General features: G+C 53.4%; 114 protein-coding genes, 2 tRNA genes and 1 other RNA gene (2 of these 117 cut by a window edge). 56 read left to right on the top strand and 61 right to left on the bottom strand.

Annotated features, from left to right (window positions below; translation table 11 throughout):
- The 4 genes from AB4K05_RS00835 to sstT form a co-directional block, all read left to right on the top strand.
- Positions 1-142 carry the 3' end of a YgjP-like metallopeptidase domain-containing protein gene (locus tag AB4K05_RS00835; protein WP_368478173.1) on the top strand. It extends 359 nt beyond the left edge of the window, so 142 of the gene's 501 nt are visible here — the last part of the coding sequence; its start codon lies off the left edge, out of view; it ends in the stop codon at positions 140-142.
- Positions 143-214: 72 nt separating this feature from the next.
- A complete protein-coding gene (locus tag AB4K05_RS00830; protein WP_368478172.1) occupies positions 215-1,201 on the top strand; it encodes a Gfo/Idh/MocA family protein in 987 nt (328 codons plus the stop codon).
- Positions 1,202-1,472: 271 nt separating this feature from the next.
- Positions 1,473-2,441 (top strand): TerC family protein, encoded by a 969-nt coding sequence (locus AB4K05_RS00825; RefSeq protein ID WP_368478171.1) that lies wholly within the window; start codon positions 1,473-1,475, stop codon positions 2,439-2,441.
- Between the two features lie 285 nt (positions 2,442-2,726).
- Complete coding sequence (sstT, locus tag AB4K05_RS00820) at positions 2,727-3,974, top strand: serine/threonine transporter SstT (RefSeq protein ID WP_368478170.1); 1,248 nt, start codon at positions 2,727-2,729, stop codon at positions 3,972-3,974.
- Positions 3,975-3,992: 18 nt separating this feature from the next.
- Here the strand turns inward: sstT and AB4K05_RS00815 are convergent, their stop codons facing one another.
- From AB4K05_RS00815 to uxaC, 3 genes are all read right to left on the bottom strand, one after another.
- The gene (locus AB4K05_RS00815) at positions 3,993-4,544 is read right to left on the bottom strand and encodes a YgjV family protein (RefSeq protein WP_368478169.1); all 552 of its coding nucleotides are present in this window, start codon (positions 4,542-4,544) and stop codon (positions 3,993-3,995) included.
- Between the two features lie 82 nt (positions 4,545-4,626).
- Positions 4,627-6,114: a UxaA family hydrolase gene (locus AB4K05_RS00810; protein WP_368478168.1), complete on the bottom strand. Its 1,488-nt coding sequence runs from the start codon at positions 6,112-6,114 to the stop codon at positions 4,627-4,629.
- Between the two features lie 14 nt (positions 6,115-6,128).
- Complete coding sequence (uxaC, locus tag AB4K05_RS00805; protein WP_368478167.1) at positions 6,129-7,541, bottom strand: glucuronate isomerase; 1,413 nt, start codon at positions 7,539-7,541, stop codon at positions 6,129-6,131.
- A 472-nt stretch (positions 7,542-8,013) separates the two neighbouring features.
- Here uxaC and AB4K05_RS00800 point away from each other — a divergent pair, with 472 nt between their 5' ends.
- The 11 genes from AB4K05_RS00800 to AB4K05_RS00750 all read left to right on the top strand — a co-directional run bounded on the left by AB4K05_RS00800 (position 8,014) and on the right by AB4K05_RS00750 (position 15,356).
- A complete protein-coding gene (locus AB4K05_RS00800) occupies positions 8,014-9,318 on the top strand; it encodes an MFS transporter (protein WP_368478166.1) in 1,305 nt (434 codons plus the stop codon).
- Positions 9,319-9,447: 129 nt separating this feature from the next.
- A complete protein-coding gene (exuR, locus tag AB4K05_RS00795) occupies positions 9,448-10,224 on the top strand; it encodes a transcriptional regulator ExuR (protein WP_368478165.1) in 777 nt (258 codons plus the stop codon).
- A 284-nt stretch (positions 10,225-10,508) separates the two neighbouring features.
- Positions 10,509-11,171, top strand: a complete 663-nt coding sequence (yqjA, locus tag AB4K05_RS00790; protein WP_368478164.1) for a DedA family general envelope maintenance protein YqjA — start codon at positions 10,509-10,511, stop codon at positions 11,169-11,171.
- Positions 11,172-11,174: 3 nt separating this feature from the next.
- Positions 11,175-11,555: an EnvZ/OmpR regulon moderator MzrA gene (gene mzrA / locus AB4K05_RS00785; protein ID WP_368478163.1), complete on the top strand. Its 381-nt coding sequence runs from the start codon at positions 11,175-11,177 to the stop codon at positions 11,553-11,555.
- A gap of 153 nt (positions 11,556-11,708) precedes the next feature.
- Positions 11,709-12,077: a DUF1090 domain-containing protein gene (locus AB4K05_RS00780; RefSeq protein ID WP_368478162.1), complete on the top strand. Its 369-nt coding sequence runs from the start codon at positions 11,709-11,711 to the stop codon at positions 12,075-12,077.
- 26 nt (positions 12,078-12,103) lie between these two features.
- Positions 12,104-12,409 (top strand): YqjD family protein, encoded by a 306-nt coding sequence (locus AB4K05_RS00775; RefSeq protein WP_052283711.1) that lies wholly within the window; start codon positions 12,104-12,106, stop codon positions 12,407-12,409.
- 2 nt (positions 12,410-12,411) lie between these two features.
- Positions 12,412-12,810: a phage holin family protein gene (locus AB4K05_RS00770; protein ID WP_368478161.1), complete on the top strand. Its 399-nt coding sequence runs from the start codon at positions 12,412-12,414 to the stop codon at positions 12,808-12,810.
- Positions 12,807-13,088 (top strand): YqjK-like family protein, encoded by a 282-nt coding sequence (locus AB4K05_RS00765; protein ID WP_368478160.1) that lies wholly within the window; start codon positions 12,807-12,809, stop codon positions 13,086-13,088. The genes AB4K05_RS00770 and AB4K05_RS00765 overlap by 4 nt, the downstream gene beginning before the upstream one ends.
- Before the next feature lie 297 nt (positions 13,089-13,385).
- Positions 13,386-13,778, top strand: a complete 393-nt coding sequence (locus tag AB4K05_RS00760; protein WP_234508472.1) for a DoxX family protein — start codon at positions 13,386-13,388, stop codon at positions 13,776-13,778.
- A 71-nt stretch (positions 13,779-13,849) separates the two neighbouring features.
- Entirely contained in the window at positions 13,850-14,830 is a 981-nt protein-coding gene (locus AB4K05_RS00755) for a glutathione S-transferase family protein (RefSeq protein WP_368478624.1), read from the top strand.
- Positions 14,831-14,966: 136 nt separating this feature from the next.
- Positions 14,967-15,356, top strand: a complete 390-nt coding sequence (locus AB4K05_RS00750) for a DUF805 domain-containing protein (protein ID WP_368478159.1) — start codon at positions 14,967-14,969, stop codon at positions 15,354-15,356.
- Positions 15,357-15,400: 44 nt separating this feature from the next.
- On the opposite strand, the gene AB4K05_RS00745 is transcribed toward AB4K05_RS00750, so the two are convergent.
- Positions 15,401-16,297, bottom strand: a complete 897-nt coding sequence (locus tag AB4K05_RS00745) for a LysR family transcriptional regulator (RefSeq protein WP_368478158.1) — start codon at positions 16,295-16,297, stop codon at positions 15,401-15,403.
- A 104-nt stretch (positions 16,298-16,401) separates the two neighbouring features.
- Here AB4K05_RS00745 and AB4K05_RS00740 point away from each other — a divergent pair, with 104 nt between their 5' ends.
- Together AB4K05_RS00740 and AB4K05_RS00735 are read left to right on the top strand one after the other, a co-directional pair.
- Positions 16,402-17,103: a pirin family protein gene (locus AB4K05_RS00740; protein ID WP_368478157.1), complete on the top strand. Its 702-nt coding sequence runs from the start codon at positions 16,402-16,404 to the stop codon at positions 17,101-17,103.
- 26 nt (positions 17,104-17,129) lie between these two features.
- Positions 17,130-17,294 (top strand): hypothetical protein, encoded by a 165-nt coding sequence (locus AB4K05_RS00735; protein WP_368478156.1) that lies wholly within the window; start codon positions 17,130-17,132, stop codon positions 17,292-17,294.
- A 34-nt stretch (positions 17,295-17,328) separates the two neighbouring features.
- Here the strand turns inward: AB4K05_RS00735 and AB4K05_RS00730 are convergent, their stop codons facing one another.
- The 13 genes from AB4K05_RS00730 to AB4K05_RS00670 form a co-directional block, all read right to left on the bottom strand.
- Complete coding sequence (locus AB4K05_RS00730; RefSeq protein ID WP_368478155.1) at positions 17,329-18,633, bottom strand: serine dehydratase subunit alpha family protein; 1,305 nt, start codon at positions 18,631-18,633, stop codon at positions 17,329-17,331.
- A gap of 16 nt (positions 18,634-18,649) precedes the next feature.
- Entirely contained in the window at positions 18,650-19,975 is a 1,326-nt protein-coding gene (locus AB4K05_RS00725; RefSeq protein ID WP_368478154.1) for a hypothetical protein, read from the bottom strand.
- A gap of 578 nt (positions 19,976-20,553) precedes the next feature.
- A complete protein-coding gene (locus AB4K05_RS00720; protein WP_368478153.1) occupies positions 20,554-21,918 on the bottom strand; it encodes an L-serine ammonia-lyase in 1,365 nt (454 codons plus the stop codon).
- Between the two features lie 79 nt (positions 21,919-21,997).
- The gene (gene pflB / locus AB4K05_RS00715) at positions 21,998-24,292 is read right to left on the bottom strand and encodes a formate C-acetyltransferase (RefSeq protein ID WP_368478152.1); all 2,295 of its coding nucleotides are present in this window, start codon (positions 24,290-24,292) and stop codon (positions 21,998-22,000) included.
- Positions 24,293-24,315: 23 nt separating this feature from the next.
- Positions 24,316-25,524 (bottom strand): propionate kinase, encoded by a 1,209-nt coding sequence (gene tdcD, locus AB4K05_RS00710; protein ID WP_368478151.1) that lies wholly within the window; start codon positions 25,522-25,524, stop codon positions 24,316-24,318.
- Between the two features lie 31 nt (positions 25,525-25,555).
- A complete protein-coding gene (gene tdcC / locus AB4K05_RS00705) occupies positions 25,556-26,887 on the bottom strand; it encodes a threonine/serine transporter TdcC (protein WP_368478150.1) in 1,332 nt (443 codons plus the stop codon).
- Between the two features lie 93 nt (positions 26,888-26,980).
- Complete coding sequence (tdcB, locus tag AB4K05_RS00700; protein WP_368478149.1) at positions 26,981-27,970, bottom strand: bifunctional threonine ammonia-lyase/L-serine ammonia-lyase TdcB; 990 nt, start codon at positions 27,968-27,970, stop codon at positions 26,981-26,983.
- Between the two features lie 112 nt (positions 27,971-28,082).
- Positions 28,083-29,006, bottom strand: coding sequence for a transcriptional regulator TdcA (tdcA, locus tag AB4K05_RS00695; RefSeq protein WP_368478148.1), 924 nt, complete (start codon positions 29,004-29,006; stop codon positions 28,083-28,085).
- A 711-nt stretch (positions 29,007-29,717) separates the two neighbouring features.
- An RNA gene (gene rnpB, locus AB4K05_RS00690) (RNase P RNA component class A) lies at positions 29,718-30,099 on the bottom strand.
- A gap of 32 nt (positions 30,100-30,131) precedes the next feature.
- The gene (garK, locus tag AB4K05_RS00685) at positions 30,132-31,277 is read right to left on the bottom strand and encodes a glycerate 2-kinase (protein WP_368478147.1); all 1,146 of its coding nucleotides are present in this window, start codon (positions 31,275-31,277) and stop codon (positions 30,132-30,134) included.
- Between the two features lie 96 nt (positions 31,278-31,373).
- Positions 31,374-32,264 (bottom strand): 2-hydroxy-3-oxopropionate reductase, encoded by an 891-nt coding sequence (garR, locus tag AB4K05_RS00680; protein WP_368478146.1) that lies wholly within the window; start codon positions 32,262-32,264, stop codon positions 31,374-31,376.
- Between the two features lie 29 nt (positions 32,265-32,293).
- Positions 32,294-33,064, bottom strand: a complete 771-nt coding sequence (gene garL / locus AB4K05_RS00675) for a 2-dehydro-3-deoxyglucarate aldolase (protein ID WP_368478145.1) — start codon at positions 33,062-33,064, stop codon at positions 32,294-32,296.
- Positions 33,065-33,090: 26 nt separating this feature from the next.
- On the bottom strand, positions 33,091-34,431 hold the full coding sequence (locus AB4K05_RS00670) for an MFS transporter (RefSeq protein WP_368478144.1): 1,341 nt from the start codon (positions 34,429-34,431) through the stop codon (positions 33,091-33,093).
- 403 nt (positions 34,432-34,834) lie between these two features.
- Here AB4K05_RS00670 and garD point away from each other — a divergent pair, with 403 nt between their 5' ends.
- Positions 34,835-36,406, top strand: a complete 1,572-nt coding sequence (gene garD / locus AB4K05_RS00665; protein WP_368478143.1) for a galactarate dehydratase — start codon at positions 34,835-34,837, stop codon at positions 36,404-36,406.
- A 101-nt stretch (positions 36,407-36,507) separates the two neighbouring features.
- Here garD and AB4K05_RS00660 read toward each other — a convergent pair whose 3' ends face one another.
- Complete coding sequence (locus AB4K05_RS00660; protein ID WP_368478142.1) at positions 36,508-37,461, bottom strand: sugar kinase; 954 nt, start codon at positions 37,459-37,461, stop codon at positions 36,508-36,510.
- A 10-nt stretch (positions 37,462-37,471) separates the two neighbouring features.
- Complete coding sequence (locus AB4K05_RS00655) at positions 37,472-38,305, bottom strand: DeoR/GlpR family DNA-binding transcription regulator (protein WP_368478141.1); 834 nt, start codon at positions 38,303-38,305, stop codon at positions 37,472-37,474.
- A gap of 316 nt (positions 38,306-38,621) precedes the next feature.
- Here AB4K05_RS00655 and AB4K05_RS00650 point away from each other — a divergent pair, with 316 nt between their 5' ends.
- The 10 genes from AB4K05_RS00650 to AB4K05_RS00605 all read left to right on the top strand — a co-directional run bounded on the left by AB4K05_RS00650 (position 38,622) and on the right by AB4K05_RS00605 (position 48,259).
- Complete coding sequence (locus tag AB4K05_RS00650) at positions 38,622-39,476, top strand: tagatose bisphosphate family class II aldolase (RefSeq protein WP_368478140.1); 855 nt, start codon at positions 38,622-38,624, stop codon at positions 39,474-39,476.
- 23 nt (positions 39,477-39,499) lie between these two features.
- Positions 39,500-40,417 carry a 1-phosphofructokinase gene (pfkB, locus tag AB4K05_RS00645; RefSeq protein WP_368478139.1) on the top strand — a complete coding sequence of 306 codons (918 nt, stop codon included), beginning with the start codon at positions 39,500-39,502 and terminating at the stop codon, positions 40,415-40,417.
- A 10-nt stretch (positions 40,418-40,427) separates the two neighbouring features.
- On the top strand, positions 40,428-41,840 hold the full coding sequence (locus AB4K05_RS00640) for a PTS fructose transporter subunit IIC (RefSeq protein WP_368478138.1): 1,413 nt from the start codon (positions 40,428-40,430) through the stop codon (positions 41,838-41,840).
- 10 nt (positions 41,841-41,850) lie between these two features.
- On the top strand, positions 41,851-42,666 hold the full coding sequence (locus AB4K05_RS00635) for an HPr family phosphocarrier protein (protein ID WP_368478137.1): 816 nt from the start codon (positions 41,851-41,853) through the stop codon (positions 42,664-42,666).
- Between the two features lie 176 nt (positions 42,667-42,842).
- Positions 42,843-44,114 carry a tagatose-bisphosphate aldolase subunit GatZ gene (gene gatZ, locus AB4K05_RS00630; RefSeq protein ID WP_368478136.1) on the top strand — a complete coding sequence of 424 codons (1,272 nt, stop codon included), beginning with the start codon at positions 42,843-42,845 and terminating at the stop codon, positions 44,112-44,114.
- Between the two features lie 14 nt (positions 44,115-44,128).
- Positions 44,129-44,593 carry a PTS galactitol transporter subunit IIA gene (gene gatA / locus AB4K05_RS00625; RefSeq protein ID WP_368478135.1) on the top strand — a complete coding sequence of 155 codons (465 nt, stop codon included), beginning with the start codon at positions 44,129-44,131 and terminating at the stop codon, positions 44,591-44,593.
- A 29-nt stretch (positions 44,594-44,622) separates the two neighbouring features.
- Positions 44,623-44,907, top strand: a complete 285-nt coding sequence (gene gatB / locus AB4K05_RS00620; RefSeq protein ID WP_368478134.1) for a PTS galactitol transporter subunit IIB — start codon at positions 44,623-44,625, stop codon at positions 44,905-44,907.
- A 4-nt stretch (positions 44,908-44,911) separates the two neighbouring features.
- Entirely contained in the window at positions 44,912-46,285 is a 1,374-nt protein-coding gene (locus AB4K05_RS00615; RefSeq protein ID WP_368478133.1) for a galactitol-specific PTS transporter subunit IIC, read from the top strand.
- Positions 46,286-46,331: 46 nt separating this feature from the next.
- Entirely contained in the window at positions 46,332-47,375 is a 1,044-nt protein-coding gene (gatD, locus tag AB4K05_RS00610) for a galactitol-1-phosphate 5-dehydrogenase (RefSeq protein ID WP_368478132.1), read from the top strand.
- Between the two features lie 110 nt (positions 47,376-47,485).
- Positions 47,486-48,259, top strand: a complete 774-nt coding sequence (locus AB4K05_RS00605; RefSeq protein ID WP_368478131.1) for a DeoR/GlpR family DNA-binding transcription regulator — start codon at positions 47,486-47,488, stop codon at positions 48,257-48,259.
- Positions 48,260-48,441: 182 nt separating this feature from the next.
- Here AB4K05_RS00605 and rsmI read toward each other — a convergent pair whose 3' ends face one another.
- A complete protein-coding gene (rsmI, locus tag AB4K05_RS00600; RefSeq protein ID WP_368478130.1) occupies positions 48,442-49,305 on the bottom strand; it encodes a 16S rRNA (cytidine(1402)-2'-O)-methyltransferase in 864 nt (287 codons plus the stop codon).
- A gap of 62 nt (positions 49,306-49,367) precedes the next feature.
- On the opposite strand from rsmI, the gene AB4K05_RS00595 reads away from it, so the two are divergent.
- From AB4K05_RS00595 to dolP, 4 genes are read left to right on the top strand one after another with little or no spacing between them, the layout of a single operon-like run.
- The gene (locus AB4K05_RS00595) at positions 49,368-51,455 is read left to right on the top strand and encodes a penicillin-binding protein activator (protein ID WP_368478129.1); all 2,088 of its coding nucleotides are present in this window, start codon (positions 49,368-49,370) and stop codon (positions 51,453-51,455) included.
- Positions 51,413-51,799, top strand: a complete 387-nt coding sequence (locus AB4K05_RS00590; RefSeq protein ID WP_368478128.1) for a YraN family protein — start codon at positions 51,413-51,415, stop codon at positions 51,797-51,799. Before AB4K05_RS00595 ends, AB4K05_RS00590 begins: the two co-directional genes overlap by 43 nt.
- Positions 51,800-51,818: 19 nt before the next feature.
- Positions 51,819-52,409, top strand: coding sequence for a DnaA initiator-associating protein DiaA (gene diaA / locus AB4K05_RS00585; RefSeq protein WP_368478127.1), 591 nt, complete (start codon positions 51,819-51,821; stop codon positions 52,407-52,409).
- A gap of 9 nt (positions 52,410-52,418) precedes the next feature.
- A complete protein-coding gene (dolP, locus tag AB4K05_RS00580; protein ID WP_368478126.1) occupies positions 52,419-52,994 on the top strand; it encodes a division/outer membrane stress-associated lipid-binding lipoprotein in 576 nt (191 codons plus the stop codon).
- Positions 52,995-53,012: 18 nt separating this feature from the next.
- Here dolP and AB4K05_RS00575 read toward each other — a convergent pair whose 3' ends face one another.
- The 5 genes from AB4K05_RS00575 to AB4K05_RS00555 form a co-directional block, all read right to left on the bottom strand.
- The gene (locus tag AB4K05_RS00575) at positions 53,013-53,651 is read right to left on the bottom strand and encodes a hypothetical protein (protein ID WP_368478125.1); all 639 of its coding nucleotides are present in this window, start codon (positions 53,649-53,651) and stop codon (positions 53,013-53,015) included.
- Between the two features lie 131 nt (positions 53,652-53,782).
- Positions 53,783-56,926, bottom strand: a complete 3,144-nt coding sequence (locus tag AB4K05_RS00570; protein WP_368478124.1) for a CusA/CzcA family heavy metal efflux RND transporter — start codon at positions 56,924-56,926, stop codon at positions 53,783-53,785.
- A 10-nt stretch (positions 56,927-56,936) separates the two neighbouring features.
- A complete protein-coding gene (locus AB4K05_RS00565) occupies positions 56,937-58,178 on the bottom strand; it encodes an efflux RND transporter periplasmic adaptor subunit (protein ID WP_368478123.1) in 1,242 nt (413 codons plus the stop codon).
- Between the two features lie 5 nt (positions 58,179-58,183).
- Positions 58,184-58,528, bottom strand: a complete 345-nt coding sequence (locus AB4K05_RS00560) for a copper-binding protein (RefSeq protein WP_368478122.1) — start codon at positions 58,526-58,528, stop codon at positions 58,184-58,186.
- A gap of 23 nt (positions 58,529-58,551) precedes the next feature.
- Positions 58,552-59,937 (bottom strand): Cu(I)/Ag(I) efflux RND transporter outer membrane protein, encoded by a 1,386-nt coding sequence (locus tag AB4K05_RS00555; RefSeq protein WP_368478121.1) that lies wholly within the window; start codon positions 59,935-59,937, stop codon positions 58,552-58,554.
- Between the two features lie 400 nt (positions 59,938-60,337).
- Between AB4K05_RS00555 and AB4K05_RS00550 the strand changes: the two genes are divergently transcribed.
- The 3 genes from AB4K05_RS00550 to AB4K05_RS00540 all read left to right on the top strand — a co-directional run bounded on the left by AB4K05_RS00550 (position 60,338) and on the right by AB4K05_RS00540 (position 63,846).
- Positions 60,338-61,624 carry a sugar ABC transporter substrate-binding protein gene (locus AB4K05_RS00550; protein WP_368478120.1) on the top strand — a complete coding sequence of 429 codons (1,287 nt, stop codon included), beginning with the start codon at positions 60,338-60,340 and terminating at the stop codon, positions 61,622-61,624.
- Positions 61,625-61,727: 103 nt separating this feature from the next.
- Entirely contained in the window at positions 61,728-62,411 is a 684-nt protein-coding gene (locus AB4K05_RS00545) for a copper/silver response regulator transcription factor (RefSeq protein ID WP_368478119.1), read from the top strand.
- Positions 62,401-63,846: a Cu(+)/Ag(+) sensor histidine kinase gene (locus tag AB4K05_RS00540; protein WP_368478118.1), complete on the top strand. Its 1,446-nt coding sequence runs from the start codon at positions 62,401-62,403 to the stop codon at positions 63,844-63,846. Before AB4K05_RS00545 ends, AB4K05_RS00540 begins: the two co-directional genes overlap by 11 nt.
- Here the strand turns inward: AB4K05_RS00540 and AB4K05_RS00535 are convergent.
- Complete coding sequence (locus AB4K05_RS00535) at positions 63,843-64,268, bottom strand: YhbP family protein (RefSeq protein WP_368478117.1); 426 nt, start codon at positions 64,266-64,268, stop codon at positions 63,843-63,845. The two genes, AB4K05_RS00540 and AB4K05_RS00535, sit on opposite strands and share 4 nt — an antisense overlap.
- A 54-nt stretch (positions 64,269-64,322) precedes the next feature.
- On the opposite strand from AB4K05_RS00535, the gene AB4K05_RS00530 reads away from it, so the two are divergent.
- Positions 64,323-64,607, top strand: a complete 285-nt coding sequence (locus tag AB4K05_RS00530; RefSeq protein WP_368478116.1) for a GIY-YIG nuclease family protein — start codon at positions 64,323-64,325, stop codon at positions 64,605-64,607.
- On the opposite strand, the gene AB4K05_RS00525 is transcribed toward AB4K05_RS00530, so the two are convergent.
- Together AB4K05_RS00525 and AB4K05_RS00520 are read right to left on the bottom strand one after the other, a co-directional pair.
- Positions 64,594-65,097, bottom strand: a complete 504-nt coding sequence (locus AB4K05_RS00525; protein WP_368478115.1) for a GNAT family N-acetyltransferase — start codon at positions 65,095-65,097, stop codon at positions 64,594-64,596. The two genes, AB4K05_RS00530 and AB4K05_RS00525, sit on opposite strands and share 14 nt — an antisense overlap.
- Entirely contained in the window at positions 65,091-65,615 is a 525-nt protein-coding gene (locus AB4K05_RS00520; RefSeq protein ID WP_368478114.1) for an SCP2 domain-containing protein, read from the bottom strand. Before AB4K05_RS00520 ends, AB4K05_RS00525 begins: the two co-directional genes overlap by 7 nt.
- Positions 65,616-65,834: 219 nt before the next feature.
- Between AB4K05_RS00520 and AB4K05_RS00515 the strand changes: the two genes are divergently transcribed.
- From AB4K05_RS00515 to AB4K05_RS00505, 3 genes are all read left to right on the top strand, one after another.
- Positions 65,835-66,830: a peptidase U32 family protein gene (locus AB4K05_RS00515; RefSeq protein ID WP_368478113.1), complete on the top strand. Its 996-nt coding sequence runs from the start codon at positions 65,835-65,837 to the stop codon at positions 66,828-66,830.
- Positions 66,831-66,838: 8 nt separating this feature from the next.
- Positions 66,839-67,717, top strand: coding sequence for a U32 family peptidase (locus tag AB4K05_RS00510; protein WP_368478112.1), 879 nt, complete (start codon positions 66,839-66,841; stop codon positions 67,715-67,717).
- Between the two features lie 173 nt (positions 67,718-67,890).
- The gene (locus AB4K05_RS00505; RefSeq protein WP_368478111.1) at positions 67,891-68,898 is read left to right on the top strand and encodes a luciferase-like monooxygenase; all 1,008 of its coding nucleotides are present in this window, start codon (positions 67,891-67,893) and stop codon (positions 68,896-68,898) included.
- A 153-nt stretch (positions 68,899-69,051) separates the two neighbouring features.
- On the opposite strand, the gene mtr is transcribed toward AB4K05_RS00505, so the two are convergent.
- From mtr to AB4K05_RS00445, 12 genes are all read right to left on the bottom strand, one after another.
- The gene (mtr, locus tag AB4K05_RS00500) at positions 69,052-70,296 is read right to left on the bottom strand and encodes a tryptophan permease (RefSeq protein WP_368478110.1); all 1,245 of its coding nucleotides are present in this window, start codon (positions 70,294-70,296) and stop codon (positions 69,052-69,054) included.
- Positions 70,297-70,441: 145 nt separating this feature from the next.
- Complete coding sequence (locus AB4K05_RS00495; protein WP_368478109.1) at positions 70,442-72,418, bottom strand: DEAD/DEAH family ATP-dependent RNA helicase; 1,977 nt, start codon at positions 72,416-72,418, stop codon at positions 70,442-70,444.
- Entirely contained in the window at positions 72,411-72,491 is an 81-nt protein-coding gene (gene yrbN / locus AB4K05_RS00490; RefSeq protein WP_187590287.1) for a protein YrbN, read from the bottom strand. Before yrbN ends, AB4K05_RS00495 begins: the two co-directional genes overlap by 8 nt.
- Positions 72,492-72,596: 105 nt before the next feature.
- Entirely contained in the window at positions 72,597-73,481 is an 885-nt protein-coding gene (gene nlpI, locus AB4K05_RS00485) for a lipoprotein NlpI (protein ID WP_368478108.1), read from the bottom strand.
- A gap of 111 nt (positions 73,482-73,592) precedes the next feature.
- A complete protein-coding gene (gene pnp, locus AB4K05_RS00480; RefSeq protein WP_368478107.1) occupies positions 73,593-75,722 on the bottom strand; it encodes a polyribonucleotide nucleotidyltransferase in 2,130 nt (709 codons plus the stop codon).
- A 346-nt stretch (positions 75,723-76,068) separates the two neighbouring features.
- Positions 76,069-76,338: a 30S ribosomal protein S15 gene (rpsO, locus tag AB4K05_RS00475; protein WP_368478106.1), complete on the bottom strand. Its 270-nt coding sequence runs from the start codon at positions 76,336-76,338 to the stop codon at positions 76,069-76,071.
- 146 nt (positions 76,339-76,484) lie between these two features.
- Positions 76,485-77,435, bottom strand: a complete 951-nt coding sequence (truB, locus tag AB4K05_RS00470; protein WP_368478105.1) for a tRNA pseudouridine(55) synthase TruB — start codon at positions 77,433-77,435, stop codon at positions 76,485-76,487.
- Positions 77,435-77,836, bottom strand: a complete 402-nt coding sequence (gene rbfA / locus AB4K05_RS00465; RefSeq protein ID WP_368478104.1) for a 30S ribosome-binding factor RbfA — start codon at positions 77,834-77,836, stop codon at positions 77,435-77,437. Before rbfA ends, truB begins: the two co-directional genes overlap by 1 nt.
- A 151-nt stretch (positions 77,837-77,987) precedes the next feature.
- Positions 77,988-80,678, bottom strand: coding sequence for a translation initiation factor IF-2 (infB, locus tag AB4K05_RS00460; protein ID WP_368478103.1), 2,691 nt, complete (start codon positions 80,676-80,678; stop codon positions 77,988-77,990).
- Between the two features lie 24 nt (positions 80,679-80,702).
- On the bottom strand, positions 80,703-82,190 hold the full coding sequence (nusA, locus tag AB4K05_RS00455; protein WP_368478102.1) for a transcription termination factor NusA: 1,488 nt from the start codon (positions 82,188-82,190) through the stop codon (positions 80,703-80,705).
- Positions 82,191-82,218: 28 nt separating this feature from the next.
- Entirely contained in the window at positions 82,219-82,671 is a 453-nt protein-coding gene (rimP, locus tag AB4K05_RS00450) for a ribosome maturation factor RimP (RefSeq protein ID WP_061281677.1), read from the bottom strand.
- A gap of 208 nt (positions 82,672-82,879) precedes the next feature.
- Positions 82,880-82,956: transfer RNA gene (locus tag AB4K05_RS00445), tRNA-Met, on the bottom strand.
- Positions 82,957-83,292: 336 nt separating this feature from the next.
- On the opposite strand from AB4K05_RS00445, the gene argG reads away from it, so the two are divergent.
- Positions 83,293-84,636 carry an argininosuccinate synthase gene (gene argG / locus AB4K05_RS00440; RefSeq protein WP_368478101.1) on the top strand — a complete coding sequence of 448 codons (1,344 nt, stop codon included), beginning with the start codon at positions 83,293-83,295 and terminating at the stop codon, positions 84,634-84,636.
- A gap of 125 nt (positions 84,637-84,761) precedes the next feature.
- Positions 84,762-85,358, top strand: a complete 597-nt coding sequence (locus tag AB4K05_RS00435) for a DNA-3-methyladenine glycosylase (protein WP_368478100.1) — start codon at positions 84,762-84,764, stop codon at positions 85,356-85,358.
- Positions 85,359-85,547: 189 nt separating this feature from the next.
- Here AB4K05_RS00435 and AB4K05_RS00430 read toward each other — a convergent pair.
- From AB4K05_RS00430 to rlmE, 6 genes are all read right to left on the bottom strand, one after another.
- Positions 85,548-85,634, bottom strand: a tRNA-Leu gene (locus AB4K05_RS00430).
- Positions 85,635-85,647: 13 nt separating this feature from the next.
- Positions 85,648-85,980 carry a preprotein translocase subunit SecG gene (gene secG, locus AB4K05_RS00425; protein WP_368478099.1) on the bottom strand — a complete coding sequence of 111 codons (333 nt, stop codon included), beginning with the start codon at positions 85,978-85,980 and terminating at the stop codon, positions 85,648-85,650.
- Between the two features lie 225 nt (positions 85,981-86,205).
- The gene (glmM, locus tag AB4K05_RS00420; protein ID WP_368478098.1) at positions 86,206-87,543 is read right to left on the bottom strand and encodes a phosphoglucosamine mutase; all 1,338 of its coding nucleotides are present in this window, start codon (positions 87,541-87,543) and stop codon (positions 86,206-86,208) included.
- Entirely contained in the window at positions 87,536-88,384 is an 849-nt protein-coding gene (gene folP / locus AB4K05_RS00415) for a dihydropteroate synthase (RefSeq protein ID WP_368478097.1), read from the bottom strand. The genes glmM and folP overlap by 8 nt, the downstream gene beginning before the upstream one ends.
- A 90-nt stretch (positions 88,385-88,474) precedes the next feature.
- Positions 88,475-90,409: an ATP-dependent zinc metalloprotease FtsH gene (ftsH, locus tag AB4K05_RS00410; protein WP_368478096.1), complete on the bottom strand. Its 1,935-nt coding sequence runs from the start codon at positions 90,407-90,409 to the stop codon at positions 88,475-88,477.
- Between the two features lie 99 nt (positions 90,410-90,508).
- Positions 90,509-91,138, bottom strand: coding sequence for a 23S rRNA (uridine(2552)-2'-O)-methyltransferase RlmE (gene rlmE, locus AB4K05_RS00405; protein ID WP_052283642.1), 630 nt, complete (start codon positions 91,136-91,138; stop codon positions 90,509-90,511).
- 126 nt (positions 91,139-91,264) lie between these two features.
- Here rlmE and yhbY point away from each other — a divergent pair, with 126 nt between their 5' ends.
- Positions 91,265-91,558, top strand: coding sequence for a ribosome assembly RNA-binding protein YhbY (gene yhbY / locus AB4K05_RS00400; protein ID WP_368478095.1), 294 nt, complete (start codon positions 91,265-91,267; stop codon positions 91,556-91,558).
- 154 nt (positions 91,559-91,712) lie between these two features.
- Here yhbY and greA read toward each other — a convergent pair whose 3' ends face one another.
- On the bottom strand, positions 91,713-92,189 hold the full coding sequence (gene greA, locus AB4K05_RS00395; protein WP_368478094.1) for a transcription elongation factor GreA: 477 nt from the start codon (positions 92,187-92,189) through the stop codon (positions 91,713-91,715).
- A 246-nt stretch (positions 92,190-92,435) separates the two neighbouring features.
- Between greA and dacB the strand changes: the two genes are divergently transcribed.
- Positions 92,436-93,869 carry a serine-type D-Ala-D-Ala carboxypeptidase gene (gene dacB, locus AB4K05_RS00390; protein ID WP_368478093.1) on the top strand — a complete coding sequence of 478 codons (1,434 nt, stop codon included), beginning with the start codon at positions 92,436-92,438 and terminating at the stop codon, positions 93,867-93,869.
- Between the two features lie 129 nt (positions 93,870-93,998).
- Here the strand turns inward: dacB and cgtA are convergent, their stop codons facing one another.
- The 4 genes from cgtA to rplU all read right to left on the bottom strand — a co-directional run bounded on the left by cgtA (position 93,999) and on the right by rplU (position 96,844).
- A complete protein-coding gene (cgtA, locus tag AB4K05_RS00385) occupies positions 93,999-95,180 on the bottom strand; it encodes an Obg family GTPase CgtA (RefSeq protein ID WP_368478092.1) in 1,182 nt (393 codons plus the stop codon).
- A gap of 15 nt (positions 95,181-95,195) precedes the next feature.
- Positions 95,196-96,161 carry a DMT family transporter gene (locus AB4K05_RS00380; protein ID WP_368478091.1) on the bottom strand — a complete coding sequence of 322 codons (966 nt, stop codon included), beginning with the start codon at positions 96,159-96,161 and terminating at the stop codon, positions 95,196-95,198.
- Between the two features lie 94 nt (positions 96,162-96,255).
- Entirely contained in the window at positions 96,256-96,513 is a 258-nt protein-coding gene (rpmA, locus tag AB4K05_RS00375; protein ID WP_052283637.1) for a 50S ribosomal protein L27, read from the bottom strand.
- A 19-nt stretch (positions 96,514-96,532) separates the two neighbouring features.
- Positions 96,533-96,844: a 50S ribosomal protein L21 gene (rplU, locus tag AB4K05_RS00370; protein ID WP_003025032.1), complete on the bottom strand. Its 312-nt coding sequence runs from the start codon at positions 96,842-96,844 to the stop codon at positions 96,533-96,535.
- A gap of 256 nt (positions 96,845-97,100) precedes the next feature.
- Here rplU and ispB point away from each other — a divergent pair, with 256 nt between their 5' ends.
- The gene (ispB, locus tag AB4K05_RS00365; RefSeq protein WP_368478090.1) at positions 97,101-98,072 is read left to right on the top strand and encodes an octaprenyl diphosphate synthase; all 972 of its coding nucleotides are present in this window, start codon (positions 97,101-97,103) and stop codon (positions 98,070-98,072) included.
- 185 nt (positions 98,073-98,257) lie between these two features.
- A complete protein-coding gene (sfsB, locus tag AB4K05_RS00360) occupies positions 98,258-98,530 on the top strand; it encodes a DNA-binding transcriptional regulator SfsB (protein WP_368478089.1) in 273 nt (90 codons plus the stop codon).
- A 43-nt stretch (positions 98,531-98,573) separates the two neighbouring features.
- On the opposite strand, the gene murA is transcribed toward sfsB, so the two are convergent.
- The 7 genes from murA to mlaF form a co-directional block, all read right to left on the bottom strand.
- The gene (gene murA / locus AB4K05_RS00355; RefSeq protein ID WP_368478088.1) at positions 98,574-99,833 is read right to left on the bottom strand and encodes a UDP-N-acetylglucosamine 1-carboxyvinyltransferase; all 1,260 of its coding nucleotides are present in this window, start codon (positions 99,831-99,833) and stop codon (positions 98,574-98,576) included.
- A gap of 65 nt (positions 99,834-99,898) precedes the next feature.
- Positions 99,899-100,153 (bottom strand): BolA family iron metabolism protein IbaG, encoded by a 255-nt coding sequence (gene ibaG, locus AB4K05_RS00350; RefSeq protein WP_035891140.1) that lies wholly within the window; start codon positions 100,151-100,153, stop codon positions 99,899-99,901.
- Between the two features lie 137 nt (positions 100,154-100,290).
- On the bottom strand, positions 100,291-100,581 hold the full coding sequence (mlaB, locus tag AB4K05_RS00345; protein ID WP_368478087.1) for a lipid asymmetry maintenance protein MlaB: 291 nt from the start codon (positions 100,579-100,581) through the stop codon (positions 100,291-100,293).
- Positions 100,581-101,216 carry a phospholipid-binding protein MlaC gene (gene mlaC, locus AB4K05_RS00340; RefSeq protein ID WP_368478086.1) on the bottom strand — a complete coding sequence of 212 codons (636 nt, stop codon included), beginning with the start codon at positions 101,214-101,216 and terminating at the stop codon, positions 100,581-100,583. The genes mlaB and mlaC overlap by 1 nt, the downstream gene beginning before the upstream one ends.
- An 18-nt stretch (positions 101,217-101,234) precedes the next feature.
- Positions 101,235-101,789, bottom strand: a complete 555-nt coding sequence (gene mlaD / locus AB4K05_RS00335) for an outer membrane lipid asymmetry maintenance protein MlaD (protein WP_368478085.1) — start codon at positions 101,787-101,789, stop codon at positions 101,235-101,237.
- Between the two features lie 4 nt (positions 101,790-101,793).
- Entirely contained in the window at positions 101,794-102,576 is a 783-nt protein-coding gene (mlaE, locus tag AB4K05_RS00330; protein ID WP_052283629.1) for a lipid asymmetry maintenance ABC transporter permease subunit MlaE, read from the bottom strand.
- A 7-nt stretch (positions 102,577-102,583) separates the two neighbouring features.
- On the bottom strand, positions 102,584-103,396 hold the full coding sequence (gene mlaF, locus AB4K05_RS00325) for a phospholipid ABC transporter ATP-binding protein MlaF (RefSeq protein ID WP_368478084.1): 813 nt from the start codon (positions 103,394-103,396) through the stop codon (positions 102,584-102,586).
- 188 nt (positions 103,397-103,584) lie between these two features.
- Between mlaF and AB4K05_RS00320 the strand changes: the two genes are divergently transcribed.
- From AB4K05_RS00320 to npr, 11 genes are read left to right on the top strand one after another with little or no spacing between them, the layout of a single operon-like run.
- The gene (locus AB4K05_RS00320) at positions 103,585-104,559 is read left to right on the top strand and encodes a calcium/sodium antiporter (RefSeq protein ID WP_368478083.1); all 975 of its coding nucleotides are present in this window, start codon (positions 103,585-103,587) and stop codon (positions 104,557-104,559) included.
- A 14-nt stretch (positions 104,560-104,573) separates the two neighbouring features.
- Complete coding sequence (gene kdsD / locus AB4K05_RS00315) at positions 104,574-105,560, top strand: arabinose-5-phosphate isomerase KdsD (protein ID WP_368478082.1); 987 nt, start codon at positions 104,574-104,576, stop codon at positions 105,558-105,560.
- Between the two features lie 15 nt (positions 105,561-105,575).
- Positions 105,576-106,142, top strand: a complete 567-nt coding sequence (gene kdsC, locus AB4K05_RS00310; protein WP_368478081.1) for a 3-deoxy-manno-octulosonate-8-phosphatase KdsC — start codon at positions 105,576-105,578, stop codon at positions 106,140-106,142.
- The gene (lptC, locus tag AB4K05_RS00305; protein ID WP_368478080.1) at positions 106,139-106,714 is read left to right on the top strand and encodes an LPS export ABC transporter periplasmic protein LptC; all 576 of its coding nucleotides are present in this window, start codon (positions 106,139-106,141) and stop codon (positions 106,712-106,714) included. Before kdsC ends, lptC begins: the two co-directional genes overlap by 4 nt.
- Complete coding sequence (gene lptA / locus AB4K05_RS00300) at positions 106,683-107,237, top strand: lipopolysaccharide ABC transporter substrate-binding protein LptA (protein WP_368478079.1); 555 nt, start codon at positions 106,683-106,685, stop codon at positions 107,235-107,237. Before lptC ends, lptA begins: the two co-directional genes overlap by 32 nt.
- 6 nt (positions 107,238-107,243) lie before the next feature.
- A complete protein-coding gene (lptB, locus tag AB4K05_RS00295; RefSeq protein ID WP_035891167.1) occupies positions 107,244-107,969 on the top strand; it encodes an LPS export ABC transporter ATP-binding protein in 726 nt (241 codons plus the stop codon).
- 44 nt (positions 107,970-108,013) lie between these two features.
- The gene (gene rpoN / locus AB4K05_RS00290) at positions 108,014-109,447 is read left to right on the top strand and encodes an RNA polymerase factor sigma-54 (protein ID WP_368478078.1); all 1,434 of its coding nucleotides are present in this window, start codon (positions 108,014-108,016) and stop codon (positions 109,445-109,447) included.
- A 22-nt stretch (positions 109,448-109,469) separates the two neighbouring features.
- Positions 109,470-109,757, top strand: a complete 288-nt coding sequence (gene hpf, locus AB4K05_RS00285; RefSeq protein ID WP_368478077.1) for a ribosome hibernation promoting factor — start codon at positions 109,470-109,472, stop codon at positions 109,755-109,757.
- Between the two features lie 58 nt (positions 109,758-109,815).
- A complete protein-coding gene (gene ptsN, locus AB4K05_RS00280; RefSeq protein ID WP_061281622.1) occupies positions 109,816-110,304 on the top strand; it encodes a PTS IIA-like nitrogen regulatory protein PtsN in 489 nt (162 codons plus the stop codon).
- Between the two features lie 33 nt (positions 110,305-110,337).
- A complete protein-coding gene (gene rapZ / locus AB4K05_RS00275; protein WP_368478076.1) occupies positions 110,338-111,192 on the top strand; it encodes an RNase adapter RapZ in 855 nt (284 codons plus the stop codon).
- Entirely contained in the window at positions 111,189-111,461 is a 273-nt protein-coding gene (npr, locus tag AB4K05_RS00270; RefSeq protein ID WP_052283608.1) for a PTS phosphocarrier protein NPr, read from the top strand. Before rapZ ends, npr begins: the two co-directional genes overlap by 4 nt.
- 110 nt (positions 111,462-111,571) lie before the next feature.
- Here the strand turns inward: npr and mtgA are convergent, their stop codons facing one another.
- The 3 genes from mtgA to AB4K05_RS00255 form a co-directional block, all read right to left on the bottom strand.
- Positions 111,572-112,291 (bottom strand): monofunctional biosynthetic peptidoglycan transglycosylase, encoded by a 720-nt coding sequence (gene mtgA, locus AB4K05_RS00265; RefSeq protein WP_368478075.1) that lies wholly within the window; start codon positions 112,289-112,291, stop codon positions 111,572-111,574.
- Positions 112,292-112,518: 227 nt separating this feature from the next.
- A complete protein-coding gene (gene arcB, locus AB4K05_RS00260) occupies positions 112,519-114,858 on the bottom strand; it encodes an aerobic respiration two-component sensor histidine kinase ArcB (RefSeq protein WP_368478074.1) in 2,340 nt (779 codons plus the stop codon).
- Between the two features lie 195 nt (positions 114,859-115,053).
- On the bottom strand, positions 115,054-115,343 hold the final stretch of the coding sequence (locus tag AB4K05_RS00255; RefSeq protein WP_368478073.1) for a TIGR01212 family radical SAM protein. 646 nt of this gene lie beyond the right edge of the window; 290 of the gene's 936 nt are visible here — the last part of the coding sequence; its start codon lies beyond the right edge, outside the window; the stop codon is at positions 115,054-115,056.

Below are 115,343 nucleotides of genomic sequence, written 5' to 3'. Positions count from 1 at the left end.
GCATGAGCTAGCGCATTTAAAAGAAAAAGAGCACGACAAAGCGTTCTATCAGCTGTGCTGTCATATGGAACCGCAGTACCACCAGTTGGAGTTCGACACCCGTTTATGGCTGACGCACCTTTCGTTAAAGGAAACTGCGTAGTCGGGCACTGGTATTGTCATAACACCGTGATACATTGAGGAAAGACCCCCTTTATGGAGCCTGAAGGCACTTATGATACGTTTCGCTGTGATTGGGACAAACTGGATCACCCGCCAGTTTGTCGATGCCGCTCATGAGACCGGCAAGTACAAGTTAACTGCCGTTTATTCCCGCAGCCTCGAGCAGGCACAAAGCTTCGCTAACGATTATCCCGTCGAGCATCTGTTTACCTCGCGGGAAGCGATGGCGCAAAGCGATGACATTGACGCGGTGTATATCGCCAGCCCAAACTCGCTGCACTTTCCGCAAACCGCTCTGTTCTTACGGCATAAAAAACATGTCATCTGCGAGAAACCGCTCGCCTCGAACCTGCATGAAGCCGAGCAGGCGATTGCCCTTGCCCGTGAAAACCAGGTGGTGCTGTTCGAAGCGTTTAAAACGGCCAGCCTGCCTAACTTCCAACTGCTACAGCAGACGTTGCCAAAGCTTGGTCAGATCCGTAAAGCATTTATCAACTACTGCCAGTACTCTTCACGCTATCAACGCTATTTAGACGGTGAAAACCCAAATACCTTTAATCCTGCCTTCTCCAACGGCTCAATTATGGATATCGGTTTTTACTGCCTGGCGTCTGCAGTCGCGCTGTGGGGTGAGCCTAAGCAGATTCAAGCCTCCGCCAGCCTGCTGGACAGCGGCGTCGATGCTCATGGCGTGGTGGTGATGGATTACGGTGATTTCAGCGTAACGTTGCAACATTCCAAGGTCAGCGACTCCAACCTGCCAAGTGAAATTCAGGGCGAGGACGGTGCGCTGGTTATCGAGAAAATCTCCGAATGCCAGAAACTGTCCTTCATCCCGCGCGGCAGCAAGGCGCAGGATCTCAGCCAGCCTCAGCATATTAATACTATGCTGTATGAAGCCGAAGAATTTGCGCGGCTGGTCGAAAGCAACGAAGTTGACCACCCTGGGCTCGAAGTCAGTCGTATTACCGCTAAAGTTCAGACCGAAATTCGTCGCCAGACCGGCGTCGTTTTCCCTGCGGATGCGCCGGCTGCGTAAAACAGTGTAAAAGAGATGTTGCGGGCCATTGACGAAATCAATGGCCTGTCATATTTTGTTACCTGCAAAGGGGAGTAACTTCCTAGTCGGTGGATCGTCATTACGATACGTACAACACGTATCCGGTCGCCGGGCAACGAAAAAGGAATACGGACGCGTATTCCTTTCTTGTTGTAAGTGAGACCTTGCCGGAAGGCGAGGTCTATGCATAAAAAGCAACGGCTATCGTTTTCCGACGTTAGCCGTTTTTTTATGCGTAAGGAAAAGAGTTATGAATACAGTCGGCACACCGTTGCTGTGGGGCGGATTCGCCGTTGTCGTGGTGATTATGCTTGCCATTGACCTGCTGCTGCAGGGTCGTCGCGGCGCACATACCATGACCATGAAACAGGCGGCAAGCTGGTCGCTGGTCTGGGTTACCCTCTCGTTACTGTTTAACGCTGCCTTTTGGTGGTATCTGGCCGAAACCCAGGGACGTGCCGTGGCCGATCCACAGGCGCTGGCCTTCCTCACCGGCTATCTGATTGAAAAATCACTGGCGGTCGACAACGTCTTTGTCTGGCTGATGCTGTTCAGCTACTTCTCCGTTCCGCCTGCTTTGCAGCGTCGCGTGCTGGTCTACGGCGTGCTCGGGGCGATTGTGCTGCGTACCATCATGATCTTCGCGGGCAGCTGGCTGATAACCCAATTTGAATGGCTGCTGTACGTCTTCGGCGCGTTCTTGCTGTTTACCGGTATTAAAATGGCGCTGGCGAAAGAGGATGAAGGCGGTATTGGCGACAAGCCACTGGTGCGCTGGCTGCGCAGCCACCTGCGCATGACCGACAAAATCGAGAACGAGCACTTCTTTACCCGCAAAAACGGCGTGCTGTTTGCCACCCCGCTGCTGCTGGTGCTGATTCTGGTTGAGCTAAGCGATGTGATTTTCGCGGTAGACAGCATTCCGGCTATCTTCGCGGTGACTACCGATCCGTTCATCGTGTTGACGTCTAACCTGTTCGCGATCCTCGGTCTGCGTGCCATGTACTTCCTGTTAGCAGGCGTTGCAGAGCGCTTCTCAATGCTGAAGTACGGTCTGTCGGTGATCTTGGTATTTATCGGTATCAAGATGCTGATCGTCGATTTCTACCACATCCCAATTGCCATTTCGCTGGGTGTGGTTGGCGGCATTCTGCTGCTCACGCTGCTGATTAACGCGTGGGTTAACCATCGCAATGATGTAAAAAATAAAGCCATCTAACCGCAAGCCCGGCATCGCAATGCGACGCCGGGCTCATCACCATTCTTCACTGCGACGGGGTAAGCGCCTCGTCCCTGCTTCCTTTCCTGCCCAATCGACATCACGAAATGTAAATCATTAGTTAAAAACTATGACGCATGGCGTAAATTCCAGCATTTTATACTTCCCCAAATCTACAGTTTCCTTATACTCGATCGGGCAAACATCTTTTTACATCCAGACATAAACGTAACAAATAATACGTCACTGGAAAGACACAACACATCAATTGAAGGAATGCACTCAATGACGACAAAATCCACGTTACCCGGATTTTTACGCATACTGATGGCTGGTAGCCTGGTAAAACAAATCCTCGTCGGCCTGATACTCGGTATCCTGCTGGCCGTCGTTTCCAAACCCGCCGCGATTGCCGCTGGTCTGCTGGGTACGCTGTTCGTCGGCGCCCTGAAGGCTGTTGCACCTGTGCTGGTACTGATGCTGGTGATGGCCTCCATCGCTAACCATCAGCAGGGGCAAAAAACCAACATTCGCCCTATTCTGTTCCTCTATCTGCTGGGCACCTTTGCCGCCGCATTGACCGCCGTCATTTTCAGCTTCCTGTTCCCTTCAACGCTGCATTTAAGCGCTGCCGCTGAGGATATTGTTCCACCTTCCGGCATTGTTGAAGTACTGCGCGGCCTGTTGATGAGCATGGTGTCTAACCCGATTACCGCACTGATGAATGCGAACTACATCGGCATTCTGGTGTGGGCCGTAGGCTTGGGCTTTGCGCTGCGCCATGGTAACGACACGACCAAAAACCTGATCAACGATATCTCCAACGCGGTAACGTTCATCGTTAAAGTGGTTATTCGCTTTGCACCGCTGGGGATTTTCGGTCTGGTATCTTCTACCCTGGCCACGACCGGTTTTAGTACGCTGTGGGGCTATGCCCAACTGCTGCTGGTGCTGGTTGGCTGCATGTTGCTGGTGGCGCTGGTGATTAACCCGCTGCTGGTTTACTGGAAAATTCGCCGCAACCCGTATCCGCTGGTGATGGCCTGCCTGCGCGAAAGTGGCGTTTACGCCTTCTTTACCCGCAGCTCTGCCGCCAACATTCCGGTCAACATGGCGCTGTGCGAGAAGCTGAATCTGGACCGCGATACCTATTCAGTTTCCATCCCGCTGGGTGCCACCATCAACATGGCCGGTGCAGCAATCACCATCACTGTGCTAACGCTGGCAGCGGTGCATACGCTGGGTATTCCAGTTGATTTGCCTACCGCTTTGCTGCTGAGCGTCGTGGCGTCGCTGTGTGCCTGTGGCGCGTCCGGCGTGGCGGGCGGCTCACTGCTGTTGATCCCGCTGGCCTGTAACATGTTCGGTATCCCTAACGATATCGCCATGCAGGTCGTCGCCGTTGGCTTTATCATCGGCGTACTGCAGGACTCCTGCGAAACCGCGCTCAACTCCTCAACCGACGTGCTGTTTACCGCGGCGGCTTGTCAGGCAGAAGATGCGCGTCTGGAAAAAAACGCCCTGCGTAGCTAACCTTCCTCCCCTTCGCCATCAGGCGGAGGGGCTTTCTTCCTGCACCTTCTTCTCGACCTTAAACGGATCGATTCCCTTACGCTGCATTCGCCAGAAGCGAATAATATTCAGGCCGTTCATCACGAGGAAGCTGCCTTCAATTAGCGTGCCGCCAATCGAACCCAGCCAGAAATTGTGCATCACCCAGCAGGCGGTCGAGCACCACATCACGCAGCGCACCGTCAGCCCTTTGCACCGAAACAGCGCCCAGGTGCTGGCCACCGTGCCGATAACCGGCAAAATCTCCATGGCATGCTGAAGTTTACTGATGCCGATGATAAGCGTCAGGGCGATAAATAAGAACATCACCCACAAACGTCGGGTATAAACCGAAATCACCGTACGAATCACGTTAAGCTCGGCGCTAGCCCCGGCCGGGATTGCCCCCATCAAGAAAAAGTGCAGGCCAATCACGCCGCTGTAGATGGCGAGCTGAAACTTAAAACGACGCTCGTCGCGGTTGATAAACGTGGTGATGCCAATCAGAAAAGCGATGATTCCTACGCCCTGGGCCAGCCAATACGTGGTCATGAAAAGTCCCTGAGAAACGAAGCCAAAAAAACGGCGCTTCAGTATTTGAAACGCCGTTTTATCGTATCAGATAACAATGCTATTACAACGTGACGCCACTCTTAAACAGCGCCAGCTCGCGGAAATCGTTGCGCTCGTTGCAGGTCTGTTTGCCGTTGGCAAAATCAACGATGGTGTCGACGAATTCGTTCAACAGCTCAGGCATCGCTTTACCGTGAATCAGTTGGCCGGCATCGAAGTCGATCCAGTGCTTTTTCTTCGCTGCCAGTTCGCTATTGGTGGCGATCTTCACCGTTGGCACAAAACCGCCATACGGTGTGCCGCGACCGGTACTGAACAGCACCATGTGGCAGCCCGCTCCGGCCAATGCGCTGGTGGCAACGGCATCGTTACCCGGTGCACTCAGCAGATTCAGGCCGTGGGTTTTCAGGCGCTCGCCGTAGCGCAGCACGTCAACCACCTGGCTGGAACCCGCTTTCTGCGTACAACCCAGCGATTTATCTTCCAGCGTGGTAATGCCGCCTGCTTTGTTACCCGGTGATGGGTTCTCGTAGATCGGCTGATTATGGGCAATGAAGTACTGCTTGAAGTCATTAACCATCGTCACCAGTTTGCCGAAAGTCTCTTCATCGCGACAATGATCCATCAGCAGCTGCTCGGCACCGAACATTTCCGGCACTTCGGTCAGCACGGTGGTGCCGCCATTGGCAATCACGTAGTCAGAGAAGCGACCCAGCATCGGGTTGGCGGTAATACCGGACAGGCCATCAGACCCGCCGCACTCCAGACCAAACTTCAGCTCGCCCAGTTTACCCGGCTCACGCTTATCGTTGCGCATCACGGCATAAAGCTGGCGAAGGTGTTCAAGCCCCGCTTCCACTTCGTCTTCCTGGTGTTGGCAGACCATGAAGTGAACGCGTTCCGGGTCGAACTCGCCTAAGGTTTCGCGGAAGGCATCAATCTGGTTGTTCTCACAGCCCAGCCCCACGACCAGCACCGCACCCGCATTTGGGTGACGCACCATATTTTGCAGCATGGTACGGGTGTTGATATGGTCATCACCCAGCTGCGAGCAGCCGTAGGTGTGGCTGAAGAGATGAACACCATCAATATCTTCTGCGTCGTTGCTCTCTTTGAGAAAACGCGTCTGCATCTGGCGAGCCATCGCGTTAACGCAACCCACTGTCGGCAGGATCCACAGTTCGTTACGCACCCCAACCTCGCCGTTCGGGCGGCGATAAATCTGCACCTCACGATCGGCTGGCTGGGCGACTTCGGCCTGGAAATCAGGTTGGTAGCGATACGTGTCCAAGTCGCTCAGATTAGTGCGCGTGTTATGAGCATGAATATGCTCACCCGCCGCAACGTCCGCCAACGTATGACCGATTGGCAAACCGTATTTAATGACGTTTTCGCCTTTCGCAATATCGTGTAAAGCGAATTTATGGCCGCGAGTCACCGCCTGGCGCAGGGTTACGACCTGACCATCAACGGTAACTTCCGTCCCTTCAGCCAAATCAGCGAGCGCTACCGCGACATTATCCAGCGCATGGATCTTGATGTATTGCATACCAACCCCAGACCTTAGTTCAGTTCAATGGCGAAGTAGTCACGCGCATTGTTAAAGCAAATATTTCTCACCATCTCACCCAGCAGTTGGATGTCGGCAGGCGCTTCGCCCGCAGCAACCCAACGACCAATCATTTGGCACAGAATACGGCGGAAGTATTCATGGCGGGTATAAGACAGGAAGCTACGGCTATCGGTCAGCATCCCAACAAAACGGCTCAGCAGGCCAAGCTGGGCAAGCTGGGTCATCTGGCGTTCCATACCGTCTTTTTGGTCGTTGAACCACCAGCCGGAACCGAACTGCATCTTGCCCGGCATCCCTTCACCTTGGAAGTTACCGATCATGGTACCCAGCACTTCGTTGTCGCGCGGGTTCAGACAGTAGAGGATCGTTTTTGGCAGCAGGTTCTGTTCGTTCTGCTTGCTCAGCAGCTTAGACAGTTCTTCCGCCATCGGACGGTCGTTGATGGAGTCGAAGCCGACATCCGCGCCCAGCAGCTTGAACTGACGCTGGTTGTTATTACGCAGCGCGCCAATGTGGTACTGCTGTACCCATTCGCGACGAGCGTATTCAGCGCCAAGGAAGACCAGCACGGCGGTTTTGAACTGTGCCACTTCGTGCTCGCTCAGCGTTTCACCTGCCAGACGACGGGCCAGGATGCTGTCGAGTTCTGCTTCGTTAGATTCGGCAAACAGCACTACGTCCAGCGCATGGTCGGATACTTTACAGCCGTGGGCAGCAAAGTGATCCAGACGCTTGGTCAGCGCAGTCTGCAGGTCGGCAAAGCGACGGATTTCAGTGTCAGAAACCTCAGCGAGTTTCGCCATATAGTCGCCGAAGGTTGCCTGCTCAATGTTGAAGGCTTTATCCGGGCGCCAGCTAGGCAGCACTTTCACATCAAAGGAGGTGTCCTGCGCGATGACGGCGTGATGTTCCAGAGAATCGATTGGATCATCAGTGGTGCCCGCCATTTTGACGTTCATCTGTTTCATGATGCCGCGCGCAGAAAACTTATCCTGTGCCAGCAGTTCATTACACTCATCCCAGATTTCGCCAGCGGTGGCTGGTGACAGCAGCTTGCCAGTGATACCGAACGGACGGCGCAGTTCCAGATGCGTCCAGTGGTACAGAGGGTTACCGATCGTGTGCGGTACGGTCGCCGCCCATGCTTCAAATTTCTCACGGTCAGATGCGTCGCCGGTGCACAGACGTTCCGCCACGCCGTTGGTACGCATCGCGCGCCACTTGTAGTGATCGCCTTTCAGCCAGATGTCATACAGGTTTTTGAAACGATAGTCCTGCGCAACCTGTTGTGGTGGCAGATGGCAGTGATAATCGAAAATCGGCTGGTCTTTTGCGTAGTCGTGGTACAGACGGCGAGCAAATTCGGTGTCTAACAGGAAATCTTCAGTCATAAACGCGGTCATTATCGTCTTCCTCTCAACGAGTGGGTCAGATGCTTATCTGTAATGCTGTCAAAGTTATCACACCAATTTCGTGGAACAGAGATTTTTTTCGTGAGTTAGATCAATAAACCCTGACAAAAAATGACAAAAAAATCAGCCAAACTCCTCTGCAAGCCGCGCCACGACTGGCCTGATATATCTACCCCTTAAACACTATGGTAAATACCTCTTTTGTGACGGTATTCACCTTTTAAAGTTGTATGACAAGTTATCTTGCCCTCCGTCGAAATACATTGAACGACGGAATGCATTGGTGGTGGTCAATACAGACACCTGATTGAGCGGTACGGATACCGAATTCAGCAGACGTATTAATGGCAAGTTCGGGCCGTACCGGGAATCACTTCTTCGGTAAGCCCCTCGATTAAGACATCCCCTGCAACATGGGAGATGGCTGCGGAACTCGCAGAGATAACAACACGACGAGGTTTACATGCGTAAAATTAAAGGGTTACGTTGGTATATGATTGCACTGGTGACAATGGGCACCGTGCTGGGATACCTGACACGTAATACCGTGGCGGCAGCGGCACCGACACTGATGGCCGAGCTGCACATTTCCACACAGCAATATTCCTATATCATCGCTGCTTACTCTGCAGCCTACACCGTGATGCAACCGGTCGCCGGATACGTACTGGACGTTCTGGGGACGAAAATCGGTTATGCCTTCTTCGCCGTTGCCTGGGCTATCTTCTGCGGCGCAACCGCGCTGGCAGGCAGTTGGGGCGGTCTGGCAATCGCACGTGGCGCGGTTGGTGCAGCTGAAGCGGCAATGATCCCGGCGGGCTTGAAAGCCAGCTCCGAATGGTTCCCGGCTAAAGAGCGTTCTATCGCGGTCGGCTACTTTAACGTCGGTTCCTCTATTGGTGGGATGATTGCGCCTCCGTTAGTCGTCTGGGCTATCGTGATGCACAGCTGGCAGATGGCGTTCATCATCTCCGGTGTCCTGAGCTTCATCTGGGCCATGTGCTGGCTGGTCTTCTACAAACACCCGCGCGATCAGAAAAAATTAACCGATGAAGAACGCGAGTACATCATTGGCGGTCAGGAAGCACAGCACCAGACCAACAACGGTAAGAAAATGTCGCCATGGCAGATTATTCAGACCCGTCGTTTCTGGGGCATTGCTCTGCCGCGTTTCTTGGCAGAACCAGCTTGGGGTACCTTCAACGCCTGGATCCCACTGTTCATGTTTAAAGTTTATGGCTTTGATCTGAAAGAAATCGCGATGTTTGCGTGGATGCCAATGCTGTTTGCTGACCTCGGCTGCGTTATCGGTGGTTACCTGCCGCCGCTGTTCCAGCGCTGGTTCGGTGTGAATCTGATCGTTTCGCGTAAAATGGTTGTCACCATGGGCGCACTGCTGATGATTGGCCCGGGCCTCATCGGTCTGTTCACCAGCCCGTACATTGCTATCGCCCTGCTGTGCCTCGGCGGCTTCGCTCACCAGTCACTGTCCGGCGCGCTGATTACGCTGTCTTCTGACGTCTTCGGTCGTAACGAAGTCGCCACCGCCAACGGTCTGACCGGGATGGCGGCATGGATGGCAAGCACCATGTTTGCTCTGGTGGTTGGCGCACTGGCTGATACCATCGGCTTTAGCCCACTGTTCGCAGTATTGGCTATCTTCGACTTGTTAGGTGCCTTGGTCATCTGGACCGTCCTGCAGAATAAGCAGGCGGACAACGGTGAATCAGACTCCGGACACTCGACGCAGCCTGCCACGCAAAGCTAATCTGTAAGCAAGATCTGTTTTCTCTTAAGCCGCCTGACTCTAGGCGGCTTTTTTCATGTCAAATTGTGGTTAGCTGCTCGTAAAAGTGGTATAACAAATTTAACCTGCCGTACCCTGCCTGGAGAGCATATGGAAATCACTGACGCACGACGTTTATATCAGCAACTCGCTGCTGAGCTAAAAGAACGCATTGAGCAAGGCGTTTATCTTGTGGGCGAAAAGCTGCCTGCAGAGCGCTTTATTGCCGATGAGAAAAACGTCAGCCGTACGGTGGTTCGTGAAGCGATTATCATGCTGGAAGTTGAAGGCTACGTTGAAGTCCGTAAAGGATCGGGCATCCACGTCATGTCGAATCAGGCGAAATACCACCAGGCCCCGGATGAAAATCTGGAGTTCGCCAACTATGGTCCCTTCGAACTGCTGCAAGCACGCCAGCTGATTGAAAGTAACATCGCGGAATTTGCCGCCACCCAGGTCACCAAGCAGGACATCATGAAGCTGATGGAGATCCAAGAAAAGGCGCGCAAAGAGAAGTGTTTCCGCGACTCGGAGTGGGATCTCCAGTTCCACGTCCAGGTTGCCTTGGCTACGCAGAATACCGCGCTCGCGGCAATCGTTGAGAAAATGTGGACCCAGCGCGTGCATAACCCGTACTGGAAAAAACTGCACGACCATATCGACTCACGTACCGTCGATAACTGGTGTGACGATCACGATCAAATCCTCAAGGCGCTGATCCGTAAGGACCCACATGCGGCTAAGCTCGCGATGTGGCAGCACTTGGAAAACACCAAGCTGATGTTGTTTAACGAAACCAGCGATGACTTCGAGTTCAACGCCGACCGTTATCTGTTTGCCGACAACCCGGTTGTTCATTTGGATACCGCCACCGCTGGCAGTAAGTAACGCCGCATTCCAAGGCTTGCCTGACTTTCAGTGTGGGTAAGCCTTTGTAAATCCCCTAGCCTCTCCCCGCAGTAAGCCGCAAAATCAATCAGCAACAAATTGCAATTTCCGTGACGATAAACCAGACCATTTGTTACAATTGAATGCATTTTGTCGTTTTATCTTTTTTCGCCAAAACAAGGGACTGTTCAGCGCGTATTTACCGCGATGCTATTAAAATAGAAATAAACAAGACTTCGCTGCGCGTTCAGGCATTACGTTAATCGATGTACCAGGAATCGTGAATGGAACTACTAACCCAACTCTTAAATGCCCTATGGAGCCAGGATTTCGAGACGCTCGCGAATCCGTCCATGATTGGTATGCTCTATTTTGTCTTATTTATGATTCTGTTCCTTGAGAATGGTCTGCTTCCGGCCGCCTTCCTGCCAGGCGACAGCCTGCTGGTGTTAGTTGGCGTACTGATTGCCAAAGGCGCGATGGGCTTCCCGCAGACGGTCATTCTCCTGACGGTTGCCGCGAGCTTAGGCTGCTGGGTCAGCTATATCCAAGGCAAATGGCTAGGAAATACCCGTATTGTGCAGAACTGGCTGTCGCATCTTCCCGCCCATTATCACCAGCGTGCGCACCATATGTTCCACAAACATGGTCTCTCAGCCCTGTTGATTGGTCGCTTTATTGCCTTTGTTCGCACACTGCTGCCAACCATTGCCGGTCTGTCGGGACTGAACAACGCCCGTTTCCAGTTTTTTAACTGGATGAGCGGCCTGCTGTGGGTGTTGATTCTGACGACGCTAGGCTTCCTACTGGGCAAAACCCCCGTCTTCCAGAAGTACGAAGACGCGTTGATGTCCTGCCTGATGCTGTTGCCGGTTATCCTGCTGGTGTTTGGTCTGGTAGGATCGCTGGTCGTGGTGTGGAAGAAAAAATACGGTAATCGAGGGTAATTTATGGGGTCTAACCACCTTCTGCTCCGCCGTTTTGCATTAGGCATGAGCGTGATGCTGATGTTGTGCATCATGCTCTGGCTATGGGCCGCGATTCAGCGTGAAGAGTCTACGCTCGCCATCCGCCCAATGAATCAAGCTAACATGCCAGATGGTTTCTCCATATCACACCATCTGGACGCGAACGGCATTCGTTTTAAAAGCATCACGCCAAAGGATGATGCGCTACTGATTACCTTTGAATCCAGCGAACAAAGCGCTGCGGCGAAACGAGTACTCGATACTACGCTTCCGCACGTCTACGTTGTCGCCCTGCAGGATGAAGAAACCGATCCGGCAAGCTGGCTGTCCCTTCTTCGTGATACCTCTCATCGATTTGGCTAGCCACTTCCAAGATTCTGAATAATTTCACCTGCTTTGGTGATTTTGGAATTTACTTACTATGCTTAGTGTTGCGGGTGTGACAACATCGTCACCCGCACACTGGGAAAAGTACAAGTACCTCATAATGTACTTCGCACAATGGAAGGTCCATACATGAAATACCGCATCATCTTTGCGCTCACTCTCGCTTCACTTAGCGCGAGCGCTGCAGCAACATCACTGTGTCAGGAAAAAGAGCAGGACATTCAGCGCGAAATTGGCTATGCCCAAAAGCATAACAATCAGCACCGTATCGACGGTCTGCAAAAAGCGCTGAGCGAGGTAAAGGCTCATTGTACTGACAGCAAACTTCGCGCCGATCACCAAGAAAAAATCGCTGACCAGAAAGATGAAGTTCGCGAGCGTGAGCAGGATCTGAAGGAAGCGAAACAGACCGGTAATGCGGAAAAAGTCGCTAAACGCGAGCACAAGCTGAAAGAAGCCCAGCAAGAACTTAACGCGCTGGAATCCCGCGCGTATTGAGTACCAACCCTTACAGGAGAGATACGATGGCTAAAGATTCGACATCAGAACAGTTACGCGCAGAGCTTAAAGCCCTGTCCGATACCTTGGAAGAAGTCCTGAATACTTCCACCGATAAATCCAAGGAAGAGTTAAGTAAGCTGCGCAGCAAAGCGGAAAGTGCGCTGAAAGAGAGCCGCGATCGTCTGGGTGAAACCAGCGACGCACTGGCAAAACAGACCCGGGAAGCCGCAGCAAAAGCCGATGGCTATGTACGTGAAAACCCGTGGACCGGCGTCGGCATCGGCGCAGCTGTGGGCCTAGTCTTGGGCGTTCTGCTGACCCGTCGTTAAGTATGAACGATTCTCACCACGCACAAGGCCCAGGAAAGAACATCCTTGGCATTGGTCAGCGCATTGTCACCCTTGCGGTGCAAATGGTGGAAACGCGGCTGAGATTAGCGGTCGTCGAGCTGGAAGAGGAGAAGGCTAACCTCATCCAGCTGCTGTTAATGGCAGGGCTTACCCTGCTGTTTACCGCTTTCGGCCTGATGAGCCTGCTGGTGTTAGTCATCTGGGCGGTTGATCCTCAGTATCGACTACACGTGATGATGGCAACCACCGGCACGCTGCTTCTGCTCGCGCTCATTGGTGGCATCTGGACCATACGTAAGGCCCGTCGCTCAACGCTGCTGCGCCATACGCGCCACGAACTGGCAAACGATCGTGCCCTGCTAGAGGACGATAAACCATGACCCCAAGACAGTCGCGTGAGGAACGCAAGGCGCTCCTGCTTCGGCAAATTCAGCAACAGCGGCTGGATCTGCTCGCCAGCCGGCGCGACTGGCTCGAGGCCACCGAGGTTTACGACCGTGGCTGGAGCAAGCTGGTTAGCCTGCGTTCGTGGGTGATGGTTGCCAGCAGCGCAGCGGCCTTGGTATCGCTGCGCCATCCGCGCTTTTTAGTTCGCTGGGCCCGGCGAGGCCTTGGTATCTGGAGCACCTGGCGCATGGCCAGAAACCTGCTGCGTTAACTCCCCTTGCTAGACCGGTTATCTGGGTATCGGTATTCACCAAATGCCGTTATTTAGCCATGCCGGTGATTTCCTCTATCTGCTGCATTCCCTCTTCATCTCTCCATGACGGCTGTTTTCGTGAACGCTGCCATACATCGTTGCTCAGATTCTTTGAAGAAGTTCAACAGTTTTCCTTGCTAACAATTGCGGTTCGTCACGGTTATATTTCTCTCCATCGACAGCAGATACACGCTATCGACGTGTAAACGCTCAATAATATGGTTTAACTGCCCGCAAGGTTCTCTGGAGAGAAAGATGAAAAAATTAGAAGATGTTGGTTTCCTGGTTGCTCGTATTCTGATGCCAATTCTGTTTATCACAGCTGGCTGGGGCAAAATCACCGGGTATGCGGGCACACAGCAGTATATGGAAGCAATGGGCGTCCCAGGGTTCCTGCTGCCGCTGACCATCCTGCTTGAGTTCGGCGGCGGTCTGGCGATTCTGTTCGGCTTCCTGACCCGTACCACCGCGCTGTTCACCGCAGGCTTCACTCTGCTGACCGCGTTTATCTTCCACAGCAACTTTGCGGAAGGCATGAACTCTCTGATGTTCATGAAAAACCTGACCATCGCTGGCGGCTTCCTGCTGCTGGGTATCACCGGTCCAGGCGCATTCAGTATCGACCGCGTACTGAATAAAAAGTGGTAAGCGCACTATACTGATTGAATATAAAAGCGAGGAGACATCTCCTCGCTTTTGCTATCTAAAAGGAGAACATGATGGGGCAATTAATCGACGGCGTCTGGCAAGACGTCTGGTATGACACCAAATCTACCGGTGGACGTTTCCAGCGTTCAGTCTCCGCTTTTCGTAACTGGCTCACCGCCGATGGCGAACCCGGCCCAAGCGGCAACGCGGGTTTTGCCGCCGAGAAAGATCGCTACCACCTGTACGTTTCCCTCGCCTGCCCGTGGGCGCACCGCACGCTGATCCTCAGAGCACTTAAAGGGCTGGAGCCGTTTATCTCGGTTTCCGTCGTCAACCCGCTGATGCTGGAAAACGGCTGGACCTTTGATGCCGATTTCCCGGCGGCAACGGGCGATACGCTCTATCAGCATGAATATCTCTACCAGCTCTATCAGCATGCCGACCCGAGCTATTCCGGCCGCGTCACGGTTCCGGTACTGTGGGATAAAAAGAACCAAACGATCGTCAGTAACGAATCTGCGGAAATTATCCGCATGTTCAACACGGCCTTTGACGGGCTAGGCGCCAAGTCTGGCGACTACTACCCACCGGCGCTGCGTGAACAAATTGATGAGCTCAATAGCTGGATCTACGACACGGTCAACAACGGCGTCTACAAGGCCGGTTTTGCCACCAGCCAAGCGGCTTACGATGACGCAGTCGAAAAAGTCTTTAGTTCACTGGAAAGGCTGGAGAAGATCCTCGGACAGCATCGTTACCTAACCGGCAATCAGCTGACCGAAGCCGATATTCGCCTATGGACGACGCTTATTCGCTTTGACCCGGTATACGTCACCCACTTCAAATGCGACAAGCACCGCATCAGCGACTACCCATATCTGTACGGCTTCCTGCGGGAGATCTACCAAATGCCGGGCATCGCGGAAACCGTCAATTTCGATCATATCCGCACCCACTATTTCCGAAGCCACAAAACCATCAACCCGACGGGCATTATCTCCATCGGGCCGTGGCAGGATCTGGATAAACCGCACGGTCGCGACAAACGCTAAAGCTAAGCGCACAGGGCATCGTTTCTCGATGCCCTAATTAATTCCTCACATCAATATTTACCACCAATTCATTCACGACTATCCTTAGGTTGATCGCTTTAAAAACAAGTGATTAATGATCAACAGAGGCATAAAAATGGATTGGTATCTCAACGTTCTACGTAACTACATTGGATTTGGCGGCCGCGCCCGTCGCAAAGAGTATTGGATGTTCATCTTGGTGAACGTCATTTTGACGGCCGTGTTAAGCGTGGTAGATAAACTGCTGGGTTGGCAGCGTGCCGGTGGGGAGGGGATCCTCACGACTATTTACGGTGTGCTGATCTTTCTGCCTTGGTGGGCGGTACAGTTCCGTCGCCTGCACGACACCGATCGCTCGGCATGGTGGCTACTGCTGTTGCTTATCCCAATCGTTGGCTGGATAGTTATTCTCATCTTCAACTGCCAGAACGGGACACCAGGCGATAACCGTTTTGGGCCAGACCCGAAGAAGCATGAAACGGCAACCAGTCGCATCGTTCAGTAGTCCTGACGCCGGATTATCCCGGCGTCGCTACACTCGCCCGGCGTCTATCTAACGGTCAATAGCTTTTGAATTTCGCGCAGGCACCACGATTTGGCTTCGCCCATGCTGTCGCGCCGCCAGGCCATGATGATATCGATTTCACTGCTATATTCTGGACTGACGACCCGCAGACGGCCCTGCGCAATATCCTCTTCGACCAGCGGATACGGCATGGTAGCCACTCCCAGTCCGGCCAATAGCGCCTGACGTTTTTCTTCCATCGACGTCACCGTCAGTCGCGGCTGTTTATCCAGCAACTGCACCGTCAGCACCGGGCGTTCTCGCGCGGTATCGGCAATGGCGACGCCGCGATACTTCACGCGCGTCACTTCCGAAAGCGGTTCTGCCTCTTGATGAATCGGATGATCCGGCGCGGCAACATAGACGTTCATAATCGAATACAGCTTCCGCGAGTTGATCTCCGTGGATGAACGGAAGTGCATATCCGGCGCAATCACAATATCTGCACGCCCCTGCTCCAAGCGTTCCCAAGCCCCTGCCAGCACTTCGGTGATAATCGACAGTTGGGTGTTGGATTTTACCGCCAGTTTTTCAACCAGCGGGAAGAGCGTGGCGGTTGGGATCAGCGCTTCAGCCACGATAGTGAGGTGTGTTTCCCAGCCGCGCGCGAGCGCTTCGGCATCGGTCGTCAGCTTATCGGCGGCCTCCAGCAGCACCCTGCCGCGCTCCAGCAGCATGCGCCCGACGTTAGTGAATTTTGTTCGATGACCTGAGCGGTCAAATAACACCACATCCAGCTCTTCTTCCAGCTTCTGCATGGTGTAGCTCAATGCTGAAGGCACACGGCCTAGCTCATCGGCTGCGGCGGCAAAGCTTCCGCGCCTATCGATGGCGTCCATTACTCGTAGTGCTTCCAGCGTCAGTGCTCTCTCTTTAGCCATGGCGTTCTCATTCAGGAAATTTGAACATACCGGGCAGAATATCTGGCTAACAATGCAGCGTCCATACCTTTACCATTGATTTAATGTAAAGGAGGGTCAAGAAGATGATTACCACAAGAACAGCAAAACAGTGCGGACAGGCCGACTTCGGTTGGCTGCAGGCCCGCTATACCTTCTCTTTTGGGCATTATTTTGATCCGAAACTGCTGGGTTACGCCTCTCTGCGCGTGCTAAATCAGGAAGTGCTGGCGCCAGGCGCGGCCTTCCAGCCACGAACTTACCCAAAAGTGGACATCCTGAATCTGATTCTGGAAGGTGAAGCGGAGTATCGTGATAACGAAGGTCACCATATCAAGGTGAAAGCCGGCGAAGCGCTGCTGATTGCCACTCAGCCCGGCGTCAGCTACAGCGAGCATAACCTCAGCAAAGATAAATCGTTAACTCGGATTCAAATCTGGCTTGATGCCTGCCCGGAACGCGAAAACTCGCGCGTGCAAAAAATTAAACTGCACGACACCGCGCATCAGCTGCTGGCATCGCCGGACGGAAGCGAAGGTAGCCTGCAGCTGCGTCAGCAGGTTTGGCTGCACCAGATTGAGCTGGCGAAAGGTGAGCAGGTTAGCCTGCCGCTGCACGGGCCTCGCGCCTATCTGCAGTCGATTCACGGCACGGTACACGCCGTGGCCCACGATGCGCAAAAACAGGCTTTAACCTGCGGTGACGGCGCGTTTATTCGCGATGAAAGCAATATCACACTGGTGGCTGATACCCCGCTGCGCGCTTTGCTGATAGATTTACCGGTATAGCACTGACACGCAGGGAGCCGGAGAAAATGAGTAAGAGAAACAAGAAAAAGCAGCACGCGATGGACATCGGAACAACCGTACCCGTCCCCACGCACGACGCGCCAACAACCTTTGGTTTTGAAGAGATGTTGAGCGAGCTGGAAGCCATCGTTATTGAAGCAGAAAGCCGCCTAGCTGAAGAGGCGGCATAACAAAGCAGCCCCGGCTAATTTCCGGGGCGCTTAATCAGGCGATTTTATTCGCCATAATTTCGATAACCTGTTTGTCGGTTTGCTGCATTGAGTGGCAGGCCAATGCGCAAAGGTTGCTTATCGACTGCTCCACATCGTTTGCCACGATGCCTTCATTGCCGGTGACGGACGTTTCATCCAAGGCCATCAGCACGGCTTTCCACGCTGAAGAGACGCTGGTAGAGACCTTCATCGCACAGCTGTTGGAAGCCCCATCGCAAATAATGCCACTCACATCGCCAATCATGCTGCTGATAGCCATTGAGATACAGCGGTAGCTGCCGTCAATCAACCAGCAAATCCCGGCCGCAGCCCCCATCGAGGCGGTTGTCGCAGCGCACAGCGCAGATAACATGGGCAACTGATGGTGAATGTAGATAGCCGTCATATGCGACAAAATTAGCCCACGCGCCATTTGCTCCTGTGTACATCCCAGATGCTCAGCCACCACCACCACCGGCATGGTGGCGGCAATGCCCTGATTGCCCGAGCCGGAATTGCTCATAGCAGGTAAACAGGCCCCGCCCATTCGCGCATCAGAAGCGGCAGATGTGCGGATCATAATGTCGCTGAGCAAATCTTTTGCCAGCAGTCCACGCTCGCGCTGGCGCTGTAAGGTCGCGCCAATGTGCAGGCCGTATTGGGCGCGCAGCCCCTCATGGGACAACGCATCATTAAGCAGGGCCGCGTCGAGAATAAAACCAATTCGCTCAAACGGCACCCGCTGCGCAAAATCCACCACCTGCGAAAGCGTCACGTTCTCCAGCGATACCGGCGACTCTTCCCCCACACTTGCACAATTGCCTGCATCCAACAGCACCACACCGTTCTTCACAATGCGCACCACCCGCGTATGTCCCCCGGCAATGGTGACCGTCGCCGACTCTTCCAGCGTATACACCGTGGCACTGGCGTATAGCACTTCGTCACAGGGTTGCTGAATGCTGACCGACACCTTGCCGCTCGCCAGCAGCAATTTTCCTGCCGCAATCGCCTCAACCGACGCCCCTTTCAGGACTTCTAACCCTGAGTCGGGATCGCCCCCCAGTGCGCCCACGGCGGCGGCAATCGGCAACCCCACCATTCCAGTGCCCGGAACGGTGACACCCATACCGTTTTTCATCAGGTTGGGTGAAACCTTTGCCTCAATATGGCTCACGCGACCGGCCAGGTGTGAAGCCGCTATGGCACTGGCTAAAGCCAGCGATACCGGCTCGGTGCAGCCCATCGCAGGTTTGACGTTCTGTTTTACCGCCTGAATCAACACATCCCACAGCGGGTCCATTTTCACTTCAGCCATTTTTACCACCAATTAATCAGGAGAATGCCAAGAACGGAGACACGCACAGCAACAGGCCAGTGATGATGATGATCACCAAAGAGACGCCTTTGTATTTATGTAATGCCGGAACTTTGTACACCAGCCAGGCAGGAATAAGGCAGCCCACCATACCGAAGATAGGGCTACAGATAGAGGTGAAGCTCAGCACCGGCGCATTGAGCACAATAGCGCTCCAGGCCAGCAGAATGGCGAACAGCATGATCCCGCGTTGCACCAGCTTCTGGTTAATTTTTTCTTCCGGCATTTTGCGACGCAGCAGGTTAATCACAATCCCCTGTGTGGCTTCGCGGAAACCTAAGTAAACGCCAAAGAATGCGGTCATCACGGCAAAAATATTGAGGATAACGCTGACCACGGTCACCCATGCGCCTGCGCTGCCGTTGATAAACTGCGCAGCAATCGCCAGCGCCGAGATATTCTGCTCGTAGGCTTTTACCGCTTCGTCATGACCCATCGCCAAGGTAAACGAGACCGCGTAGAAAAAGACCACCACAAACAGAATACCAAAGGCGATATTCATCGCCCGCAGCGCCTTAAAGCGTGCCACTTCGCGTGATTTCTCTCTCGAACGATAGGAGATAACCATCGGGCTTAAGGTCTGAATAAACAGGATGGAGGTCAGCGTAAACGGCAGCGTGATGATGGCATTTTTAATCAGTAGCCCCATCGGTGGCAGCGTCCCTGCGTTGTACAAGTGCCACATACCAACCATCGATGCCCCCAGCGCTGCAACCACCAGCAACTTGGTCAGCACCATAAAACTGGAGACTTTAAACAGCAGCTTTTCACCCCGTGAAGAGATAGCCACCAGCACGCAGATAAGCGCCAAGCCATAGAACGGGTTTTCAGATAACAAACCGTCGGTCACGCCAAAAGTATGCAAATATGAGGCGCTGTCGTTGGTGATAGCGGTGGAATAGACGAACATCCAAATCACCAGCATGATGAAATAGAGCGCCCCCAACAAAATGCCCCAGTTTTTACCGAGGTAGCCACTGATCACGCTAGGGTAGTCTTTACACTCCGGTGACTCGGCCAACGTATTAATAAATAGCCGCTGGAACAAATACATGGCCGGATAACCCACAATCGAAGACAGCAGGAATACCCATAGCCCCATCAGCCCAACCTGAACGGGAAGAAAAACAATCCCCGCACCAATTGCCATGCCGATACTCATAATGACCCAGCCCACATCGGAGCTGTCGAACTTGATTGCCGCTTGCCATTCGCTTTCCGACATCCCCGCACGTGTCGCCGCGCTCGAAGGTTGTGTCGGTGCAATTGAGATTGTTTCCATAACAAAGTCTCACTCTTGGTTTGTAGGGTTTATTGTTTTAATACAGCTTGATATTCCAGATGTTTTTAGCAATGCAGTGCAATTAACCACATTTTTTATAGTGAATAGATGATATCGCGGCTAAGGGAGAAAAAACTTGCTACTGCTGGCATGGGAAACGTTATCTGGAGAAATACTTACTCCAGATAGCGAGATATAGGTGCTTTAATTTCTATCATCATGGTTATACGAAGGATTTCCATATTTCACCGCAACACCATTAATTCATAACAAGTTGTTTTTTATATGATTCTTATGGATTGGCGTTTTTGGAGTGACGGCATCTCGCCGCGATTCTGTGAGATAGCGCAAAGCGCTCGGTTAATGAAATGTAACTACCCGCACGAGTAAAAAATGATGATTATCACAGTGTTAGGCCTGATTAGTGAATAACTCCAATGTTTGTAGCAAAAATGTAATCAGACAAAATAATACTCTGCCTGTTTCTCCTCCTCGCACTCGCATGCCGTACAACGAAAAACGCCCCTGACCATCCGGCCAGGGGCGTTTCACTACATCAGGGTTTAGGGCTGTGTCGACTAATTACACAGCACTTTTATCGCCAGTCCGCCGCGCGACGTTTCACGGTATTTCTCGTTCATATCCTTACCGGTTTCGTACATAGTTTCGATAATTTTATCGAGCGATACCCGGGCTTCACTGGTGCGAAGAATGGCCATCCGCGCCGCATTCACCGCTTTTACTGCGTTAATCGCGTTGCGTTCGATACAGGGGATTTGTACCTGACCACCCACCGGATCGCAGGTGAGCCCTAGATTGTGCTCCATCGCTATCTCCGCCGCCATGCATACCTGCTGCGGACTTCCGCCAAGTAGCTCAGCCAGCCCCGCCGCCGCCATTGACGCCGCCACGCCAACCTCGCCCTGGCAGCCAACCTCCGCGCCGGAAATTGAGGCGTTGCGTTTATACAGCCCACCAATCGCTCCGGCGGCTAGAAGATAACGGGCTATCGAATTGCCGTTCGCCGTACGCCGGAATTTGTCGTAATAGGCCAACACCGCGGGCACGATGCCACAGGCGCCGTTAGTCGGTGCCGTCACTACCCGGCCACCCGCGGCGTTCTCTTCGCTCACCGCCAGCGCAAACATGTTGATCCAGTCGATCACGTTCATCGGGTCGCTGGAGGTACTGTCGCTAGAAACCAGCTGTCGCCGCAGCGCAACAGCTCGGCGCGGGACGTTCAACGGCCCCGGCAGCGCACCTTCAGTATTCATGCCACGCTCGATACCGGTACGCATCACGTGCCAGATGCGGGTCAGCCCGGTATCAATATCGCTCTGGCTTCTTAGCGCCAGCTCGTTTTGCATCATCAGCCCTGAGATGGAAAGCCCGTGCTCCTTACACTGCTCCACCAGCTCGCTGGCCGAAGTGAAGGGATACGGCACCGGCTGCTCAACGTCAAATTCCTGACCAAACTTCGACTCTTCCACGATGAAACCGCCGCCGACAGAATAGTAGGTTCCGCTGAGCAAAATCCCCTCGTCGCTGCGAGCGGTAAAACGCATGCCATTTTCATGGCGCGGCAGCGCTTCGTTATGGAAGATGACATCATCGCTAAGGGAGAACGTCACTTCCGCCTCGCCCTGTGCGACAGACAGCTTCCCGCTGCGCTCAACGGCGCGCATAAACGGCTGCATGGCATCAATATCGACGCTTTCCGGGCGATTCCCCGCCAGCCCCATCACTACGGCGACGTCGGTCGCATGTCCCTTCCCGGTCAGGGAAAGTGAACCGTAAAGCTCGACCGTTAGACGTGTGGTCTGTGGCAAAAAGCCGCCGGCTACCAGCTCATCAATGAACTGTTTCCCGGCGTTCATTGGCCCGACGGTATGCGAACTGGATGGCCCAACGCCAATTTTGAACATATCGAATGTGCTAATCATATCCGTGACCTCGATACGACTTCAGAGACGGGCTGCCGGATGGCAGCCCGGTGTAGCAATGCGCACCGCAATCTTAGAGTCAGATTGCCTGCGTAAAGGTGCGCGAGATAACGTCCTGCTGTTGTTCGCGGGTAAGCGCGTTAAAACGCACCGCGTAACCCGAAACGCGAATGGTTAAATTCGGGTAGTTTTCCGGATGAGCAACCGCATCCAGCAGCATGTCGCGGTTCAAGACGTTGACGTTAAGATGCTGCCCGCCTTCCACCGAAGCTTCATGGTGGAAATAACCATCCAGCAGCCCAACAAGGTTGGTTTTACGCACCGCATCCTCTTTGCCCAGCGCCGCCGGAACAATGGAGAAGGTGTACGAAATACCATCCTTCGCGTAGGTAAACGGCAGCTTTGCCACCGACGTCAACGAGGCAATAGCCCCTTTGCGATCGCGGCCGTGCATCGGGTTCGCCCCCGGTGCAAACGGCGTGCCCGCACGGCGACCATCCGGCGTGTTCCCGGTTTTCTGCCCATACACCACGTTGGAGGTGATGGTCAAGATAGACTGCGTCGGCACCGCGCGTCGGTAGGTCGGCAGCACTTTGATTTTCTTCATAAAGCGCTCAACCAGGTCGCAAGCAATGCTGTCCACGCGCTCATCATTGTTACCGTACTGGGGATAGTCGCCTTCGATGACAAAATCGACCGCCAGACCATTGTGATCGCGTACCGGCTTCACGCGGGCATGCTTGATAGCCGACAAAGAGTCCGCTGCTACCGACAACCCGGCGATCCCGCAGGCCATGGTGCGATAAACATCACGGTCATGCAGCGCCATCAGCGAGGCTTCGTAGCTGTACTTATCGTGCATATAGTGAATAACATTCAGCGCGCTGATGTACTGCACGGCCAGCCAGTCCATAAAGTGGTCCAGGCTTTCCATCACCGTTTCGTAGTCCAGCACCTCGTCCATCAACGGCGCGGTTTTCGGCCCGACTTGGATCTTGAGCTTCTCATCCACCCCACCGTTAATCGCATACAGCAGCGTTTTCGCAAGGTTGGCGCGAGCGCCGAAGAACTGCATCTGCTTACCGATAACCATCGGGCTGACGCAGCAGGCAATGGCGTAGTCATCGCTGTCAAAGTCGGCGCGCATCAGGTCATCATTTTCATATTGCAGCGACGACGTCACGATAGACACCTGAGCTGCATATTGCTTAAAGGCCTGCGGCAGTGCTTCCGACCACAGGATGGTCAGGTTTGGCTCCGGCGCCGGGCCCATAGTGTGCAGCGTATGCAAATAGCGGAAGGCGTTTTTGCTTACCAGCGTGCGCCCGTCCAGCCCCATCCCGCCGATCACTTCTGTCGCCCAGATAGGATCGCCGGAGAACAGCGTGTCGAATTCCGGCGTACGCAGGAAACGCACCATGCGGATCTTCATGATGAAGTGGTCGATAAGCTCCTGCGCCTGCACCTCGGTGAGGCGGCCTGCCTGCATATCACGCTCAATATAGATATCGAGGAAGGTGGCCGTACGGCCCAGCGACATCGCGCCGCCGTTTTGCGATTTCACCGCGGCAAGATAGGCGAAATAGAGCCACTGTACCGCTTCCTGCGCGTTCAGCGCTGGACGTGAAATATCGCAGCCGTATTTTGCCGCCATCTCCTGCATTTGCAGCAGCGCGCGACGGTGCTCGGCCAGCTCTTCACGCAGGCGCAGCGTGGCTTCCAGATCCTGTCCCCATTCAAGTTTGGTTTGCAGGTCAGCAAACTGCAGCTCGCGCTCGCGTACCAGATAACGAATACCGTAGAGCGCCACCCGGCGGTAATCACCGATGATGCGACCGCGTCCATAGCCGTCCGGTAAGCCGGTCAGCACGCCCGATTTACGGCAGCGTAGAATGTCCGGTGAATAGGCGTCGAATACGCCCTGGTTATGGGTTTTACGCAGCGAAGTAAACTGGTATTCAAAATCAGCGTCCATTTCACGACCATAGGCTTCAAACGAGCTTTTGATCATGTTGATGCCGCCAAACGGGTGCAGCGCGCGCTTCAACGGCTTATCGGTTTGCAGACCGACAATTTTTTCCAAATCCTGGTCGATATACCCGGCGTCATGCGCGACGATCGTCGTCGCAACGTTGGTATCAAAATCCACCGGGGCGTGGGTGGCGTTTTCAATGCGAATGCCCGCCATCACCTTTTCCCACAGCGCCGTTGTGGCCGGGGTTGCCGCCGCAAGGAAAGATTCATCTCCTTCATACGGCGTGTAGTTCTGCTGAATAAACGCGCGAACGTTAATCTCTTCTTTCCATTCGCTACCGTTAAAACCGCGCCATGCATCGGCAAAATGCATATCGTTAAGATCGATATTTACCTTCATGAAAACTCTTCTCTTAGTAAGATTCAGGCGTATTCCGCCACCGTATTGCTGCTGCCTAAACGGATAGCGTCTAGTGCAATCATTTTCTCTTCATTGGTCGGAATAACGGCGCAGACAACGCTGGAACGTTCGTCGGAAATGATTCGCTCCCCGTCGCTGTTCGGGCGGCTATTCATCTCTTCATTCATGACCACGCCGAGTACGCGTAAACGCGCCATCACCAGCCGACGGATAAGCTGCGAGTTTTCACCGATACCACCGGTGAAAATAATGCCGTCAAGACGAGTGAGCGAGGCCGCGTGTCCTGCGATATGGCGGGCAATGCGGTGAACGAAGGTTTTTATCGCCAACTGCGCGCGTTCATGCCCTTCGTGCCAGGCTTTCTCCAGCGTGCGGAGATCCGACGACAGGCCGGAAATCCCGAGCAGACCGGACTCCTTGTTGACGATGCGCTCGAGGTCTCCCATCGTCTGGTTGGTCTGGGCGGCAATCCACGCCATCGCGCCAAAATCGACATCGCCGCAGCGAGTGCCCATCATCAGCCCTTCCAGCGGTGTCATCCCCATTGAGGTATCAACGCTTTTGCCGTCATGCACCGCGCAAATCGACGCACCGTTACCGAGGTGCGCAATCACCAGCCCGGAATCGGACTCCTGTAACTTCAGCAGGTCATAGGCCTGACGAGCGACGTAGCGGTGAGAGGTCCCGTGGAAGCCATAGCGACGCACGCCAAGCTCCTCGGTGTATTTCCACGGCAGCCCGTAAAGATAGGCTTCCGGCGGCAGGGTCTGATGGAAGCTGGTATCAAATACCGCGACCTGCTGCACGCCAGGAAAGAGATGCTGCGCCGATTCAATCCCGCTCAGGTTGGCGTAGTTGTGTAACGGTGCCAGTGGGGAAACCTGGCGAATACTGTCAATCACCTCATCGGTTATCAGCACAGACTGCGTGAAAATATTGCCGCCGTGGGCAATGCGGTGGCCAATCAGGGACACGCTGTCGATCAGATCACGCGTTTCCAATTCAAAGGAAATAGCTTTCAGCGCGGCTTCATAGGTCGGGTGAGACAGCGGTGAAACCTCACCGCCGTTTACCGATAATCCCGCCTGATCTGTATTAATCCCCTCAGCGATACCTGCCAGTAAAACATCACAGGTCTCCACATCCAGCACTGAGAATTTAATAGACGATGAACCGCTATTAATCACTAATACAACCGGGAACTCATTCATATTACGACTCCGCTCATCCTGAGCTTATTAATTAAAATAACTTGTAGACGATGTTAAAAATGGTCAGCAGCCCGATGGCGAGGACAAACACGTTATCCAATTTGCCGCGGTACTTCGCCAGAGATGGCGCTTTACGAATGGCGTACATTGGCAGCAGACACAGCAGGGAGGCGATAATCGGCGCGCCCATTGCTTCAATCAGGTCCAAAATGTTCGGGTTGGCGTAAGCCACAACCCAAGTGGAACCCATGATGAAGATCATGCTGATGGTGCTCAGCTTACGGTTGGAAACTTTGCTCTTATCGCCTTTGTAACCGAACTTCAGTACCAGACCGTTAAGCCCTTCCAGCGTGCCCAGATAGTGGCCGAAGAAGGATTTGAAGATGGCGACCAGTGCAATAATGGACGCACCGTATTCCAGCGTGGTGGCGAAAGTCGATTTCTGACCGGCCATCGAGGAGAAGTGGTTTGCCAGATAGGAAAGTACCGGAATATTTTGCGCTTTCGCTTCCGCCATATTCTGCGGAGAGAGCGTGAACAGGCAGCTAAAGGCAAAGAACATCACCACCGCGACCATCAACATGCTGGCGCGAGAGATAATTTTGGAGCACTTACGTTCGGTATAGTCACGACCAAACTCGCCTTCGTACTCTTCACGCTTGGAAACCACAAACGAGGAGACAATCGGTGAGAAGTTAAAGGAGAACACCATGATGGAAATACCCAGCCATACGGTCACCAGAATACCGTCGTGACCGGTCAGGGAGATATCGCTCAGGCTCACTTGGTCGATAACCGCAGAGTTCCAGTAAGGAATAAGCGACAGGGAAATCAACACCAGGCTTGCGATAAACGGGAACACCAGATAGCTCATCACTTTAACCATCAGGTCTTTACCAAACCAAATAACGAACGCCATCAGCAGCAGCAGCAGCATTGCCACTAAGCCACGGTTAAGCGCCGGCATCTGGAGCTGGTTTTCCCAGAAGGTCATGAAGGTGTTAGTTATCGTGACGCCGTAAATCCACAGTAGCGGACAGATGGCGAAGAAATACAGGAAGGTAATCACCACCCCGCCGGTTTTGCCAAAGTGCTCTTCTACCGTTTCAGTAATGTTCCCAGACGGATTGCTCCCGGAGAGGCACAGACGCGCCAGTGCCCGGTGACAATAAAAGGCGATGGGATAAGCGAGCAACAGCATCAACAGGATAGGAATAAGCCCGCCGTAGCCTGCGCGGATAGGGAAGAATAATACCCCCGCACCAATCGCTGTACCAAATAAACCTAACGTCCATGTTGTGTCAGATTTACGCCAGGAGGATTCTTTTGTTTGGCTAACATTAATACTTTCTGTGGTACTCATATTATGTCCTTGAATTAATGTTTTCGTCATTTATTGATGACAGGCAGCCGGGCATCGAGAAAGCTGCCTGAAATAAACCAGTGGAAGAATTAATTAAGCACCGACAAATCCGGTAATTTGTGAAACACGAGACAGATCGATATTACCGCCAGAAATAATACTGACTGTTTTCCGCCCCTGAATATAACTATCAAGTTTGCCACTTAATAATGCGGCACAGGCGAGTGCGCCAGCGCCTTCCGTCACCACTTTATTACGCTGGATTAGTGCAATCATGCTGTCACGAATTTCATCTTCGGTGACCAGGACAATATCATCCACCAGCTCGCGAACGATTTCGAAGGTCAGATTGCCCGGACGCGCCACGTCACAGCCATCGGCCAGAGTGGTGCAGGTGCGGTGGTTGGTTATCTCGCCGGCATAATACGACGCGGCCATACCGTGGACGTTTTGCGACTGTACACCGATAATTTTGATCGTCGGGTTAATGGATTTAATGGCCGTAGCAATCCCGGCAATCAGGCCGCCGCCGCCAATCGGCACAATGACGTTATCGACATCATACAGATCTTCTAGGATCTCAAGCCCAATGGTGCCCTGGCCCGCTATTACCAGCGCATCATCGTATGGTGGAATAAAGATGCGCCCTTCCATTTCAACAATTTCACTCACTTTCGCGATGGTATCGTTGAAGTTATCACCGTGCAGAATGACCTCAGCGGAGTAATCCTGGGTAGCCGCCACTTTTGATTTTGGCGCGCCTTTTGGCATCACGACTTTGCCATCAATGCCGAGCATCGCGCAGGAAAGCGACACCCCCTGAGCATGGTTCCCCGCAGAGCAGGCCACGACACCTTTACGGCGTTCCGCCTCGGTCAATGCGCTCAGCTTGTTAAAAGCACCGCGAATTTTAAACGAACCAGTACGTTGCATATTTTCAAACTTCAGGAATATTTCGCCTTTGCATCTTTCGCTCAGATAATTAGAGCGCGGCATACCGGTTTTATAAATTTTTCCAGCGAGTCTTTTTTTCGCCGTTTGAATGTCATCAAGGGTCACGGGAAGATCGTAAGTAATATGCATCGTATCCTCTTATCAGAATAGGGTTCTGACGTTAGACAATATCAGGGTAGCAGAGCTATAAAACAGCTCCGATGTTCTTTTAATTCTTTCGCTTTGTTAATCGCGTAAATATTTAATTCATCGCCACCGATTCAGGCGGAGAAGAGTATTTCTTAGCTAACTCGACTAATATTGAGGCCGGTTTTTTAATTCGATAATTCTTCGACCAAATGGCTGCATAGCGCGCTACAGGTAATACATCCTCAACCGGTAAGATAGTAAATTGGTCAGATCCAAATGGTGCAATCATGTCTTTTGGGATCACCGTCAGGAATCCTGCATTTAATACCAAGTTGTAGATGGTGACCACGGAATCTGTTTTAACGATATTTTCAGTGCTGATGTGATGAAGATGGAGGGTTGAGAGGAGTTCTTTGTAGTAGCCCATGTCGGTTTGTGGGAACACCCACTGCTCACCGGAGAGCGACTCCAGTGCGACCGTTGACGTACACGTTCGTAATTTGGAGGCCACCACCACAAACTCGGACTCAAACAGCGGCTCCACGTGCAAGTCCTGAAGCTGCATCTCATCGCTTAGCGTCCCAATCGCAAAATCTAACCGCCCATCGCGTAGCGCCGGTAAAAACGAAGAGAGCTGGGCTTCAAACATGGTCACCTGCGCCGCCGGGAATACCTGCTTAAAGGTTTTAATCATCTCCGGTAAGAAGGTGAAGCCAATTAGCGATGGATAGCCAAAAGAAACATCAACCACGCTGCTACAGCTCAGGCTGTTCATCTCATTGACCATATTCTTCATTTTGCGGGTAATCGACTCAGAATAACCGAGCAGCACCTGACCCGCGCTGGTCAGCGTCACGCCGGTATTTTTGCGCACCATCAGCTCGATACCAAAGTTAGATTCAATATCGTTGATAATTTTGCTGACCGCCGGTTGGGTCAAGCCAAGCTGCTTTGCCGCAGAGCCGAAAGATCCACTTCTAATGACTTCCTGGAACACGACGAGATGTTGCGTCTTAGGCAGAAGAACATTATCCATTTTTCTTTCTCCTCTTATTTCAACTTGGCGAGGTGGATTCTATTAAATATAGGCGGGCGAGATGTGTGCTACCACTCACAATTTACTTTAAACCCTTAATCACACAGTAACCACATAGCAATAAATCACTTATTTATCAATTTGTTAAGAATATTAAATATGGATTTGTACTGATTTTCATCAATAAAAACGGGGCATATAAATTTATTTTATGGCGATAAGAATTGAGGTTTTACTGATTTTTAAAATTAATTTTCACGATCATCTTTCAAGCAATTACAGGCTATTTTTCACACTATTACGCCAAGGCAATAATATTTTAAAAAATAAAATTAACTAGTAAAAAATGCAACTGTTACATCATTTCTTCGCCCACCATCACACAACACGACCGCCAATATACATTCACGTTAATATGTTTAGATCATTTGACTTAACAAAACAAAAACATAACCGTGACATCGCCGGACGTAAATCACTCCACATTTTTTCTGATTTAAGCAGTATCCAGGAGGGAACAGACGCCATTCTCAGCACAAAAAACTAATCGAAACGTTTAAATTGGCATTTTGTGCATCGCGTCGCATTTCGACAAAATGAGCGGATTTGTAACATCTGCGCAGATGAAAATAAGGAAAGGCTTATCGTTTTTTCACAGACTTCATCTTGGCCCCAAAAAGCAAAAACCCCGCCGAAGCGGGGTTTTTTAAGAGGTGAAACTGACCGATAAGCCGGGTTCTGTCGTTGGACAGTCATTCATCTAGGCCAGCAATCGCTCACTGGCTCAAGCAGCCTACCCGGGTTCAGTACGGGCCGTACCTTATGAACCCCTATTTGGCCTTGCTCCGGGTGGAGTTTACCGTGCCACGGACTGTTACCAGCCGCGCGGTGCGCTCTTACCGCACCCTTTCACCCTTACCTGATCCCACTTGCGTGGGCCATCGGCGGTTTGCTCTCTGTTGCACTGGTCGTGGGCTGTTACACCCCCCAGGCGTTACCTGGCACCTTGCCCTATGGAGCCCGGACTTTCCTCCCCTCCGCCCGTCTCCCCCGAAGAGGACGACGACGAAGCGGCGACTGTCTGGTCAGCTTCGGCGCGCAGTATAGAGGGTTCGCGCGCCTTTGTCACCCTTGCGTGCGCATCCCCACCTGCAAAGTGGCCGCGATATTGCGTGAGGCGCGATAAATGTTGTCCGACGCCCCTCGAAACGCCTCTTCCAGCGAGCTAATGCTAGTCAGAACGCTGAATACGGCATCAATGCCGTATTGATGCACCACGCCCACATCTGGCGTCAGGCTTCCGGCAATCCCAATCACCGGCTTATGGTATTTGCTGGCGACCTTTGCCACGCCAACCGGCACTTTGCCATGAATACTTTGACTGTCGAGTCGGCCTTCGCCCGTCACCACCAAGTTACAGTCGTGGATGTGCTCTTCCAGTTTTAACGCCTGAGTGACAATCTCAATGCCGCTCTTTAGCTCGGCGCCTAAAAATGCCATCAGCGCAGCGCCCATGCCGCCTGCCGCCCCTGCGCCGGGTACGTTTTTCACATCGATGCGCAGAGATGATTTAATCACGTCGGCATAGTGGCTAAGGTTGCTATCCAGCTCGCGGATCATCGCTTCATTGGCCCCTTTTTGTGGGCCAAAAATACGCGATGCGCCCTGCTCGCCCAGCAGTGGGTTGGTAACGTCGCAGGCCACGCGGATCGCGCAATGCGCCAACCGCGGGTCTAGGCCGGAAACGTCGATACTGTTTAAGGTCATCAGGCTACCGCCGCCGAAGCCAATCTCTTTACCGTTGGCATCGCAAAGCTTCGCACCGAGCGCCTGCATCATGCCCGCGCCGCCGTCGTTGGTGGCGCTGCCACCAATGCCGATAATGATATTGCTCGCGCCTTTATCCAGCGCGCTGAGGATAAGCTCGCCCGTGCCTCGCGAAGTCGTCAGCAGCGGGTTGCGCGCAGCGGGAGGCACCAGTGCAAGACCACTTGCTGCCGCCATTTCGATAATCGCGGTTGCGCCATCGCCGGACATCCCCCAGCAAGCATTGACCTTTTCGCCCAACGGGCCGGTCACCAGCGCGTGATGCTCTGTGCCCTGGGTCGCGGCGATCATCGCTTCAACCGTCCCCTCTCCGCCGTCGGCAACGGGAACAGAAACATAGTGAGCATCGGGGAAAATTTCCCGAAATCCTTTTTCTATCGCCTGAGCTACCTCGGTGGCAGAAAGGCTTTCTTTATATGAGTCAGGGGCGATTACGATTTTCATAGGGGTAGCCTGTTACTGCCTAGAACCGGATGACGTATCACTTATCCGGCCTACAGTGTCAGCCCGGTAGGCGCAGCGCCTCCGGGCATGACGTCATTAGCGAGAGATTTCGACTTTCGCCAGTTTCTCGTAGTAGCATGCGAGAGCGCTGTGGTCGGCGGTTCCCAGACCGTCGGCGCGCAGTGCCTGCATCATCTCCATCACCGCCGCCGTTAACGGCAGCTGTGCGCCCACGCCGTGGGAAGTATCCAGCGCATTGGCCAGATCCTTAATATGCAGGTCGATGCGAAAACCTGGCTTGAAGTTACGGTCCATGACCATCGGCGCTTTGGCGTCCAGCACGGTGCTCCCCGCCAAGCCGCCGCGAATCGCCTGATAAACCAAATCCGGGTTTACACCTGCTTTTGTCGCCAGCGTCAGGGCTTCGGACATCGCCGCGATATTCAGCGCGACGATCACCTGGTTTGCCAACTTAGTGACGTTACCCGCGCCGATTTCACCGGTGTGTACCACAGAGCCCGCCATCGATTTCAGCAAGTCGTAGAATTTATCGAAAATCGCCTTATCGCCGCCCACCATCACCGACAGGGTGCCGTCGATGGCTTTCGGCTCACCGCCGCTCACTGGGGCATCCAGCATGTCCACGCCCTTCGCCTTCAGCGCATCGCTAATTTCGCGGCTTGCCAGCGGAGCGATGGAGCTCATATCAATCAGCACAGTCCCCGGTTTCGCGCCCTCAATAATGCCGTTCTCACCCAGCGCAACCTCTTTAACATGCGGGGAGTTTGGCAGCATGGTGATGATCACATCACACTGCTCGGCAATCGCTTTTGGCGTGCTCGCCGCCTCCGCACCCGCCGCCATCACTTCAGCAACCGTTTCAGGATTGCGGTCAGAAACCACCAGCGAGTAACCCGCTTTAAGCAGGTTTTTACTCATCGGTTTACCCATGATACCTAGGCCAATAAAACCAACTTTCATCGTCATTTCCTCAAGTTTGCGTGTATTCGCGGTGGTTACTTTTTAAAGGCATCGGCGAGTTTTTGCGTCCCGGAACGGAACACGCCCAAATCGCTGCCGACGGCCACAAAGGTGGCGCCCCACTCCAGATAGCGGCGCGCATCGGCTTCGACCGGTGCCAAAATACCGCTTGGTTTACCGTGCGCTTTCGCACGAGCAAAGATATGTTTAATCGCCTGCTGGACTTCCGGGTGCGAAGCATTGCCGAGATGGCCTAGGGCCGCAGCCAGGTCGCTTGGGCCGACAAAAATGCCATCAACGCCGTCAGTTGCCGCGATAGCATCCACGCTATCAACACCCAGCTGGCTTTCAATCTGCACAAGGATGGTGATGTTCTGGTTGGACTGCGCGAAATAATCCGCCACGGTGCCAAACATGTTGCCGCGGTGGGAGACAGAAACACCGCGAATGCCTTCAGGCGGATAACGGGTAGAGGCGACCGCCTGCTCTGCCTGCTCCTGGGTTTCAACAAACGGGATCAGGAAGTTATAAAAACCGATATCCAGCATGCGTTTGATAATCACCGGTTCGTTGGTCGGGATACGGACCACCGGTGCGCTGGCGCTGCCTTTTAACGCCATCAGCTGCGGAATTAACGTGGTGATATCGTTCGGCGCATGTTCGCCGTCCAGCACCAGCCAGTCGAATCCGGCCAGGCCTAACACTTCGGTACTGATTGGGCTGGATAACGCTGACCAGCAACCAATTTGAACCTGATGCGCAGCCAGGGCTGCTTTGAATTTGTTAGGGAAAATCGCGTTATCCATTTTCATTACCTTAAGTTAGTCGTGACTTACTTACGCAGTTCCAGACGCTTAATGTCGCCCACTACAAACAGGTAGCAAACCATCATCATCAGCGCAGAGCAGCCTACAAAAATCAGTGCGCCATTAAAGGAGTGCAGCTCGCTGACGATATAGCCAATCACCAGCGGCGTAACGATTGAAGCAACGTTGCCGAACACGTTAAACACCCCGCCGCACAGGCCTACAATCTCTTTGGGCGCCACATCAGAGATAACTGGCCAGCCCAGAGCACCAAAACCTTTACCAAAGAACGCCAGTGCCATTAATGCCACCACCAGCGCCGTGTTATCGGTGTAATTACACAGAATAATCGTTGAGGCCAACAGCATGCCCAGCACGATTGGCAGTTTACGGGCAAAGGTCAGCGTACAGCCGCGGCGGATCAGGTAGTCAGAGAACAGCCCGCCCAGCACGCCGCCGGCAAAACCGCACAGTGCAGGAATCGACGCCACCATCCCGACTTTCAGAATCGACATGCCTTTATCCTGCACCAAGTAAATGGGGAACCAGGTGAGGAAGAACCAGGTGATGGTATTTAAGAAGTACTGGCCGAAGAAGATACCTAACATCATACGGCTACTGAGCAGCTGCTTGATGTAATCGAGCTTCGGACCCTTCGCCGCATCGCTGCCCGGCTTTTTATGGTCCATATCAACCACTGCGCCATTATCCGCAATGAATTTCAGCTCTTCTTTGCTCATCCGCGGATGGTCGGTTGGGTTGTGCACGAACTTCACCCATAAGCCGGTCAGCACGAAGCCAATCGCACCCATGACCGTAAAGACATGCTCCCAGCCCCACGCAAAGGTTAACCAGCCCAGCAGCGGCGAGAACAACGCGAGCGAGAAATACTGTGCAGAGTTAAAGATGGCCGATGCCGTGCCGCGCTCTTTGGTTGGGAACCAGGCCGCCACGATGCGGGCGTTAGCCGGGAAGGACGGTGCTTCTGAAAAGCCCAGCATAAAGCGCATGAAGAACATTGAGACGCCGGCCCACGCCAGCGGGAAAAAGCCAATAAAGCCCTGCAGGAAAGTAAACAGCGACCAGAAGAACAGGCTGTAGGTATAAACTTTCTTCGAGCCAAATTTATCCAGCAGCCAGCCACCGGGGATCTGCATGAGCAAGTAAGCCCAACCAAATGCAGAGAAGATATACCCCATTGAAATCGCGCTAAGATCCAGCTCCTTCGCGACGGATGTCCCGGCAATAGACAGCGTTGCACGGTCTGCATAGTTAACCGCTGTCACCATAAAAATAATGAATAAAATTAAATATCGGGTAGGCATACCCTTTTTTGACTCAGCCACATCAGCAGTATCGTGTATCATTTTATTATCCTCGGGTACAGGACACCTTAATTTTATTATTTTTTATTAAGGTGTATTTCGCTGACTATTTATTAACAACAATAATCTCAGAAAAAAATCAGATACCATGAAATCGAGATTCAGTATAATCAGGATGCCCCCTAGGCACATTGTGCAGACATCCAATTTACATGCTTATAAAATTCATTAAATTGATCATATGCACATAACACTGGGCGCTAATGCACAAATTCAACGATTGATGCCCTTGCCCCGCCTAGCATCGCGATGATGGGTGATCTACGTCACATTTTTAAAGCTAAACTCCTGACATTCTTTATTTCATCTTCACAGTACTTTTATTTCCTATAACCAGAAGCGAAGTACTTATATACCTTATTCTTTTGCTGGAGAATGCTGGACAATGGCTAACATTGAAATCAGACAAGAGTCGCCGACTGCCTTTTATATAAAAGTGCATGCAACCGATAATGTTGCAATTATTGTCAACGATAACGGATTAAAAGCGGGCACGCTTTTTCCTGATGGTCTGGAATTAATCGAACATATTCCCCAGGGCCATAAAGTCGCATTGGTGGATATTCCCCATAATGGCGAAATTATTCGCTACGGCGAAATCATTGGCTACGCGGTTCGCGACATCGCCAAAGGCAGTTGGATCGACGAATCCACCGTCTCCCTGCCAAAAGCACCACCACTCAATACGCTGCCGTTGGCGACCAAAGTCCCTGAGTCGCTGCCAGCGCTTGAGGGCTATACCTTTGAAGGCTACCGCAATGCGGACGGAAGCGTGGGAACGAAAAACCTGCTGGGCATTTCCACCAGCGTGCACTGCGTCGCGGGGGTGGTCGATTATGTAGTTAAAATCATTGAGCGCGACCTGCTGCCAAAATACCCGAACGTCGACGGCGTGGTTGGTCTAAACCACTTGTACGGCTGCGGTGTGGCGATCAACGCCCCGGCAGCCATTGTGCCCATCCGTACCATCCACAATATCGCGCTGAACCCAAACTTCGGCGGCGAGGTGATGGTGGTGGGTCTTGGCTGTGAGAAGCTGCAGCCGGAACGCCTGCTAGCAGGCACCGAGGATGTGCAGAGCATCCCGGTCGACAGCGCCAGCATCGTGCGTCTGCAAGATGAGCAGCACGTCGGATTTAAATCGATGGTCGAGGACATTCTTCTCGTCGCTGAACGCCACTTGGCAAAGCTCAACCAGCGTCAGCGCGAAACCTGCCCGGCTTCCGAACTGGTCGTAGGAATGCAGTGTGGCGGCAGCGATGCCTTCTCCGGCGTGACCGCCAACCCTGCGGTGGGATATGCCTCAGACCTGCTGGTACGTTGCGGTGCCACCGTGATGTTCTCAGAAGTCACCGAGGTCCGTGACGCCATCCACCTGCTAACGCCGCGTGCCATCAATGAGGAAGTGGGTAAACGGCTGCTTGAAGAGATGGCTTGGTACGATAACTATCTCGAGATGGGACAAACCGACCGCAGCGCTAACCCCTCTCCAGGTAACAAAAAAGGCGGGCTGGCTAATGTCGTCGAAAAAGCGCTCGGCTCAATTGCAAAATCAGGTAAGAGCGCGATTGTCGAGGTGCTGTCACCCGGTCAACGCCCCACCAAACGCGGTTTGATTTACGCCGCCACGCCTGCCAGCGACTTTGTTTGCGGCACCCAGCAGGTGGCATCGGGGATCACCGTGCAGGTTTTCACCACTGGTCGCGGTACGCCTTACGGCCTGATGGCGGTGCCCGTTATCAAGATGGCCACCCGCACCGAGCTTGCCAACCGCTGGTTTGACTTAATGGATATCAACGCCGGAACCATCGCCACCGGCGAAGAGACGATTGAAGACGTAGGACTGAAACTGTTCCTCTTTATTCTCGACGTGGCGAGCGGACGTAAGAAAACATTCTCGGATCAGTGGGGGCTGCATAACCAGCTGGCCGTCTTTAACCCGGCTCCGGTGACCTGATAGCCACAGATTGCTCTCTACCTATTTATCGGGCCTACAAATCAGAAAGTAACGATGACGTTGTAGGCCCGGTAAACCTGCGCCACCGGGCAATGTCCACTTTAAGCGGCTTGGTGGTGTGCGAGGAAAGCGGCGATTTGTGCGCGTGTCGAAGTGCCTTCCATTGGGCCACGCTGCGCAATAGCCAGTGAGCCGCTGGCATTGGCCCACTTCAGCGCTTCTGGTGGCAACATGCCGGATAAAAACAGGCTAACAAACGTCGCACCGAAACAGTCACCCGCGCCGGTTGGGTCTACCACCGGGACATTAAAGCCCGCAACATGATGAGTTTCCTCTCCGCTAAAGTAGCTCGCGCCACGCGGCCCACGCTTGATCACCACATGTTTTACGCCGCGTTTAAGCAACTTGTCGACTAAGACCTGCTCATCGCGACCGCGATTGAGGCCGAAGTAATCCAGTTCGCCATCGCTAGGTAAAAAGATATCCGTGTAATCCAAAATATACTCAAAGGCTTGAGACATCTCGGGAATATTAAGCATCTCTTTACGAATATTCGGGTCAAACGACACCGTGCCATTTCGTGATTTCACATTTTCAATCGCCTTTCGCATGGCGTCTATAATGCGGAACGAGAACAGCGACGATCCCATGATATGGAAGTGATTGCACTGGTTTAGCAGCGCCTCGTCGATGTGGTCAGCCGTCAACAGACCGCACGCGCTGTTGGGCATATTGAAAATGAAATCACGTTGAGCCTGATTGCGGTAGCTGACAAAAGCGCTGCCGGTCGTTGCCTTTGGTAACATCGCGATGCCGTTGACGTTGACGCCATCTTTTTCCAGTCGCGCAATGTTCATCTCGCCGAAAGCGTCGCTGCCCACACAGCTAAATAAGACCGACCCGAAGCCTAATTTCGCCACCTGATCGGCAAAAATAGCCGGAGCGCCGCTAGGATATGGCCCCCAAAACTCTCCCGGCCGCGAGAATCCCTGATTTTCTTCCTTGGCGAGGAACTCCACCAACAGCTCGCCGATGGTACATATAGTCACGTTCATCACCGCTCCTTCACTTCACTTTTTGCATCGCAGGATTGAGCCATGTCAGGCATTCATTGTTGGTATAGCTGTTGGTAAGCCCTGCCGCGAGAAATCGTGCATGGTATTCAGCTGCCACAACCTGCGGCGTTACGATGCCGCTGACCTGCTGTAACTCGGCCACGGCATAGCGCTTCTCACCATAAACCGGGCGCCTGGGCACCACCACTATCACGCGTTCGCTTTGCGTGACGGCTTCATGAAGCAGGCGCGCACGCGTTTCATTTCTCACGCTCAGCGTGCCGTCTTCAGCAATATGATCCACGGCAATGAGCGTCCGCGAAGGGCGATATTGACGGAATGCACTTAACGCCAGTTCCCCTTCGACTTCACTGCCCTCTCTGTTTAATACGCCACCCAGAAGTACGCTTTCACCGTTGAGAAACTCTTGTGCAAGAGGCACATGAGCCAAGTCATTCATCAGCAGACAAAGCTCTTCGTGTTCGGCAATAAAAGGGATCACCTTGCGTAATATTGAGCCGGGGCCCAAGAACACGGTATCGCCATCATCAATCTGCACGGCAACCTGACGCGCCATTTCGGTTTCCAATGCTTTATCGATAACGGCGGCAGCAGGCTCGCGGATTTGAACCACCGGAGTTGCCTGTTGCGCAGTATAAATTGCGCCACCAAACGAGCGCTTCAGATAGCCCTGCTGCTCCAGATAATTGAGGTCATTACGGATTGTCACTCCAGAAACGGCAAGCATCTCAGCCAGATCGTCGACTTTAATTTCTCCGTTTTTGCGTACGATCTCCGCAATATCTAAGCGTCTTTTCAGCAGGCTGGTTGACGGTTTTGCCACAGTGTTGTGCCTTTTTTGCTCTCGAGGAATAACTTTCATTTTTAAATTTTCATTTTCTTTTGTCAAACCGCAAGACAATGCGATGATCCATTAAGACAATAAAAATTATATTTTTCAAATAGATACTAACAATCATCACTCTTGCTAAAAATTTTAAAACGAAAGCCATCAGCAAATAATAACTTTCATTTTAAAAAGTAAATTAAGAGTTATGTGCATTCGATCACAACGCGATTGCGAAACGATCGCTAAATTACTTTCAAAACGTAAGAGTAAAGCTGAAATTAACTTTAATTTTGAAAACAAAGGGTCAATTATGTACATCATCTCTAGCAAAAACATGCTGTTAAAAGCTCAACGTAAGGGATATGCCGTCCCCGCTTTTAACATCCACAATCTGGAAACGATGCAGGTGGTGGTAGAAACTGCAGCCGAAATGCGCGCACCGTTGATCCTTGCCGGAACGCCGGGAACTTACAGTTATGCAGGCACCGGTAATGTGGTGGCGATCGCCCGCGATCTGGCAAAACTTTGGGATCAGCCGCTAGCACTGCATCTTGATCACCATGAAGATCTGGCTGATATCACACGTAAGGTCCAAGCAGGGATCCGCTCCGTTATGATCGACGGATCTCATTCTCCGTTTGAGGAAAACATTGCTCTCGTCAAAAGCGTGGTGGAACTTAGCCATCGCTACGATGCGAGCGTAGAAGCTGAGCTCGGCCGCTTAGGTGGTGTGGAAGATGATTTGGTCGTTGATGCCAAGGATGCGCTGTACACCAACCCAGAGCAGGCCCGTGAATTCGTCACTCGTACCGGTATTGATTCACTGGCAGTCGCCATCGGCACCGCACATGGAATGTACGCGGCTGAACCGAAACTCGACTTTGAACGCTTAGCCGCTATTCGCGATCGCGTTGATGTTCCGCTGGTGTTACATGGAGCTTCCGGTCTACCAGATGCAGACATCCGCCGGGCGATTTCATTGGGTGTCTGCAAAGTCAACGTAGCAACCGAGCTGAAAATTGCCTTCTCTGACGCGTTGAAACAGTACTTTATTGATAAGCCCGACGCTAACGATCCACGCTACTACATGAAGCCTGCGAAAGAAGCGATGAAAGAAGTTGTCCGCAAGGTCATTCACGTCTGCGGTTGCGAAGGTCAACTGTAGAATCCGGCGCAAGGAGCTTTGTCGTGATCCATACCCTGACGTTAAACACCGCCATTGACATGAATATATTTTGTCAGCCGCTACAGCCCTCGGCGGTTAATCGGACGCAGCACACCGAATATTGCCCTAATGGAAAAGGGGTTAACGTTTCCTTGGTACTTAACCACTTTGAGCAGCCCACGCACGTCATGGGCATATTTGGCGGCTTCACCGGTCACTATATTGTTGAAGAGCTGCGAAAACAGCATCTAAAAGTCACGCCGGCCTGGGTTTCCGAACCGACGCGCATTAATATTTTTATTAATGATGGTCAAGATGAATATAAGCTGGTAAATCCCGGCACCCGTATTGATGATGATTGCAAACAGCAGGTAATTCATCATTTAGATTGCGTACGTGCCGGTGATTATTTAGTAATTAGCGGCAGTTTACCGCCGGGAATTGAAAGCCGCTTTTATGCCGAGATCATGACGCTGTGCCAGAAAAAAGGCTGCGAAGTTATTTTGGATATTAGCCATCCATCACTACAACAACTCCTCGAATTTCACCCGCTGTTGATCAAACCCAACGACGATGAATTAAAGGAGATCTTTAACCTCAGCGTTGGAAGCACCCAGCAGGTCCAGGATGCCATGCAGACATTACACCACCTCGGCGCACGCAACGTGCTGCTGACGCTGGGCGCGAAAGGGCTCTATTTCTCCAACGGAGCAAAACTGTGGTTCTGCTCTGCGCCGGAAATAGAGCTGGTCAGCTCCGCCTGTGCAGGCGATGCCGCGCTCGGGGCATTCCTGAGCCGGTGGCTCAATAATGATGATGACGTCACCCATGCACTCGCGCTTGCCAGCGCAACGGGTGCCGACGTTGCAGGCTCCGCAGGTCTTGGAAAACTCAGCCGTACAGAAGAATTAAAACAACAGGTTCAAATCGTCCAATTATAAAGGCCCGATTATGAAAAAAATTATTGCAGTTACCGGCTGCCCTACAGGTATAGCCCATACATTTATGGCTGAAGAAGCCTTGAAAACCGCAGCAAAAAAATTAAATGTCGAGATTAAAATAGAAACCAACGGTGCTTCTGGCGTTGAGAATGCCATTACTACAGACGATTTAAAAGATATTTACGGCGTAATTATCGCCGCCGATAAAGATGTGAATGCTGAGCGTTTTAATGGTCTTCCCGTTATTGAGGTACCCGTAAAAGAAGCTATTCATCATCCCGTCGAGTTAATTAATAAAGTGGTAAACGGTCAGGCTACTCGCCGCCAGGGAATAACGGCGGCATCAGACTCGACTGAAAAATATGAGCAGGAATCGTTCGGGCGCCAAATCTATAAGCACTTAATGAGCGGCGTGTCGAACATGCTGCCATTCGTGGTGGCGGGTGGCATTCTGATTGCCCTCTCTTTTCTCTGGGGCATCTATTCAGCCGATCCCAACTCACCGCAGTACAACATTATTGCCGCCACCCTAATGAAGGTAGGCCAGCAGGCATTTTCCATCATGGTGCCGGTCTTTACTGCCTATATAGCGTGGTCGATTTCAGGGCGTCCCGGCATGGTTGCCGGCTTTGTTGGCGGCTTGCTGGCTAATGCTACCGGTGCTGGTTTCCTCGGCGGGATCATCGCCGGTTTCGCCGCCGGTTACTTTATGCTGTTGATTCGTAACCTGCTTAGCGGGCTGCCGCGCCAGTATGAGGGGCTGAAATCTATCTTCATCATGCCGCTGATTGGCGTGCTGGTGATTGGCGTGCTGATGGTGCTGCTTGGTCAACCCGTTGCCGCAATTAATAACGGCATGATGAGTTGGTTAAGCTCCTTGCAGCAGGCAAACCCGATACTGCTGGGAATTGTGGTTGGCGCGATGTGCTCCTTTGACTTCGGTGGCCCGGTGAATAAAGCCGCCTACGTGACCGGCACACTGCTGCTAGGCCAAGGAAACTTCTTCTTTATGGCGGGCGTCTCTGCGGCCTGCATTACCCCGCCGCTGGTCATCGCATTGGCCACCACCTTTTTCCCCAAAGGCTTCAGCGAAGAAGAACGGGCGGCAGGTATGGTGAACTACATTCTCGGCTGCACGCATATCACCGAAGGGGCGATTCCCTTTGCCGCGAAAGATCCGCTGCGCGTCATCCCGATGATGATGATCGCCTCCTCAATTTCCGCCGTCCTCAGCTACAGCCTGCATATCGAAGTCCCTGCACCGCACGGTGGCTTCTTAATTCTGCCGCTGGTGAACAAACCGCTGATTTGGGTGCTGTGTATTCTCGCGGGTTCCGCCTGCGGTGCGGTGATGCTGGGATTCTGGCGACTGTGGCAAAAACGTTCTCAGGAAGCGCTGGCGCTAGCCAACGCGGTCAAATAAGGAAAGCACTATGCAATTGACTTTTGCCGATATCCATTTCGACCATCAGATCAAAACGAAAGATGAGGCGCTCAACCGTATTGTCGGTACGCTCACCGACGCAGGGCATACCCAGCCGGCCTACTTACAAGGGATGCGCGACCGCGAAGGTCAAATCAGCACCTACCTTGGGAACGGCATTGCCATCCCTCACGGCACGCCGCAAAGCCGCGATGCGGTCCTGAAAACCGGGGTGAAAGTGCTGGCCTGCCCGCAGGGTGTTGATTGGGGCGAAGACCAAACCGCGTACCTGATTGTCGGAATTGCTGCCCAAGATAATGAGCATCTCGATATTTTGCGCCAGCTCACTCATGCGCTGGGCGATGATCGCGTACCCGAGGCGTTGTCCCGCGCCGAAAACGCGCAGTCAGTGCTGGATATTCTGGCCGGTAAGATCATCCCTGCCGAGGGCGATATCATCGAGCCACCACCGGTGTTTGATGAAGATGCGACGTTTACACTGCGCAACCCACACGGCCTGCACGCGCGCCCCAGCGCAGTGCTGGTGAAAGCGGTAAAGCAGTGGCAGTCGCAAATTCGGGTGGAAAATCTCGATACCCATTCCGCGATCGTCGATGCCAAGAATCTCATGCGCGTCGTTTCACTGGGAGCGAAACAGGGGCATCGACTGCACTTTATGGCCAGCGGTGACGATGCTCATCAGGCGCTATCAGCGATTGGGATGGCTTTCGACGCAGGGTTAGGTGAAATAGCCGCCCAGCCGCAACAGGTAGCCCAGCCAACAGAAAAAAATCGCCGCAGCTGGCTATCAAGATTATTTAATTAATTTTCAATAAGTTAAAAACGCTCAGTCATTAATGGCTGGGCGTTTTTTACCTGTCTACCCCCTCCATTTTTTCCGATATAGCTAGATTTTCCGATAACGATCACAAAACAAAACAAAGGTGTTTGCGATACAAACAAAACATAACGAATATATTCGAAAGAAAACGGAGGATTAAAATGAAAGATATAATTTCCAGACATAAAGCCGGTGAGCACATTGGTATCTGTTCCGTGTGTTCCGCACACCCCCTCGTGATTGAAGCTGCATTACGTTTTGATCTACACAGTGATCAAAAGGTCCTGATTGAAGCCACTTCAAACCAAGTCAATCAATTTGGCGGTTACACCGGCATGAAACCGGCTGACTTCCGTGATTTCGTCTACAACATTGCCCAAGAGGTTGGCTTCCCTCGTGAAAGGCTCATTCTCGGCGGCGATCATCTAGGACCAAACTGCTGGCAGGATGAAACCGCTGCAGAGGCAATGGAAAAATCGATCGCTCTGATCAAAGCCTATGTCGCTGCTGGGTTTAGCAAAATTCACCTCGATGCCTCAATGTCCTGTGCAGACGATCCCACTCCGCTTCCTCCAGAAGTGGTTGCCGAACGCGCCGCCGTGCTTTGCCAAGCCGCAGAGGAAGTCGCCACAGATGCGCAAAAACGCGAACTGACCTACGTTATCGGTACGGAAGTTCCGGTTCCAGGCGGTGAGGCCAGCACCATCGGCACCGTTCACGTCACTCGTGAAGAAGACGCCGCGCGGACACTAGAAACGCATCAGGTCGCCTTCCGGGCATTAAGTCTTGAAGCGGCGCTGGATCGCGTCATCGCCATCGTGGTTCAGCCAGGCGTTGAATTCGACCACACCCAGATTATTCACTATCAACCAAACGCGGCCGAGGCGCTTTCTGCTTGGGTCAGAAAAACGCCGATGGTCTATGAAGCACATTCAACCGATTACCAGACTCGTCAGGCCTATCGTTCACTGGTCCGCGACCACTATGCCATTTTGAAAGTTGGCCCAGCACTCACCTTCGCCCTGCGTGAAGCCATTTTCGCGCTGGCACAAATGGAGACACAGTTGGTATCTCCTGAGCAGCGTAGTCACGTGTTGGAAGTGATTAATGAAGTCATGCTCAACGAACCGGGATACTGGAAAAAGTACTATCGCCCAACCTGGAGTCAGGCGATGGTCGACATCCACTTTAGCCTTTCCGACCGTATCCGCTATTACTGGCCACACCCGCGCATTCGCCAAAGCGTAGAGAAGCTGATTACCAACCTTGATGGCGTATCGCTGCCATTGGGACTGATTAGTCAGTATCTGCCGATGCAGTTCGAACGCCTGTCCGCTGGCACGCTGGCCGCGACGCCGCATAACCTCATCATCGACAAGATTCAGGATGTTCTCCGCGCATACCGTTTCGGTTGCGTGGCAGAAGCTGCCTGATATATGGAGCCCCTATGAGCCAACTATTTGTCCGTACCGGAATTGAATTCAACACGTGCCAGCAGGCGCTGGCACACATTAGTGAGGAGATGCTGGCAAAGGGGGTAGTGCATGACAGCTATCCGCAGGCGCTGCTAGAACGAGAAACGGTATTTCCAACCGGAATTGCGCTAGAGCGCCATGCGGTTGCCATTCCGCATTGTGAGGCAACACACGCCAAATCACCTGCGATTTACCTAATTCGCCCAAACAAACCGGTGAATTTTCAGCAAGCAGACGATGATGCGGAAATCGGCGTCTCGTTGATTATCGCCCTGATTGTGGAAAACCCGGCGGCACAGCTGAAACTGCTGCGCCGTCTGTTTAGTGAGCTACAAAACCCGAATGTCCTCGACGCCTTGCTGAGCGCCCCCGATGCTGAGCTCGCAGCGCGTTTTCGGGAAACTATCCTCGAGCCAGAGCAGTGCATACAGGCTTGATAATAAACTGATAATAAAAGGAATACCCTATGAAACGTAAAGTGATTGTTGCCTGCGGCGGTGCCGTAGCAACCTCAACCATGGCCGCAGAAGAGATTAAGGAACTGTGTGAAGCGCACGGTATTTCTCTCGACTTGGTGCAGTGCCGGGTGACCGAAATTGAAACCTATATGGATGGTGCCGATCTTATCTGCACCACCGCTCGCGTTGACCGTACTTTTGGTGATATTCCCGTGGTTCACGGTATGCCGTTTGTTTCTGGGGTAGGCATCGAAGGACTGCAACAAAAAATCCTGACCATCCTCGTGGGGTAACGTCATGTTTAGCGAAATAATGCGTTATATCCTAGACTTAGGCCCAACGGTTATGTTGCCGCTGGTCATCATCATCTTCTCTAAATTGCTGGGGATGAAACTCGGGGATTGCTTTAAATCAGGTCTGCATATTGGGATTGGTTTCGTCGGTATCGGGCTGGTCATTGGCCTGATGCTCGACTCCATTGGGCCAGCAGCAAAAGCGATGGCGGAGCATTTCGAAATTAACCTGCACGTAATAGACGTGGGCTGGCCGGGATCATCCCCGATGACTTGGGCTTCTCAGATTGCGCTGGTCGCCATACCTGTCGCTATAGGCGTCAATATCCTGATGCTGGTGACCCGTATGACCCGCGTCGTGAACGTCGATATCTGGAATATCTGGCACATGACCTTTACCGGCGCCATGCTACATCTGGCAACCGGTTCGTACTGGCTGGGGATTCTGGGCGTGGTGGTTCACGCCGCCTTCGTCTATAAACTGGGTGACTGGTTTGCCAAAGATACTCGCGACTTTTTTGGCCTTGATGGTATTGCTATTCCACACGGTTCTTCCGCGTGGCTTGGCCCAATTGCCGTTCTCGTGGACACGATTATCGAGAAAATTCCCGGACTAAATCGTATCCATTTTAGCGCAGACGACGTGCAAAAACGCTTCGGCCCGTTCGGAGAACCCGTCACCGTCGGTTTTGTGATGGGTCTGGTGATTGGCATGTTGGCAGGTTATGACCTGAAAGCCGTGCTACAGCTGGCCGTTAAAACTGCCGCCGTGATGTTGCTGATGCCTCGCGTCATTAAACCAATAATGGATGGCTTAACGCCAATTGCTAAACATGCCCGCAAACGCCTACAGGCTAAGTTTGGCGGTCAAGAGTTCCTTATCGGTCTCGATCCTGCTCTGTTGTTAGGCCATACCTCCGTGGTATCCGCAAGCCTGATTTTTATCCCGCTGACCATCCTCATTGCGGTCCTGGTGCCTGGTAACCAAGTACTGCCATTCGGCGACCTTGCCACCATCGGCTTCTTTGTTGCGATGGCGGTGGCAGTACACCAAGGTAACCTGTTCCGCACGCTGATTTCCGGCGTAATTATCATGGGGATCACGCTGTGGATTGCCACTCAAACCATTGGACTACATACCCAGTTAGCGGCAAACGCCGGTGCGTTGAAGGCGGGTAGTCAGGTCGCGTCACTCGATCAGGGCGGTTCGCCTATCACCTGGCTACTGATTCAACTCTTTACTTGGCAGAACCTCGTCGGCTTCTTCGTTATTGCCGTCATCTATCTACTTGGGGTCATGTTGACCTGGCGCCGGGCACGCAGTTTCGAAGCGGCTGAAAAAGCCACCGCCGTGCAGCAGAGCCCAGACATGTCTTAATATCCGGGGAGCGTCCGCTCCCCTTTTTTAGCTTATGGAGACCGTTATGAAATCAGTGGTGATTCACGCTGAGGGAGACGTACGCGTTGAAGAACGTCCAATACCAACCCTGAAAAATGACGATGATGTGCTGGTCAAGGTCATCTGTTCCGGACTTTGCGGTTCAGATATCCCGCGTATTTTTGCCAAAGGCGCACACTATTACCCGATTACCCTAGGACATGAATTCAGCGGCTATGTTGAATCCTATGGCCCCGCCGTTACCGACATACAGCCAGGGGATGCCGTGGCCTGCGTGCCGCTGTTACCGTGCTTTGACTGCCCGCAATGCGCACGCGGCTACTTCTCATTATGTAAGCAGTACCAGTTTGTCGGCTCACGCAGCGAAGGCGGTAACGCCGAATATATCATCGTCAGGCGCGCCAACCTCTTTCGCTTGCCGGACGGCATGCCCATTGATGATGGCGCGTTTATTGAACCAATTACCGTTGGGCTGCATGCCTTCCATCTGGCGCAGGGATGTGAAGGAAAAAACGTGGTCATTATCGGTGCCGGGACAATTGGCCTGTTGGCCCTCCAGTGCGCCCGCGAGCTAGGTGCTAAAAGCATCACCGCGATTGATATCAATCCGCAAAAGCTGGAGCTGGCGAAATCACTTGGTGCAACGCACATCTTCAATAGCCGGGAAATGAATGGCAAAGCTATTCAATCGGCGCTGGAAGCAAATCAGTTCGACCAATTAGTATTGGAGACCGCCGGGACACCGCAAACCGTAGCCCTCGCTATCGAAGTGGCTGGCCCTCGCGCGCAACTGGCGTTAGTCGGGACGCTGCACCACGATCTCACCCTGTTATCCAATACTTTCGGGCTGATTCTACGAAAAGAATTGACGATTATTGGCAGCTGGATGAACTACTCCGCACCATGGCCGGGTGAAGAGTGGAACATCGCCGCTCGGCTTCTGACAGAGAAACGGATTCAGCTCGCGCCGCTCATCGCACATGTTGGCGATACAGAAAGTTTTGCCCACCATGTTAAGGCACTCAATGGCGCACCAATGCAGGGAAAAATCCTGCTCAAGATGGCGTAATACCGGGAGCCAGCAATCTGAGCTGGCTCACATTACCTTTCGAAAATTATCATATAACTTTCATTAGCCTTCGTTTAAACTAACTTCAGTTAATTATCAGGCAAATCAAGATGAATTCATTTGAACGAAGGAACAAAATCGTCGATATGGTGAATACGCAGGGTAGCGTCCTGGTATTAGACCTTTCGAGTCTCTTTGGCATTTCTGAAGTTACCATCCGCGCCGACCTGCGCCTGCTCGAAGAAAAAGGACTGCTCACCCGTTTTCACGGGGGTGCTGCCCGTCTTGGCAGCAATCTCGCCGAAACCGATAATCAAGAAGTGATGCTGGAAGATCGCTACCAGCTCGCCAGCGATCCTAAGAAGCGAATCGCCAAGGCCGCTACCGCATTAATTAAGGAAGGCATGACGGTGATCCTCGATAGTGGCAGCACGACGCTGCTCATTGCGGAAGAGCTGGTCAATATGAACAATATCACCGTCATCACCAACAGCCTGCCTGCGGCATTCACGCTGTCGGAAAACAAAGATATTACGCTGGTCGTGTGCGGCGGGACCGTACGCCACAAAACGCACTCTATGCATGGAACGATTGCCGAGCGTGCATTACAGGGAATTTGTGCCGATCTCATGTTTGTAGGTGCCGACGGCATCGATGCGACGAACGGCATCACCACGTTTAACGAAGGTTATTCGATTAGCGGCGTCATGGCCGCGGCGGCGCATAAAGTTATTGCCGTTCTGGATGCGACAAAATTTAATCGCCGCGGGTTTAACCAGGTTCTGCCGATGGATAAGATCGACTGCGTCGTCACCGATAGCGATATCAGTAAGCAGGATGCTGCCGCGCTGACTGATACTGGAGTTGAACTGCAGATCGTTTAAACGGTTGATCAAAAACGATCACTGATACAGTGAAAGCCCTTAAAGCCGCCGAGAAACTCGTAGATGCTATTTCCTTCCTCGGCGACAGCTCTGCGGGGAATTTCCGAGTCTCTACACATTGGGTCATTCCCACGTTTTATTCACCGAACGCGGGAAGATCCTTTGTGATTAAAGGCCTTTCCTCATTCCCCCTGCTGCTCCAGCGCATACTTATACAGCGCGTTCTTCTTCACGCCGTGAATTTCCGCCGCCAGCGCCGCGGCTTTCTTCAGCGGCAGTTCAGCCTGTAGCAGCGCCAGGGTGCGCAACGCGTCGGCGGGCAGTTCGTCATCTTGCGCTTTATGCCCTTCAACGATCAGCACCATCTCGCCTTTACGACGGTTTTCGTCCTCTTTCACCCATGCCAGCAGTTCGCCAACCGGCGCGCCATGGATGGTTTCCCAGGTTTTGGTTAGCTCGCGCGCCAGTACCACATAGCGGGATTCACCCCACACTGCGACCATATCTTCTAAACTATCGAGCAGACGGTGGGTGGATTCATAGAAAATCAGCGTGCGCGGTTCGGCTTCAATCGCCTTCATCGCATCGCGACGGCCTTTGGACTTGGCCGGTAAGAAACCTTCATAGCAGAAACGGTCAGACGGCAGGCCAGCGGCGCTCAGCGCGGCAATGGCGGCACAGGGGCCTGGCAGCGGTACCACGCGAATGCCCGCTTCGCGGCAGGTGCGCACCAGATGGTAGCCAGGGTCATTAATCAGCGGCGTTCCGGCATCGGAAACCAGCGCGATGTTCTGCCCCTCTTTGAGTTTCGCCACCAGCATTTGGGCTTTTTGTTGCTCATTGTGATCGTGTAAGGCAAACATACGGGCGTTAATCGCGAAGTGTTGCAGCAATAAACCGGTATGACGTGTGTCCTCAGCCGCAATTAAATCAACAGCTTGCAATACTTCGAGCGCTCGTTGGGTAATATCAGCCAAATTTCCGATAGGAGTAGGTACAATAAAGAGCTGGCCTTGAGAATTATCCGCCGATTCGTGTTGTTTCATTGTTTAGTCCGTATTGCCGATTTAATATTGAGCATTGCGTAAAAAATATCACTGGATACAGTATGGTACCCTCAACATTTTCTCGTATGAAAGCCGCGCGCTGTCTGCCTGTAATCCTGGCTGCACTGATTTTCGCAGGCTGTGTTACCCAGGCTCCCGATCAGAGTGCCGTCCAACTTCAGGGCGCGACGCAGGCTGACTCCGGCTTTTATCTGCAACAGATGCAGCAAAGCTCGAATGATAGCAAGACCAACTGGCAATTACTCGCCATTCGTGCACTGCTGAAGGAAGGCAAGAGCCAACAGGCGCTGGAATTGTACAACCAGCTGCCGAAGGAACTGAATGCCGCCCAACGCCAAGAGCAGTCGCTGCTGGCAGTAGAAGTGAAGCTGGCGCAGAAAGATTTTGCCGGCGCGCAGGCCTTGCTGCAAAAGCTGAAAGCCGATGATTTCGACAGCGCGCTGCAGGCTCGTTTCTGGCAAGACACCATCACCGCTGAGCAAGGTAAACCGTCGCTTGCATTGCTGCGGGCGTTGATTGCTCAGGCGCCGCTGCTGACCGCACAGCCGGATAAACAGCAAAATAGCGATGCTACCTGGCAGGCGCTCTCTTCGATGACTCGCGAGCAGGCCAACGCTTTGGTGATTAATGCCGATGAGAACGTGCTGCAAGGCTGGCTGGATCTGCAACGCATGTGGTTCGATAACCGCAACGATCCCGACATGATGAAAGCCGGTATCAAAGACTGGCAGACCCGCTACCCGCAAAACCCGGGGGCGAAAGTGTTGCCGTCGCAGTTGGCGAACGTGCAGAGCTTTAAACCGGCATCGGTCAATAAAATCGCCCTGCTGCTGCCGTTAAGCGGCCAGGCGTCGGTTTTTGGTCGTACCATTCAAAAAGGTTTTGAAGCGGCGAAGAACGGCATCACGCCGGTCAGTGGTAGCGCCGTGCCGGATCAGGTTGCCCAGGCGGCCTCCACGGACGTCGTAAGCCCTTCACAGGCTGAAGTCACCGATTTGACCACCCCGCAAACTCAGGCTCAAGCCCCGGCTACAGCCGCTGCAGCACCGGTTCAGGCGGTCGAGTCAGCGCAGCCTGAGACATCATCAGCACCAACCGACGCAGCTCCAGCGCCAGCTTCACAGCCGCAGGCCACAGCAAACGTGCCGGCCAATCCATCGGCGGAGCTGAAAATTTATGACACTAGCACTCAGCCGCTGAACCAGATTCTAGCGCAGGCGCAGAAAGATGGCGTCAGCTTGGTTGTTGGTCCGCTGCTGAAAAATAACGTCGATGAGCTGCTGAAAAGCAACACGTCGTTGAACGTGCTGGCGCTGAACCAGCCGGAAGCGGTGAGCAATCATGCCAACATCTGCTACTTCGCGCTCTCTCCAGAGGATGAAGCCCGCGATGCCGCACGTCATATCCACGAGCAGGGCAAACAATCGCCGCTGCTGCTGGTGCCACGCAATGCCCTTGGCGATCGCGTCACTCAGGCCTTTGCCGATGAATGGCAGAAGCTGGGCGGCGGCACGGTATTGCAGCAGAAATTTGGTTCGCTCTCTGAGCTGCGCGGCGGCGTCAACGGCGGTTCCGGTATTGCGCTGTCAGGCACTCCAGTTATTTCCGCGCAGTCCCAGCCAAAAGGCGTGACCATTGGCGGCCTGACGATCCCACCGGCGCCAACCGATGCGCAGATCACCGGCAGCGGCAAAGTCGATGCAGCCTATATTCTGGCGACGCCGGAAGAAATAGCGTTCATTAAGCCGATGATTGCCATGCGTAACGGCAGCCAGAGCGGTTCCCTGCTGTATGCCAGCTCGCGCAGCGCTCAAGGCACCGCCGGTCCGGACTTCCGTCTGGAGATGGAAGGTCTGCAATACAGCGAGATCCCAATGCTCGCCGGCAGCAACCCTGCCCTAATGCAGCAGGCGCTCAGCGCAGTCAACAATGACTATTCGCTGGCGCGTCTGTACGCAATGGGCGTGGATGCTTGGGCGCTGGCAAACCATTTTGCTCAGATGCGCGGCATGCCGGGCTTTGAGTTGAACGGCAATACCGGCGATCTCAGCGCCAACCCGGACTGCGTGATTAACAGGAAGTTATCATGGCTCAAATACCAACACGGACAGGTCGTCCCCGCCAGTTAACCACTAAACAGGTCGGCGACGCGGTGGAGCTCCGCGCGCGTCGCTGGCTGGAAAATCAGGGACTGCAGTACATCGCCGCCAACGTGCATGAGCGCAGCGGCGAGATTGATTTGATAATGCGCGACCGCGCGGTAACGGTGTTTGTCGAAGTCCGTTTTCGCGCATCAGCGGCATACGGCGGCGCAGCCGCCAGTGTGACCCGGAGCAAACAACACAAATTATTACAGACTGCCCGCTTGTGGCTTGCCCGGCACAATGGGAGTTTTGATACTGTGGATTGCCGTTTCGATGTGATAGCCTTCACCGGCCATGAGATCGAATGGATCCAGAACGCTTTTAGCTAACCGAATGTAAAGGGATATCGTGCTCGAAAGAATTAAAGTGTGCTTCACTGAAAGCATTCAAACCCAAATCGCCGCGGCGGAAGCGCTTCCGGACGCCATCTCCCGAGCTGCGATGACCCTGGTACAGTCGCTGCTTAACGGCAACAAAATTCTCTGTTGTGGTAACGGTTCGTCCGCGGCCAACGCACAGCATTTTGCTGCCTGCATGATTAACCGCTATGAAACCGAGCGCCCTGGTTTACCGGCGATTGCACTTAATAGTGATAATGTGGTCTTAACCGCGATAGCGAACGATCGTCTGCACGATGAGATTTACGCCAAGCAGGTTCGCGCACTGGGTCATGCCGGTGATGTGCTGCTGGCTATCTCAACCCGTGGCAACAGTCGCGATATCGTTAAAGCGGTCGAAGCCGCAGTAACCCGTGATATGACCATCGTCGCCCTTACCGGCTATGACGGCGGTGAACTGGCGGGCCTGCTCGGGCAACAGGATGTCGAAATTCGCATTCCTTCGCACCGCAGCGCGCGTATCCAGGAGATGCACATGCTCACGGTGAACTGCCTAAGCGATCTCATTGATAACACCCTTTTCCCACACCAGGACGACTAAGGAGAATAAATGAAGGCAATTTCGACCCTCGCAGTCCTTATTTCCGCATTGCTGCTTCAAGGATGTATTGCAGCCGCCGTTGTCGGCACGGCCGCAGTGGGCACCAAAGCCGCTACCGACCCTCGTACGGTGGGAACGCAGGTGGATGACAGCACGCTGGAATTACGCGTGAACAGCGCCCTGTCGAAAGATGAACAGATTAAGAAAGAAGCGCGTATTAACGTGACCGCGTATCAGGGCAAAGTGCTACTGACCGGTCAGGCTCCGGATCTGAGCCTCGCGGCACGGGCGAAGCAGATAGCCGTCGGCGTTGATGGCGCCACAGAAGTATTCAACGAAGTGCGTCAGGGCCAGCCAATCAGCCTCGGCACGTCATCCTCCGATACGTGGATTACCACCAAGGTTCGCTCTCAGCTGTTGACGACCGACCAAGTGAAATCCTCGAACGTGAAGGCCACCACAGAGAACGGCGAAGTGTTCTTGATGGGTCTGGTGACCGATCGTGAAGGTAAAGCCGCAGCCGACATCGCCAGCCGCGTCAGCGGCGTGAAGCGTGTGACGACCGCCTTTACCTACATTCAGTAATCATCCTGCCCGGCAGATTCACTGCCGGGCCATTTCTCTTAGCTGACTCGACGACAGTATCGTCACCGGAGCCGTTCCGGGATGCTTCGCCATTTTTAGCATCGCTTTCGCAACTTCTTCCGCCTGAATCGACTTCCAGTTCCCCGGCAGCAAGCTAAACAGCGGCGCCAGCAAACGCTCATTGAGCCTCGGTAGGCGGCGAGCCCCCAGCAGCATCGAAGGGCGCGCGAGTGTGAGTTTCACCCAACCCTGCGCAATCAGCGCCGCTTCCGTCTGGCCTTTCACCCGGTTATAAAAAAAGGGCGACTGGGTATTTGCGCCCATCGCGCTGACCACCAGCATCTGCTGTGCACCAAGCCGTAGGCCCGTTAATCCGCTTTCCACCACCAGATCGTAGTCAACGTAAGTAAACGCTGACTTAGACCCCGCCTCGCTTTGCGTGGTGCCGAGACAACAGAACACGGTATCAATAGGCGTATCGACCTGCGCCAGCGCATCTCGTAGGTTGGGGTTATGCGGATTGATAACGCCGGAGGCATATTCCAGTGGATAGCGGGTTGGCGCGGTGATGGATTCGATCTGCGACTCGCGACGCAGCATATTGAGTAAGTGCCCACCAACAAGACCGGTGGCACCGGTAATCAGTACGTGGTGCATAGGGAGACTCCATGTGTGCCCGTGCTGATTGTATATTGTAGGCCTGATAAGCGCAGCGCCATCAGGCGGTACAGTGCAGTTGCCGGATAGCGGCGTAAACACCTTATCCGGCCTACAATCTGCAACGGGATTTATCCAATACGTTTATGGCGGTACAACCCTATTAATTTATAAGCCGCCGGTATAATAAACAACGATAGCAGCGGCGCGGTGATCATGCCGCCAATCATCGGCGCGGCGATCCGGCTCATCACTTCTGAACCCGCACCGGTTCCCCATAGTATGGGCAACAGACCGGCAATAATCACGGCCACCGTCATCGCTTTTGGCCGCACGCGCAGTACCGCACCGTGATACAGCGCCTCATCTAGCCGCGCCTCGGTGAAAGTCTCCGGATTTTGCAGCGACCGATCGGCCTCAACGGCGTGGCGTAAATACATCAACATCACCACCCCAAACTCCGCCGCAACGCCTGCCAGTGCAATAAACCCGGTGCCCGTCGCCACCGACATATGGAATCCCTGCCAGTAGAGGAACCAAATGCCGCCCACCAGCGCGAACGGCAGGCTCATCAATATCAACAGCGCTTCTTCCACCCGACGGAAAGCCAGATAAAGCAGGATGAAGATAATCATTACCGTCATCGGCACCATCAGCTTGAGCTTTTTGTTAGCGTGCTCCAGCAGTTCAAACTGGCCGGAAAACGCCACGCTGGTGCCCGGTTTGAGCGTCACGCTGCGGCTGATTGCCGTTTGCAGGTCATGTACCACAGAGACCATATCGCGGTCGCGAGCATCGATATAAATCCAGCTCGCCGGACGGGCATTTTCGGTTTTCAGCATCGTCGGGCCGGAAACCACGTTCACCCGGGCCACATCGCCAAGCGTAATTTGCTGCTTTCCTGGCGTCAGGATAGGCAACTGACGCAGCGCCGTCGGGCCGTCGCGGAAGCCTTGTGGATAGCGAATATTAATAGGATACCGCGCCACGCCTTCAACGGTTTCCCCCACCGTTGCGCCACCAATAGCCGATGACACAAAGAGCTGTACATCGCCCACGGTCATCCCGTAGCGCGCGGCTTTTTCACGGTCAATGTCCACGTCAATATAGCGCCCGCCCTCCAGCCGCTCTGCTAGCGCAGAAACGACGCCGGGTACGGTTTTTGCCACCGTTTCAATACGCTGTGCCGCGTCATCGATATCCGCCAAAGAGGTGCCCGATACCTTAATGCCTATCGGGCTTTTAATCCCGGTGGACAGCATATCAATACGGTTACGTATTGGCGGCACCCACAGATTCGCCAGCCCCGGCAGACGCACGGTAGCATCCAGCTCGTCGATGATTTTGTCGATGGTCATCCCTGGCCGCCATTGATCCTGCGGCTTCAGTTGGATGGTGGTTTCAATCATCTCTAAAGGCGCAGAGTCGGTTGCCGTTTCCGCCTTGCCCGACTTACCAAATACCGAGGCCACTTCCGGCACCGTTTTAATCAGCTTATCGGTCTGCTGCAGCAGCACCGCCGCTTGGCCCGGGGAAATCCCCGGCAGCGTCGATGGCATATACAGCAGGTCGCCTTCGTTGATTTTCGGCAAAAATTCGCCGCCCACTTTGCTAAGCGGCCACAGCACGGTCAGCATCGACAGCAGCGCCACCAGCAGCGTCAGTTTCGGCCAACGCAGGACTTTCAGCAAAAGCGGGTGATAAAGCGCAATCAGGAAGCGGTTAAGCGGGTTACTCGACTCCGCTGGGATCTTTCCCTTGATCCAAAAACCCATCAGGATCGGGATCACCACGATCGCCAGCACCGCCGCACCTGCCATCGCGTAGGTTTTGGTAAAGGCCAGTGGGCCAAACAGCCGCCCTTCTTGACCTTCAAGGGTGAAGATCGGGATAAACGACAAGGTGATGATAAGCAAGCTGATAAACAGCGCCGGCCCAACTTCCACGGCAGCATCGGTAATTTCTCTCCAACGGGTGGCGTTATCCATTTTCTCGTTAGGATGCGCCTCCTGCCAGTGCTCCAACCGCTTGTGGGCGTTCTCAATCATCACGACGGCCGCATCCACCATTGCCCCCACCGCAATCGCTATCCCGCCCAGCGACATGATGTTGGCGTTCAGGCCTTGGAAATGCATGACGATAAAGGCAATGCACAGCCCCAGCGGCAGCGAGACAATCGCCACCAGCGCCGAACGCAGGTGCCAGAGGAACAGCGCACAGACCACGGCGACCACGATAAACTCTTCAATGAGCTTTGATCGCAGGTTGTCGATGGCCCTATCGATAAGCTGGCTGCGGTCGTAGGTGGTCACCACTTCAACCCCCGGAGGCAGGCTTTTTTGCAATGACGCCAGCTTCTCTTTGACTGCCGTAATCACCTCACGCGCATTCTTGCCGGATCGCAGCAGCACCACGCCGCCTGCCACTTCGCCTTCGCCGTTATATTCAGCGATACCGCGACGCATCTCGGGGCCAATCTGCACCCGCGCCACGTCTTTCAGATACACCGGTACGCCGTTTTCTCCGGCCTTCAGAACGATATGGTTAAAATCAGCAAGGCTTTTGAGATAGCCCGTCGCACGGACCATGTATTCCGCTTCAGCAATTTCCACCGAAGAGCCGCCCGCCTCTTGGTTGGAGGAGGTCAACGCCTGCTTCACCTCGCCTAAGCTAATGCCGTATTGAGCGAGCTTCATCGGGTCAACCTGCACCTGATATTGCTTCACCACGCCGCCAACCGAGGCCACTTCCGCCACGTTGGGAATGGTTTTTAGTTCGTATTTCAGGAACCAATCCTGCAATGAACGCAGCTCGGCAAGGTCATGTTTACCGCTTTTATCCACCAGCGCATATTCAAAAATCCAGCCCACGCCGGTGGCATCCGGGCCAATCTCCGAGCTCACACCCTGCGGCAGCTTGCCTTGCACCTGGTTTAAATACTCCAGCACCCGCGAACGCGCCCAGTAAAGATCGGTGCCGTCTTCAAAAATAACGTACACGTAGGAGTCGCCAAACTGCGAGAAGCCGCGTACCGTTTTGGCCCCCGGAACCGACAGCATGGTAGTGGTCAGCGGATAGGTCACCTGATTTTCAACAATCTGCGGTGCCTGCCCCGGATAGCTGGTTTTGACGATCACCTGCACATCAGAGAGGTCCGGGAGTGCATCGACCGGGGTATTGACGATAGTCCAGCCGCCCCAGAGGCTCAGAAACAGCACGCCCATCATCACTAAGAAGCGGTTAGCGACCGAGCGCCGGATAATCCATTCAATCATCACCGTCTCCTTAATGCCCGGCATGCTGGTCAGCGGTATGGCGCATTCTGTCCAACGCGCCGCTGATATTGGCTTCAGAATCAATCAGGAACAGGCCATTGACGACAATCGACTCACCCGCCGACAGCCCATCAGCAACGCCCGTCAGCTCCCGGGACTCACGCAGCACCTTAATTTTCTTCGGCACAAACTCGCCGTTGCTGCTTACCGTAATCACCCGCTGCTCATCGCCCGTATCAATCACCGCCTGCGACGGGATCAACAACATTTCGTCACTCTGCGCAGTTAACTTCAGGTATGCGTTCATCCCCGGCTTCAGTAGCTCATCAGGATTATTGACCTGCAGGCGCACCTGTAGCGTACGAGTCACAGGGTCGACGCTCGGCAAAATTGTCGCTTTCTGAATAGGGAAGGTTTTGTCGGGATAGGCCGGAATGACCACCGTGAACCGGGAGGTGTCTTTAAGTAGCGAAGCAATCGACTCCGGCACCGCGGCGGTGACCCACACCGGGTCCATGCCCTGAATTTGCGCCACCACGCTATCTTTGCCGATGTTCATTCCGCTTTTCAGGCTAAATGCGGTAAGCACACCGTCAATGGGCGCTGTCAGCGTAAACTGCGTTTGCACGCGACGCGTGGCGCGCATCCTTTGGATATCCGCTTCCGGCATGCCTGCCAGCCGCAGACGCTCCAGCACACCGTCCAGTTGGGTTGCGGTTCCGCCGGAGTTTGCCAGCAGCAGGTATTCGCTTTGCGCCTCAACCCATGAGGGGATCGTCGCCGCCACCAGCGGCATACCTTTGCGGACTTTGTCACCGACCGTCAGCGGGTAGACTTTGTCGATAAACCCTTCTGCGCGCGCCTGAACAATCACGAACTGGTATTCGTTATAGCTGACGTTAGCCGGAAGGGTCTGCGCGTAGTCGAGCCGTCCCCGGCTCACCTTTGCCGTGCGCAGCCCCAGATTGTGAACCTGAGTCGGGTCAATGCGCACGCCGCTAGACTGCGTATCGCCGCCTTCGTCAGCGTATTTCGCCACCAGATCCATATCCATAAAGGGCGATTTGCCCGGCTTTTCAAAACGGACATCAGGCTTCATTGGATCGTACCAGTAGAGTACCTTGCGCTCCGCAGGAGCTGATTGAGCCGGGGCGCTGGGTGCGACGAAGTGGCTAACGGCAGCCGTAGACAGGCCGCCAATCATCAAGCCGCCGACGATCGCCGCCGTATATTTTAATTTGGCCGTCGTCATGATGATTACAGCGCCTTAATGTCCTGGAGAAGAGAGATATTGCCCTGCTGCACAAAACTAAAATTAACCTTCTCGCCCTCTTTGAGTTGTTTAATGGCCTCGGTTGGCGTATCAAACGTAAAGCGCATGGTCATCGCCGGCCAGTCAATAGCCGGAATAGCCTCGTGAGCAATGGTGATTTTCTTCGCGTCCCAGTCAATAATCTTCACCACCCCGGTGCCCTGAATAACTTCCGCTTTCGTACTCATATTCATCATCTGTCCATGACCGTCATGCTGCATTTCTGCCGCCTGCACGTTCATCGCCAGCATCATAAAAACACCGCCAATCAGAGTAGTTAATTTACGCATATCTTGAGACTCCTGAATTAAAGTTAGGCTTTCCAGCCGCCGCCAAGCGCGCTGAATAAATTGATTTCGTTAACCTGCTGGGAATAAATTAAATCGAGAATTGTCTGCCGAGTGGAAAATAAGGAACGCTCTGCATCCAGCACTTCGATATAACTCACTGCCCCGCTGGCATACAGCGCCCGAGCGCGTTGCAGAGTAATTTGTAATGACGCCAAATAACGCCGCTGAGCCACTAGCTGGCCCTCAATGCTGCCGCGAAGCGAGAGTGTGTCGGCTACCGTTTTAAACGCCGCCTGAATTTTTTGTTCGTAGTTCACCACCGCCTGACGCTGCTTAACGCTCGCCAGCGCGAGGTTGGCTTCGTTACGTCCGGCATTAAAAATAGGCAGGTCAATCTTCGGCACAAAATTCCACATGCCGCTGGCGGCATTAAACAAGCTGGAGAGCGTCGAGCTGCTGGTCGAGACGCCGCTGGTGAGGGTAATAGACGGGAAGAACGCCGCGCGCGCCACGCCGATATTGGCATTCGCCGCGCGTAGCTGATGCTCGGCTTCCATAATATCCGGGCGCTGTAGCAGGATCGTGGACGGCAGATTAGCCGGTAGCGGCAGCGGCTTTACGGACGCAGCCGACGGCTCGTTGGCATTAAACGGCGTGTCGTAGGTGCCCAAGAGCTGCTGCAGCGCGTGGCTGGCCTGTGCCAACTCACCTTCCCGCTGGGCAATATCGGCCCGCGTGCTTTCGATAACGCCACGCGCCTGCTCCAGCGCCAGCACGTTGGTGCTGCCGGTGACCAGCTGCTGTTCTACAAAGGCGTAAGACTGCTGGTAGTTTTGCAGCGTCTCTTTGGCAATTAGCAGTTGCTGCGTCAGGCGGCGCTGGTTGAACCAGGCCTGAGACACATTGGTCACGACGACGATTTGCGCCGCGCGCTGAGCGGCTTGGCTTGCAAAGAAGCTCTGCCGATCGGCCTCGCTCATATTTTTCAGCTTGCCGAAAAAGTCGAGCTCATAGCTGAGGTTCAGGCCGACGTCGTAGCTTTTAACGGTGGCTTTTTGGCCCGGAAGATCCCCTTCAAAGCTGGCGCCGGAGGAACCATTAAGCTGCGGGTAGCGTCCGGCATCGGTCACGTTGTATTGCGCGCGAGCGGCTTCAACATTCAGCACTGCCATCCGCAAATCGCGGTTGTTGCGCAGCGCAACGTCAATCAGTCGCTTGGCCTGCGGGTCGATGAAAAAGGTTTGCCAGCCGGTCTGTTGCCAGCCGCTGCCGGTAGGAACCAGCGCACCCTGCGAGAGCGAAAACTGTTCCGGCACCACCTTTTCCGGTGGCTGATAGTCTGGTGCGAGTGAAGTGCACCCGGCCAGAATAAACGCCATGGTCAGCGTTAAGTGTTTTAGATTAAACATGTCACGTCCTGTTCCGCCGAATCAAAAAGGGCTGGCGATAGACATAGATTACGGGAGTGACTCTGTTTGCTCGGTGACAGGATAATGACAAAGTTGTCATTTAAGCCGCAGGCAGCCTCGACCAATGTGTGATCGTGCGGGCAAAAAATCGACGAAATAAAAACATTCTTATTATTACATGAATAAAAAGCCATTTATTTTGTTTTAAATATTCGCCGCCGTCACACTTTACGGCAACAATATTAATCCGCTCACACAACCACACAATATTCTCGATATAGCAAGGTCAAAACATTGTTTCACCATTGACCGACTCCTATCATCACTCTTGTTTATTTGCTCACCGATCTTTACCTCTGTTCAGGGATAGAAAGTTTCTTCTGCAAACCGGAGTCAATATATGAAATTCAAAAATAAAGCGCTAAGCCTGGCCTTGCTATTTGCCTGTTCACATAATGCATTCAGTGAAGAACTCGATGTCTGGATCCGCGCCAGCAATGATTCAAAAGTGATTTATCAAAAGCTCGCCGACCGGTTCCAGCAAGAGACCGGGATATCGATAAAATACTTTAATGCCGTCACCGATTTTGATCAGCGTCTGGCACGGGCGGCAACCGGCGGCGCCCTGCCCGACGTGGTGTTTAACGACGCTATTATTGTCGGTCAGATGGTGCAGTTGGGCATCGTAGACGAAATTAAACCCAGCGAGCTAAAAGGCAGCGATGATGTTTATGAAGCCGCTTGGAAATCCACCCAGCAGCCAGATGGCAAATATTACGGCGTACCAACGTCTGCACATACCTACGCGCTGTTTATCCGTCAGGACTGGCTCAACAAACTGAATCTGAAAGCGCCAACCAACTGGGATGAACTGAAAAAGGTGGCACAGGCGTTTACCCACGATGACCCAGACGGCAACGGCAAAAAAGATACCTACGGCTTTACTATGCCACTGGCAACCACACGCGGCTATGCCAGTTCATTTTCTTCATCCTATCTTTGGCAGGCGGGCGGTAATTATTTAGTCGCAACCCAGCCGGGTAAATTTAAGGGCGCGCTGGACAGCAAGGAGGCCGCCGCCGCCATGACATTTATGCGCAGTATGGTGTGTGAAGGGCTGGCGCAACCGGGGGCGATTAACCACACCACCGCCGATGCCAACACCTCTTTCCGCTCAGGACAAACCGGGATGTACTCTTCCGGCCCGTACCATATCGCCCTATTCGATAAAGATCCGGGTAAACAAACTTATACCGTTGTGCCACCACCGGCAGGCCCGGGCGGCGCTATCTCGATGGCGGAAGGCACCACCGCATTTTTGATGAAAACCAGTCAGCGTAAAGCGGCGGCGAAGAAATTCCTCGAGTTTCTCATCTCACCGGAGGGACAGAAGATCGGCATGGCGATTGATAGCACCTCAATGCCTATCGTGCGTCTGCCAGTGAACAAAACGCTCAACGTGAAGGATTACCACAACGATCCGCGCTGGGAAGTGTTTGCTGAAACCTATGCCAAAGAGGGGCGCTATATGCCGCAGATCCCAAACTGGATCCCGGTGCGTCAGATCACCGCCGATGGCTTTAACAAAATTTACGCCAGCTGCGATGGCGATATTACAACCCTGCTCAAAGAGACGAATGCCAAGGTGAACGAGGAGTTGAAGCGGCAAAACGCTTGGGCTGAATAAGCGTCAACGTTGAGCCTGCACCAACGGCAGGCTCTTAGCCCGTCTTGCTATCGCCCCGCGCTCCATTAGAATGGCCCCATCACACAGCAGCGATGGAGGGCGCGTGAAAATTCTGGTTGTCGAAGATGAGGTCAAAACAGGTGAATACCTGAGCAAGGGGCTGACGGAAGCCGGCTTTGTGGTGGACAACACCGACAATGGGCTCAACGGCTATCACCTAGCGATGACCGCAGATTACGACCTTATCGTGCTCGATATTATGCTGCCGGACGTTAACGGCTGGGATATTGTCCGCATGCTGCGCGCCGCCAATAAAGGGATGCCGATCCTGCTGCTTACCGCGCTTGGCACCATTGAACACCGGGTGAAGGGGCTGGAGCTGGGCGCTGATGATTACCTTGTGAAGCCGTTTGCCTTTGCCGAGTTGCTGGCCCGCGTGAGAACCCTGCTGCGCCGGGGGGCCGCCGTGATTGTCGAAAGCCAGTTTCAGGTCGCCGATCTCACCCTCGATCTGGTTTCCCGCAAGGTGACGCGCGGCGACACTCGCATCACCTTGACCAGCAAAGAGTTCACGCTGCTGGAATTTTTCCTGCGTCATCAAGGAGAAGTACTGCCGCGTTCGCTTATCGCCTCTCAGGTGTGGGATATGAATTTCGATAGCGATACCAACGCTATCGACGTTGCCATCAAGCGTTTGCGTGCCAAAATCGATAACGAATTTACGCCGAAGCTGATTCAGACCGTACGCGGTGTCGGCTATGTGCTCGAGGTACGCGATGAGGGTTAATCTGCGTCGGCGCCCGTTTTCACTAGCAACCCGTCTGACCTTTTTCATCAGCCTCGCCACCATCATTGCCTTTGCCGCCTTTACCGGCATGATGCTGCATTCGGTTGAGAAACACTTCGCAGAGCAAGATGTCAACGACCTCAAGCAGGTCAACGCCACGCTCAGCGCCCTGCTTACCGCGCCGAATACGCCGGAAGAGGAGAAGATAACCAATATCGGTAATGCTTTGGCAAGCTATCGCAATATTGCGGTGCTGCTGCGTACCCGCGAAAATCCTCAGTTGTACCGTTCACCTAACGGACCGGATCTGTCGCCGATATTTACGTCCTCTCAGTTTGCCCAAGAGCTGAAAACCCAGCAAATGTTCCGCTGGGAAAGTAGCAGTATGCCAGCAATGCCAAGCCATCAAGGTAGCGCCAAGCCGACGACGACCTACCGGGTGATTGCCTCAACCTTCCATGATAACCAACGCACCTATACGCTGCTGACCGCGCTGTCGATAGATTTTCATCTGCATTATCTCGATGAGTTGAAACGAAATTTGATGATGATCGCCGCCGCCATCAGCCTGCTGATTATCGGGATCGTGCTGATCGCGGTACGCAAAGGGCATCAGCCGCTGCGCGATGTCAGCATGGAGATCAAAAACATCACCTCGGATAATCTCGATGTGCGGCTGGAGCCGGAGCGAGTGCCCATTGAGCTGGAACAACTGGTGATATCGTTCAACCAGATGATCGGGCGGATCGAGGACGTTTTCCGCCGCCAAGCCAACTTCTCCGCCGATATCGCCCACGAGATCCGTACGCCCATCACTAACTTGGTCACGCAAACCGAAATCGCCTTAAGCCAGCCGCGCACGGTCAAGGAGTTGGAGGACGTACTCTACTCGAGCCTTGAAGAATACAACCGCATGGCGAAGATGGTGAGCGATATGTTATTTCTGGCACAGGCCGATGAGAATCTGCTGATCCCTGAACGCGTGACGCTGGATTTGCAGACTGAAACCATGAAAGTATTCGAATTCTTTGAAGCCTGGGCTGAGGAGCGCGAAGTACAGCTGCGCTTTGTCGGACAGCCGTCGCTGGTTGAAGGCGATCCGCTAATGATCCGGCGCGTTATCAATAATTTGCTTTCGAATGCCATCCGCTACACGCCGCGCGGCATGTCGGTGACCGTGCTGGTCAGCGAGCGCGATGACGCCGTTATCTATAGCGTGGAGAATCCGGGTGCGCCGATCCCGACCGAACACCTGCCGCGTTTGTTCGATCGTTTTTATCGGGTCGATCCTTCACGACAGCGTAAAGGAGAGAACAGCGGTATTGGGCTGGCGATTGTGAAGTCTATCGTGCGCGCACACGGCGGGAAGATTGGCGTGACGTCAGATACCGTCGCCACGCGCTTTACTGTGACGCTGCCGAAGCTCAGCGGTTAGTCACGCAGCCAGTGCAGCTTCTTGCCAAAACCTAGGGTATTGTCGGTGAACTTCAGTTCGTCCAAGCGCAGCTCCCAAACCGGAGCGGAGAGGGTCCGGGCGACCTGAAAACGGCGAACGTACTGCGCCCGTTTCTCGGCGGCTTCGTCACCTTCCAGTAGACGTATTTCACCTTTGAACTGCACGCCACGGATGAGCGCCACCGTTTTAGGCTGGCCATTCACGGTGCCGGCGACCGGCGCTTGCCTGCCGGTCATCTGCCCATGCCGGGTGGTTTCTTCGCTAAGCAGATAGAAGGCAACGCGCTGTGGGTCATAGATGTAGAACGCATTAGCGCACCACAGCTCGCCCTCATGCGCCACGCACCAGCTCACTACGTGTTGTTTGGACAGCCAGCGGCTTATGACTGCGAGCGTTTCCATCTGTTATCTCCGTTATGCTATGGTGCGTCCATCTCTATAGACAGGTTGGCACACGTGCGTTGGTTTCTTTATCTCGTCCGAACCGAGGACAACAAATTGTACACCGGTATCACCACCGATGTTGAACGGCGATTCCACCAGCATCAAAGCGGTAAAGGGGCGAAAGCGCTGCGCGGCAAAGGTGAGTTGACGCTGGCATTTTACGGTGAAGTGGGCGAGCACTCGCAGGCGTTGCGCCTTGAGTACCGCATAAAGCAGCTGACGAAGCGCCAAAAAGAGCGCCTCGTCGCAGGTGACGGTTCATTTGAAACGTTACTAAACGGCCTTAAAACTGGTTGAATGGGGTAGAATACTCAACCAGACCATGCACGCCTTGTAGCGCATCCTCTGCCAGAGGATGGACCATGAACGCCTCTTCGCTACCCGGCCAACGGCAGCGCAAATCGTACTGCGCAGCACGCTCAAAACCGAAGCGGCCATACAGCGCAGGCTCGCCGAGCGTCACGACTGCCGCATAGCCAAACTCGTTAAGCGAATCTAGACCTTCGTAGATCATCTGCCGCGCCAGCCCCTGACCACGGTACTCTTCATCAACCGCGATTGGTGCCAGACCAACCCATTGCAGCTCTTCACCTTCAACGCTGACCGGACTAAAAGCGACGTAGCCCACGACATGACCTTCGTCATCTGTTGCGACTAAGCCCAGTGTAATCAGGCCGTCTTCACGCAGCTCACGAACCAGATTGGCTTCGCCATCACCGTTGAAAGCGCGACGCAGCAGGGCGTCGATTCCCGGGGCATCAATTCCAATTTCTACTCGAATCAGCATGGCTCACCTACCGATGTATGTTTAGTTTCTGATGGTGATTTTAGGCCAGCTTCGACAAAATCAGCCAGCTGCATCAGCATCACGCGCAGCGCTTTTGGCATCTGCTCAAGCTCAATGGCATCCATCAGGTTTTTGACATAGAGACCCAGTTCCGTATCGCCTTCAATCACCAGCCGGCGCTGGAAAAAGAGCGTATCTGGGTCCTGTTTGCGCGCAGCGATCATCAGTAAGTCGCTGGCATCCGCACTGAAGCTCACATCCGCCTGGGCAGTGTCGCTAACAATTAAGCGGTCGTTCTGTACCGAGGTGAACCATTTGAGGCCAATATCGCGCACCTCAATACTTAACCAGCGGCCGTCGAGAAAATCCAGTTCACCATCATTGAGCGCCTGGCTGAACTGCCAGCTTAACACCTGCTGCAGAACCTGGCGTTTAAGGGCGAACGGCGTAAATTTCACCGGGACGCTCATCAAAGTTGGCGCTACATGGACCAGACGTGAACGCAGTTTATCCAACACAAGCTTTACTCCCTGAATGCAATAGTTCCGTTATTTTGCCATATCAGATAAACGACATAGCGGCGTAAATCAACAATTATGTCGTGAGGCAGAGGGATTATTGGGGTCACCAATACGCTTTTGTCTGCCTCAAATCAAAAATGATTAGCGATAGGTTAACTAAAATCCCTATTCATTAACAATAATGCGCCCCTGCTGGGCCGCTACTCAGGATGAATTATGGAGTTGCTCTGCCCTGCCGGAAATCTCCCGGCGCTTAAAGCGGCTATCGAAAACGGCGCCGATGCAGTGTATATCGGGCTTAAGGATGATACCAACGCCCGTCATTTTGCCGGTCTTAACTTCACCGAGAAGAAACTGCAGGAAGCGGTAAACTTCGTCCACCAGCATAACCGCAAATTGCATATCGCCATCAATACCTTTGCACATCCCGATGGTTACGTGCGCTGGCAACGGGCGGTCGATATGGCGGCGCAGCTGGGCGCGGATGCGCTGATCTTAGCCGACCTCGCGATGCTCGAGTATGCCGCAGAACGTTATCCGCATATTGAGCGCCATGTCTCCGTTCAGGCATCGGCGACCAATGAAGAAGCGATTAATTTCTATCACCGCAACTTTGACGTCGCCCGCGTGGTTCTGCCGCGCGTGCTATCCATTCATCAGGTCAAACAGCTAGCCCGCGTAACGCCGGTGCCGCTGGAAGTGTTCGCTTTTGGCAGCCTGTGCATTATGGCTGAAGGCCGCTGCTATCTTTCCTCTTACCTGACCGGTGAGTCACCCAATACCGTGGGCGCCTGTTCACCTGCGCGTTACGTGCGCTGGCAGCAGACGCCGCAGGGGCTGGAGTCACGTCTGAACGAAGTGCTGATTGACCGTTATCAAGATGGTGAAAATGCCGGTTACCCGACGCTGTGCAAAGGCCGTTATCTGGTCGATGGCGAGCGCTATCACGCGCTGGAGGAGCCAACCAGTCTCAATACGCTGGAGCTGCTGCCGGAGCTGCTTGCTGCCAATATCGCATCAGTGAAAATTGAAGGTCGTCAGCGTAGCCCGGCGTATGTGAGCCAGGTGGCGAAAGTCTGGCGTCAGGCGATTGACCGCTGCAAGGCCGATCCACAAAACTTCGTCCCGCAGTCCTCATGGATGGAAGCGCTTGGCTCTATGTCCGAAGGCACTCAGACCACCCTCGGTGCGTATCACCGTAAATGGCAGTAGGAATAGCAATGAAATATTCATTAGGGCCAGTGCTTTATTACTGGTCAAAAGAGACGCTGGAAGATTTCTACCAGCAGGCCGCCACCAGCAGCGCCGATACCATTTATCTCGGCGAAGCGGTGTGCAGTAAGCGTCGCGCCACCAAAGTCGGCGACTGGCTGGACATGGCCAAATCGCTCGCTGGCAGCGGCAAGCAGGTTGTGCTTTCAACCTTAGCGCTGGTGCAGGCTTCGTCCGAACTGGGCGAGCTGAAACGCTATGTCGAAAACGGTGATTTTTTGGTGGAAGCCAGCGATCTGGGCGTCGTCAATCTGTGCGCCGATCGCAAGCTGCCGTTTGTGGCCGGCCATGCGCTGAACTGCTACAACGCGGTTACCCTGCGCTTGCTGCAAAAACAAGGCATGGTGCGTTGGTGTATGCCGGTTGAGCTGTCGCGCGACTGGCTGGTGAATCTGCTTAACCAGTGTGAAAAGCTGGGCATTCGCGATAAATTTGAAGTGGAAGTACTCAGCTACGGCCACCTGCCGCTGGCTTATTCCGCCCGCTGTTTTACCGCTCGTTCGGAAGATAAACCGAAAGATGAATGCGAGACCTGCTGCATTAAGTACCCAACCGGGCGCAGTATGCTGTCGCAGGAAAATCAGCAGGTCTTCGTGCTTAACGGTATTCAGACCATGAGCGGCTATGTGTATAACTTGGGCAATGAGCTGACTTCTATGCACGGGCTGGTCGATATGGTTCGCCTGTCTCCGATGGGCAATGAGACCTTCGCTATGCTCGATGCCTTCCGCGCCAATGAGAGCGGCAATGCTCCGTTGCAGTTGACCGCCAACAGCGACTGTAACGGTTACTGGAAGCGTCTGGCAGGGCTGGAGCTGCAGGCGTAACACGCTTCGCCGGATGGCGGCATAAATGCCTTATCCGGCCTACTGATGCATTGTAGGCCGGATAAGCGCAGCGCCATCAGGCATGTTCCGCCGTATAAAGCTCACTTTGTTAATCACATTCACTATTCTTTAATGCAGTATGAAAAGATTAGCAGCTAGCAAAGTGAGCCTTTATGACTGACAAAACCGTAGCATTCTCGGTGCTCGATCTCGCACCGATCCCGCAGGGTTCCTCCGCGCGGGAAGCCTTCTCCCATTCACTTGGCCTCGCCCAACTTGCTGAAAAACGCGGCTATCACCGCTATTGGCTGGCGGAACACCACAACATGACCGGCATCGCCAGCGCGGCGACCTCGGTGTTAATTGGCTATTTGGCTGCCAACACTACGACCCTGCATCTGGGTTCCGGTGGCGTCATGCTGCCGAACCACTCACCGCTGGTGATAGCCGAGCAGTTCGGTACGCTCAATACACTCTATCCAGGCCGTATCGATCTCGGTCTTGGCCGCGCACCGGGTAGCGATCAGCCCACGATGCGTGCGCTGCGCCGTCATATGAGCGGCGATATTGATAACTTCCCCCGCGATGTCGCCGAGTTGGTCGACTGGTTTGATGCCCGCGATCCCAACCCTCAGGTACGTCCGGTGCCGGGCTATGGCGAGAAAATCCCCGTGTGGCTTTTAGGCTCGAGTCTGTACGGCGCACAGCTGGCGGCACAGCTTGGCCTGCCGTTTGCGTTTGCCTCGCATTTTGCCCCAGACATGCTGCATCAGGCGCTGCATCTCTATCGTACGAACTTCAAGCCGTCGGCGCGGCTGGAAAAACCGTATGCCATGGTGTGCATTAATATCATTGCCGCCGATAGCAACCGCGATGCCGAGTTCCTCTTCACTTCGATGCAGCAGGCATTTACCAAGCTGCGTCGTGGCGAAACCGGGCAGTTGCCGCCTCCGATTCAACAGATGGAGCACTTCTGGTCACCGTCAGAGAAATACGGCGTCGACCAAGCGCTGCGGATGTCGCTGGTGGGCGATAAAGCGAAGGTGCGTCACGGGCTGGAATCTATTCTGCGGGAAACCCAAGCGGATGAGATTATGGTTAACGGACAGATTTTTGACCATCAGGCACGTTTGCATTCATTTGATTTGGCGATGGATGTGAAGCAGGAATTGTTGGGATAGTGCGGTTTATTCCCCTCACCCCGGCCCTCTCCCCAAAGGGGCGAGGGGGAAAACCACACCGAGCAGTCCGCTTCCCCTTAGCAGGAAGTGAAAACTGTACCGGACAGTCCCCTCTCCCCCATGGGGAGAGGGTTAGGATGAGGGGTGAATACCTTACTGATAAACCGGCAGCAGATTAAAACTCGACAGCACATGCACCAGCGCATTACCCACGCCAAACACCAGCACTAGCGCAATCATCGGCTTGCCACCCCAAACGCGGAATTTCGGGCTACCAAAACGCTTGCGGGATTTACGTGCCAGCAGCGCCGGAACAATGGCCGCCCAGATAGTCGCCGCCAGCCCTGCATAGCCAATGGCATACAGGAAGCCGTTTGGCCACAACAGCCCACCAATAATCGGCGGCACGAAGGTCAGTAGTGCAGTTTTAAAGCGGCCTAGCGCCGAGTCATTAAAACCAAACAGATCCGCTAGGTAGTCGAACAGACCCAGCGTCACCCCGAGGAAAGAACTCGCCACCGCAAAGTTTGAGAACACCACCAGCAGCAGGTCCAGACTGCGGCTATTCAGCACACCGCTCAGCGCTTGCACCAGCACATCGATGTTGCCGCCCTTCTGTGCAATCCCGATAAATTCCGGACGCGGGATATTACCCATCGTCCCCAGCAACCAAACGGTGTATAGCCCCAGCGCCAGCAGCGTGCCGTATACCAAGCATTTCACGATGGTGCGCGGATCTTTGCCATAGTATTTCATCAGGCTTGGTACGTTGCCGTGATAGCCAAACGAGGCCAAACAGAACGGCAGCGTCATCAGCAGATAAGGGGTGTAAGAGGCATGACTTTCCGCAACGTTAAACAACGTAGCCGGGGTAACGTGCCCCATCAAGCTGCCGAAAGTCAGGAAGAAAGTAATCACCTTCGCGCCCAGCACGATGGCCGTCATCCGACTCACCGCTTTGGTACTTAACCACACCACAAAAGCGACCAGCAGCGCAAAGCTAAAGCCAGCGGCACGCGCCGGGACGTTCAGCGACATTTCGGCAAAGGTGTGGTGCAAAATCGAACCGCTCGCCGAGATGTATGCATAGGTCAGAATGTAAAGCACAAAGGCGATAGAGATGCCGTTAATAACGTTCCAGCCTTTACCCAGCAAATCTTTGGTGATGGTGTCGAAGCTTGAACCAATACGGTAGTTGAGGTTTGCCTCAAGGATCATCAGCCCCGAATGCAGCATGCAGAACCAGGTAAAGACCAACGCCACCATCGACCAGAAGAACCACGCACCGGACATCACGACCGGCAGGGAGAACATCCCCGCCCCAATGATTGTGCCGCCGATGATCACCACGCCGCCAAGCAGCGAAGGTGACGTTTGGGTGGTGGTTAGTGTCGCCATACAGCCTTATCTCCAGTGTATTATTTTGCTACTGCATTTCAATGTGATGCACTGTACCAGTACACGAGTACAAATGAAATAAAAAAAGCCCCAATCATAAAGATCGGGGCTGTATCGTTTACTTTACGCTAATAAGCTGTGAGGCTTATGCGTCACCGCCGAAACGACGACGACCTGCGGAGTCATCACGACGCGGCGCTGCACCAGCATCATCACGGCGTGGCGCACGGTTACCACCGTCACGACGTTCGCCGCTGAAACGACGACCATCACCACGACCGCCTTCACGACGCTCGCCGCCGAAACCACGACCGCCTTCACGACGTTCACCGCCGAAAGCACGGCCGCCTTCACGACGCTCGCCACCGCCAGCACCACGACCACCGCGGTCAGGACGCGGCTGCGCGTCGCCCATCAGCTGCATGTTCATTGGTTTGTTCAGGATGCGAGTACGCGTAAAGTGCTGCAGCACTTCGCCCGGCATGCCTTTTGGCAGTTCGATAGTGGAGTGGGTACCAAACAGCTTGATGTTACCGATGTAACGGCTGCTGATGTCGCCTTCGTTAGCGATCGCGCCAACGATATGACGCACTTCAACACCGTCATCACGGCCAACTTCAATGCGGTACAGTTCCATATCGCCAACGTCACGACGTTCACGCTTAGGACGATCTTCACCGCTACGCTCTGGACGGTCACCACGTGGGCCACGGTCATTGCGATCGTTACGATCACCACGACGTTCGAAACGATCGTCGCGCTCACGGAATTCACGCTTAGCACGCATTGGCGCATCTGGTGGAACGATCAGAGAACGTTCGCCCTGTGCCATTTTCAGCAGTGCTGCTGCCAGCGTTTCAACGTCCAGCTCTTCGCCTTCAGCCGTTGGCTTGATTTGCGCCAGCAGACCACGGTACAGATCCAGATCGCTGCTTTCCAGCTGCTGCTGTACTTTCGCGGCGAATTTTTCCAGACGGCGTTTGCCCAGCAGATCTGCGTTTGGCAGTTCAACTTCTGGAATGGACAGCTTCATGGTGCGTTCGATGTTGCGCAGCAGACGACGCTCGCGGTTCTCAACGAACAGCAGCGCACGGCCAGCACGACCCGCACGACCGGTACGGCCGATACGGTGAACGTAAGACTCGGAGTCCATCGGGATGTCGTAGTTAACAACCAGGCTGATACGCTCAACGTCCAGGCCACGGGCCGCAACGTCGGTAGCAATCAGGATGTCCAGACGACCGTCTTTCAGACGCTCCAGAGTCTGCTCGCGCAGAGACTGGTTCATGTCACCGTTCAGTGCGGCGCTGTTGTAGCCGCTACGTTCCAGCGCTTCAGCCACTTCCAGAGTCGCGTTTTTGGTACGAACGAAGATAATCGCCGCATCAAAATCTTCCGCTTCCAGGAAACGTACCAGCGCTTCGTTTTTACGCATGCCGTAGACAGACCAGAAGCTCTGGCTGATGTCTGGGCGAGTCGTTACGCTAGACTGGATGCGCACTTCCTGCGGATCTTTCATAAAGCGACGGGTAATACGACGAATCGCTTCCGGCATGGTTGCAGAGAACAGAGCGGTCTGATGACCTTCTGGGATCTGAGCCATGATGGTTTCAACGTCTTCGATAAAGCCCATACGCAGCATTTCGTCAGCTTCGTCCAGCACCAGACCGCTCAGTTTAGAGAGATCCAGAGTGCCGCGCTTCAGGTGGTCCAGCAGACGACCTGGGGTACCGACAACAATCTGTGGCCCCTGACGCAGGGCGCGTAACTGCACGTCATAACGCTGGCCGCCGTAAAGGGCAACCACGTTTACGCCGCGCATATGTTTAGAGAATTCAGTCATTGCTTCAGCCACCTGAACCGCCAGTTCGCGGGTCGGGGCCAGCACCAGAATCTGTGGTGCTTTCAGCTCAGGATCAAGGTTGTTCAGCAGCGGAAGAGAGAAGGCTGCGGTTTTACCGCTGCCCGTCTGGGCCATACCCAGAACATCGCGGCCGCCCAGCAGGTGTGGAATACACTCAGCCTGGATCGGAGATGGTTTTTCGTAACCCAGATCGTTAAGGGCTTCAAGGATAGGAGCTTTCAGCCCCAGATCTGCAAAAGTGGTTTCGAATTCAGCCATGTAGTACGTGTGCCTCAAAATTAATGGCGGCCAGTCTACATAACTTATCGTGAAAATTTTCGGTAATTTTCATTAAAAGTGTGAACCGGCTCAAAGTAGGTGTATTAACGAACAACAACGCCCTCACCCGCGAAGGTGATGGCAATCAAATGTGATTACGGGCTGATGTGTACGTCAGCTATTGCTGGTCCGATTCTGCCAGGTCGTCTTGCTCCTGGCCCAAGAGCGCTAATTCCAACAATGCGTATCGGTGCTCAACGTAGTTGTGTACGTTGTTGGCAACCGCCAGTTTGAACAGTGCCGTAGCGCTGTCCCTGTCCCCCAGACTTAGGTAGTACTTACCTAAATAGAAGTTGGTTTCACTGAGATGCTCAGCGAGCGAGGTGTTATCCGTTGCGTCCGCCTTCAGGCGTTCCATTAACGTTTTTTCGTCAATGTTGCCCAGGTAGAACTCGACAATGTTCCATCCCCATTGTTCTTTATCCGATTTGTCGAAGCGTTGCTTCAACGCATCTTTAGCCTGCTTCTCATTGAGCTTCTGCTCAGCGAGATATAGCCACAGACTGCGGAAAGGATCATTGGGATCGTCTTGATAAAACGCCAGCAGATCATCTTGCGCTAACTTTGCACGGCCACCGTAATAAAGTGCGATGCCGCGGTTTAAGTGCGCATAATTGTAAGTTGGATCAAGCTCAAGTACAGAATCAAACGCTTCATAGGCAGCATCAAAATTGCCTGCCTGCGTTAAATAAATGCCTAAGTAGTTGAATACTTCAGGCATATCGGGTCGGATAGCCAGCGCTTGCGAAAAATCGTTACGCGCTAGTGCTCTCAAACCAAGACTATCATACAACACTCCGCGCTCATATAAAAGCTGTGCGCGTTCATCATCGGTTAAAGCCCGACTGGCAAGTATTTGTTCCATGCGTGCCAGGATTACTTCCTGCTGTAACGTCGGTTGCAATGGCACCGCGAGGACTTCACTCTTACGCCAGGCAGAGTTGCTGCATCCGGCCAGCGTGAGTGCTGTCGCAACGAAACACCAGCGCAAAAAAGGCTTCATTTCCCACTCCCGAAGACAACAATTGGATGAACGTCCTGTCCCCCGCCTGCAAACAAGGCATCCTGCCAGCTAAATGTGCCCTCCGCAAGCGCGGAGGGCAAAAGGCAAACCTTACTCGCCTTGTTCTGCTACCGGAGCTTCCGGTGCGGCAGAAGACTGCTCGGTTGCTTCTTTGATGCTCAGACGTACGCGGCCCTGACGGTCAACTTCCAGAACTTTAACCGGCACTTCCTGGTTCATCTGCAGATAGTCGGTCACTTTCTCAACGCGCTTATCAGCGATCTGAGAAATGTGTACCAGACCTTCTTTACCGCCACCGATGGCAACGAATGCGCCAAAGTCAACGATACGGGTCACTTTACCGTTGTAGATACGACCTACTTCGATTTCTGCAGTGATCTCTTCGATACGACGGATAGCGTATTTCGCTTTCTCACCGTCGGTCGCCGCGATCTTAACGGTACCGTCATCTTCGATTTCGATGGTGGTGCCTGTTTCTTCGGTCAGAGCACGAATAACAGAACCGCCTTTACCGATCACGTCTTTGATCTTGTCTGGGCTGATTTTGATGGTGTGGATACGCGGAGCGAACTGAGAGATATCGCCGCGTGGCGCATTAATCGCCTGTTCCATCACGCCCAGGATGTGCAGACGAGCACCTTTAGCCTGGTTCAGAGCAGCCTGCATGATCTCTTTGGTGATGCCTTCAATTTTGATATCCATCTGCAGCGCAGAGATACCGTCGCGGGAACCCGCAACTTTGAAGTCCATATCGCCCAGGTGATCTTCGTCGCCCAGGATGTCAGACAGAACAACGTAGTTGTCGCCTTCTTTCACCAGACCCATCGCGATGCCTGCAACGGCCGCTTTAATCGGCACGCCCGCATCCATCAGCGCCAGGGAAGCACCACACACGGAAGCCATGGAAGAAGAACCGTTGGATTCGGTGATTTCAGACACAACACGTACGGTGTACGGGAATTTGTCCAGATCCGGCATCACTGCCAGCACGCCGCGTTTCGCCAGACGACCGTGACCAATTTCACGACGCTTAGGAGAACCAACCATGCCAGTTTCGCCTACGCAGTACGGAGGGAAGTTGTAGTGGAACAGGAAGTTGTCAGTGCGCTCGCCCATCAGTTCGTCAAGGTTCTGCGCATCACGGGTGGTGCCCAGGGTCGCGGTAACCAGCGCCTGAGTTTCGCCACGGGTGAACAGTGCGGAACCGTGAGTACGTGGCAGTACGCCAGTACGAACGTCCAGACCACGGATCATGTCTTTTTCACGGCCATCGATACGTGGTTCGCCTGCCAGTACGCGGCTACGAACAACGTTTTTCTCGATAGCGTGCAGGATTTCACCCAGTTCGTTAGCGTCCAGGGATTCGTCTTCTGCAGTCAGTTGAGCAATGGCTTCAGATTTGATCACGTCAACCTGAGCGTAACGCTCCTGCTTGTCAGTGATGCGGTAAGCATCGCTCAGACGAGATTCTGCCAGCGCAGCAACGCGCGCGTTCAGCGCTTCGTTTACCGCTTCAGGCTGCCAATCCCAACGTGGTTTGCCGGCTTCTTTTACCAGCTCGTTGATTTCTTTGATAACAACCTGCTGCTGATCGTGACCAAACACGACAGCACCCAGCATCTGGTCTTCGCTCAGCAGTTCTGCTTCGGATTCAACCATCAGCACAGCACCTTCGGTACCGGCAACAACCAGGTTCAGTTTGCTTTCTTTCAGCTCGTCCTGAGTCGGGTTCAGTACGTACTGGTCATTGATATAACCAACGCGTGCAGAGCCGATCGGGCCGTTGAAAGGAATACCGGACAGAGACAGCGCAGCGGATGCACCGATCATCGCCACGATATCTGGGTTGATCTGTGGGTTAACGGAAACCACGGTTGCGATAACCTGGACTTCGTTAACAAAGCCTTCCGGGAACAGCGGACGAACTGGGCGGTCAATCAGACGCGCAACCAGGGTTTCGCCTTCGCTTGGACGGCCTTCACGACGGAAGAAGCTACCCGGAATACGGCCAGCAGCGTAGGTACGCTCCTGATAGTTTACGGTCAGCGGGAAGAAGTCCTGGCCTGGTTTCGCTTTTTTCTGGCCGACAACGGTAACGAATACCGCGGTGTCATCCATGCTAACCATAACGGCTGCAGTCGCCTGACGCGCCATCATGCCGGTTTCCAGCGTAACGGTGTGTTGGCCGTACTGGAACTTACGAACGATCGGATTAAGCAAAATTCTATCCTTTCTTAATATGCGGCGGAACACCTTATGGTGGAGCCACCAATGAAACCGATCTTCTTTGCATCCTCGCGACTAATGACAACCCTAACCCGGTCTGGGTAAAGCCTCTCATTAGCCGCGCGAACCTCTGCAACGAAGAATGTGCACAACAACAATACATTATACCCGTTATCTTTCAAAATACTGCTGCGTTGGCAATTCCAGCTCAATATTGTCTCAGTGAGATGGATTAGCGCTAACATCAAGCAGTTATTTTACGGGTAGTTTTTCTCAAAATTGCTGTCATCTGGTGGAAAAAAGGGGCCATAAAGGCCCCTCTTTCTGAAACTCGCTAGAGTTAGCGACGCAGACCCAGACGCTCGATCAGCGCGGTGTAGCGTGCAACATCTTTACGTTTCAGGTAGTCGAGCAGTTTACGACGCTGAGAAACCATACGCAGCAGACCACGACGGCTGTGGTGATCTTTTTTGTGCTCAGAGAAGTGACCCTGCAGGTGGTTGATCTGTGCAGTCAGCAGTGCAACCTGAACTTCGGTGCAACCGCTGTCGTTTGCGCCACGACCAAACTCAGAAACGATTTGTGCTTTAGCTTCAACGCTTAGAGACATTTTGAACTCCAAATTTAAAAGAAAGAAAGGGTGCCGATCTCTAATTCAGCAACCCCTGATATAACGTTCGCCAATTGTTAAACAATCAGGCGGACGTTAAGCCGCGATATTCTACCCGCAGCGCTCTATTATCGCAAGCCACAGAGTCAGACTGACTCGGGGTATTCAACAACCAGACGGCGTGGGGCCACGCGGCCTTCATCATCGATTTCACCCATGCCGAGGAATTTACCCTCTTCACCTTCGGTGACACGAACCAGTCCGTCCAGTGGGGCACCGTTGGTGCGCACCGGATTACCGTTCTTGAAATACACCGACGAAGTGACCGGCAGATTCACCACCGGGAAATCCGAAGCCGGACTGTCCATTGGCATCAATAGCGGGTCCAGTAGATCCGCGGCAGCCACGCCCTGCTGCTGCGCTTGGTCAACCAGCGCCTGCAACTGCTCAAGCGTCACCATACGCTCAACTGGGTATTTACTGACGGCTAGGCGACGCAGGAAAATAACGTGCGCGCCGCAGCCGAGCTTCTCACCCAGATCGTCAATGATGGTTCGAATATAGGTGCCTTTCGAGCAGTGTATTTCCAGCTCTAGCTCGTTACCTTCGTGACGAATAAACAGCAGTTCGTAGACGGTAATCGGGCGCGCTTCACGCGGGACATCAATTCCCTGGCGAGCGTATTCGTAAAGCTTTTTGCCCTGATACTTCAGCGCAGAGTACATGGACGGCACCTGCTGGGTGTCACCACGGAAACTCTCCAACGCCTCAGCCAGCTGCGCATCACTGAAGGTCACCGGACGCTCTTCCACAATTTGGCCATCTGCATCCGAGGTATCGGTACGCTGCCCTAAGCGCGCAATGACCCGATAGCGTTTGTCAGAGTCCAGCAGATACTGGGAGAACTTGGTGGCTTCGCCGAGGCAAATCGGCAGCATGCCGGTTGCCAGCGGATCCAACGCACCGGTATGCCCGGCGCGGTTGGCATTATAAATACGCTTAACCTTCTGCAGCACATCGTTGCTGGATGCGCCCTGCGGCTTGTCCAGCAACAATACGCCGTGGATATCACGGCCGCGACGACGAGGACGACTCATCAGTCCTCCTTGCTGTCGTCCGGGTTCACACGACGCTCGTCGTCATGCTTCACCACGTTGCTGACTAGGTTAGACATGCGCATCCCTTCAACCAACGAGTTGTCGTAGAAGAAGGTCAGTTCCGGCACGATGCGCAGACGCATGGCTTTACCCAGCAGCGAACGGATGAAGCCGGAAGCTTCCTGCAACGCTTTGATGCCGGCTTTAATCGCCGCTTCATCTTTATCGTTCAGGAAGGTCACAAACACTTTGGCATAGGCCAGGTCACGGGACATTTCAACGCCAGATACGGTCGTCATCATGCCCAGACGTGGGTCTTTAATTTCGCGCTGCAGAATGAGAGCAATCTCTTTTTGCATCTCCTGAGCCACGCGCTGCGGGCGACCAAATTCTTTCGCCATAATAAATTCTCCAGACAAAAAAGGGGCATTCAGCCCCTTTTGAAAATAATTCGATTATGCAGGGCAGTAGGCCTGATAAGCGTAGCGCCATCAGGCATGACATTGCCGGATGGCGGCGTAACCGCCTTATCCGGCCTACACCCAACCAACCTTACGCAATCGTACGTTGGATCTCGATGATTTCGAACACTTCGATCATATCGCCAACGCGAACGTCGTTGTAGTTCTTCACGCCGATACCACATTCCATGCCGTTACGGACTTCGTTAACGTCATCTTTGAAGCGGCGCAGGGACTCCAGCTCGCCTTCATAGATAACCACGTTGTCACGCAGAACGCGGATTGGGTTGTGACGTTTGATGGTACCTTCGGTAACCATACAGCCCGCGATTGCACCAAATTTCGGTGATTTGAACACGTCACGAACTTCAGCCAGACCAATGATCTGCTGTTTCAGTTCTGGAGACAGCATACCGCTCATTGCCGCTTTCACTTCGTCGATCAGGTTATAGATGACGGAGTAGTAGCGCAGATCCAGGCTTTCGGATTCAATCACTTTACGCGCAGAAGCATCCGCACGAACGTTGAAGCCAACCAGGATTGCGTTAGATGCAGCAGCCAGGGTTGCGTCGGTTTCGGTGATACCACCTACGCCAGAACCGATAATCTTCACTTTAACTTCGTCGGTAGACAGTTTCAGCAAGGAGTCGGAGATCGCTTCTACAGAACCCTGAACGTCAGCTTTCAGAACGATGTTCACTTCGTGAACTTCGCCTTCAGTCATGTTAGCAAACATGTTCTCGAGTTTAGATTTCTGCTGACGAGCCAGTTTAACTTCGCGGAATTTGCCCTGACGATACAGCGCAACTTCACGCGCTTTCTTCTCGTCACGAACCACGGTCACTTCATCACCGGCTGCCGGCACACCGGACAGACCCAGGATTTCCACCGGAATGGATGGACCTGCTTCCAGCACTTCCTGACCCAGTTCGTTACGCATTGCACGAACACGGCCATACTCAAAGCCACACAGAACGATATCGCCCTTGTTCAGGGTACCTTCGCGAACGAGAACGGTAGCAACTGGGCCACGACCTTTATCAAGGAAGGATTCGATTACCGCACCGCTTGCCATACCTTTACGAACCGCTTTCAGCTCCAGAACTTCAGCCTGCAGCAGGATAGCGTTCAGCAGGTCATCAATACCGGTACCCGCTTTCGCAGAAACAGGGATGAACTGAGATTCGCCGCCCCACTCTTCCGGCATAACGCCGTACTGAGACAGTTCGTTCTTAACGCGATCCATATCGGCTTCTGGCTTATCGATTTTGTTCACTGCAACAACAATCGGCACCTGCGCTGCTTTCGCATGCTGGATAGCTTCGATGGTCTGCGGCATTACGCCGTCATCTGCTGCAACAACCAGAACAACGATATCCGTTGCCTGCGCACCACGAGCACGCATAGAGGTAAACGCGGCGTGCCCCGGGGTATCCAGGAAGGTGATCATACCGTTGTCAGTTTCAACGTGGTACGCACCGATGTGCTGAGTAATGCCGCCCGCTTCGCCTGAGGCCACTTTCGTAGAACGAATGTAGTCCAGCAGAGAGGTTTTACCGTGGTCAACGTGACCCATGATGGTCACGACTGGTGCACGCGGCTCAGCTGCAGCACCGGTATCACGGTCGCTCATTACCGCTTCTTCCAGCTCGTTCTCACGACGCAGGATAACTTTGTGGCCCATCTCTTCGGCAACCAGCTGTGCGGTTTCCTGGTCGATAACCTGGTTGATGGTCGCCATTGCACCCAGTTTCATCATCGCTTTGATGACCTGAGAGCCTTTGACTGCCATCTTGTTCGCCAAATCGCCAACGGTGATGGTTTCGCCAATCACAACGTCACGGTTAACGGCCTGAACTGGCTTCTGGAAGCCCTGTTGCAGAGCAGAACCTTTACGCTTGCCGCCTTTACCACCACGACCAGCTGCACGTGCTTCTTCGCGGTCAGCTTTAGATTCAGCGTGCTTGTTGCCTTTCTTCTGAGGGCGCGCAGCTTTTGTCGCTGTGCGAGCACGGCCACGTCCGCCTTCAACTTCACGGTCGTTTTCGTCTTCAGCTTGGCGGGCATGGGTAGAAGTGGTGACGTGATAGTCGCTGGTGTCTTCAGTTGGTTCAGCGTTATTCACACCATTCTTCTCATTTTCTTCTGCCATACGGCGAGCTTCTTCAGCTACACGGCGCGCTTCTTCTTCAAGCTTGCGGCGTGCTTCTTCTTCCGCTTTACGCTTCAGCTCAGCGGCTTCATTTTCACGGCGGGCTTTATCGGCCTGGGCTGTTTTTGTCATATCGTCGGTCTGTTGATTGCTCACTTTGTCTTTTTCCGCAGCTTCACGTTTCGCTTTATCAGCGGCTTCACGTTTAGCTTGTTCTGCGGCCTCGCGTTCAGCTTTATGTTGCGCCTCGCGTTTGGCCGTTTCTTCTGCCTCACGACGGGCTTGCTCTTCCGCTTCACGCTGCGCCTGCTCTTCCGCGGCCAGGCGTTCAGCCTCTTGCGGATCGCGTTTTACAAAGGTGCGTGTCTTGCGGACTTCGATTTGTACCGATTTACTTTTTCCACCGGTACCTGGAATGTTGAGAGTACTGCGCGTTTTGCGCTGCAAAGTCAACTTATCCGGGGCAGAACCGTTTTCACGGTTCAAATGCGCCAGTAAGGTTTGCTTCTCTTGTGCGGACACAGAGTCATCAGCAGACTTTGGGATGCCAGCATCAGCAAATTGCTGTACCAGACGATCCACGGAGGTCTGTATCTCTGCAGCCAGCGATTTTACGGTTACATCTGTCATACTGTTCCTTCCTGCTACAGTTTATTACGCTTCGTCGCCGAACCAGCAAATATTACGGGCAGCCATAATCAGCTCACCGGCTTTTTCGTCGGTCAACCCTTCGATATCAGCCAGATCATCAATGCCCTGTTCGGCGAGATCTTCCAGCGTACAAACACCACGGGCAGCCAGTTTGAAGGCCATCTCACGATCCAATCCTTCCAGATTCAGCAGATCGTCAGCCGGTTTATTATCACCGAGGCTTTCTTCCTGGGCCAGTGCCAGAGTGGTCAGTGCATTTTTAGCACGCTCGCGCAGTGCTTCAACGGTGTCTTCATCCAGGCCGTCGATAGCCAGCAGCTCTTTCATTGGCACGTAGGCCAACTCTTCAAGCGTTGCAAAGCCTTCTTCAACCAGTACCGTTGCGAAATCTTCATCAATATCGAGATATTTGGTGAAGGTATCGATGGCGGCATGCGCTTCAGCCTGATGCTTAGCCTGCAGGTCATCAACGGTCATCACGTTCAGTTCCCAACCGCTCAGTTGAGCAGCCAGACGGACGTTCTGACCATTACGACCGATCGCCTGTGCCAAGTTACCGGCTTCAACAGCGATATCCATGGTGTGTTTGTCTTCGTCAACCACGATGGATGCAACATCAGCTGGCGCCATCGCATTGATGACGAACTGTGCCGGGTTATCATCCCACAGGACGATATCAATACGCTCGCCGCCCAGTTCGGTAGACACCGCCTGAACGCGCGCACCGCGCATACCGACGCAAGCGCCAACTGGGTCGATACGTTTGTCGTTAGTTTTAACGGCAATTTTCGCACGTGAGCCAGGATCGCGAGCAGCGGCTTTAATTTCGATAACTTCTTCGCCAATTTCCGGCACTTCAATGCGGAACAGTTCGATCAGCATTTCTGGCTTAGAACGGGTGACAAACAGCTGCGCACCACGTGCTTCCGGACGTACGGAGTACAGAACACCGCGGATACGGTCGCCTGGACGGAAGTTTTCACGCGGCAGCATGTCTTCACGCATGATCACGGCTTCAGCATTGCTGCCGAGATCCAAAGAGATGTTGTCACGGTTTACTTTTTTCACCACGCCGGTGACGATCTCACCTTCGTGCTCACGGAACTGATCAACAACCATCGCGCGTTCAGCTTCACGCACTTTCTGCACGATAACCTGTTTCGCTGTCTGCGTGGTGATACGGTCAAAGGTAACAGACTCGATCTGGTCTTCAACGTACTCACCTACGTTCAGACTTTCGTCTTCGTAACGTGCAGCTTCCAAGGTAATTTCTTTCGTTGGCTGGGTCACTTCTTCGACGATAACCCAACGGCGGAACGTGTCGAAATCACCGCTTTTACGATCGATTTCTACGCGAACGTCAATTTCTTGTTCGTATTTTTTCTTTGTTGCTGTAGCCAGCGCACTTTCCAGCGCTTCGAAAATTTTCTCGCGTGGCAGCGACTTTTCGTTGGAGACGGCTTCAACAACAGCCAAAATTTCTTTGTTCATCGCGGGCTTTTCACCTCAATCCAGACTGTTAAAAGTGGGGAACCAGGTTCGCCTTCTGGATATTACTCAGCGCGAACACTTCATCTTTACCTTCGACTGTGACGGTGATCATTTCACCATCCACCGCTTTGATTACGCCCTGCCATTTACGACGGTTCTGGACCGCCATACGCAGGACCAGCGTCACCTCTTCACCCATAAAACGCGTGTAATGTTCCGCGGTGAACATAGGACGATCGAGGCCCGGAGAGGAAACTTCCAGGTTGTAGGCAACGGTAATCGGATCTTCAACATCCATTACTGCGCTTACCTGGTGGCTCACATCAGCACAATCATCAACATTGATGCCATCTTCACTATCAATATAGATGCGCAGTGTGGATGTGCGACCGCGAATAAATTCGATGCCGACCAGTTCGTAGCCCAGGGCTTCAACCGGCGCTGTAATCATCTCTGTTAATTTTTGCTCTAATGTGGACAAACCCACCCCCAAGACATAAAAAAAGGGCCTAAAGCCCAGTTATTCTGTAGTCAGATAACAAAAAACCCCGATAAATCGGGGCTTTAGATAACTGAACCCTATAGCCGCAACTGCGGCCTGGAGAACCTTCCGAAAGAATTTTTTTTCAAATCTAGCTACGAAGGCCTAAGTCTCCACAGTATATTTGAAAATGAACTCTAAGGGAAAGTGGTTGCGGGGGCCGGATTTGAACCGACGACCTTCGGGTTATGAGCCCGACGAGCTACCAGGCTGCTCCACCCCGCGCCTGAAACGTGGCAAATTTTACGCGTTTTGAGTAAAAGATGCAAATAATGCTGGGATTTGGTACCGAGGACGGGACGTAAAACCGACCTACAGTATAGTGATGTCGATCACAGCTTGTCAACCTCACATTCTATGCAGAAGAAATGCGCCCGTAGCCGCGTTATGGTACCCCCTGTGACTCACGCTCGCGCCACGGTTTTTTTGAATAAAAATGCATGAACCACTTCCAGTCCCGCGCAAAAGATGATTAAATTAAAACTCATTTATTTTGCATAAAAATTCACTGACAGCAAAAGGTGATTTCACCTTCAGTCACTCTAAGCAGGGTTTTACTTTATGACGACGATTCTCAAGCATCTTCCAGCAGGTCAACGTATTGGTATCGCCTTCTCCGGCGGCCTCGACACCAGCGCAGCGCTGCTGTGGATGCGCCAAAAGGGCGCAGTCCCATATGCATATACTGCCAATCTGGGTCAGCCAGATGAAGATGATTATGATGCAATTCCTCGTCGCGCTATGGAATATGGTGCAGAGAACGCACGACTGATCGACTGCCGTAAGCAGTTGGTTGCTGAAGGTATCGCTGCTATTCAGTGTGGCGCATTCCATAACACCACCGGCGGGCTGACCTATTTCAATACCACGCCACTGGGCCGCGCCGTCACCGGCACCATGCTGGTCGCCGCGATGAAAGAAGATGGCGTCAACATCTGGGGCGATGGCAGTACCTATAAAGGTAACGATATCGAACGTTTCTATCGTTACGGTCTGTTGACCAACGCAGAGCTGCAGATTTACAAACCGTGGCTGGATACCGATTTTATCGATGAACTGGGCGGACGTCATGAAATGTCCGAGTTCATGATCGCCTGCGGGTTTGATTATAAGATGTCCGTTGAAAAAGCATACTCAACCGACTCCAACATGCTGGGCGCGACACACGAAGCAAAAGACCTCGAGTTCCTGAACTCTAGTCTCAAAATCGTCAACCCAATCATGGGCGTGAAATTCTGGGATGAGAACGTAAAAATTGCAGCGGAAGAAGTGACCATTCGCTTCGAGCAGGGTCATCCGGTCGCGCTGAACGGTAAAACCTTCAGTGATGATGTTGAGATGATGCTGGAAGCCAACCGCATTGGCGGCCGTCATGGTCTTGGCATGAGCGATCAGATTGAAAACCGTATTATCGAAGCGAAAAGCCGTGGCATCTACGAAGCTCCGGGGATGGCGTTGCTGCATATCGCTTACGAACGTCTGCTGACCGGTATTCACAACGAAGATACCATTGAGCAGTATCACGCTCATGGCCGTCAGTTGGGTCGTTTGCTGTATCAAGGCCGTTGGTTCGACTCTCAGGCGCTGATGCTGCGTGATGGTCTGCAACGTTGGGTAGCCAGCCAGATTACCGGCGAAGTGACGCTGGAACTGCGTCGCGGTAACGACTATTCAATCATGAACACCGTGTCCGATAATCTGACTTACAAAGCAGAGCGTCTGACGATGGAGAAAGGTGACTCGATGTTTACCGCTGAAGATCGTATCGGCCAGCTGACTATGCGTAATCTGGATATCACCGACACCCGTGAGAAACTGTTCGGCTATGCCAAAACCGGGCTTCTCTCTACGTCTTCAGTAAACGGTGTGCCACAGGTAGAAAATCTGGAAAATAAAGCGAAGTAATTCATCGCCATAACGGGCAGGATGCGCGTCATCCTGCCCGCTGCACTCCCTGCCCCCATTTACCGCTGGTTTCCTCTGCCCCTAATTGCTATACCTAACCTCCCCCTCGTTACGAGCATGTCAGAGTGAAGAAATTAGATTTGCACTTTTACGCCGCCGACGCCGTTACCGTGGCGCAGCAGCTGATTGGCTGCTACCTCGTCCGTGATAGCGATGCCGGACGCATCATCGGTCGTATCAACGAAGTCGAGGCCTATATCAGCACCATAGATAAAGCCAGCCACGCGTGGGGCAACAAACGCACCGTGCGCAATGAGCCCATGTTTCGGACCGGCGGCATCGCGCACGTCTATTTTATTTATGGCATGTATAACTGCCTGAACGTGGTGACCGGCCCAGATGGCGACGCTTCTGCCGTGCTGATTCGGGGCGTGGAGATCGTTTCTGGTACCGATATCGCTGCGCAAAATCGTCACGATAAAGACTTTGCCGACCTCAGCCGCGCCCAGCAAAAAAACCTGTCTAACGGCCCAGGGAAACTCTGCCGCGCGCTGAATATCGACCGTACGTTCGACTTTCATCCCCTAACGGGCGAAGAGCTCTATATTTGCGAAGCCATTGAAACGTTCGATAAGACGGTAACGGAGATCGCCGCCAGCAAACGCATTGGCATTGATTACGCCGAAGAGGCGGTGGATTTTCTGTGGCGGTTTACCGGCTGAGCGCAGGCGTTAGAGATGGGAGCACAATTTTCCGGGTCACCCGTTTGTAGGCCTGATAAGCGCAGCGCCATCAGGCGCAGCCCGGTATGATTGCCGGATAGCGGCGCCAACGCCTTGTCCGGCCGACAATGACAGCACATTCTACAAACGAAAAAAAAGACGCTTTTCAGCGTCTTTTCTTCGGAATATTGGTACTGAGGATGGGACTCGAACCCACAAGCCCGTTAGGGCACTACCACCTCAAGGTAGCGTGTCTACCAATTCCACCACCTCAGCACAGATACTACTCTTAATGCGGGATATCGCTGGTCGGCTGTGCCGGTGCAGCTGGCTGAGTCTGCTCGGTTTTCGCCGGTGCAGTCAGGTTATCCCACTCACTTCCTTTATTGGTCTTGTTACTGTTGATGTTGCCCAGCACCAGACTGATGATGAAGAACAGCGTCGCAAACACAGCGGTCATACGGGTCATGAAGTTACCAGAACCACTTGAACCAAACAGCGTGCCGGAAGCGCCTGCTCCAAAGGAGGCTCCCATATCAGCGCCTTTACCTTGCTGCAGCATAACGAGGACCACAAGGCCAATGGCTACAATAAGGAAAACAACTAAAAGAGCTTCGTACATAATCAACCTGTTCCTTGCGGGGTCACCGCGTACCAAGTGCTTCAACCAATAAAGCGGGATGCTTATGTTTCCCACTGAAGCGGGTGTGAATACTAACCAAAGCGAATGACCTTCGCAAGGGCAATTTCCACACATTGTATCAACTGCGGAAAAAAACAGCAAAAACGCCAGAGAACATTCATAAAAAGGCGGCAAGCGCCGCCTTTTTAGACACTTAGCGTTCGCTTATACCGCTTTTACTGCATCCGCAATACGATGCGCAAATGCATTCACCTGCTCTTCATCTTCACCTTCAACCATTACTCGGATCAGAGGTTCGGTGCCAGACTTACGCAACAGCACGCGCCCACGTTTACCCAAAGCAGCTTCGACTTCCGCCGTCGCAGCTTTCACCGCGTCGCTTTCTAGCGGGTTGGATTCCCCATTGGTGTAACGGATATTAACCAGCACCTGAGGGAACATTTTCATCCCGCTGCACAGATCGTGCAGGCTCATATGGTTACGCGCCATCGCCGCAACCACCTGCAGGCCAGCAACGATACCGTCACCGGTGGTTGTTTTATCCAGCAAGATCACATGCCCTGAGTTTTCCGCGCCAATGCGCCAGCCTTTCTCCTGCATTTTTTCCAGCACATAACGGTCGCCCACTTTCGCCCGGGTAAATGGAATTCCCAACTGCTTGAGCGCCACTTCCAGACCCATATTGCTCATCAGCGTACCGACCGCACCACCACGAAGCTGGCCCTGGCGCAAAGCTTCGCGGGCAATGATGTACAGAATCTGGTCACCGTCGACTTTGTTACCTTCGTGGTCAACCATGATCACGCGGTCGCCATCACCGTCGAGGGCAATGCCCAGATCGGCTTTTTCCGCCAACACACGAGCCTGCAGTGCGCGAACGTCAGTCGCCCCGACTTCTTCGTTGATATTGACGCCATTTGGCTCGCAGCCAATCGTAATAACCTTCGCGCCCAGTTCACGCAACACGTTTGGTGCGATGTGGTAAGTGGCGCCGTTAGCACAGTCGACCACAATTTTCAGCTCGTTAAGGTTCAGCTCGTTCGGGAACGTACCTTTGCAGAACTCAATATAACGCCCCGCCGCATCGACGATACGGCTCGCTTTCCCCAGCTCAGCGGAGTCCACGCAGGTGATCTCTTTTTCCATCTCAGCTTCAATGGCCGCTTCGACTTCATCCGGCAGCTTAGTGCCGTTGGTGGAGAAGAACTTAATGCCGTTGTCATAGAACGGGTTATGCGAAGCGGAAATAACGATACCCGCTTCCGCACGGAATGTGCGTGTCAGATAGGCTACGGCAGGCGTCGGCATTGGGCCGGTAAATGAAGCGGATAAACCTGCCGCTGCCAGACCTGCTTCCAGCGCTGATTCCAGCATATAGCCAGAAATACGGGTGTCTTTGCCAATGATGATTTTGCGCGAACCGTGACTTGCCAGCACCTTTCCTGCAGCCCAGCCTAATTTCAAAACGAAATCAGGGGTAATTGGCGCGTCGCCTACACGGCCACGGATCCCATCGGTACCAAAATATTTGCGATTACTCATAACGTTTATTTCCCTTCGCTGACAGGGTGGCCTCAACCACACGCATCGCTTCTACAGTTTCTTTTACATCGTGGACGCGAACAATATGTGCGCCCTGCATAGCTGCAATCACCGCACACGCCAAACTGCCGCTCAAACGCTCTGATGGTCCCACATTCAACAGCTGACCAATCATCGATTTACGCGACATGCCGACGAACAGTGGTAGTCCAAAGTGATGGAATTCTGCCAAGCGTGCGAGTAATGCATAGTTATGAGAGAGATTTTTACCGAAACCGAACCCGGGGTCGAGTAACAATTTATCTTTTGAGATTCCCGCTCGCTCGCAGCGGGCGATCTGATCGACAAAGTATTGATTTACTTCACCGAAGATATCTTGGTATTTCGGCGCATCCTGCATCGTTTTTGGATTGCCCTGCATGTGCATCAACGAGACTGGCAGCCCCGTTTCCGCCGCCGCTTCTAATGCGCCAGGCTCACTCAGTGAGCGGATATCATTGATGATATGTGCCCCGACACGGGCGGATTCGCGGATCACCTCAGGTTTAGAGGTATCGACGGAGATCCAAACTTCAAAACGCTGAGCGATGGCTTCAACCACCGGGATCACCCGCTCCAGCTCTTCTTCAACGCTAACATCCAGCGCGCCAGGGCGCGTAGATTCACCGCCGACATCAATAATTGTCGCCCCGGCGTTGATCATCAAATTCGCATGCTTCACCGCCTCAACCAACGTGTTATGCGTGCCACCGTCGGAGAATGAGTCCGGCGTGACGTTAAGTATGCCCATAACGTGCGGATGCGAGAGATCCAGGATAGAGCCCTGGGCGGTGAGTTTCATAGCGGATCCTTTTCGTGTCTTGTTAAATAGAAAAACCCCGGGGCAAGCCCCAGGGTTTCAGGTGATGCACAGTCATCCACAAGGGAGAACTTATTTGTCGCCCAGCTGCTCTGACATGGTGCCAGAGTCTGGTGCACGTGGTTCGTCAACCGGACGTGGCGCAGTTGGCGTGGAGCCATTGCTGCCAGAATTGTTGGATGAACCCGTGTCTTCCCAGCCGGCTGGCGGACGTACATCACGACGAGCCATCAGGTCATCGATCTGCGGTGCATCGATAGTCTCATATTTCATGAGCGCATCTTTCATCGAATGCAGAATGTCCATATTGTCGTTCAGAAGCTGACGCGCGCGATTGTAGTTACGTTCAACGAGCGATTTCACTTCTTGGTCGATAATACGAGCCGTTTCATCGGACATATGTTTCGCTTTGGCAACAGAACGGCCCAAGAACACCTCACCCTCTTCTTCCGCGTACAGCAGCGGACCGAGTTTGTCGGAGAAGCCCCATTGGGTCACCATGTTACGTGCCAGGTTGGTCGCGACTTTAATGTCGTTCGACGCACCGGTAGAAACATGCTCAACGCCGTAAATAATCTCTTCCGCCAGACGACCGCCGTACAGAGTGGAGATCTGGCTTTCCAGTTTCTGACGGCTGGCGCTAATCGCGTCGCCTTCAGGTAGGAAGAAGGTCACACCCAGCGCACGACCGCGCGGGATAATGGTCACTTTATGCACCGGATCGTGTTCCGGCACCAGGCGACCGATAATCGCATGGCCTGCTTCATGGTACGCGGTAGATTCTTTCTGCGCTTCCGTCATCACCATGGAGCGACGTTCCGCACCCATCATGATTTTGTCTTTCGCTTTTTCGAATTCAACCATCGATACCACGCGCTTGTTGCCACGTGCAGCAAACAGGGCCGCTTCGTTGACCAAGTTCGCCAGGTCTGCACCGGAGAAGCCAGGAGTACCGCGGGCAATGATTGCCGCATCAATGTCCGGAGACAGCGGTACGCGACGCATGTGTACTTTCAGAATCTGTTCACGACCACGAACGTCTGGCAGACCGACCACAACCTGACGGTCGAAACGGCCTGGACGCAGCAGCGCTGGGTCAAGTACGTCAGGACGGTTAGTCGCGGCGATAACGATGATACCTTCGTTACCTTCGAAGCCATCCATCTCAACCAGCATCTGGTTCAGCGTTTGCTCACGTTCATCATGACCACCGCCCAGACCCGCGCCACGTTGGCGGCCTACGGCGTCGATTTCATCGATGAAGATGATGCACGGCGCGGCTTTCTTGGCCTGTTCGAACATGTCACGCACACGAGATGCACCGACACCGACGAACATTTCCACGAAGTCAGAACCGGAAATGGTGAAGAACGGCACTTTCGCTTCGCCAGCGATCGCTTTCGCCAGCAGCGTTTTACCGGTACCAGGAGGGCCGACCATCAGGACGCCTTTCGGGATCTTACCGCCCAGTTTCTGGAAACGGCTCGGTTCACGCAGGTATTCAACCAGTTCAGCTACCTCATCTTTGGCTTCGTCGCAGCCTGCAACGTCGGCAAAGGTGGTTTTAATCTGGTCTTCTGTCAGCATACGCGCCTTGCTCTTACCGAACGACATGGCACCTTTGCCACCGCCGCCCTGCATTTGGCGCATAAAGAAGATCCAGACACCGATCAGCAGCAGCATAGGGAACCAAGAAATGAAGATAGAAGCCAGCAGGCTTGGCTCTTCAGGCGGTTCGCCAACCACTTTGACGTTTTTCGTCAGCAGGTTGTCAAGCAGCTTCGGATCGTTAACCGGAAGGTAGGTCGTGTAACGGTTACTATCTTTCTTGGTAACGTTGATCTCACGTCCGTTGATACGCGCTTCGCGAACCTGGTCGTTATTGACCTCTTGCAGGAAGGTAGAATAATCCACCTTGTGGCTGTTCGATTCGCTGGGCCCAAAGCTCTGGAATACTGACATCAGCACAACGGCAATGACCAGCCAGAGTATTAGGTTTTTCGCCATGTCACTCAAGGGATTAACCTCTTATTACAACTGTGTTAAAAACAGCGTCAGGATACGCTATATCCAGCCTCATTCAAACTTTCGTTTGAAATCTTCCGGTTATGGTTTTCGCCCGGTCGCTACAATGTACACTTCACGTGAACGCGCACGAGAAGAGTCCGGCTTACGAACTTTGACCTTCGTAAACAGGGAGCGAATTTCCCTTAGATACTCATCGAAACCTTCGCCCTGGAACACTTTCACTACAAAATTTCCGCCCGGCGCTAACACATCACGAGCCATTTCAAGCGCCAGTTCCACCAGATACATGGCCCGGGGGATGTCAACCGCCGGCGTTCCGCTCATGTTTGGTGCCATATCTGACATGACAACTTGTACTTTACTGTCACCTACACGTTCCAGTAATGCCTTCACCACGAGTTCATCACGAAAATCGCCTTGAAGGAAGTCCACACCAACGATTGGATCCATAGGTAAAAGATCGCAAGCAATGATGCGGCCTTTGCCACCAATCTGCGTGACCACGTACTGTGACCAGCCTCCTGGCGCAGCACCGAGGTCAACTACCGTCATCCCCGGTTTAAAAAGTTTGTCACTTTGCTGTATTTCATCAAGTTTAAACCAGGCACGGGAACGTAACCCCTTTTTCTGTGCCTCTTGAACATATTTATCGCTAAAGTGTTCCTGTAGCCAGCGGCTTGAGCTGGCAGAACGCTTTTTACCTGTCATTTAACATTCCCATCGGGACAGTTCATCGTAACCTTTGATGTAAATTTCTACGCGCCATTTGGCGATATTAGGGAGATGGCGGTAGAATGACCCGTTTTCAATCCCAACGTAAGCAAAAAATATACGATGAATCTGAGTACTAAACAAAAACAGCACCTAAAAGGTCTGGCACATCCGCTCAAGCCGGTAGTTATGCTTGGCAACAATGGTTTGACCGAAGGGGTACTGGCCGAGATTGAACAAGCGTTAGGGCACCATGAACTTATCAAGGTGAAAGTCGCCTCGGAAGACAGAGAGACTAAAACTTTGATCGTGGACGCTATCGTGCGCGAAACCGGCGCCTGTAACGTACAGGTCATCGGTAAAATGCTGGTGCTTTACCGCCCTAGTAAAGAACGCAAAATCTCGTTGCCACGTTAAGAATATCCTAATTTCTGACACAACATTGTGTTAAATGAGGGATTTTCTTTACGAGGGCTAGCAACATGCCACGCTCTTAAGCTTGATAAAAGGCCGCTATGCGGCCTTTTTCTTTTCTTTACACTCAATCAACATTTTGAGTGTCGAACAAAAGTTACTGATAATCCACTTCGATGATTTCAAACTCAACTTCCCCGCCCGGCGTACGGATAACGACAACGTCATCCTGCTCTTTGCCAATCAGGCCGCGAGCAATCGGTGAGTTCACAGAAATCAGGTTCTGTTTGAAGTCAGCTTCGTCATCACCCACGATACGGTAGGTTTGTTCTTCATCGTTATCAAGGTTCAATACTTTCACAGTGGCGCCAAAGATCACGCGGCCGTTGTTAGGTATTTTGGTGATATCGATAACCTGCGCGTTAGACAGTTTGGCTTCGATATCCTTGATACGACCTTCGCAAAAACCCTGCTGCTCACGGGCAGCATGGTACTCAGCGTTCTCTTTCAGGTCACCGTGCTCGCGCGCTTCAGCGATGGACGCGATGATTTCCGGGCGACGTACGGACTTGAGAAAATCCAGTTCTTCCCGCAGTTTTTCAGCCCCACGCAGGGTCATCGGAATAGCTTGCATCGTTATACCTCTTAAACGTTCCTGTAGGGAGCGGTTCATGCCGCCCCGGCTGTTAAGCCCGCCTGGGCCACTATCAACACCAGGCCAGAAGCAAAAGAAAACCGACCCGGGTGCAAAGCCCCAGGTCAGCAGTAATTTTTAATTTGATGTGCATTTTACCCTGAAGTTCACTACGGGTCATCGTTTACTTTACAGGGCGTTGCGCCGTAGTATGACGGCTTGTTTCCAGGTTGTTAGCGCGAGATTATGCGATTTTCCAGATTTATCATCGGATTGACTACCAGCGTAGCGTTTAGCGTTCAGGCTGCGAATGTTGATGAATATATCAATCAACTTCCCGCCGGGGCCAACCTCGCGCTTTTGGTGCAGAAAGTGGGCGCGCCTGCGCCAATCATTGATTATCACGGCCAGCAGATGGCATTGCCTGCCAGTACGCAAAAGGTTCTGACCGCGCTGGCGGCGCTATTACAGCTTGGACCTGATTTCCGTTTTACCACCACACTTGAAACCAAAGGCAGTGTGGATAACGGAACGCTAAAAGGTGACCTTATTGCACGATTCGGCGGCGATCCGACGCTAAAACGTCAGGATATTCGCAATATGGTGGCAACGCTGAAAAAATCTGGCGTGCAGAATATCGAGGGTAACATACTCATCGATACTTCTATTTTTGCCAGCCACGATAAAGCCCCAGGGTGGCCGTGGAACGATATGACGCAGTGTTTTAGCGCACCACCGGCGGCGGCAATCATCGACCGTAACTGCTTCTCTATTTCGCTCTACAGCGCCCAAAAAGCCAATGATATGGCCTTTATTCGCATCGCGTCCTACTATCCGGTCACCATGTTTAGCCAGGTCCGTACACTGGCCAAAGGCTCACCGGATGCGCAGTACTGCGAGTTAGACGTGGTGCCCGGCGATCTCAATCGCTTTACGCTGACCGGATGTTTGCCGCAGCGCGCGGACCCGCTGCCTTTAGCGTTTGCGATTCAGGACGGCGCCAGTTACGCCGGAGCGATTATCAAAGACGAGTTAAAGCAGGCGGGGATCACCTATTCCGGCACATTGCTGCGACAAACCCTCGTCAACGAACCCGGCACCGTGATTGCCAGCAAGCAGTCGGCGCAGCTTCATGACTTACTGAAGATTATGCTGAAAAAGTCGGACAACATGATCGCCGATACCGTGTTCCGCATGATTGGCCATGCGCGCTTCGGCGTGCCTGGCACTTGGCGTGCGGGATCCGATGCGGTGCGACAGATCCTCCGTCAACAAGCCGGCGTCGATCTCGGTAACACCATCATTGCTGATGGTTCCGGGCTGTCGCGACATAATCTGATTGCCCCGGCGACGATGATGCAGGCACTGCAATACATTGCGCAGCATGACAACGAACTGGACTTTATCTCCATGCTGCCACTCGCCGGACACGACGGTTCCTTGCAGTACCGTGCTGGTCTGCATCAGGCGGGCGTCGATGGCAAGGTGTCGGCGAAGACGGGCTCATTACAGGGCGTGTACAACCTGGCAGGATTTATCACGACAGCCAGCGGGCAACGCATGGCGTTCGTACAGTATCTGTCTGGCTATGCGGTATCGCCTGCCGATCAGCGTAACCGCCGTATTCCGCTGGTGCGCTTCGAAAGCCGTCTGTACAAAGATATTTATCAGAATAACTGAGCACCTTAGTGCCGGATGGCGACGCTAACGCGTCTTATCCGGCCTACACGCACATAACAAAACGGGCCGCAAATGCGGCCCGTTGGCTTTTGTAGGCTGGATAAGCGCTAGCGCCATCCGGCAAGGGCATTAACGCTTGTAGATGAACTCAACGCCTTCTTCGTCGTCTTCATCCCAATCGTCATCCCAATCTTCGTCGTCTTCTTCCGCTTCGGCCGCCACTTCGTCAAGCTGCTGACGGTGGTAGTCATCCCACATGAATTCGACTTTCTCAGGCTGCTTCGCTTCTTGAGCCTGAACAATTGGGTTCTCGATGATAAAGTTCATCACGTCCCAGCACAGATCTTTCACGCCAATCTGGCTTGCCGCAGAGATCAGGTAGTATTTTTCTTCCCAACCCATTGCTTCGGCAATTGCCTTCGCTTTCGCTTCTGCTTCAGCTTTATCCATCGTATCGATCTTGTTGAAGACCAACCAACGTGGCTTGCTTGCCAGCTTCTCGCTGTACTTCTCCAGCTCACCAATGATGATGCGGGCGTTTTCAGCCGGATCGGAACCGTCAATCGGATCAATATCGATAATGTGCAGCAGCACGCGGCAGCGCTCGAGGTGTTTCAGGAACCGGATACCTAAGCCCGCGCCTTCTGATGCGCCTTCAATCAGGCCTGGAATGTCGGCAACCACGAAGCTCTTCTCGTTATCGACACGCACGACGCCGAGGCTTGGAACCAGCGTAGTAAACGGATAATCCGCCACTTTTGGTTTCGCCGCAGATACAGAGCGGATAAAGGTCGATTTACCGGCATTCGGCATGCCCAGCATCCCGACGTCCGCCAGCAGCATCAGCTCCAGCTGCAGATCGCGTTTATCACCTGGTGTACCCATCGTCTTCTGACGCGGCGTACGGTTAACAGAGGATTTAAAACGGGTGTTACCCAGACCGTGCCAACCGCCCTTGCCAACCATCAGACGCTGACCGTGTTTGGTCATATCGCCCATGGTTTCGCCAGTGCCCTGATCGATAACACGCGTACCGACCGGCACCTTAATGGTGACGTCTTTACCACGCTTACCGGTACAATCGCGGCTCGCGCCGTTCTGACCACGTTCAGCGCGGAAAGATTTTTCGAAACGGTAGTCAATCAGGGTGTTCAGGTTTTCGTCGGCTTCCATCCAGACGTCGCCGCCGTCGCCACCATCGCCACCATCCGGACCACCGCGTGGAATATATTTTTCACGGCGGAAGCTTACGCAACCATTACCGCCATCACCTGCTACGACCAGGATCGTTGCTTCATCAACAAACTTCATTTTACTCTCCGTAAATCATTCGCCTGCGCGGGGTAACGAAACAACCGCTTCACGCTTACGCCACCGTCCCCAAAGACGATGACCAATGGCGGAATACATCGCGCCCGCAACCACGATAAACGCACCGAGGTAACCTAAAAGGTTCAACATCGGTCGGGCGAAGAAATCGGGCCAGGCCATTGATAATACATCTGAAAATAACAGTGTAAACAAGGGGGTAAGCGTCACTAACGCGCTTACTTGTGCCGCCTGCCAGCGCGCCATAGCTTCCGCCAGCGCCCCGTAACCGACCAGTGTGTTCAGGCCACAAAAGATCAGGCAGGCCAGCTGCCAGTCGCTCAGTTTCCCAATCACTTCAGGCTTTGCTAACGGCAGCAGCGCTATCGTACATAAAGTGTACAATAAAAAAAGGATCTGCTGCGAAGCCATGCGTCGCAATAACACCTTCTGCGCAACGCCGTAACTCACCCAGACCATCGCCGCCCCGACCCCGAAGATAACGCCCCAGGTATAGTCGGTAAGACGGGTAAAGATTTCTATCAAGCTGGTGTTGAAAAACATCAGCAGGCCGCAGACAAGCATGATAGCGCCGATTATCTGCGTGCCGCGCATCTTCTCTTTAAGAATGAAGACGCTGGCAACCATCATCCCTACAGGCGAGAGTTGACCAATAACCTGGGACGCCGTTGGGCTCACGTACTGCAGCGATGAACTGAACAGGACGAAGTTGCCGAACAAGCCCCCGGTAGCAATCAGCAGTAGCACCAGCCATCGCGGATTGCGGAAAATCTTCAAGGAAGGAAGCTTTCGCTTCCATGACAAAATGAGGCCTAGGCCACAGGTCGCCATCAAGAAGCGGTAGAACACAACGGTAGGTGGTTCCATCACTTCCAGAACCTGTTTCATGGCAATCGGTAAGGCTCCCCAGCAAATTGCTGTCGTGAGCGCCAGAAGAATACCAATACCCGCTTGCTGCTTCATATCGGATTCCCTTTCCCGAGTTTTCCTGGCGTCGAATGTAAAAAGCCCCGCAACACGTTGCGGGGCTTTCATCCGTTACCGGGACGCGAAAAACTTATTCAGCAACAATGCTGATAAAACGACGGTTTTTCGGGCCTTTCACTTCGAATTTCACTTTACCGTCTGCCTTAGCAAACAGAGTGTGGTCTTTGCCGCAGCCTACGTTAGAACCAGCGTGGAACTGAGTACCACGTTGACGAACGATGATGCTACCAGCCAGAACGGATTCGCCGCCGAAGCGTTTTACGCCAAGACGTTTAGCTTCTGAGTCGCGACCGTTACGAGTCGAGCCACCAGCCTTTTTATGTGCCATTTAATCTGCTCCCCTTAACTTAAGCGCTGATGCCAGTGATTTTCACATCAGTGAACCACTGACGATGGCCTTGCTGCTTACGGTAGTGTTTACGACGACGAAACTTAACGATTTTAACTTTCTCGCCACGACCATGAGCAACAACTTCAGCTTTGATTACGCCGCCATCAACGAAAGGAACGCCGATTTTGACTTCTTCACCGTTTGCGATCATCAGAACTTCAGCGAATTCAACAGATTCGCCAGTTGCGATGTCCAGCTTTTCCAGGCGAACGGTCTGACCTTCGCTTACTCGGTGTTGTTTACCACCACTTTGGAAAACCGCGTACATATAAACTCCGCTTCCGCGCACAACTTTGTATGATTCAGAGTGCGCTATAAATATTCACAATAGGGCGCGAATATTACGCAAAACGCGAGCCTTTGACAAGTGCTACCATCAACAGATGCAGAAAAAAAACACAACCGGCACGACAACGTTTATCTGAGCCGTTTTTTCAGTACAATCATACCTACAACGCTAACGTATAACCTTCGTTATCCCATATGGATAAGTGGTAAACAGGACATTAAGCCCGGCTTTCGCGATGAATCTACAACAAATCAATGAGTTAACCGCGCAGGATATGGCGGGTGTCAATGCGACGATTCTTGAGCAGCTCAACTCGGACGTCCAGTTGATTAATCAGCTTGGCTATTACATTGTCAGCGGCGGTGGAAAACGGATCCGTCCGATGATTGCCGTACTGGCCGCTCGTGCCGTGGGCTATCAGGGCAATGCCCACGTCAGAATTGCCGCACTGATCGAATTTATACATACCGCGACGCTGCTGCACGACGATGTCGTGGATGAGTCAGACATGCGCCGTGGCAAAGCCACAGCGAACGCAGCGTTCGGTAATGCTGCCAGCGTGCTGGTTGGCGACTTTATCTATACCCGCGCTTTTCAAATGATGACCAGCCTCGGTTCATTGAAAGTGCTGGAAGTCATGTCCGAAGCGGTCAACGTTATCGCCGAAGGTGAAGTTCTGCAGTTGATGAACGTCAACGATCCGGACATCACCGAAGAGAACTACATGCGCGTGATCTACAGTAAGACCGCGCGTCTGTTTGAAGCCGCCGCTCAGTGCTCAGGTCTGCTCGCTGATTGCTCTGCGGAGCAAGAAAAAGGCCTACAGGACTATGGGCGCTATCTCGGTACTGCTTTCCAGTTAATCGATGATTTGCTCGATTACAGCGCCGATGGCGAAACGCTAGGCAAGAATGTCGGCGACGATCTCAATGAAGGCAAACCGACATTGCCATTGCTACACGCCATGCGCAACGGTACGCCGGAACAGGCGCTGATGATTCGTGGCGCAATTGAACAAGGCAACGGTCGACACCTGCTTGAGCCGGTGCTTGAAGCAATGGCGGCCTGTGGCTCTTTAGTATGGACGCTCCAGCGTGCTGAAGAAGAAGCCGATAAAGCGATTGCCGCCCTGGCACCGCTGCCCGATAGCCCATGGCGTGACGCGCTCATCGCGCTTGCCCATATCGCCGTTCAGCGCGATCGTTAACCCCTTCCCGCGTCTCACGCGGGAAGTTTCCCTCAAGCCATTAACCCGCCTTTCAACAAGGAAAAATTAACTTTTTCCGAATTTTAAACATCTTACAAGAACATTTTAGAATCATATTGAAAATTACGATACAGTACATACTTCGCTCAATATGGCGATTTAAACACCGCTCTCAGGGAGGAAGTATGGAAACGTATACCGACTGGCATCCGGCAGATATTATCGCGGGGTTACATAAAAAAGGCACATCAATGGCCGCAGAATCACGCAAAAACGGCCTCAGTTCATCGACGTTAGCCAATGTGCTCTCGCGCCCATGGCCGAAAGGTGAAGTGATTATTGCTAAAGCGTTGGGGACTGAACCGTGGGTGATTTGGCCATCGCGCTATCACGATCCCATCACTCATGAATTTATCGACAGAACGCGGGCGATGCGCCAGCCTAAAGAAAAGAAATAACGCCCTCAGGACAAGCCAGAGGGCGTTTAACAACGAAAAACGATTACTCGCCTTTGATACGTTCGATATTCGCGCCTAACGCACTCAGCTTGTCTTCAATACGCTCATAGCCACGATCGATGTGATAGATACGATCTACGATCGTGGTGCCCTGAGCAATACAGCCAGCCAGAACCAAGCTTGCCGAAGCGCGCAGGTCGGTTGCCATAACCTGAGCACCAGAGAGTTGCTCAACGCCGTGGCAAATTGCAGTGTTGCTTTCGATTTCCGCACGTGCGCCCATGCGGATAAGTTCTGGAATGTGCATGAAGCGGTTTTCGAAGACCGTTTCGGTGATAACACCGGTGCCTTCAGCCACCATATTCAGCAAAGTGAACTGAGCCTGCATATCCGTCGGGAAAGCCGGGTGTGGCGCAGTACGCACGTTGACCGCTTTTGGTCGCTTGCCGTGCATATCCAGACTAATCCAGTCTTCACCCACTTCAATGTCAGCACCCGCTTCACGCAGTTTCGCCAGTACAGCATCCAGGGTGTCCGGCTGAGCGTTACGGCAAACAATTTTGCCACCGGAAATAGCCGCGGCAACCAGGAAGGTGCCGGTTTCAATACGGTCTGGCAGGACACGGTAGGTACCGCCGCCCAAACGTTTCACGCCTTCGATAGTGATACGGTCGCTGCCCTGCCCCGTCACTTTCGCGCCCATCGCGTTGAGGAAGTTCGCCGTATCGACGATTTCCGGCTCGCGCGCGGCGTTTTCAATGATGGTGGTGCCTTCTGCAAGCGTGGCGGCGCTCATGATAGTGACGGTCGCGCCGACGCTGACCATGTCCATCACGATGTGTGCACCTTTCAGGCGACCATTGACGGATGCTTTGACATAGCCTTCTTCCAGCTTGATTTCTGCGCCTAACTGCTCAAGGCCAGAGATGTGCAGGTCAACCGGACGCGCGCCGATGGTGCAGCCGCCGGGCAGGGAAACCTGACCCTGACCAAAACGCGCCACCAGCGGACCCAGCGCCCAGATAGAGGCACGCATGGTTTTCACCAGCTCGTATGGCGCACAGAATACGTCAACCGGGCCTGCGTCAATCCATACCGAACCATTACGCTCAACCTTCGCACCCAGCTGCGTCAGCAGCTTCATGGAAGTATCAACGTCTTTCAGTTTTGGTACGTTCTGAATCTCAACCGGCTCTTCTGCCAGCAAAGCGGCAAAAAGAATCGGCAGGGCAGCATTCTTAGCACCGCTAATGGTGACCTCACCCTGAAGGCGAGTCGGCCCCTGCACACGAAATTTATCCATCAAATCTAATCTCTGTTAAGTATTCACGTTCGCCAACGGAAAAGTGATGCCACTTTTCCCTAGGCTCAAAAACCGTTGAGTTTGCGATCGCGCGCCCACTCTTGCGGGGTATACGCTTTGATCGAAAGGGCATGGATGCGGTTATCCGCAAGATACTCCATCAGCGGGCCGTAGATAGTCTGCTGCTTCTTGACCCGGCTCATGCCATCAAACATCTCACCCACAGCAATCACTTGGAAGTGGCTGCCATCACCAGAAACGAGAACTTCCTGAAGGGAGAGTGCATTCATCAGCACGGTCTGAATTTCATTATTTTCCATAGGTTCGCATTTCATTTGAGAGTGAAAACAGCCCCACATCTTAGAGGAAAGTGGCGCAGTCTTAAACAAGCAAAAAGCCCCATCATTGAGATTGATGGGGCTTTAAGAATAACGGAAGCAATAACGCACTGAAATTTTTAAGGGATCATATCTTCTGGCAGATTATACAGCCCTTTTAGCGTAACCACTTTTTCGCTCACGCCTTCCAGATTCGCCGTACGACCTTGAGCGCGAATCAGGTCTACAAGGTGCACTAACAATGCCAAGCCCGCAGTATCGACGCGGCTCAAACCGCTAAGATCGATAGTCGACACACCCTGCGTAGCGTCCATTCTGGCATCCCAAAGGGAGACCAGAAAGTCCTGATCCAGTTCACCGTGCAGCGACAAGCGTTCACCGTCGCGCGTCCAGCTTAACTGTTCGGCCATTATTTTTTCTGTTCCAGGGTGATCGGCTGTGCAGAGATGGATTTCAGCTGTGCGGTCAGGCCATCGATGCCCTTGGTACGCAGTAGATCGCTCCACTCATTTTGCTTAGTGGTGATCATGCTCACCCCTTCAGCAATCATGTCGTAAGCCTGCCAGTTACCCGTCTGGGTATTTTTACGCCACTGGAAATCCAAGCGCACCGGCGGGCGGCCATTCGGATCGTTGATGGTGACGCGGATTGGAATGATAGTCGCATCGCCCAGCGCCTGCTCCGGAGCGACCTGATAGGTCTGACCATGGTACATCGCCAGCGCCTGACCGTAGGCCTGTTTCAGATATTCACGGAAAGCGATGAAGTAGGCTTCACGCTGCGCCGGGGTAGCATCTTTGTAGTAGCGACCCAGCACCAGCGCACCGGCGTATTTCACCTGCACATACGGCAGCAGCTCTTGGTCAACGATATCGCGCAGGTAGTTTGGGTTTGAACGAATCTTAGGCTGTTCATTTTTCAGGCGGTCGAACGTCTTCTGCGCTGCTTCGTTCATCAGCTTGTAAGGGTTAGTCTGATCTGCGGCAGTGGCTGCCGTTAATGGAGCAATCACCAGCATGGCGACCATCAGTAAACGTTTAAACATAACAAGTATCTCCTGAGATTAATTCGTCGAGCCAGTTGCAGGCGCCGTCGTATCAGTATGTCCATCGGTTGAATCCTTCGCATCGCCTGAATTCTGATTGTCACTGCCTTTGCTGTTGTAAAGGAACTGACCGATCAGGTCTTCAAGTACCATCGCCGATTTGGTGTCCTGAATAATGCTGCCATCTTTAAGGATAGACGTTCCCAGCTCAGGATCTTCAAAGCCCACGTTCAGCGCTAAGTACTGTTCACCCAGCAGACCCGAGGTACGAATAGCCAGAGAACTGGTATCTGGAATATGGTTGTAGCTGTCTTCGATATCGATAGCGACGCGCGGCAGGTAGGTTTTTGGATCCAGAGAGATATCGGCAACCCGCCCGATGACCACGCCGCCAATCCGCACCGGTGAACGGCTTTTCAGGCCACCGATATTATCGAAGGTCGCGTAAACGCGGTAGGTTGGCTCTGACTTAATCGACGACACATCTGCCGCTTTCAGGCAGATAAACAGCGCCGCCAGCAGGGCAACCAGCAGAAAAATACCGACCCAGATTTCACTCTTTTTCGTTTGCATTCACTCAATTCCCAAACATCAGTGCCGTCAGCACAAAGTCCAGCCCAAGAACCGCCAGCGACGCGTGCACCACGGTACGGGTGGTCGCTCGGCTAATTCCGGCAGAAGTGGGGATCGCATCGTAACCGTTAAATAACGCAATCCATGTCACCGTAATGGCGAAAACAACGCTCTTAATCAGGCAGTTCACCAGATCAAGGCGCCAGTCCACCGCATTTTGCATCGCTGACCAGAAGAACCCGGCATCAATTCCCTTCCAGCTTACGCCAACCAATGAGCCGCCCCAGATGCCCACGGCAACGAAAATAATCGTCAGCAGCGGCAGGGAAATCACACCGGCCCAGAAGCGAGGAGAGATGACGCGGCGCAGCGGATCCACCGCCATCATCTCCATACTGGAGAGCTGCTCGGTAGCGCGCATCAGGCCAATTTCCGCCGTCAACGCCGACCCGGCGCGCCCAGCGAACAGCAGCGCGGCGACTACCGGCCCCAGCTCACGTAGCAGCGACAGCGCCACCAGCATGCCGAGACTGGTCTCAGCGCTATAGGTGGTCAGCACCAGATATCCTTGCAGCCCCAACACCATGCCGATAAACACGCCCGACACAATGATGATAACCAAAGAAAGGACGCCGACGTTGTACAGTTGTCGCACCAGCAGCGGCGCATGTTTGCGAAACTCCGGCTTGCCAACAACGGCATTGAATAACATTAATCCAGCCCGCCCAAACGTCGCGATGGTCTTAATCCCGCGATGTCCAAGCGCTGCCAGTGCATTTAACAGCATGAGTCGTTTAACTCCCTGTGCCGATGAGATCGCGGCGATAGTCACCCGCAGGAAAACGGAATGGCACCGGGCCATCAGCGATACCGTCGAGGAACTGACGCACCCGAGGATCGGCATTTTCCTGCAACGAGGTTGCACTACCATGAGCGATGATTTTCTGGTCTGCCATGATGTACGCGAAATCCGCAATGCTCAGAACTTCAGGCACATCGTGGGAAACCACAATACAGGTGACACCCAGCGCACTGTTGAGTTCAGAAATCAACTTGACCAACACGCCCATGGTGATAGGGTCCTGCCCAACAAACGGCTCATCAAACATGATGAGGTCCGGCTCTAGCGCAATGGCTCTCGCCAGCGCGGCGCGGCGCGCCATCCCACCGGAAAGCTCAGACGGCATCAGCTTTGCAGCACCGCGTAGGCCGACGGCCTCCAGCTTCATCATCACCGTGCTTTTCAGCAGCGGCGCGGGCAAATTAGTGTGCTCGCGAATGGGGTAAGCAACGTTATCAAACACGTTCAGATCGGTGAACAGAGCTCCCGATTGAAACAGCATGCTCATACGCTTACGTACGGTATAAAGACGGGAGCGCGACATTTGAGGCACGTTCTCGCCATCAAAGAGGATCTCTCCGCTATTCGGGGGGATCTGCCCGCCGATAAGGCGTAACAGCGTGGTCTTGCCAATCCCCGACGGCCCCATAATCGCGGTGATTTTGCCGCGGGGTACCGAAAGCGATATGTTGTCGAAGATGACGCGGCTGCCACGTGAAAACGTGACGTCACGCATATCGACCAGATTCGCTAGATTTTGGCTCATAGGCTTACCTTTCCAGGTCCTTAAGTAGGGCAAACTCCTGCTTGCCCCCGCATTCTTACAGAATCCTAACCGCTCTGGTTAACGAAATCTGGCATTTGTTTTACTTTTCCTGCGCATAAAGTCAAAATTAGGAATTCGTCACGTCCAGAGGTGCGGACCGGCGATTATACCCGAATAAAGGACTTTAGATGCTCTTAGCTACGGCTCTGTTAATTATTGGTTTACTTCTGGTGGTATACAGCGCTGACCGCCTGGTGTATTCCGCGTCTATTCTTTGCCGTGCTTTAGGGGTCCCACCGCTGATTATTGGCATGACTGTTGTCAGTATAGGCACATCGCTCCCGGAAATAATTGTTTCCGCCGCCGCCTCGCTTCACGGGCAGGTTGATGTCGCCATCGGTACCGGTATCGGATCCAATATCGTCAACATTCTATTGATCCTCGGGCTCACCGCGGTGTTGCAGCCGTTTACCGTGCATTCTGATATCCTGCGCCGCGAAATACCGCTAATGTTGGTAGTGAGCCTGCTGGCAGGGTATGTGTTGTATGATGGCGAACTGTCCCGTCTGGACGGCGTGTTTTTAATTATTCTCACCGTCCTGTGGCTGTTGTTTATCATTAAAATAGCCCGGTTGGCCGAACGCCAAGGCAATGACAAATTTACGCAGGAGCAGCTAGCCGAGCTGCCGCGCGATGGTTCATTGCCCGTCGCCTGCCTCTGGCTCGGCGTGGCGCTTATCATCATGCCAATGGCGACCCGGATGGTTATCGATAACGCCACGGTAATGGCGAACTATTTCGCCATGAGTGAACTGACACTTGGCCTGACCATCGTAGCGCTTGGTACCAGCCTACCAGAGCTTGCCACCGCAATTGCCGGCGTGCGAAAAGGCGAAAATGATATTGCTGTCGGCAATATCATCGGCTCAAATTTCTTTAATATCGCTATCGTTTTGGGGATCCCTGCCCTGATCGCACCCGGGGCGTTTAACCCACTTGCGTTCAGCCGAGACTATGGCGTGATGGTAGCGGTAAGCGTTATTTTTGCCCTACTGTGCTGGCGCCGCCGCCAGATAGGCCGTGGTGCAGGCTTGCTGTTAATCGGCGGATTTATGGCATGGCTGGCGTTCCTCTATTGGGGCACGCCGCTTTTCATCGAATGAATCGGGATAACACTATGTCGCAAATAGATTTGCAGCCAAATTTCGATTTCCTGCAGGCAGGAAAAGAGGTTCTGGAGATTGAACGGGAAGGGCTGGAACAGCTCGATCAATACATTAACCAAGATTTCAGCGACGCCTGCGAGAAGATTTTCTACTGTAGCGGCAAAGTCGTGGTGATGGGGATGGGCAAATCCGGGCATATTGGTCGTAAAATGGCGGCCACGTTTGCCAGCACCGGCACCTCGGCATTCTTCGTCCATCCCGGCGAAGCGGCCCACGGCGACTTAGGTATGGTTACGCCGCAGGATGTGGTTATCGCCCTGTCCAACTCAGGCGAGTCCAATGAGATCCTCGCGCTAATCCCGGTTCTAAAACGTCTGCGCGTTCCGCTTATCTGCATGACCAGCCGACCAGATAGCAGCATGGGGCGCGCCGCCGATATCCACCTGTGCGTAAAAGTTCCCCGCGAAGCCTGTCCGTTAGGGCTGGCCCCCACCACCAGCACTACCGCTGCGCTGGTCATGGGAGACGCACTTGCCGTCGCATTGTTAAAAGCCCGTGGCTTCACGGCAGAAGATTTTGCCCTGTCGCACCCCGGTGGCGCACTGGGCCGCAAGCTGCTGTTGCGAGTTAACGATATCATGCACACTGGCGACGAAATTCCGCACGTCAGCGTAGACGCGTCACTGCGCGACGCGCTGCTGGAAATCACCCGTAAAAACCTGGGGATGACCGCCATCTGCGATGACAACATGCAGATTAAAGGTATTTTCACCGATGGTGACCTGCGTCGGATCTTCGATAACGGCGTTGATGTTCGCACTCTCGGCATCGCCGACGTGATGACGCCGGGCGGCATTCGCATTCGCCCAGGTATTCTGGCGGTTGACGCCCTGAACCTGATGCAGTCACGTCATATCACCTGCGTGTTGGTTGCCGATGGCGACCATCTGCTAGGTGTGATACATATGCACGATCTACTGCGCGCAGGCGTAGTGTAATCAAGGATATATAGAATGAGTCATGCTGTTGCCCCGGTTGCCACCTGTTACGGCCCGGTGAGCCCACAATTTATTGCGCGGGCGGAAAAAGTTCGTTTGCTGATCCTCGATGTTGATGGGGTGCTCTCGGACGGCCTTATTTATATGGGCAACAACGGTGAGGAGCTAAAAGCCTTCAACGTGCGTGACGGCTACGGTATTCGCTGCGCCCTCACCTCCGGTATCGAAGTGGCGATTATTACCGGGCGAAAAGCTAAACTATTAGAAGACCGCTGCGCTACGCTTGGCATCACTCACCTCTACCAAGGACAATCGGATAAGCTCATCGCCTACCGTGAACTGCTGGCGAAGCTGAATCTACAAGCGGATGAAGTCGCCTACGTGGGTGACGATTTGATCGACTGGCCGGTGATGGCGGAAATCGGCCTCAGCGTCGCCGTTGCCGATGCGCACCCGCTGCTGTTACCGCGCGCAGATTACGTGACGCGTATTGCCGGCGGTCGTGGTGCTGTCCGTGAAGTATGTGACCTGTTGCTGCTGGCGCAAGGTAAGCTGGACGAAGCCAAAGGGCAATCGATATGAGTAAAACCAGACGTTGGGTTATCATTCTACTGTCGCTGGCGGCACTGGTCCTCATCGGCCTCAATCTTGCCGACAAGGATGACCCGAGCCAGTTTGTGGTGAACACCAATGACCCGACCTACCAAAGCGAACATACCGATACCGTGGTATACAGCCCGGAAGGCTCACTCAGCTATCGGTTAATCGCCGAACATGTGGAGTATTTTTCCGACCAAGCGCTGTCGTGGTTTACCCATCCGGTATTAACCACCTTTGACGCTAACAAGGTGCCAACTTGGTCGATTAAAGCGGATAAAGCCAAACTGACCAACGACCGCATGCTGTACCTTTATGGGCACGTTGAAATCAACGCGCTGACAGAAGATGCACAACTGCGTAAGATTACGACGGATAATGCCCAGGTTAACCTGATTACTCAGGACGTTGCCTCTGACGACCTTGTGACGTTATACGGAACATCATTTAATTCCAGCGGCCTGAAAATGCGCGGCAATTTACGCAGCAAAACCGCCGAGCTGATTGAAAAGGTTAGAACCTCTTATGAAATTCAGAACAAACAAACTCAGCCTTAAGCTGGCGCTCGCCGCTTCATTACTGGCAGCTAGCCTGCCGGCCATGGCAGTCACCGGCGATACCGATCAGCCGATTCACATCGAATCCGATCAGCAGTCGCTGGATATGCAGGGCAACATCGTGACCTTCACCGGCAACGTGGTGGTGACTCAGGGCACAATCAAAATTAACGCCGACAAAGTGGTCGTGACCCGCCCGGCGGATCAAAAAGGTAAAGAGGTCATCGACGGCTACGGCAATCCGGCGACCTTCTACCAAATGCAGGACAACGGCAAGCCGGTGAAAGGCCACGCGTCGAAAATGCGCTATGAGCTGCAAAACGACTTCGTGGTGCTGACCGGCAACGCCTATCTTGAGCAGTTGGATAGCAATATCAAAGGCGACAAGATTACCTACTTGGTCAAAGAGCAGAAGATGCAGGCGTTTAGCGACAAAGGCAAACGCGTGACCACCGTTTTGGTGCCGTCACAGATTCAGGACAAATCCAAAAGCCAGGCCCCGGCCGAGAAGAAGAGTAACTAATTCGTTATGGCGACATTAACTGCAAAAAACCTCGCGAAGGCGTACAAAGGCCGTCGCGTCGTGGAAGATGTCAGTCTGACCGTAAATTCCGGTGAGATTGTGGGTCTGCTTGGGCCTAACGGCGCAGGTAAAACCACCACCTTCTACATGGTGGTCGGGATCGTTCCACGCGACGCTGGCAATATCATCATCGATGACGAAGATATCAGCCTGCTGCCGCTGCACGCCCGTGCGCGCCGCGGGATCGGCTATCTGCCGCAGGAAGCCTCTATTTTCCGCCGCCTGAGCGTCTATGACAACTTGATGGCTGTGCTACAGATCCGTGACGATCTGAGCAATGAGCAGCGTGAAGATCGTGCGAAAGAGCTGATGGAAGAATTCCACATCGAACACCTGCGCGACAGCTTAGGTCAGGCGCTCTCCGGTGGTGAACGTCGCCGCGTAGAAATTGCCCGTGCGCTGGCAGCAAACCCAAAATTTATCCTGCTGGATGAACCATTTGCCGGTGTCGACCCGATTTCCGTTATCGATATCAAACGCATTATCGAACACCTGCGAGACAGCGGTCTTGGCGTCCTTATCACCGACCATAACGTGCGTGAAACGCTCGCGGTATGTGAGCGCGCCTATATCGTCAGCCAGGGGCATCTGATTGCCCACGGAACACCTCAGGAGATCCTACAAGACGAACATGTTAAACGCGTGTATCTTGGGGAAGACTTCAGACTCTGATAGGGTATGGTTAACGACGTTAGCAGGAGAAATTCGTTCTGAACATGAAGCAAGGTTTGCAATTAAGGCTCAGCCAACAGCTTGCCATGACGCCGCAGTTGCAGCAGGCGATCCGTCTGTTGCAGTTGTCAACGCTGGAACTTCAGCAAGAACTCCAGCAAGCACTGGACAGCAATCCCCTGCTTGAGCAAACCGATCTTCACGAGGAAGTAGAAACCCAGGAATCCGTTGATGCCGAAACTATCGACAGCGTCGATGCATTGGAAAAGACGGAAATGCCCGAAGAGCTGCCGCTCGACGCCAGTTGGGATGAAATCTACACCGCCGGAACGCCATCGGGCACTGGAGTTGATTATCAGGACGACGAACTGCCAATCTATCAGGGTGAAACCACCCAGTCCTTGCAGGACTATCTGATGTGGCAGGTCGAGCTAACGCCGTTTACCGAAACCGACAGGGCAATTGCGACATCTATCGTTGATGCCGTTGATGAAACCGGCTATCTCACCGTTACGCTGGAAGATATTCGTGAAAGCATTGGCGATGACGAAATAGGCCTTGATGAAGTAGAAGCGGTGCTTAAGCGCATCCAGCGCTTCGATCCAGTGGGTGTTGCCGCCAAGGATCTGCGCGATTGCCTGCTGATCCAGCTGTCACAATTCTCCCCGGATACGCCGCGAATTACCGAGGCCCGGCTGATTATCTCCGATCATCTCGATCTTCTCGCCAACCATGATTTCCGCTCGTTGATGCGCGTTACCCGTCTGAAAGAAGACGTGTTGAAAGAAGCCGTCGACCTGATCCAATCGTTAGATCCTCGCCCCGGCCAGTCGATCCAAACCGGTGAGCCGGAATACGTGATCCCTGACGTTTTGGTCCGCAAGGTAAGCGGTCGCTGGATGGTTGAGCTTAACGCCGACAGCATTCCGCGTTTGCAGATAAACCAGCATTACGCTGGCATGTGTAATAACACCCGCAATGACGCCGACAGCCAGTTTATTCGCAGTAACCTGCAGGATGCTAAATGGCTTATAAAGAGTCTTGAGAGCCGTAATGACACGCTTTTACGCGTCAGTCGCTGCATCGTTGAACAGCAGCAGGCCTTTTTCGATCTTGGCGAAGAATATATGAAACCGATGGTGCTGGCGGATATCGCCCAGACCGTCGAGATGCATGAGTCCACCATTTCGCGTGTCACCACGCAGAAGTATTTGCATAGCCCACGGGGCATTTTTGAGCTTAAGTATTTCTTCTCCAGTCACGTGAGCACCGAAGGCGGCGGCGAAGCCTCGTCTACTGCTATCCGCGCGTTGGTGAAGAAATTGATTGCCGCGGAAAATCCCGCGAAACCACTGAGCGACAGTAAACTGACCACCATGCTCTCTGAACAGGGTATCATGGTGGCACGGCGTACCGTTGCAAAGTACCGAGAGTCTTTATCCATCCCGCCGTCAAACCAGCGTAAACAGCTGGTCTGACTCTACTGATAAGGAAGACACTATGCAGCTCAACATCACTGGACACAACGTCGAAATTACCGATGCGATGCGCGAATTCGTCAATGCGAAATTCGTTAAGCTCGAACAGTATTTCGAGAGGATCAATCAGGTCTACATTGTGTTAAAAGTGGAGAAATTGACGCACATCTCGGATGCAACATTGCATGTTAACGGCGGCGAACTTCACGCCAGTGCGGAAGGGAAAGATATGTACGCCGCCATCGACGGCTTGATCGACAAACTGTCGAGACAGTTGAATAAACACAAAGATAAACTAAAACAACACTGATTGTCCGAGCTACCGCCCGCTATGCCCTGTGTATGGCGGGCGGTGCTTAGGTGAAATTATGACAAATAATGATTCAGCTCTTCAACTGAGCAACGTCCTTAACCAGGAATGTACCCGCAGTGCCGTGCACTGTCAGAGTAAAAAACGTGCGCTGGAAATCATCAGCGAGCTGGCGGCTAAACAGCTTAGCCTGCCTCCGCAGGTGGTGTTCGAAGCCATCCTGACCCGTGAAAAGATGGGCAGTACTGGCATCGGCAATGGCATCGCTATTCCTCACGGGAAACTGGAAGAGGATACGCTGCGCGCAGTGGGCGTTTTTGTACAACTGGAAACGCCAATTGCCTTTGACGCCATTGACAATCAGCCTGTGGATTTACTGTTTGCCCTGCTGGTGCCAGCCGATCAGACGAAAACCCACCTGCATACGCTGTCGTTGGTGGCAAAACGTCTGGCGGATAAAACCATTTGTCGCCGCCTGCGCTCAGCGCAAAGCGACGAAGAGCTTTACCAAATCATCACCGATACGGAAACCCACGATGATGAATAGTGGACATCACATCGTACTGAGGAGAGACGGTACATGGTACTGATGATCGTCAGCGGCCGCTCTGGCTCAGGCAAATCTGTTGCCCTGCGCGCGCTGGAAGATATGGGTTTTTACTGCGTCGATAACCTGCCGGTAGTGCTGCTGCCGGAACTGGCGAAAACGCTGGCCGACCGTGAGATTTCAGCGGCGGTCAGTATCGACGTGCGTAACATGCCGGAATCTCCGGAAATCTTTGAGCGGGCGATGGATAATCTGCCGGAAAACTTCTCGCCGCAGCTGCTGTTCCTCGATGCCGATCGCAACACGCTGATTCGCCGTTACAGCGACACCCGCCGTTTGCACCCGCTGTCGAGCAAAAACCTCTCGCTGGAAAGCGCCATCGATGAAGAAAGCAACCTGCTGGAGCCGCTGCGCTCACGCGCTGATCTCATCGTTGATACTTCCGAAATGTCCGTCCATGAGCTGGCCGAAATGCTGCGCACCCGCCTGTTGGGTAAACGTGAACGTGAACTGACGATGGTGTTTGAGTCCTTCGGCTTCAAACACGGTATCCCTATCGATGCTGATTACGTCTTTGACGTGCGCTTCCTGCCGAACCCGCACTGGGACCCGAAGCTGCGTCCAATGACCGGTCTCGACAAACCGGTGGCCGCCTTCCTCGATCGCCACACAGAAGTTCACAACTTTATTTACCAGACCCGCAGCTATCTTGAGCTATGGTTACCTATGCTGGAAACCAACAACCGTAGCTATTTGACGGTGGCCATTGGTTGCACCGGCGGTAAGCACCGTTCGGTCTATGTTGCCGAACAGCTGGCTGACTACTTCCGCTCACGCGGTAAGAACGTGCAGTCTCGTCATCGGACGCTGGAAAAACGTAAATCATGACCGTAAAGCAGACCGTTGAAATCACCAATAAGCTGGGCATGCACGCGCGCCCAGCTATGAAGCTGTTCGAACTGATGCAGGATTTTGACGCCGAGGTACTGCTGAGAAACGATGAAGGCACTGAAGCGGAAGCCAACAGCGTGATTGCGCTGCTGATGCTGGATTCGGCGAAAGGCCGCCAAATTGAAGTCGAAGCCACCGGACCTCAGGAAGTTGAAGCGCTGGCGGCGGTGATTGCGCTGTTTAACGCCGGATTCGACGAAGACTAGTCTCGTAGGCCGGATAAGGCGTTTACGCCGCCATCCGGCAATACAGCGATGCCTTACCATGCCTGATGGCGCTACGCTAATCAGGCCTACACAATTCACTGCACCTGCAGCTAATAAAGCTTATTCTCCCGCATAAACCCTTCTCCGCCCAGTTGCCGCATCTGGCGTAAAATCCACGCCTGACGACTGCGCACGTAACCCGACGGTGCGTTAGCCTTAAAGCGAATCGGGTTAGGCAGCACGGCGGCCAATAGCGCAGCTTCCGCCATCGTCATTTTACTGGCAGGCTTATGGAAATAGCGCTGGGACGCGGCTTCTACACCAAACACTCCATCACCAAATTCGGCAATGTTCAGATAGACGGTCAAAATGCGCTTCTTGCTCCAGACGGTCTCAATGCCCAGCGTCAGCCCGGCCTCTAGCCCCTTACGGACCCAGTTGCGACCATCCCATAGGAACAGATTTTTTGCCGTCTGCTGTGACAGCGTAGAAGCACCACGAATACGGTTTTCGTTGCGCTCATTGTGGGCCAGCGCTTTCTCAATCGCCGAGACATCAAACCCCCAGTGCTCCGGGAATTTCTGATCTTCCGCCGCTATCACCGCCAACCCCATCCACGGCGATATCTCATCCATGCTCACCCAATCGGAATGGGCGACATAGCCGAAGTTCCCCGTGAGCCACGCCCCCAGCTGACGCTCAATCATCACGGCTGAGAATGGAACCGGTAAAATGCTGAACAGGGCAATGCCGCCGCCCCAGAAAAGCGCCAGCAGCAACAACAGACGCCCTAACAGACGTTTTAGCCCCGCTACTTTCCTCAAAGCCATCTTCCTCACGCTAACCCTCTGACGCTGATTAATATTTCTGATTTAGACGCTATGGTTCACACATTTTACTGATTCACGTAACAAACATATTAAGATTTGCTATCTTATTGAGCGTGCAATCGTATTTTCAGGTTGTGTCAAAAAAATCAAAATCATATCAAGTATCTGACGCAACCACCGGTTCCCTGGTGTTGGCGCAGTATTCGCGCACCCCGGTCAAGCCGGGGTCATTTTTTTCCGGCGGCCGCAACCCACGCTTTGAGCACCGCAACATCGTGCTGCCACTCAGATTTCATCTCTTCAACCCATTCACCAACGTTATCTGACCATGCCGGTAAATCTGGCGACTGGATCTGCTGTCCAAGTTGCTGCAGATGACGTAAACCAATGGAACCCGCGGCGCCTTTGATTTTATGACCCTCTTCTACAATGCCTTTCTTATCGCGGGCGGTCAGGTTCGATTCCAGCACCGCAAGGTAGCCTGGCATCATTTTCTCAAACACTGCCAGGCCATCGGTAATCAGCTTCGGCCCAACCAGTTCGATGTACTGTTCCAGCATTGCAATATCCAGCAGTTGCTGCGATTTACCACTCTCAACAGGGGTCACGGCACTCTCCTTTTCGTCTTCAACGGTATCCCAGAATTTCTTGATCATCGCCGTCAGGGCCGGTACCGAGAGCGGTTTGCTCAGCACGTCGTCCATCCCTGCGTCCATATATTCTTTTTTATCTTTCAGAACGTTAGCTGTCAGCGCAACCAGCGGCGGCAGATCGTCGGCGTGATACTTACTCGTCAACTCGCGGGAGATATCCAGACCGGTCATATCCGGCAGTTGTATATCCAGCAGCACGAGGTCATATTCACCCGGCGTGAATTTCTCCAGCGCCTCCTTGCCGGTCATGGCGACGTCGACGCTATTGCCCAGCTTTTCAAGCACCGAGCGGGCGACAATCACGTTCAGCTCGATATCCTCAACCAACAGCACGTGCAGCGCTGGCAGCGGCATCTCATCGTCTTCAAAGGCATCTTCCACTTCTTCCGCCACAGCAGGAGCATGTACGGTCAGAGTAAAGGTTGAGCCGTGACCAGGCTGGCTTGCGACTTCAATATCCCCGCCCATGCTTTTCGCCAAACGCTTCGACACCGCCAGACCAATGCCGGTCCCGGTCGCCGGTTTACCGCCCTGGCTGTCTTTGACTTGGTAATACATGGCAAAGATTTTGTCCTGCTCTTCCTGCGGGATACCGATGCCGGAATCCTCAACCTCGAAGTGCAGCATATCGCCGGCATCGTAGCGCACACGTACCACCACGTTGCCCTGCTGGGTGAATTTCACCGCGTTGCTGATCAAATTCCACAGGATCTGGCGCAGTCGAGTGCCGTCGGTAATCACTTTATGCGGCAGCGGCAGCGTCGGCTCCATCACGAAACGCAGCCCTTTCTGCTGCGCCTGTAGGCCGGAGAGGTTTTCAAGATCGGCAAGGAAGCCGGTAAAGTCGACAGGCTGGTTATCCAGTTGCACTTTACGACGTTCCATTTTGTCCATATCAATAATATCGTTGAAGATATTACCTAGCGTCACCGCCGATACATGGATGGTTTTCAGGTATTTTTCCTGCTCGGCGGTCAAATGGGTGTCTAGCAGAATGCGGCTCAGGCCCACGATGCCGTTCAGCGGGGTACGTAGCTCATGGCTGATGGTGGAGATAAAGGTGGTTTTATCGCGGCTGGCGCGTTCCAGCGCATCCTGATAACGCTTACGCTCGGTGATGTCGCGGCCAAAGCCCATCAGACCATGGCGCTTACCCACACGGTCATAGTACGGCACTTTGCGGATCTCAAAGCAGGCTTTGCGTCCGTCCGGATAATCAAGCCACTGCTCGTAGGTCAGCGAAACATTGTGACGGAAGACTTTCTCATCCGTTTCAATGACTTTCGCCGCGGCTTCAGGGCTATACACCTCTTCAGGATGCAGGTGGATCAGTTGCTTCTCGCTTTTGCCGGTCAGCAATTCCATGGCGCGGTTGCAGCCAGAAAACTCTTTATCTTCATTGCGATAGAACACCAGATCGGGCGAAGCATCGAGGAAAGACCGCAGGAAGGAGGACTGCTGCTCAAGAAGGATCTGCGTCTCTTCACGCTCCTGCATCTCGACTTTTAGCTGTTCCAGCGTAGCCAAGCGTTCGGCCTCGGCTTTTTCACGGTCGCTTATCTCCTGATTCAGCTGCGAAATATTGTCCTTGAGCTGCACATTTAGCTTCAGGTCGCGCTCGCGCATCTCTTCGAGTTTTTCCACCAAACGAGACAGTCGTTGCCGCGACTCCTCGAGCTGTTCTACCACCACGGAAAGGAAGTAGACCGCCCACGGCGTGATGAGAAGGCCAAAGAAGATGGAGCGGATAACGTCAATGCTTTCCACCTGACCATGCAGCACCATGGTCACCGCCATTTGTACCACGATGGCTAGCACCACCAGCGCCAGCGCCAGCAGCAGGGAGAAACGTACCAGACCCAGCTTCATCATCAGGTCGACGTAATACTGCGCCAGCATACGGATTTGCTTCATGAGGAGTTCCTTAACAACGACATGGCTCAATAATACCCAATTCTGGGCGCGGCGCGGTAGGTTGTACGAAAAATGCGGGGAATATCTGTGAAGTAGGGTGTTGACCGGAGGATGAACCGTAGGCCGGATAAGGCAAAGCCGCCATCCGGCAATGTGCATCGGGCCGCCTGATGGCGCTGCGCTTATCAGGCCGACTTAGGCCAGCAGCGGTGGCTGCACCCATGGCGTGCCCAGAGCCGATCCCTGTACACCGTATTGATTGAGGTATTTATCCAACTCGACCATTCCGGTCCAACGATTTTCACACCACAGCGGGGCTAAAAGCGTTGGGCGGCGGGCGCTGGCAGAGATGCGGTGGTAAATCACCTCCGGCGGCGTGTGGCGGATCATCTCACCGGCGGTGAGCGTATAATCCTCAAGCTCAATACCGCTAAGACGGCCTGCTTCCCAAGATTTCGCCATAATGCTCCCGGTCACGATATGCA

Origin of the sequence: Kluyvera sp. STS39-E (genome assembly GCF_040932435.1) — a bacterium.
Classification (GTDB): domain Bacteria; phylum Pseudomonadota; class Gammaproteobacteria; order Enterobacterales; family Enterobacteriaceae; genus Kluyvera.
This window is presented reverse-complemented; position numbering and strand designations above follow the sequence as displayed.

Excerpts from the sequence above, each read along its gene's own strand:
- AB4K05_RS00830 (WP_368478172.1), top strand. The coding sequence starts at position 215 with ATGATACGTTTCGCTGTGATTGGGACAAACTGGATCACCCGCCAGTTT.
- AB4K05_RS00825 (WP_368478171.1), top strand. The coding sequence starts at position 1,473 with ATGAATACAGTCGGCACACCGTTGCTGTGGGGCGGATTCGCCGTTGTC.
- sstT (WP_368478170.1), top strand. The coding sequence starts at position 2,727 with ATGACGACAAAATCCACGTTACCCGGATTTTTACGCATACTGATGGCT.
- AB4K05_RS00815 (WP_368478169.1), bottom strand. The coding sequence starts at position 4,544 with ATGACCACGTATTGGCTGGCCCAGGGCGTAGGAATCATCGCTTTTCTG.
- AB4K05_RS00810 (WP_368478168.1), bottom strand. The coding sequence starts at position 6,114 with ATGCAATACATCAAGATCCATGCGCTGGATAATGTCGCGGTAGCGCTC.
- uxaC (WP_368478167.1), bottom strand. The coding sequence starts at position 7,541 with ATGACCGCGTTTATGACTGAAGATTTCCTGTTAGACACCGAATTTGCT.
- AB4K05_RS00800 (WP_368478166.1), top strand. The coding sequence starts at position 8,014 with ATGCGTAAAATTAAAGGGTTACGTTGGTATATGATTGCACTGGTGACA.
- exuR (WP_368478165.1), top strand. The coding sequence starts at position 9,448 with ATGGAAATCACTGACGCACGACGTTTATATCAGCAACTCGCTGCTGAG.
- yqjA (WP_368478164.1), top strand. The coding sequence starts at position 10,509 with ATGGAACTACTAACCCAACTCTTAAATGCCCTATGGAGCCAGGATTTC.
- mzrA (WP_368478163.1), top strand. The coding sequence starts at position 11,175 with ATGGGGTCTAACCACCTTCTGCTCCGCCGTTTTGCATTAGGCATGAGC.
- AB4K05_RS00780 (WP_368478162.1), top strand. The coding sequence starts at position 11,709 with ATGAAATACCGCATCATCTTTGCGCTCACTCTCGCTTCACTTAGCGCG.
- AB4K05_RS00775 (WP_052283711.1), top strand. The coding sequence starts at position 12,104 with ATGGCTAAAGATTCGACATCAGAACAGTTACGCGCAGAGCTTAAAGCC.
- AB4K05_RS00770 (WP_368478161.1), top strand. The coding sequence starts at position 12,412 with ATGAACGATTCTCACCACGCACAAGGCCCAGGAAAGAACATCCTTGGC.
- AB4K05_RS00765 (WP_368478160.1), top strand. The coding sequence starts at position 12,807 with ATGACCCCAAGACAGTCGCGTGAGGAACGCAAGGCGCTCCTGCTTCGG.
- AB4K05_RS00760 (WP_234508472.1), top strand. The coding sequence starts at position 13,386 with ATGAAAAAATTAGAAGATGTTGGTTTCCTGGTTGCTCGTATTCTGATG.
- AB4K05_RS00755 (WP_368478624.1), top strand. The coding sequence starts at position 13,850 with ATGGGGCAATTAATCGACGGCGTCTGGCAAGACGTCTGGTATGACACC.
- AB4K05_RS00750 (WP_368478159.1), top strand. The coding sequence starts at position 14,967 with ATGGATTGGTATCTCAACGTTCTACGTAACTACATTGGATTTGGCGGC.
- AB4K05_RS00745 (WP_368478158.1), bottom strand. The coding sequence starts at position 16,297 with ATGGCTAAAGAGAGAGCACTGACGCTGGAAGCACTACGAGTAATGGAC.
- AB4K05_RS00740 (WP_368478157.1), top strand. The coding sequence starts at position 16,402 with ATGATTACCACAAGAACAGCAAAACAGTGCGGACAGGCCGACTTCGGT.
- AB4K05_RS00735 (WP_368478156.1), top strand. The coding sequence starts at position 17,130 with ATGAGTAAGAGAAACAAGAAAAAGCAGCACGCGATGGACATCGGAACA.
- AB4K05_RS00730 (WP_368478155.1), bottom strand. The coding sequence starts at position 18,633 with ATGGCTGAAGTGAAAATGGACCCGCTGTGGGATGTGTTGATTCAGGCG.
- AB4K05_RS00725 (WP_368478154.1), bottom strand. The coding sequence starts at position 19,975 with ATGGAAACAATCTCAATTGCACCGACACAACCTTCGAGCGCGGCGACA.
- AB4K05_RS00720 (WP_368478153.1), bottom strand. The coding sequence starts at position 21,918 with ATGATTAGCACATTCGATATGTTCAAAATTGGCGTTGGGCCATCCAGT.
- pflB (WP_368478152.1), bottom strand. The coding sequence starts at position 24,292 with ATGAAGGTAAATATCGATCTTAACGATATGCATTTTGCCGATGCATGG.
- tdcD (WP_368478151.1), bottom strand. The coding sequence starts at position 25,524 with ATGAATGAGTTCCCGGTTGTATTAGTGATTAATAGCGGTTCATCGTCT.
- tdcC (WP_368478150.1), bottom strand. The coding sequence starts at position 26,887 with ATGAGTACCACAGAAAGTATTAATGTTAGCCAAACAAAAGAATCCTCC.
- tdcB (WP_368478149.1), bottom strand. The coding sequence starts at position 27,970 with ATGCATATTACTTACGATCTTCCCGTGACCCTTGATGACATTCAAACG.
- tdcA (WP_368478148.1), bottom strand. The coding sequence starts at position 29,006 with ATGGATAATGTTCTTCTGCCTAAGACGCAACATCTCGTCGTGTTCCAG.
- garK (WP_368478147.1), bottom strand. The coding sequence starts at position 31,277 with ATGAAAATCGTAATCGCCCCTGACTCATATAAAGAAAGCCTTTCTGCC.
- garR (WP_368478146.1), bottom strand. The coding sequence starts at position 32,264 with ATGACGATGAAAGTTGGTTTTATTGGCCTAGGTATCATGGGTAAACCG.
- garL (WP_368478145.1), bottom strand. The coding sequence starts at position 33,064 with ATGGATAACGCGATTTTCCCTAACAAATTCAAAGCAGCCCTGGCTGCG.
- AB4K05_RS00670 (WP_368478144.1), bottom strand. The coding sequence starts at position 34,431 with ATGATACACGATACTGCTGATGTGGCTGAGTCAAAAAAGGGTATGCCT.
- garD (WP_368478143.1), top strand. The coding sequence starts at position 34,835 with ATGGCTAACATTGAAATCAGACAAGAGTCGCCGACTGCCTTTTATATA.
- AB4K05_RS00660 (WP_368478142.1), bottom strand. The coding sequence starts at position 37,461 with ATGAACGTGACTATATGTACCATCGGCGAGCTGTTGGTGGAGTTCCTC.
- AB4K05_RS00650 (WP_368478140.1), top strand. The coding sequence starts at position 38,622 with ATGTACATCATCTCTAGCAAAAACATGCTGTTAAAAGCTCAACGTAAG.
- AB4K05_RS00640 (WP_368478138.1), top strand. The coding sequence starts at position 40,428 with ATGAAAAAAATTATTGCAGTTACCGGCTGCCCTACAGGTATAGCCCAT.
- AB4K05_RS00635 (WP_368478137.1), top strand. The coding sequence starts at position 41,851 with ATGCAATTGACTTTTGCCGATATCCATTTCGACCATCAGATCAAAACG.
- gatZ (WP_368478136.1), top strand. The coding sequence starts at position 42,843 with ATGAAAGATATAATTTCCAGACATAAAGCCGGTGAGCACATTGGTATC.
- gatA (WP_368478135.1), top strand. The coding sequence starts at position 44,129 with ATGAGCCAACTATTTGTCCGTACCGGAATTGAATTCAACACGTGCCAG.
- gatB (WP_368478134.1), top strand. The coding sequence starts at position 44,623 with ATGAAACGTAAAGTGATTGTTGCCTGCGGCGGTGCCGTAGCAACCTCA.
- AB4K05_RS00615 (WP_368478133.1), top strand. The coding sequence starts at position 44,912 with ATGTTTAGCGAAATAATGCGTTATATCCTAGACTTAGGCCCAACGGTT.
- gatD (WP_368478132.1), top strand. The coding sequence starts at position 46,332 with ATGAAATCAGTGGTGATTCACGCTGAGGGAGACGTACGCGTTGAAGAA.
- AB4K05_RS00605 (WP_368478131.1), top strand. The coding sequence starts at position 47,486 with ATGAATTCATTTGAACGAAGGAACAAAATCGTCGATATGGTGAATACG.
- rsmI (WP_368478130.1), bottom strand. The coding sequence starts at position 49,305 with ATGAAACAACACGAATCGGCGGATAATTCTCAAGGCCAGCTCTTTATT.
- AB4K05_RS00595 (WP_368478129.1), top strand. The coding sequence starts at position 49,368 with ATGGTACCCTCAACATTTTCTCGTATGAAAGCCGCGCGCTGTCTGCCT.
- AB4K05_RS00590 (WP_368478128.1), top strand. The coding sequence starts at position 51,413 with ATGGCTCAAATACCAACACGGACAGGTCGTCCCCGCCAGTTAACCACT.
- dolP (WP_368478126.1), top strand. The coding sequence starts at position 52,419 with ATGAAGGCAATTTCGACCCTCGCAGTCCTTATTTCCGCATTGCTGCTT.
- AB4K05_RS00575 (WP_368478125.1), bottom strand. The coding sequence starts at position 53,651 with ATGCACCACGTACTGATTACCGGTGCCACCGGTCTTGTTGGTGGGCAC.
- AB4K05_RS00570 (WP_368478124.1), bottom strand. The coding sequence starts at position 56,926 with ATGATTGAATGGATTATCCGGCGCTCGGTCGCTAACCGCTTCTTAGTG.
- AB4K05_RS00565 (WP_368478123.1), bottom strand. The coding sequence starts at position 58,178 with ATGACGACGGCCAAATTAAAATATACGGCGGCGATCGTCGGCGGCTTG.
- AB4K05_RS00560 (WP_368478122.1), bottom strand. The coding sequence starts at position 58,528 with ATGCGTAAATTAACTACTCTGATTGGCGGTGTTTTTATGATGCTGGCG.
- AB4K05_RS00555 (WP_368478121.1), bottom strand. The coding sequence starts at position 59,937 with ATGTTTAATCTAAAACACTTAACGCTGACCATGGCGTTTATTCTGGCC.
- AB4K05_RS00550 (WP_368478120.1), top strand. The coding sequence starts at position 60,338 with ATGAAATTCAAAAATAAAGCGCTAAGCCTGGCCTTGCTATTTGCCTGT.
- AB4K05_RS00540 (WP_368478118.1), top strand. The coding sequence starts at position 62,401 with ATGAGGGTTAATCTGCGTCGGCGCCCGTTTTCACTAGCAACCCGTCTG.
- AB4K05_RS00535 (WP_368478117.1), bottom strand. The coding sequence starts at position 64,268 with ATGGAAACGCTCGCAGTCATAAGCCGCTGGCTGTCCAAACAACACGTA.
- AB4K05_RS00525 (WP_368478115.1), bottom strand. The coding sequence starts at position 65,097 with ATGCTGATTCGAGTAGAAATTGGAATTGATGCCCCGGGAATCGACGCC.
- AB4K05_RS00515 (WP_368478113.1), top strand. The coding sequence starts at position 65,835 with ATGGAGTTGCTCTGCCCTGCCGGAAATCTCCCGGCGCTTAAAGCGGCT.
- AB4K05_RS00510 (WP_368478112.1), top strand. The coding sequence starts at position 66,839 with ATGAAATATTCATTAGGGCCAGTGCTTTATTACTGGTCAAAAGAGACG.
- AB4K05_RS00505 (WP_368478111.1), top strand. The coding sequence starts at position 67,891 with ATGACTGACAAAACCGTAGCATTCTCGGTGCTCGATCTCGCACCGATC.
- mtr (WP_368478110.1), bottom strand. The coding sequence starts at position 70,296 with ATGGCGACACTAACCACCACCCAAACGTCACCTTCGCTGCTTGGCGGC.
- AB4K05_RS00495 (WP_368478109.1), bottom strand. The coding sequence starts at position 72,418 with ATGGCTGAATTCGAAACCACTTTTGCAGATCTGGGGCTGAAAGCTCCT.
- yrbN (WP_187590287.1), bottom strand. The coding sequence starts at position 72,491 with ATGAAAATTACCGAAAATTTTCACGATAAGTTATGTAGACTGGCCGCC.
- nlpI (WP_368478108.1), bottom strand. The coding sequence starts at position 73,481 with ATGAAGCCTTTTTTGCGCTGGTGTTTCGTTGCGACAGCACTCACGCTG.
- rpsO (WP_368478106.1), bottom strand. The coding sequence starts at position 76,338 with ATGTCTCTAAGCGTTGAAGCTAAAGCACAAATCGTTTCTGAGTTTGGT.
- truB (WP_368478105.1), bottom strand. The coding sequence starts at position 77,435 with ATGAGTCGTCCTCGTCGTCGCGGCCGTGATATCCACGGCGTATTGTTG.
- rbfA (WP_368478104.1), bottom strand. The coding sequence starts at position 77,836 with ATGGCGAAAGAATTTGGTCGCCCGCAGCGCGTGGCTCAGGAGATGCAA.
- infB (WP_368478103.1), bottom strand. The coding sequence starts at position 80,678 with ATGACAGATGTAACCGTAAAATCGCTGGCTGCAGAGATACAGACCTCC.
- nusA (WP_368478102.1), bottom strand. The coding sequence starts at position 82,190 with ATGAACAAAGAAATTTTGGCTGTTGTTGAAGCCGTCTCCAACGAAAAG.
- argG (WP_368478101.1), top strand. The coding sequence starts at position 83,293 with ATGACGACGATTCTCAAGCATCTTCCAGCAGGTCAACGTATTGGTATC.
- secG (WP_368478099.1), bottom strand. The coding sequence starts at position 85,980 with ATGTACGAAGCTCTTTTAGTTGTTTTCCTTATTGTAGCCATTGGCCTT.
- glmM (WP_368478098.1), bottom strand. The coding sequence starts at position 87,543 with ATGAGTAATCGCAAATATTTTGGTACCGATGGGATCCGTGGCCGTGTA.
- folP (WP_368478097.1), bottom strand. The coding sequence starts at position 88,384 with ATGAAACTCACCGCCCAGGGCTCTATCCTGGATCTCTCGCATCCGCAC.
- ftsH (WP_368478096.1), bottom strand. The coding sequence starts at position 90,409 with ATGGCGAAAAACCTAATACTCTGGCTGGTCATTGCCGTTGTGCTGATG.
- rlmE (WP_052283642.1), bottom strand. The coding sequence starts at position 91,138 with ATGACAGGTAAAAAGCGTTCTGCCAGCTCAAGCCGCTGGCTACAGGAA.
- yhbY (WP_368478095.1), top strand. The coding sequence starts at position 91,265 with ATGAATCTGAGTACTAAACAAAAACAGCACCTAAAAGGTCTGGCACAT.
- greA (WP_368478094.1), bottom strand. The coding sequence starts at position 92,189 with ATGCAAGCTATTCCGATGACCCTGCGTGGGGCTGAAAAACTGCGGGAA.
- dacB (WP_368478093.1), top strand. The coding sequence starts at position 92,436 with ATGCGATTTTCCAGATTTATCATCGGATTGACTACCAGCGTAGCGTTT.
- cgtA (WP_368478092.1), bottom strand. The coding sequence starts at position 95,180 with ATGAAGTTTGTTGATGAAGCAACGATCCTGGTCGTAGCAGGTGATGGC.
- AB4K05_RS00380 (WP_368478091.1), bottom strand. The coding sequence starts at position 96,161 with ATGAAGCAGCAAGCGGGTATTGGTATTCTTCTGGCGCTCACGACAGCA.
- rpmA (WP_052283637.1), bottom strand. The coding sequence starts at position 96,513 with ATGGCACATAAAAAGGCTGGTGGCTCGACTCGTAACGGTCGCGACTCA.
- rplU (WP_003025032.1), bottom strand. The coding sequence starts at position 96,844 with ATGTACGCGGTTTTCCAAAGTGGTGGTAAACAACACCGAGTAAGCGAA.
- ispB (WP_368478090.1), top strand. The coding sequence starts at position 97,101 with ATGAATCTACAACAAATCAATGAGTTAACCGCGCAGGATATGGCGGGT.
- sfsB (WP_368478089.1), top strand. The coding sequence starts at position 98,258 with ATGGAAACGTATACCGACTGGCATCCGGCAGATATTATCGCGGGGTTA.
- murA (WP_368478088.1), bottom strand. The coding sequence starts at position 99,833 with ATGGATAAATTTCGTGTGCAGGGGCCGACTCGCCTTCAGGGTGAGGTC.
- ibaG (WP_035891140.1), bottom strand. The coding sequence starts at position 100,153 with ATGGAAAATAATGAAATTCAGACCGTGCTGATGAATGCACTCTCCCTT.
- mlaB (WP_368478087.1), bottom strand. The coding sequence starts at position 100,581 with ATGGCCGAACAGTTAAGCTGGACGCGCGACGGTGAACGCTTGTCGCTG.
- mlaC (WP_368478086.1), bottom strand. The coding sequence starts at position 101,216 with ATGTTTAAACGTTTACTGATGGTCGCCATGCTGGTGATTGCTCCATTA.
- mlaD (WP_368478085.1), bottom strand. The coding sequence starts at position 101,789 with ATGCAAACGAAAAAGAGTGAAATCTGGGTCGGTATTTTTCTGCTGGTT.
- mlaE (WP_052283629.1), bottom strand. The coding sequence starts at position 102,576 with ATGCTGTTAAATGCACTGGCAGCGCTTGGACATCGCGGGATTAAGACC.
- mlaF (WP_368478084.1), bottom strand. The coding sequence starts at position 103,396 with ATGAGCCAAAATCTAGCGAATCTGGTCGATATGCGTGACGTCACGTTT.
- AB4K05_RS00320 (WP_368478083.1), top strand. The coding sequence starts at position 103,585 with ATGCTCTTAGCTACGGCTCTGTTAATTATTGGTTTACTTCTGGTGGTA.
- kdsD (WP_368478082.1), top strand. The coding sequence starts at position 104,574 with ATGTCGCAAATAGATTTGCAGCCAAATTTCGATTTCCTGCAGGCAGGA.
- kdsC (WP_368478081.1), top strand. The coding sequence starts at position 105,576 with ATGAGTCATGCTGTTGCCCCGGTTGCCACCTGTTACGGCCCGGTGAGC.
- lptC (WP_368478080.1), top strand. The coding sequence starts at position 106,139 with ATGAGTAAAACCAGACGTTGGGTTATCATTCTACTGTCGCTGGCGGCA.
- lptA (WP_368478079.1), top strand. The coding sequence starts at position 106,683 with ATGAAATTCAGAACAAACAAACTCAGCCTTAAGCTGGCGCTCGCCGCT.
- lptB (WP_035891167.1), top strand. The coding sequence starts at position 107,244 with ATGGCGACATTAACTGCAAAAAACCTCGCGAAGGCGTACAAAGGCCGT.
- rpoN (WP_368478078.1), top strand. The coding sequence starts at position 108,014 with ATGAAGCAAGGTTTGCAATTAAGGCTCAGCCAACAGCTTGCCATGACG.
- hpf (WP_368478077.1), top strand. The coding sequence starts at position 109,470 with ATGCAGCTCAACATCACTGGACACAACGTCGAAATTACCGATGCGATG.
- ptsN (WP_061281622.1), top strand. The coding sequence starts at position 109,816 with ATGACAAATAATGATTCAGCTCTTCAACTGAGCAACGTCCTTAACCAG.
- rapZ (WP_368478076.1), top strand. The coding sequence starts at position 110,338 with ATGGTACTGATGATCGTCAGCGGCCGCTCTGGCTCAGGCAAATCTGTT.
- npr (WP_052283608.1), top strand. The coding sequence starts at position 111,189 with ATGACCGTAAAGCAGACCGTTGAAATCACCAATAAGCTGGGCATGCAC.
- mtgA (WP_368478075.1), bottom strand. The coding sequence starts at position 112,291 with ATGGCTTTGAGGAAAGTAGCGGGGCTAAAACGTCTGTTAGGGCGTCTG.
- arcB (WP_368478074.1), bottom strand. The coding sequence starts at position 114,858 with ATGAAGCAAATCCGTATGCTGGCGCAGTATTACGTCGACCTGATGATG.